88 protein-coding genes, 3 pseudogenes and 1 riboswitch (2 of these 92 only partly in view) are annotated in these 115,343 nt (G+C 69.1%); of the genes and pseudogenes, 61 read left to right on the forward strand and 30 right to left on the reverse strand.

All coding sequences use genetic code 11. From position 1 onward, the window contains the following. The 7 genes from JOD31_RS13120 to JOD31_RS13150 form a co-directional block, all read left to right on the forward strand. Nucleotides 1-180, forward strand: the 3' end of a protein-coding gene (locus JOD31_RS13120; protein WP_204950790.1) for an HlyD family type I secretion periplasmic adaptor subunit. It extends 1,134 nt beyond the left edge of the window; 180 of the gene's 1,314 nt are visible here — the last part of the coding sequence; the start codon falls outside the window, past its left edge; its stop codon occupies nt 178-180. Between the two features lie 162 nt (nt 181-342). Further along, nucleotides 343-2,757 carry a multicopper oxidase family protein gene (locus JOD31_RS13125; protein WP_204950791.1) on the forward strand — a complete coding sequence of 805 codons (2,415 nt, stop codon included), beginning with the start codon at nt 343-345 and terminating at the stop codon, nt 2,755-2,757. A 37-nt stretch (nt 2,758-2,794) separates the two neighbouring features. Beyond that, a complete protein-coding gene (locus JOD31_RS13130; RefSeq protein ID WP_204950792.1) occupies nt 2,795-3,715 on the forward strand; it encodes an SCO family protein in 921 nt (306 codons plus the stop codon). 151 nt (nt 3,716-3,866) lie between these two features. Further along, nucleotides 3,867-4,763: a LysR family transcriptional regulator gene (locus tag JOD31_RS13135; RefSeq protein WP_204950793.1), complete on the forward strand. Its 897-nt coding sequence runs from the start codon at nt 3,867-3,869 to the stop codon at nt 4,761-4,763. A 100-nt stretch (nt 4,764-4,863) separates the two neighbouring features. Continuing rightward, complete coding sequence (locus tag JOD31_RS13140) at nt 4,864-5,958, forward strand: carbon-nitrogen hydrolase family protein (RefSeq protein WP_204950794.1); 1,095 nt, start codon at nt 4,864-4,866, stop codon at nt 5,956-5,958. 62 nt (nt 5,959-6,020) lie between these two features. Further along, nucleotides 6,021-6,320, forward strand: a complete 300-nt coding sequence (locus JOD31_RS13145) for a DUF485 domain-containing protein (protein WP_204950795.1) — start codon at nt 6,021-6,023, stop codon at nt 6,318-6,320. A 10-nt stretch (nt 6,321-6,330) separates the two neighbouring features. Continuing rightward, nucleotides 6,331-7,887 carry a sodium:solute symporter family transporter gene (locus JOD31_RS13150; RefSeq protein WP_204950796.1) on the forward strand — a complete coding sequence of 519 codons (1,557 nt, stop codon included), beginning with the start codon at nt 6,331-6,333 and terminating at the stop codon, nt 7,885-7,887. A gap of 93 nt (nt 7,888-7,980) precedes the next feature. Here JOD31_RS13150 and JOD31_RS13155 read toward each other — a convergent pair whose 3' ends face one another. Then, the gene (locus JOD31_RS13155; protein WP_204950797.1) at nt 7,981-8,856 is read right to left on the reverse strand and encodes a LysR family transcriptional regulator; all 876 of its coding nucleotides are present in this window, start codon (nt 8,854-8,856) and stop codon (nt 7,981-7,983) included. Between the two features lie 150 nt (nt 8,857-9,006). On the opposite strand from JOD31_RS13155, the gene JOD31_RS13160 reads away from it, so the two are divergent. Genes JOD31_RS13160 through JOD31_RS13175 form a run of 4 tightly spaced genes read left to right on the forward strand, consistent with a single transcriptional unit; the run spans nt 9,007 to nt 12,758 of the window. Then, nucleotides 9,007-9,801 carry a transporter substrate-binding domain-containing protein gene (locus JOD31_RS13160; RefSeq protein WP_204950798.1) on the forward strand — a complete coding sequence of 265 codons (795 nt, stop codon included), beginning with the start codon at nt 9,007-9,009 and terminating at the stop codon, nt 9,799-9,801. A gap of 28 nt (nt 9,802-9,829) precedes the next feature. Further along, complete coding sequence (locus JOD31_RS13165; protein ID WP_204950799.1) at nt 9,830-10,621, forward strand: amino acid ABC transporter ATP-binding protein; 792 nt, start codon at nt 9,830-9,832, stop codon at nt 10,619-10,621. After that, nucleotides 10,618-11,292 carry an amino acid ABC transporter permease gene (locus JOD31_RS13170; RefSeq protein WP_204950800.1) on the forward strand — a complete coding sequence of 225 codons (675 nt, stop codon included), beginning with the start codon at nt 10,618-10,620 and terminating at the stop codon, nt 11,290-11,292. The genes JOD31_RS13165 and JOD31_RS13170 overlap by 4 nt, the downstream gene beginning before the upstream one ends. Next, on the forward strand, nt 11,289-12,758 hold the full coding sequence (locus JOD31_RS13175) for an MmgE/PrpD family protein (protein WP_204950801.1): 1,470 nt from the start codon (nt 11,289-11,291) through the stop codon (nt 12,756-12,758). Before JOD31_RS13170 ends, JOD31_RS13175 begins: the two co-directional genes overlap by 4 nt. A 252-nt stretch (nt 12,759-13,010) precedes the next feature. Here JOD31_RS13175 and JOD31_RS13180 read toward each other — a convergent pair. Together JOD31_RS13180 and JOD31_RS13185 are read right to left on the reverse strand one after the other, a co-directional pair. Further along, nucleotides 13,011-13,148: pseudogene (locus tag JOD31_RS13180) on the reverse strand (IS3 family transposase); the annotation flags it as partial. A gap of 124 nt (nt 13,149-13,272) precedes the next feature. Further along, complete coding sequence (locus JOD31_RS13185) at nt 13,273-14,193, reverse strand: LysR family transcriptional regulator (protein WP_204950802.1); 921 nt, start codon at nt 14,191-14,193, stop codon at nt 13,273-13,275. A 92-nt stretch (nt 14,194-14,285) separates the two neighbouring features. On the opposite strand from JOD31_RS13185, the gene JOD31_RS13190 reads away from it, so the two are divergent. Continuing rightward, nucleotides 14,286-15,005, forward strand: a complete 720-nt coding sequence (locus JOD31_RS13190) for an SDR family oxidoreductase (protein WP_204950803.1) — start codon at nt 14,286-14,288, stop codon at nt 15,003-15,005. Nucleotides 15,006-15,269: 264 nt separating this feature from the next. On the opposite strand, the pseudogene JOD31_RS13195 reads toward JOD31_RS13190, so the two are convergent. Beyond that, nucleotides 15,270-15,395, reverse strand: a pseudogene (locus JOD31_RS13195) (transposase); the annotation flags it as partial. A 471-nt stretch (nt 15,396-15,866) separates the two neighbouring features. On the opposite strand from JOD31_RS13195, the gene JOD31_RS13200 reads away from it, so the two are divergent. From JOD31_RS13200 to JOD31_RS13210, 3 genes are all read left to right on the forward strand, one after another. Continuing rightward, complete coding sequence (locus JOD31_RS13200; protein WP_204950805.1) at nt 15,867-21,362, forward strand: glutamate synthase-related protein; 5,496 nt, start codon at nt 15,867-15,869, stop codon at nt 21,360-21,362. A 48-nt stretch (nt 21,363-21,410) separates the two neighbouring features. Beyond that, nucleotides 21,411-23,168: a sulfite reductase subunit alpha gene (locus JOD31_RS13205; protein WP_204950806.1), complete on the forward strand. Its 1,758-nt coding sequence runs from the start codon at nt 21,411-21,413 to the stop codon at nt 23,166-23,168. Between the two features lie 104 nt (nt 23,169-23,272). Continuing rightward, nucleotides 23,273-24,184, forward strand: coding sequence for a ChuX/HutX family heme-like substrate-binding protein (locus JOD31_RS13210; RefSeq protein WP_204950807.1), 912 nt, complete (start codon nt 23,273-23,275; stop codon nt 24,182-24,184). Between the two features lie 151 nt (nt 24,185-24,335). Here JOD31_RS13210 and JOD31_RS13215 read toward each other — a convergent pair whose 3' ends face one another. Then, complete coding sequence (locus tag JOD31_RS13215; RefSeq protein WP_271206186.1) at nt 24,336-25,358, reverse strand: LacI family DNA-binding transcriptional regulator; 1,023 nt, start codon at nt 25,356-25,358, stop codon at nt 24,336-24,338. Nucleotides 25,359-25,605: 247 nt separating this feature from the next. Between JOD31_RS13215 and JOD31_RS13220 the strand changes: the two genes are divergently transcribed. The 16 genes from JOD31_RS13220 (at nt 25,606) to dsbD (ending at nt 47,497) form a co-directional block, all read left to right on the forward strand. Further along, nucleotides 25,606-26,838, forward strand: a complete 1,233-nt coding sequence (locus tag JOD31_RS13220) for a pyridoxal phosphate-dependent aminotransferase (RefSeq protein WP_204950809.1) — start codon at nt 25,606-25,608, stop codon at nt 26,836-26,838. A gap of 43 nt (nt 26,839-26,881) precedes the next feature. Further along, the gene (locus JOD31_RS13225) at nt 26,882-28,195 is read left to right on the forward strand and encodes an MFS transporter (protein ID WP_204950810.1); all 1,314 of its coding nucleotides are present in this window, start codon (nt 26,882-26,884) and stop codon (nt 28,193-28,195) included. A gap of 14 nt (nt 28,196-28,209) precedes the next feature. Continuing rightward, nucleotides 28,210-29,547 (forward strand): NAD(P)/FAD-dependent oxidoreductase, encoded by a 1,338-nt coding sequence (locus JOD31_RS13230; protein WP_204950811.1) that lies wholly within the window; start codon nt 28,210-28,212, stop codon nt 29,545-29,547. A gap of 65 nt (nt 29,548-29,612) precedes the next feature. Next, on the forward strand, nt 29,613-30,542 hold the full coding sequence (locus JOD31_RS13235) for a 2-hydroxyacid dehydrogenase (protein ID WP_204950812.1): 930 nt from the start codon (nt 29,613-29,615) through the stop codon (nt 30,540-30,542). Nucleotides 30,543-30,789: 247 nt separating this feature from the next. Next, entirely contained in the window at nt 30,790-31,821 is a 1,032-nt protein-coding gene (locus tag JOD31_RS13240) for an ABC transporter substrate-binding protein (protein ID WP_204950813.1), read from the forward strand. A 37-nt stretch (nt 31,822-31,858) separates the two neighbouring features. Then, a complete protein-coding gene (locus tag JOD31_RS13245; protein WP_246482496.1) occupies nt 31,859-32,695 on the forward strand; it encodes an ABC transporter permease in 837 nt (278 codons plus the stop codon). A gap of 47 nt (nt 32,696-32,742) precedes the next feature. After that, nucleotides 32,743-33,537 carry an ABC transporter ATP-binding protein gene (locus JOD31_RS13250; RefSeq protein WP_204950814.1) on the forward strand — a complete coding sequence of 265 codons (795 nt, stop codon included), beginning with the start codon at nt 32,743-32,745 and terminating at the stop codon, nt 33,535-33,537. 25 nt (nt 33,538-33,562) lie between these two features. After that, nucleotides 33,563-34,273 (forward strand): gluconate 2-dehydrogenase subunit 3 family protein, encoded by a 711-nt coding sequence (locus tag JOD31_RS13255; RefSeq protein WP_204950815.1) that lies wholly within the window; start codon nt 33,563-33,565, stop codon nt 34,271-34,273. Nucleotides 34,274-34,284: 11 nt separating this feature from the next. Then, nucleotides 34,285-36,057 (forward strand): GMC family oxidoreductase, encoded by a 1,773-nt coding sequence (locus JOD31_RS13260; protein WP_204950816.1) that lies wholly within the window; start codon nt 34,285-34,287, stop codon nt 36,055-36,057. Continuing rightward, nucleotides 36,054-36,446 (forward strand): c-type cytochrome, encoded by a 393-nt coding sequence (locus JOD31_RS13265; protein WP_246482497.1) that lies wholly within the window; start codon nt 36,054-36,056, stop codon nt 36,444-36,446. Before JOD31_RS13260 ends, JOD31_RS13265 begins: the two co-directional genes overlap by 4 nt. A gap of 723 nt (nt 36,447-37,169) precedes the next feature. Further along, nucleotides 37,170-39,833 carry a phosphoenolpyruvate carboxylase gene (locus JOD31_RS13270; RefSeq protein ID WP_204950817.1) on the forward strand — a complete coding sequence of 888 codons (2,664 nt, stop codon included), beginning with the start codon at nt 37,170-37,172 and terminating at the stop codon, nt 39,831-39,833. 29 nt (nt 39,834-39,862) lie between these two features. Next, a complete protein-coding gene (locus JOD31_RS13275; RefSeq protein WP_204950818.1) occupies nt 39,863-40,759 on the forward strand; it encodes an intradiol ring-cleavage dioxygenase in 897 nt (298 codons plus the stop codon). Between the two features lie 22 nt (nt 40,760-40,781). After that, nucleotides 40,782-41,924, forward strand: a complete 1,143-nt coding sequence (locus tag JOD31_RS13280; RefSeq protein WP_204950819.1) for an FAD-dependent monooxygenase — start codon at nt 40,782-40,784, stop codon at nt 41,922-41,924. 46 nt (nt 41,925-41,970) lie between these two features. Then, nucleotides 41,971-43,374: a 3-deoxy-7-phosphoheptulonate synthase class II gene (locus JOD31_RS13285; protein ID WP_204950820.1), complete on the forward strand. Its 1,404-nt coding sequence runs from the start codon at nt 41,971-41,973 to the stop codon at nt 43,372-43,374. Nucleotides 43,375-43,404: 30 nt separating this feature from the next. Further along, entirely contained in the window at nt 43,405-45,399 is a 1,995-nt protein-coding gene (locus tag JOD31_RS13290; RefSeq protein WP_204950821.1) for a bifunctional sugar phosphate isomerase/epimerase/4-hydroxyphenylpyruvate dioxygenase family protein, read from the forward strand. 235 nt (nt 45,400-45,634) lie between these two features. Next, on the forward strand, nt 45,635-47,497 hold the full coding sequence (gene dsbD / locus JOD31_RS13295; protein ID WP_246482498.1) for a protein-disulfide reductase DsbD: 1,863 nt from the start codon (nt 45,635-45,637) through the stop codon (nt 47,495-47,497). Between the two features lie 133 nt (nt 47,498-47,630). On the opposite strand, the gene JOD31_RS13300 is transcribed toward dsbD, so the two are convergent. Both JOD31_RS13300 and JOD31_RS13305 read right to left on the reverse strand, forming a co-directional pair. After that, complete coding sequence (locus tag JOD31_RS13300) at nt 47,631-49,001, reverse strand: ATP-binding protein (protein ID WP_204950822.1); 1,371 nt, start codon at nt 48,999-49,001, stop codon at nt 47,631-47,633. Then, nucleotides 48,998-49,660, reverse strand: coding sequence for a response regulator (locus JOD31_RS13305; RefSeq protein ID WP_204950823.1), 663 nt, complete (start codon nt 49,658-49,660; stop codon nt 48,998-49,000). The genes JOD31_RS13300 and JOD31_RS13305 overlap by 4 nt, the downstream gene beginning before the upstream one ends. A gap of 112 nt (nt 49,661-49,772) precedes the next feature. On the opposite strand from JOD31_RS13305, the gene JOD31_RS13310 reads away from it, so the two are divergent. The 12 genes and pseudogenes from JOD31_RS13310 (at nt 49,773) to JOD31_RS13365 (ending at nt 58,842) form a co-directional block, all read left to right on the forward strand. Further along, a complete protein-coding gene (locus JOD31_RS13310; protein ID WP_428980914.1) occupies nt 49,773-50,417 on the forward strand; it encodes a DsbA family protein in 645 nt (214 codons plus the stop codon). Between the two features lie 20 nt (nt 50,418-50,437). Next, nucleotides 50,438-51,097: a L,D-transpeptidase gene (locus JOD31_RS13315; protein WP_204950825.1), complete on the forward strand. Its 660-nt coding sequence runs from the start codon at nt 50,438-50,440 to the stop codon at nt 51,095-51,097. A 256-nt stretch (nt 51,098-51,353) separates the two neighbouring features. Next, nucleotides 51,354-52,016 carry a peroxiredoxin gene (locus JOD31_RS13320; protein ID WP_204950826.1) on the forward strand — a complete coding sequence of 221 codons (663 nt, stop codon included), beginning with the start codon at nt 51,354-51,356 and terminating at the stop codon, nt 52,014-52,016. A gap of 7 nt (nt 52,017-52,023) precedes the next feature. Beyond that, nucleotides 52,024-52,308 (forward strand): annotated as a pseudogene (locus JOD31_RS13325) (metalloregulator ArsR/SmtB family transcription factor); the annotation flags it as partial. A 125-nt stretch (nt 52,309-52,433) separates the two neighbouring features. Beyond that, a complete protein-coding gene (locus JOD31_RS13330) occupies nt 52,434-52,850 on the forward strand; it encodes a YeeE/YedE family protein (protein ID WP_204951412.1) in 417 nt (138 codons plus the stop codon). Next, on the forward strand, nt 52,847-53,290 hold the full coding sequence (locus JOD31_RS13335; RefSeq protein ID WP_204950828.1) for a YeeE/YedE family protein: 444 nt from the start codon (nt 52,847-52,849) through the stop codon (nt 53,288-53,290). The genes JOD31_RS13330 and JOD31_RS13335 overlap by 4 nt, the downstream gene beginning before the upstream one ends. An 11-nt stretch (nt 53,291-53,301) precedes the next feature. After that, nucleotides 53,302-54,168 carry an MBL fold metallo-hydrolase gene (locus tag JOD31_RS13340; protein ID WP_246482499.1) on the forward strand — a complete coding sequence of 289 codons (867 nt, stop codon included), beginning with the start codon at nt 53,302-53,304 and terminating at the stop codon, nt 54,166-54,168. 47 nt (nt 54,169-54,215) lie between these two features. Next, entirely contained in the window at nt 54,216-55,901 is a 1,686-nt protein-coding gene (locus JOD31_RS13345) for a bifunctional protein tyrosine phosphatase family protein/NAD(P)/FAD-dependent oxidoreductase (protein WP_204950830.1), read from the forward strand. A 13-nt stretch (nt 55,902-55,914) separates the two neighbouring features. Further along, nucleotides 55,915-56,703 carry a sulfite exporter TauE/SafE family protein gene (locus JOD31_RS13350; protein WP_204950831.1) on the forward strand — a complete coding sequence of 263 codons (789 nt, stop codon included), beginning with the start codon at nt 55,915-55,917 and terminating at the stop codon, nt 56,701-56,703. A 152-nt stretch (nt 56,704-56,855) separates the two neighbouring features. After that, nucleotides 56,856-58,028, forward strand: coding sequence for a PepSY-associated TM helix domain-containing protein (locus JOD31_RS13355; RefSeq protein ID WP_204950832.1), 1,173 nt, complete (start codon nt 56,856-56,858; stop codon nt 58,026-58,028). Then, nucleotides 58,025-58,537: a thiamine pyrophosphate-binding protein gene (locus JOD31_RS13360; RefSeq protein ID WP_204950833.1), complete on the forward strand. Its 513-nt coding sequence runs from the start codon at nt 58,025-58,027 to the stop codon at nt 58,535-58,537. The genes JOD31_RS13355 and JOD31_RS13360 overlap by 4 nt, the downstream gene beginning before the upstream one ends. Next, entirely contained in the window at nt 58,534-58,842 is a 309-nt protein-coding gene (locus JOD31_RS13365) for a hypothetical protein (RefSeq protein ID WP_204950834.1), read from the forward strand. Before JOD31_RS13360 ends, JOD31_RS13365 begins: the two co-directional genes overlap by 4 nt. Nucleotides 58,843-58,916: 74 nt before the next feature. Here the strand turns inward: JOD31_RS13365 and JOD31_RS13370 are convergent, their stop codons facing one another. The 3 genes from JOD31_RS13370 to JOD31_RS13380 all read right to left on the reverse strand — a co-directional run bounded on the left by JOD31_RS13370 (nt 58,917) and on the right by JOD31_RS13380 (nt 63,438). Beyond that, nucleotides 58,917-61,085, reverse strand: coding sequence for a TonB-dependent siderophore receptor (locus JOD31_RS13370; RefSeq protein ID WP_204950835.1), 2,169 nt, complete (start codon nt 61,083-61,085; stop codon nt 58,917-58,919). Between the two features lie 386 nt (nt 61,086-61,471). Beyond that, nucleotides 61,472-62,749: a HAMP domain-containing sensor histidine kinase gene (locus JOD31_RS13375; protein WP_204950836.1), complete on the reverse strand. Its 1,278-nt coding sequence runs from the start codon at nt 62,747-62,749 to the stop codon at nt 61,472-61,474. Next, nucleotides 62,749-63,438 carry a response regulator transcription factor gene (locus tag JOD31_RS13380; protein ID WP_204950837.1) on the reverse strand — a complete coding sequence of 230 codons (690 nt, stop codon included), beginning with the start codon at nt 63,436-63,438 and terminating at the stop codon, nt 62,749-62,751. The genes JOD31_RS13375 and JOD31_RS13380 overlap by 1 nt, the downstream gene beginning before the upstream one ends. A 211-nt stretch (nt 63,439-63,649) precedes the next feature. On the opposite strand from JOD31_RS13380, the gene JOD31_RS13385 reads away from it, so the two are divergent. The 4 genes from JOD31_RS13385 to JOD31_RS13400 are packed head-to-tail and all read left to right on the forward strand — an operon-like array spanning nt 63,650 to nt 70,874. Then, complete coding sequence (locus JOD31_RS13385) at nt 63,650-64,726, forward strand: efflux RND transporter periplasmic adaptor subunit (RefSeq protein WP_204950838.1); 1,077 nt, start codon at nt 63,650-63,652, stop codon at nt 64,724-64,726. Beyond that, nucleotides 64,723-67,821: an efflux RND transporter permease subunit gene (locus tag JOD31_RS13390; RefSeq protein ID WP_204950839.1), complete on the forward strand. Its 3,099-nt coding sequence runs from the start codon at nt 64,723-64,725 to the stop codon at nt 67,819-67,821. The genes JOD31_RS13385 and JOD31_RS13390 overlap by 4 nt, the downstream gene beginning before the upstream one ends. A gap of 48 nt (nt 67,822-67,869) precedes the next feature. Continuing rightward, nucleotides 67,870-69,012, forward strand: a complete 1,143-nt coding sequence (locus JOD31_RS13395; protein ID WP_204950840.1) for an SEL1-like repeat protein — start codon at nt 67,870-67,872, stop codon at nt 69,010-69,012. Continuing rightward, complete coding sequence (locus JOD31_RS13400; protein ID WP_204950841.1) at nt 68,997-70,874, forward strand: tetratricopeptide repeat protein; 1,878 nt, start codon at nt 68,997-68,999, stop codon at nt 70,872-70,874. Before JOD31_RS13395 ends, JOD31_RS13400 begins: the two co-directional genes overlap by 16 nt. 219 nt (nt 70,875-71,093) lie before the next feature. Here JOD31_RS13400 and JOD31_RS13405 read toward each other — a convergent pair whose 3' ends face one another. The 4 genes from JOD31_RS13405 to JOD31_RS13420 all read right to left on the reverse strand — a co-directional run bounded on the left by JOD31_RS13405 (nt 71,094) and on the right by JOD31_RS13420 (nt 74,658). Beyond that, nucleotides 71,094-71,387 carry a hypothetical protein gene (locus JOD31_RS13405; RefSeq protein WP_204950842.1) on the reverse strand — a complete coding sequence of 98 codons (294 nt, stop codon included), beginning with the start codon at nt 71,385-71,387 and terminating at the stop codon, nt 71,094-71,096. Between the two features lie 160 nt (nt 71,388-71,547). Then, the gene (locus JOD31_RS13410; protein WP_204950843.1) at nt 71,548-72,303 is read right to left on the reverse strand and encodes a DeoR/GlpR family DNA-binding transcription regulator; all 756 of its coding nucleotides are present in this window, start codon (nt 72,301-72,303) and stop codon (nt 71,548-71,550) included. A gap of 64 nt (nt 72,304-72,367) precedes the next feature. Further along, nucleotides 72,368-73,369: a 4-hydroxythreonine-4-phosphate dehydrogenase PdxA gene (gene pdxA / locus JOD31_RS13415; RefSeq protein WP_204950844.1), complete on the reverse strand. Its 1,002-nt coding sequence runs from the start codon at nt 73,367-73,369 to the stop codon at nt 72,368-72,370. Then, complete coding sequence (locus tag JOD31_RS13420; protein ID WP_246482500.1) at nt 73,366-74,658, reverse strand: four-carbon acid sugar kinase family protein; 1,293 nt, start codon at nt 74,656-74,658, stop codon at nt 73,366-73,368. The genes pdxA and JOD31_RS13420 overlap by 4 nt, the downstream gene beginning before the upstream one ends. Nucleotides 74,659-74,995: 337 nt before the next feature. Here JOD31_RS13420 and JOD31_RS13425 point away from each other — a divergent pair, with 337 nt between their 5' ends. From JOD31_RS13425 to JOD31_RS13445, 5 genes are read left to right on the forward strand one after another with little or no spacing between them, the layout of a single operon-like run. Next, nucleotides 74,996-75,829 carry an IclR family transcriptional regulator gene (locus JOD31_RS13425; protein WP_204951414.1) on the forward strand — a complete coding sequence of 278 codons (834 nt, stop codon included), beginning with the start codon at nt 74,996-74,998 and terminating at the stop codon, nt 75,827-75,829. Beyond that, nucleotides 75,826-76,956: an iron-containing alcohol dehydrogenase gene (locus JOD31_RS13430; RefSeq protein ID WP_204950845.1), complete on the forward strand. Its 1,131-nt coding sequence runs from the start codon at nt 75,826-75,828 to the stop codon at nt 76,954-76,956. Before JOD31_RS13425 ends, JOD31_RS13430 begins: the two co-directional genes overlap by 4 nt. Nucleotides 76,957-76,994: 38 nt before the next feature. Beyond that, complete coding sequence (locus JOD31_RS13435) at nt 76,995-77,924, forward strand: dihydrodipicolinate synthase family protein (RefSeq protein ID WP_204950846.1); 930 nt, start codon at nt 76,995-76,997, stop codon at nt 77,922-77,924. Further along, entirely contained in the window at nt 77,921-79,351 is a 1,431-nt protein-coding gene (locus tag JOD31_RS13440; RefSeq protein ID WP_204950847.1) for an FAD-binding oxidoreductase, read from the forward strand. Before JOD31_RS13435 ends, JOD31_RS13440 begins: the two co-directional genes overlap by 4 nt. Before the next feature lie 56 nt (nt 79,352-79,407). Continuing rightward, a complete protein-coding gene (locus JOD31_RS13445) occupies nt 79,408-80,379 on the forward strand; it encodes a Bug family tripartite tricarboxylate transporter substrate binding protein (protein ID WP_204950848.1) in 972 nt (323 codons plus the stop codon). Nucleotides 80,380-80,678: 299 nt separating this feature from the next. Here the strand turns inward: JOD31_RS13445 and JOD31_RS13450 are convergent, their stop codons facing one another. The 9 genes from JOD31_RS13450 to JOD31_RS13490 all read right to left on the reverse strand — a co-directional run bounded on the left by JOD31_RS13450 (nt 80,679) and on the right by JOD31_RS13490 (nt 94,484). Then, complete coding sequence (locus tag JOD31_RS13450; RefSeq protein WP_204950849.1) at nt 80,679-82,694, reverse strand: TonB-dependent receptor plug domain-containing protein; 2,016 nt, start codon at nt 82,692-82,694, stop codon at nt 80,679-80,681. A gap of 119 nt (nt 82,695-82,813) precedes the next feature. Then, nucleotides 82,814-83,013, reverse strand: a riboswitch (cobalamin riboswitch). 80 nt (nt 83,014-83,093) lie between these two features. After that, nucleotides 83,094-84,749, reverse strand: a complete 1,656-nt coding sequence (locus tag JOD31_RS13455; RefSeq protein WP_204950850.1) for a Na/Pi cotransporter family protein — start codon at nt 84,747-84,749, stop codon at nt 83,094-83,096. Between the two features lie 234 nt (nt 84,750-84,983). Then, a complete protein-coding gene (pbfA, locus tag JOD31_RS13460; RefSeq protein ID WP_204950851.1) occupies nt 84,984-86,354 on the reverse strand; it encodes a (R)-1-hydroxy-2-aminoethylphosphonate ammonia-lyase in 1,371 nt (456 codons plus the stop codon). A gap of 17 nt (nt 86,355-86,371) precedes the next feature. Next, the gene (locus tag JOD31_RS13465) at nt 86,372-88,087 is read right to left on the reverse strand and encodes a putative 2-aminoethylphosphonate ABC transporter permease subunit (protein ID WP_204950852.1); all 1,716 of its coding nucleotides are present in this window, start codon (nt 88,085-88,087) and stop codon (nt 86,372-86,374) included. Continuing rightward, complete coding sequence (locus JOD31_RS13470) at nt 88,084-89,184, reverse strand: putative 2-aminoethylphosphonate ABC transporter ATP-binding protein (RefSeq protein ID WP_204950853.1); 1,101 nt, start codon at nt 89,182-89,184, stop codon at nt 88,084-88,086. The genes JOD31_RS13465 and JOD31_RS13470 overlap by 4 nt, the downstream gene beginning before the upstream one ends. A 177-nt stretch (nt 89,185-89,361) precedes the next feature. Continuing rightward, the gene (locus tag JOD31_RS13475) at nt 89,362-90,369 is read right to left on the reverse strand and encodes a putative 2-aminoethylphosphonate ABC transporter substrate-binding protein (protein ID WP_487345447.1); all 1,008 of its coding nucleotides are present in this window, start codon (nt 90,367-90,369) and stop codon (nt 89,362-89,364) included. Between the two features lie 134 nt (nt 90,370-90,503). Then, nucleotides 90,504-91,958, reverse strand: a complete 1,455-nt coding sequence (phnY, locus tag JOD31_RS13480) for a phosphonoacetaldehyde dehydrogenase (protein ID WP_428980915.1) — start codon at nt 91,956-91,958, stop codon at nt 90,504-90,506. Next, complete coding sequence (phnA, locus tag JOD31_RS13485; RefSeq protein ID WP_204951415.1) at nt 91,958-93,202, reverse strand: phosphonoacetate hydrolase; 1,245 nt, start codon at nt 93,200-93,202, stop codon at nt 91,958-91,960. Before phnA ends, phnY begins: the two co-directional genes overlap by 1 nt. Before the next feature lie 139 nt (nt 93,203-93,341). Beyond that, nucleotides 93,342-94,484 carry a 2-aminoethylphosphonate--pyruvate transaminase gene (locus JOD31_RS13490; protein WP_204950856.1) on the reverse strand — a complete coding sequence of 381 codons (1,143 nt, stop codon included), beginning with the start codon at nt 94,482-94,484 and terminating at the stop codon, nt 93,342-93,344. A gap of 108 nt (nt 94,485-94,592) precedes the next feature. Here JOD31_RS13490 and JOD31_RS13495 point away from each other — a divergent pair, with 108 nt between their 5' ends. Further along, the gene (locus JOD31_RS13495) at nt 94,593-95,459 is read left to right on the forward strand and encodes a LysR substrate-binding domain-containing protein (RefSeq protein ID WP_204950857.1); all 867 of its coding nucleotides are present in this window, start codon (nt 94,593-94,595) and stop codon (nt 95,457-95,459) included. Between the two features lie 3 nt (nt 95,460-95,462). Here the strand turns inward: JOD31_RS13495 and JOD31_RS13500 are convergent, their stop codons facing one another. The 4 genes from JOD31_RS13500 to JOD31_RS13515 form a co-directional block, all read right to left on the reverse strand. Continuing rightward, a complete protein-coding gene (locus JOD31_RS13500; RefSeq protein WP_204950858.1) occupies nt 95,463-96,308 on the reverse strand; it encodes an EamA family transporter in 846 nt (281 codons plus the stop codon). A 71-nt stretch (nt 96,309-96,379) separates the two neighbouring features. Continuing rightward, on the reverse strand, nt 96,380-98,854 hold the full coding sequence (locus JOD31_RS13505) for a GcvT family protein (RefSeq protein ID WP_204950859.1): 2,475 nt from the start codon (nt 98,852-98,854) through the stop codon (nt 96,380-96,382). A 76-nt stretch (nt 98,855-98,930) separates the two neighbouring features. Next, on the reverse strand, nt 98,931-99,707 hold the full coding sequence (locus JOD31_RS13510; protein WP_204950860.1) for a DeoR/GlpR family DNA-binding transcription regulator: 777 nt from the start codon (nt 99,705-99,707) through the stop codon (nt 98,931-98,933). Nucleotides 99,708-99,786: 79 nt separating this feature from the next. Continuing rightward, on the reverse strand, nt 99,787-100,737 hold the full coding sequence (locus JOD31_RS13515) for a GlxA family transcriptional regulator (protein WP_204950861.1): 951 nt from the start codon (nt 100,735-100,737) through the stop codon (nt 99,787-99,789). 90 nt (nt 100,738-100,827) lie between these two features. Here JOD31_RS13515 and JOD31_RS13520 point away from each other — a divergent pair, with 90 nt between their 5' ends. The 8 genes from JOD31_RS13520 (at nt 100,828) to JOD31_RS13555 (ending at nt 111,699) form a co-directional block, all read left to right on the forward strand. After that, nucleotides 100,828-101,643 (forward strand): SDR family NAD(P)-dependent oxidoreductase, encoded by an 816-nt coding sequence (locus JOD31_RS13520; RefSeq protein WP_204950862.1) that lies wholly within the window; start codon nt 100,828-100,830, stop codon nt 101,641-101,643. A 12-nt stretch (nt 101,644-101,655) separates the two neighbouring features. Beyond that, nucleotides 101,656-102,102, forward strand: coding sequence for a (2Fe-2S)-binding protein (locus JOD31_RS13525; RefSeq protein WP_204950863.1), 447 nt, complete (start codon nt 101,656-101,658; stop codon nt 102,100-102,102). A gap of 13 nt (nt 102,103-102,115) precedes the next feature. Next, nucleotides 102,116-104,368, forward strand: coding sequence for a xanthine dehydrogenase family protein molybdopterin-binding subunit (locus JOD31_RS13530; protein WP_204950864.1), 2,253 nt, complete (start codon nt 102,116-102,118; stop codon nt 104,366-104,368). Further along, on the forward strand, nt 104,365-105,768 hold the full coding sequence (locus JOD31_RS13535; protein ID WP_204950865.1) for an MATE family efflux transporter: 1,404 nt from the start codon (nt 104,365-104,367) through the stop codon (nt 105,766-105,768). The genes JOD31_RS13530 and JOD31_RS13535 overlap by 4 nt, the downstream gene beginning before the upstream one ends. A 120-nt stretch (nt 105,769-105,888) precedes the next feature. Next, nucleotides 105,889-107,532, forward strand: coding sequence for an FAD-dependent oxidoreductase (locus tag JOD31_RS13540; RefSeq protein WP_204950866.1), 1,644 nt, complete (start codon nt 105,889-105,891; stop codon nt 107,530-107,532). After that, on the forward strand, nt 107,529-107,828 hold the full coding sequence (locus JOD31_RS13545) for a UBP-type zinc finger domain-containing protein (protein ID WP_204950867.1): 300 nt from the start codon (nt 107,529-107,531) through the stop codon (nt 107,826-107,828). The genes JOD31_RS13540 and JOD31_RS13545 overlap by 4 nt, the downstream gene beginning before the upstream one ends. Before the next feature lie 405 nt (nt 107,829-108,233). Further along, nucleotides 108,234-110,528: a calcium-binding protein gene (locus JOD31_RS13550; protein WP_204950868.1), complete on the forward strand. Its 2,295-nt coding sequence runs from the start codon at nt 108,234-108,236 to the stop codon at nt 110,526-110,528. A 352-nt stretch (nt 110,529-110,880) separates the two neighbouring features. After that, the gene (locus tag JOD31_RS13555) at nt 110,881-111,699 is read left to right on the forward strand and encodes a transglutaminase-like domain-containing protein (protein WP_204950869.1); all 819 of its coding nucleotides are present in this window, start codon (nt 110,881-110,883) and stop codon (nt 111,697-111,699) included. An 18-nt stretch (nt 111,700-111,717) separates the two neighbouring features. Here the strand turns inward: JOD31_RS13555 and JOD31_RS13560 are convergent, their stop codons facing one another. The 3 genes in view from JOD31_RS13560 to JOD31_RS13570 are tightly spaced (each overlapping or abutting the next) and all read right to left on the reverse strand, a layout consistent with a single transcriptional unit that may run on beyond the window. Beyond that, on the reverse strand, nt 111,718-113,109 hold the full coding sequence (locus JOD31_RS13560; protein WP_204950870.1) for a flagellar biosynthesis protein FlgA: 1,392 nt from the start codon (nt 113,107-113,109) through the stop codon (nt 111,718-111,720). Continuing rightward, nucleotides 113,106-114,056 (reverse strand): amidohydrolase family protein, encoded by a 951-nt coding sequence (locus tag JOD31_RS13565; RefSeq protein ID WP_204950871.1) that lies wholly within the window; start codon nt 114,054-114,056, stop codon nt 113,106-113,108. Before JOD31_RS13565 ends, JOD31_RS13560 begins: the two co-directional genes overlap by 4 nt. Next, nucleotides 114,053-115,343 carry the 3' portion of an MFS transporter gene (locus tag JOD31_RS13570; RefSeq protein WP_204950872.1) on the reverse strand. It continues 8 nt past the right edge of the window, so the window shows 1,291 of its 1,299 coding nt (coding positions 9-1,299); the start codon falls outside the window, past its right edge; the stop codon is at nt 114,053-114,055. The genes JOD31_RS13565 and JOD31_RS13570 overlap by 4 nt, the downstream gene beginning before the upstream one ends.

The raw sequence follows: 115,343 nt of genomic DNA on the forward strand, positions 1-115,343 counted from the left end.
GCGCAGTACTACCCCGTCCACATCACGCTCAGCACCGATGAACAGGCCAAGCTCAAAGGTCGAAAGCTGGTGCCCGGCATGCCCGTCGAATCATTTGTCCAGACCGGCTATCGGAGCCTGTTCTCCTACCTCACCAAGCCCGTGTCGGATCAGTTCGCAAGAGCCTTCCGCCAAGAGTGACGCTCTCGGCGACGCATGATCTATTTCGACATACTCCAATATGTATAGTTAATAAGTGTAATTTAACAATTAATACCATTGAGATACAGTAAATATGACAGGATTTATTTGACTAACAAGGTGCATGGCGCTGTCCGCCACCCAGCTCAGCAGGTGATTTGCATGTACCTCCCCAATGAAATGTCGACGCTGCGCATGCGCGAGGCCGAGGCCGCGCGCAACAACCGCCGCGAGATCGTCAAAGCACTGTCCCACGCGCAAATCACCAAGCGCGACCTGCTGCGCTGGGGCCTGCTAACGGCGGGCGGCGGCCTCGTGCTCAAGCACGGCCTTAGCCCGTTCGCCTCGAGCGCCTACGCGCAGGTGCCCACCGGCACGCCGCGCAGTCCGCTGTTCGGATCGAAGAAGTTCGACGACCCGATGCCGCGCGCCTTCCTGCAGCCGCCGATCCCGCTCCGGCGGTTGCCGTCCGGCGACGCCGCCTGGAACACCACCCAAGGTGGCGCCGAACCGAACGCGCGACGGTCGTCCTATCACACTCTGTTCACGAGCTCCGGCGGCCAGCAGTTCAAGAATCCAGTGACAAACGCCGGCCCGCTGGAAGGTCGTCCGCCCGGAGAGCTCTTCGCCCATCAGCGTTGGGAGGAGTTCTTCCCCAAGCTTGGCTACCTAATGTCGATCGGCCAAGTCCGGGGGGGCTCGCGTTACTGCCATAGCATGCCGGACCAGGACAAGAACTCGATCTGGTCGTTCGGGCCGCGCGATCCCGGCATGGGCGGCCATGAAAAGGGACGCGAGACAGGTTTCGGCTACCCCTGCCTGATCAAGGCGCGCTATGGCGAGCCGGTGCTGACCCGCATCTACAACGACCTTCCAGTAGACCGCGCCGACAACAACGGCTTCGGCCGCAACGAGATCTCGACGCACTTCCACAACGCCCACAACGGGGCCGAAAGCGACGGCGCCTGCAACGCCTATCACTTCCCCGGCACGTTCTATGACTACCACTGGGGCATCGCGCTCGCCCGGCGCGATCTTCCGAGCGTGTGGCCGACCTCCGACCCACGCTACCAGCAGAAGGCGTCCGGCCCGGACGACGCCGATGGGCTCGTGCCGGTGGCGGGCGATTTCCGCGAGCTCCAGGGCTCGATGTGGTTCCACGATCACCGGTTCTTCTTCACCGCGGAAAACGTGCACAAGGGCAACTTCGCGGTCTGCAATATCTACAGCGGTCCCGACCGTGGCCGCGACACGCCCGACAGCGCCGGCGTCAACCTCTGCCTGCCGAGCGGATCGCAACTGCCGTGGGGCAACAGCGATTTCGACATCAACCTCGCGGTCTCCAACCCGGCTTTCGATCTGGAAGGCCAGTTGTTCTTCGATGTGTTCGACACCGAGGGCTTCCTGGGCGACATGCTGTGCGTCAACGGAGCCTACTATCCGTATTTCGAGGTTCTGCCGCGGCGTTACCGGCTGCGCATCCTCAACGCGTCGATGGCGCGCTTCATCAAGCTCGCGCTCGCGGTCAATCAGAGTTCTCGGTTCGCCAGCGGAACCGCGGTGCCGTTCCACTTCATCGCGAACGACGGCAACTTCGTGGTCAATCCGATTCCACTGACGACGCTCGACGAACAGGGCGTGGGCGAGCGCTACGACATCGTGGTCGATTTCGCCGCGTTCCGGCCGGGAGAAAGCGTCCACCTCGTCAACCTTCTGGAGCAGGTCGACGGGCGCAAACCGAAAGGCTCGGTGTCTATGAAGGACGCGCTGAAGGGGCTGGCGACGGACCCGTGCGTGGGCTCGATCCTGGAGTTCAGGATCGTTGACCGGATGGAAAGCGTCGACGATCCGCACAAGACGTACTTTGCAACCGTCGATCAGGACACCAGCGTCGACCTGAGCGACCCGGACTGGACGTCCGGGCGGAAGACGCTCACCACCCAGATCCCGGTGGTGGCGCCGGTCCGCCAACGCGTCATCGAGTTTGGCCGGTCCGGACCGGGGGACTCGCGCGACAAGAGGACCGGTCAGTGCATTCCGGAATGCGGCGACATCCCGTCGTTCCCCTGGACCATCAAGGTCAACGGCCAGGCCGCGCATTCGCTCAACGCGAACCGTATTTCCGCGCTGATGCCGAAGCCAGGTGAGGTGGAGCACTGGACCTTCGTGAACGGCGGCACCGGGTGGGACCACCCGATCCACCTGCATTTTGAAGAGGCCGTCACCCTCAACCGCGGCGGCGCTTCAATACCTTCCACGGAGTATCTCGTGCGCAAGGACGTCTGGCGTCTGCGGCCGGGCGGGCGAGTCCAAGTGCAGGTGCGGTTCGGTGAGTTCGGCGGCGCCTATGTCAGCCACTGCCACAACACCACCCATGAAGACTTCGCGATGCTGCTCAGATACCAGCTTTTGACGCCGCCGCCGGGCAGCCCAGACTACAAGGGGCAGCCGCAATACGTGTCCACGCTGACGCCGCTGCCGACGCCGAACGGCGTGCTGTGGAAGGTTCCCGAAGTGTTGCCGGAAGCTGATCCCAAGAACGCCAAGTTTTTCACAGGCGCCTTGCCCAAAATCTGACGACCGCGGGTCGAGCGCGAGACGAGAGGGCGACGTCATGTTCCAGCGTTCGAGCGTGGCGCTCGTTGTCTTCGCGCTGATCTGGGCCGGCGGCCCGCGCCCGTCGGCCGCCGCCGATGGGCCGCGCTGGGGCGGCGACTACGTGCCGAACGTCGCGGTGATCGCACAGGACGGACGGTCGCTTCGATTCCGCGACGACGCCGTCAGGGGCAAGATCATCGTCCTAAGCTTCATCTACACCGCGTGCAGCAACATCTGCCCCCTGGTGACGGCGAGACTCTCTCAGTTGCAAGACAGCCTCCGCGACGTGCTTGGCAGGTCGGTGTTTTTCGTCTCGGTGAGCATAGACCCGGTCAACGACACGCCGGAGAAACTTGCCGCCTTCGCCGCAGCTTTCCGCACCGATCCGAGCTGGCTGTTCCTGACCGGCGACTTCGCGGACATCAACGTCATCCGCTATAAGCTCGGCGAGCGCACCCAGGCCCTGACCCAACACCGCAACGACATCTTGCTGTTCAACGACCGGACAGGCGACTGGCAGCGGGCCTCGGCGTTCGACGACATCGAACTGCTGGCGCTGACGGTGCGTTCCATGGATCCGCAATGGCGCGGCGCCATGGGACGCGGGTCGGAAACGCCGGACGCCCTGGCGCCCGAAGCTCCCCTCGGCGTGCTATCCCATCAACCGGCGGGGCAGTCCCTGTTCCTGAAGCTGTGCGCGTCCTGCCACACTGTGGGCCTGGGACCTCGCATCGGTCCTGACCTGACCGGCCTTCTGCAGAGGCGGGACCGTCGCTGGGCGGCGCGTTATCTCGCAGACCCCGAAGCGCTGCGAGCCGAACGTGATCCGACCGCTATCCAGCTCGCCGAAAGTTTCGCGCCGGCGCGGATGCCGACCCTCGGCCTTTCGGAAGGCGACATCGAGGACCTGATGGCGTTCATCGAGACGCCAAAGTAACGGGCGTGTCTGGATGCTCGATCTGATTCATCGGGGGTCATGTTTGAGCCTGCGTGACGGTCGCTTCGCTTTCAGCTCTTGCTGGCCAGTCCGCCAAGGCGCGCCCTATTGTCGGGGAATCGCGCCCAGAAACGGCTGAACCGAGCGCCGGATGTTCGACTGGAATGATCTCGCCTTCTTCGTGGAGCTCGCGCGGCACGGCCGCCTCGCGCCCGCCGCGCGGCGCCTGAAGGTCGACACCACTACGGTGAGCCGGCGCATCGCCGAACTCGAGCGCAACCTCGACGCGAAGCTGTTCCAGCGCACCCCGGACGGTTTCGAGCTCACTGAGGCCGGAGACAAGCTCTTCGTCATCGCCGAGGCGATCGAGCAGAAGATGATTTCCGTACCGGAAGCGCTCGGGCTCGGAGACACGAGCTCCCCTGTCGGCCGCGTGCGGGTCGCCAGCATGGAGGGCATCGGGGCCTTCTACCTCTCGGCGCGGTTCGCCGAATTCGCTCGGATCATGCCGGGTCTGGTGGCGGAGCTCGTCACCGAGCGGCACCTCATCAACCTGACAAAGCGCGAGGCCGACATCTCGGTGTCGTTCGTTCCGCCCAATGGCCCACGCCTGTCGGTGCGACGGGTCGGCGAGTTCCGGCTCGCGCTGTTCGGATCGGAACGGTACTTCGCGCGCCGCGGCCGTCCGGCCTCGCGAGCGGAGCTGCACGACCACGATTTCGTCGACTATGTCGAGGACCTGATCGCGATCGAGCCGGTTCACTGGCTGATGGAGGTACTGAAACCCGGGAGCGTCGTGTTCCGATCGACCAGCATGGCGGCGCAGCAGACCGCGGTCGCCACCGGGGCGGGGCTTGCGCTGCTGCCGCTTTTCTCGGCGAAAACCAATCCCGCGCTGATCCCGGTTCTGTCCGAAGAGGTGATCGTCCGCCGCGAGCTCTATCTCGGCGTGCATCAGGACATCGAACATCTCGGCCGGGTTCGCGCCGTGACCCGCTTCCTCACGGAGCTGTTCGCGCGAGAGGCGCCATATCTGAACCAATTCTGAGCATGCCTTGCGCGGATGCAGCGGCGGTTGCGGATTTCCCGCCTCGCCTGTCCGGGACGCCCGACAACTAATACGGCTCACTATTTCTGGAGCCGCATTGATGCCCGCTCAATACGCACAGTTCAAAGCCGCGGCCTGCCATGTCGCGCCGGTCTTCCTCGACAGCATGGCGACCGCTGAGAAGGCCGTCGCCATGGTCGAGGAGGCGGCGCGCGCCGGCGCCGAACTGGTGGTCTTCCCGGAAGGATATATGCCGGGCTTCCCGCTCTGGGCGGCGCTGCGCGCGCCGATCTACAACCACGATCTGTTTAAGCGTCTCGCGGCGCAGTCGGTGCGACTCGACGGGCCGGAGCTCGGCTTTGTTCGCGCCGCCGCGCGCCGCCACGGGGTCCTCATCTCGATGGGGTTTAGCGAGAGCGCCGAGGCGAGCGTCGGCTGCCTCTGGAACTCCAACGTCCTTATCGGCCGCGACGGCGAAACGCTCAATCACCACCGCAAACTCGTGCCGACCTTCTTCGAGAAGCTGATCTGGGCGAACGGCGATGCGAGGGGCCTGCGCGTCACCCCGACCGACCTCGGCCGCGTCGGCATGCTGATCTGCGGCGAGAACACCAACCCGCTCGCGCGCTACGCGCTGATGGCGCAAGGCGAGCAGGTCCATATCTCGACCTATCCGCCCGCCTGGCCGACCCGCCCGCCGGGCGAGAGCGCCGCCTACGACCTGAAGCGGGCGATCGAGATCCGCGCCGGCGCGCACGCCTTCGAAGCGAAGGCCTTCAACATCGTCTGCTCCTCGACGCTCGACGCCGTCGCCAAAACGACGCTTTCGGACGGCGACCCCGGCCTCGCCGACATTATCGAGCGCACGCCCGCCGGCGTCTCGATGGTGCTCGACCCGACCGGCTCGCACGTCACCGAGCCGCATCAGGGCGGCGAAACCATCCTCTACGCCGACATCGACGTCGCGGCCTGCGTGGAGCCGAAGCAGTTTCATGACGTCGTCGGCTACTACAACCGCTTCGACATCTTCCGCCTCAGCGTCGACCGCTCGCCGCGTGAGCCGATCGCGTTCGAGCCCCAAGGCGTCTCGCGAGCGGGGAAGGACGTCAGGCAGGACGCAGTAGCCGCCGAGTTGCCGAATGGCGATGACCAGGGCCTGGCGGCGGTCGAGACGCGCCGGCGCGTCGCCGGCTGAGAGACCCAAGATTACTCCGCCCGCGCAAGCCAGCCGGCGGCTGCCCCGAAGGAGGACGACGCATGGTTTCCATCGAAGACGCAGCGGCGCTGCCCGTCGAGGTCGATGAGTTCGTCAGGCTGTCGCGGAGACGGTCGCGGGTAGCGGTCGCGCTGAGCGCCGCGATGATCGCCATGTATTTCGGCTTCATGGCGATGTTCGCCTTCGCCAAGCCCGTCATGGGGACGATGCTCGCGCCCGGATTGTCGCTCTCGATCCTGCTCGGCGCCGGGGTGATCGTCGGATCCTTCCTCTTTTGCCTGGTCTACGTCGTCTGGGCCAACCGGTTCTACGATCCGGCCGTGCGCCGTATCCTGTCCTGAGGAGCGCGTCATGCAGGCCGCGAACAACCCACTCGCTATTGCGTTCTTCTTCGTCTTCATGGCGCTGACCCTCGCCATCACTTACTGGGCCGCGCGCCGGACGCGAACCACGGAGCAGTTTTTCGCGGCCGGCGGGCAGATCACCGCCTGGCAGAACGGCTGGGCGCTGGCGGGCGACTTCCTGAGCGCCGCCGCGCTGCTCGGCATCGCGGGCATCATCACGTCGAACGGGTTCGACGGGCTTATCTACTCGATGGGATTCCTGGTCGGCTGGCCGATCATCGCGTTCTTGATCGTCGAGCCGTTGCGCAATCTCGGCAAGTTCACCTTTGCGGACGTGGTCGCGTACCGGCTGAAGCAGCGCCCCGTGCGCATCGCGGCCGCAATCGGCACGCTGATCGTCATCCTGCTCTATCTTCTCGCCCAGATGGTGGCGACCGGCGCGCTGATCAAACTGCTGTTCGGCCTGCCTTACGCGGCGTCCGTCGTCGTCGTCGGCGCCGCGATGCTGATCTACGTGATCTTCGGCGGCATGCTCGCAACGACCTGGGTCCAGGTCATCAAAGCCGTGCTGCTCCTGCTCGGCGGCCTCGTGCTGGCGCTGCTGGTGCTCGCGCACTTCGAGATGAACCCGCTGCGGCTGTTCCAGGCTGCGGCCGAGAAGTATGGCGACCGGGTGCTCCAGCCGGGATCGAAGGTTGCGGGCAGCGGCTGGGACGCGATCTCGCTCGGCGTCGGGTTGATGTTCGGCACCGCGGCTCTGCCGCACGTCCTGATGCGCGTCTTCACCGTGCCGGACGTGCGCGAGGCCCGGATGTCGATCCTCTACGCAACCAGCATCATTGGCTCGTTCCACCTGCTGGTGTTCGTCATCGGCTTCGGCGCGATGCTGCTGGTCGGGCCCGAGGTCGTGGCCAAGGCCGGCGGCGGCGGCAACATGGCGGCGCCTCTGCTGGCGCTGACGGTCGGCGGCAACGCGTTCTTCGGCTTCATCTGCGCGGTCGCGTTCGCCACCATGCTGGCGGTCGTGGCGGGGCTCACGCTGTCGGGCGTCGCCACCGTGTGCCACGACATCTGGGTCAACGTCGTGCGCGGTGGCGAGGCGCCGGAGCGCGAGCAACTGACCGTCGCGCGGATCGCAACGGTCGCGATCGCGGCGCTCGCGATCGTCCTCGGCATCATGTTCGAGGGGCAGAACGTCGCCTTCATGGCGGGCCTCGCCTTCGCGGTGGCGGCGGCGGCGAACTTCCCGGCGCTGCTGCTCTCGATCGCCTGGAAGCGATTCACGACGGCGGGCGCGGTCGCCAGCATTCTTGTCGGCGCGGCGGCGTCTCTCGTCATGATCTGCCTGTCGCCGACCGTTCAAGTCGACGTGCTTGGCAAGAGCCTTGCCGACGTCTCCGAGGCCTGGTGGTTCGTCCCGATGAAGAACCCGGCGCTGATCTGCATGCCCCTGTCCTTCGCGGTCGCGGTCGCGGTGTCTCTCATGACGCGGGACGAGGAGGCCGGAGCCGCCTTCACGGCCATGCAGCGGCGCATCATGTTCGGCTCGCGCACCGCCTCATAGGCCTACGGCCTGCGGCGCTGACCTTTCGGAGGGGCGAGCGCCGGCGAACAGCGATTGCGCGCGCTGCTCCAAGAAAGCGACCGGACCGCGGTCTCATCCAGCGCCTGAGCCGAGAACGACGTCGACGGCGTCGAGAAAATGGCGAACCGCCGTCTTCGCCTTGCGGGACGGAGGCGTCACGCTCACCAGCGACACGTTGAGCGCCGGCTCGAACGCGCCGACCGCGACGCCTTCCAGATCGTGGCCGGCCAACGTGAACTCATCGACCAGCGTCAGGCCGAGGCCCTGCCGGACGAGATTCACGGCGATGGTGTAGCGGTTCGTCTCCGTCGCCGACCGCAGCCGACGCAGGAACTCTGGCGCGACTGCGGCGAGCAGCGCGACCAGGCGAGCGTCGGTGGTGACGTAGATGATTTCGGCCGGATCGATCTGCTCCCAGCGGATCGCGGGCGAGGACGCGAGAGCGTGGCCGGCCGGCGACACACAGACGATCCGCCCGCGGCGAACCACGTCCACGGCCGCGCTCTCGTCCGCGGTCGGGATCACCGCGAGGCCAAGATCGTATTGCCGCCGCTCGACCATGGCCGGAATTTCGTGATTGAGCTGCATGTCGAGCACGAGCCCGAACCCAGGCAGGTCCTTGCGGACGATCGCCGCGGCGAGCGGCAGCAGCGACAGCGCGAGCGCGGGCGTGGCCGCGACGCGCAGCTGGCCGGTGCGCAATCCCCGGACGTTGTCCAGGTAACGGTCGAAGCGGGACAGTTCGTCCTCGATCCGCATCGCCTCTTCGAGCACGAGTTCGGCTTCAAATGTCGGGCTCAGCCGCCCGCCGACGCGATCGAACAAGCGGAAACCGAGACGGCGTTCGACGAGCGCGATCGTCTTGCTGATTGAGGGCTGGGCGCAGCCCAGCGCCGCCGCCGCCGCCGTCGCAGATCCAAGACGCATCACGGCGAGAAAGACAGCCACCTCCCTGCGATCCATCTATTCCTCCCAGCTATGGATCAGCGATTATTTGATATTGGACAGAATGAACTCCGATGGCCACGCTAAAGACTCGATCGACGTCGCCTCGAAAAAACGGTCGCCGCGATCTCTGGTCCAGGAGCGTCATCCCCTATGCGTGTCCTCACATTCTTCCTGCGCGTCGTCGCGGCATGCGCGCTCGCCGCCCCGCTCGTCGCAAGCCAGGCCCGCGCTGAGGACCCGTCGGACCTGCAGCGTATTCTTGACGCCAAGCTGGTCCGGATCGGCGCCGTCCAGGCGCCTCCGTGGTACCAGAAGGACCTCCTGACGAACGCCTGGGGCGGGCTGGTGCCCGACATCATGAACGAGATCTTCTCGAAGGACGGCGTGAAGATCGACTATGTCGAGACGCAATGGGGGACGGCGGTCGCCGGCCTCCAATCCGGCCGCTTCGACCTGCTGGGCGCTTACAACGCCACGCCTGAGCGCGCGCTCTCGATCGACTTCACCAAGCCGATGGGGAGTCTGAAGTTCGCCGTGCTCACCCTCAAAGGCGACGCCGACGCCTATGCGACCTGGGACCAGCTCAACCAGCCGACGGTGAAGCTCGCGGCGGTCGACGGCGCCGGCGCGACGCGCGCGCTGACGCCGCTGCTGACAAAGACCAGTTGGGTCGTCCTGCCGAACAGCGACGGCATGTACCTCGAACTCGAGAGCGGCCGCGTCGACGCCCTCGTCACCAGCGACGTGCAGATCTCGCAATATCTCAAGGTGCGCCGTCGCGGCTCCATGACGGTTCCGACGCCCGCGCGCGAAGAGCCGACCAATATCGGGCTGCGCAAAAGCCCGGACCCGAAATTGCGCGCGTGGCTCGACGCGCGCCTCGACGCGCTGCGGGCCGACGGCACGCTTGGCCGCATCTGGGCGAAATACGTCCAGTCGAATTGACGAGTCGACGAGCGCAGGATCCGCCGCGATGACCGACACCCCTCTCCTCGCCGTGGAGGATCTGCGCAAGTCCTTCGGATCGCTTGAGGTTCTGAAGGGCGCGTCCTTCACTGTGCGGCCCTCCGAGGTGATCGGCCTGCTGGGCCGCAGCGGCTCCGGAAAGTCGACGCTGCTGCGCTGCCTGAATATGCTGGAGACCCCGACGGGCGGTCGCGTCCTGCTCGACGGCGAAGAGATCGGCTTCAAGACCGATCCGTCCGGCCGCCGGCGCGCGCTCTCGGGGGCGGAGGTCGCCCGCCAGCGCGCGCGCATGTCGATGGTCTTCCAGCAGTTCAACCTGTGGCCCCATCGTACGGCGCTCGGCAACGTGATCGAGGGACCGATCCAGGTGCTCGGCGTGCCGCCCGAGCAGGCGCGGACCGAAGGCCTCGCATTGCTCGACCGCGTCGGGCTGCTGGCCAAGGCCGACGTCCATCCGATCCGCCTCTCCGGCGGCCAGCAGCAACGCGTCGCGATCGCGCGGGCGCTCGCCATGCGCCCGAAGATCATGCTGTTCGACGAACCGACCTCGGCTCTCGATCCGGAGCTCGTCGCGGAAGTGCTCCAGGTGATGCTCGATCTTGCGAAGACCGGCACCACCATGGTGGTGGTCACGCATGAAATGGCCTTCGCGCGCGACGCCTGCGACACCGTCATGCTGCTTGAGAGCGGCGAGATCATCGAGCGCGGGCCGCCTGACCAAGTGATGTCGCGGCCGAGCGATGAGCGCGCCCGACAATTCTTCGGCGGACGACGCCCGAACGCGGGAGCCGCCGCATGAGCTACGAGTGGGACTTCTCCATTCTGTTGCAGTACCGCGAGCTTTTGCTGAACGCGGCGCTGACGACGTTCCAGCTCGTCGCGCTCTCCGTGACGCTCGGCGTCCTCATCGGCCTCGCGCTTGCGCCGCTGCGCATGGCCGAGGCTCGCCTTCTTCGATATCCAGCGACCGCGCTCATTGAATTCATCCGGTCCACGCCGCCGCTCGTCCTCGTGGTGTGGAGCTATTACTGCCTGCCGATCCTCGGCGGTCTCGCGCTGTCGGCCTTCTGGACCTGCGTTCTGGCCATCGCGCTCTATTCGGGGGTGTTCTTCGCGGAAATCTTTCGCGCCGGCGTGCAGGCGGTCGACCGCGGCCTCGTCGAAGCAGGCCTTGCGGTCGGAATGCGTCCCGCCACGGTGTTGCGGCGAGTGATCGGGCCCGTGGCGTTTCTGCGCGTTCTGCCGCCCTTCACCAGCCAATGCGTGATGGCGATCAAGAACTCGGTGCTCGGCAGCTACATCGCTGTGGGGGAGATCCTTTACGAGGGACAACGGCTCTCCACCCAGACGTTCAGGCCGCTCGAGGTGCTCACGCTGGTCGCGGCCTTCTTCGTGGCGCTCATCCTGCCCATGACGCTCGCGGCGGGCGCGCTCGAACGGCGCATCTTCCTCAGATATTTCCGGCGATGATCGACGAGTTCGCCTTCGGGCCGGGCGCGGCGGAGGCGGCGCCGACTGAAGCGTCTGACCTGCTGACGCGGGCGGTTTCGGAGTTTGCAGTCGGTTTTCGCCTCGAACAGGCGCCCGAAACCGTCGCGCGCCGCGTCAAGCTGCATCTTCTCGATACGCTCGGCTGCGCTGTGGCCGGGCGTGGCCTCGACATCTCGGCGAACGCGCGGGCCTTCGCGTCGCGCACCGGCGCCGGAGGAACAACGCGGATCTTTGGTGCGCCCGGGGGCTTCGCAGCGCCTGCCGCCGCCTTCGCCAACAGCGTGATCGCCAACGCGCTCGATTTCGACGACGGTTTCGAAGTCGCAGGCAAGGGGATGGGCCATCCGGGTGCGAGCCTCGTTACCGCCGCCATCGCGGCCCTTGCCGACGAGCCGGTTTCCGGAAGCGCGTTTCTCGCGGCTCTGATCGCGGCGTATGAGATCAACAACCGCCTGATCCTCGCCGCGCAGCCGACGCCGCGCCGCTTCGGAGAGGTCTACGGCATCGCCCAGCATCAGGCGATCGGGGCGGCGATCGCCTATGGCCGCCTGTCGGAGCTCGACGCGCCGGCCATGCGCAACGCGATCGGCCTTGCCGGCGCGCTGACCGCGGTGCCGAGCCTTCACAAGTACAACTGGCGCGCCCGGCCGATCATATCGCTCAAGGACGGCGTGGCCCCCGCGGCGCGGGCCGGGGTCGAGGCCGTGATGATGGGCCGGCACGGCTTCGTCGGAAGCGCCGACCTTCTGGACGGGCCCCAGGGTTACTGGCGGATGATAGGGTCCGACTGCTTCGATCCGTCGACGCTCGTCGGCGGGCTCGGCGCGGAGTGGTTCGCAGGACGCGGCAGTTTCAAGCTGTATCCCGCCTGCCGCTGGCTGGCGCCGGCGCTCGAAGCGTTCGAAGACGCGTGGACCGCCGCCGGATGTCCAGCGAGCGAGATCGCCCTGATCGAGGTCGAGACCTTCTCGGTCATCGTGGACAAGCTGATGGAGCCCCGACCGGTAAGTCCGATCGACGCCCAGTTCAGCCTGCCCTTCGCGATCGGCGCGATCGCGACCCGGCGCGCGCCGGGCTCGGACTGGTACGCCGCGCCCGCCTTCGCCGATCCTCTGATGGCCTCTGTCGCGCGCAAGGTGCGGGCGACGGTCGATCCCGAGATGGACCGTCTCATGAGCGGCGCGACCCGCCGGCCTTCGGCCAGCGTCACGCTGACGACGTCCGACGGGTCCGCCTTCGCGCGCCGCGTGAACGCCCCGCTTGGCGGTGAGGCGCGGCCGGTCGACGAAGCGACGATCGTGGAAAAGGCGCGCCGCAATCTTGGCGGCGGCGCATGGCGAGACGCCGTCGATCGCCTGATGCGCCTAGAGGAGGAGCCGGACGTTCGCACTCTCGTCGAACTTTTCTTCGAAGCGGCCGAGACTTGCGACGCAAGACGCGACTGACGTTCGGCTCGAAAGCGGCTGGCCGATTGCCGATCGAGACGCGGGCCCGAGCCGCGCGGCGACTCGCAATCGGAACCGGGCGGCTCGCGCCGTGACCGAGGTGCTCGCCTATCGTGCTCATCCGCTTCGGCACGGGCCTATTGGCCGGGGCGTTTGTCGTCCAAGGCCGCCTCCCGCGACCTCTACCCGCTCGCGGGACTGATGCGGGACGCGATGTGTTTCCCGCTTTGAGCTTGGCCGCCATGCCGTGGTCAGACCGGGTTTACGGCCGCTGTCGACCCCGGCCTTCTTCACCCACTCGTTCAGCGTCTGCGCGGTGCAGCCGATCTTCGCAGCGATCGACATGATCGCCGCCCATCGCGACGCATGCTCGCCCTCGTGGTCCAGCATCCGCACCGCGCGGGCGCGCACTCAGGCGAAAAACGTGTTCGTCATCGCTCCATCCCACTCAGGAGTTGGAGCCTCCGGAAAACCCGGAGCGGTTCACGGCGAAGGTGCGCCGAATGGCGATATCTCAACACCCTGGAGCGGCTTCCATCCTGCAGATACGGCCCACAAAATCGAGAAAGGCGCGCACCTTCGCCGGCGTCTGACGCCGCGAGGGATAGAACGCATAGAGCGGATAGCGCTCGTCGGCCCAATTGGTCAGCACCTGAGTCAGACGCCCATCGCGCAGCCACGGTGCAAGACCCAATTCGAAGCTCTGGAACAGGCCGCCCCCGGCCTCGCAGGCCGCTAGGGCGGCGGATGGATCGTCCATGACCACCCGCCCCGCAACCCTGGTCTCGACCACCGAGCCCGCCCTGTGGAACTCCCACGGGAAGGGCCGACCGGTCTCCGGATCGCGGAACAGCAGAACATCGTGGTGTGCGACGTCCGTCGGGCGCCGCGGTGTCCCTCGCCGCGCGAGGTAGGCCGGGGCGGCGCAGGTGACGATCCGCGTCTCCAGAAGCTTCCGAGCGATCATCGCTGCATTTGGCGGCGGTCCGAACCGCACCGCCACATCGACACCGCCATACATCATCTCCTCACGGTGATTGCTGACCACAAACTCGATCTGAAGCTCCGGATACAATCGCAGGAGTTCGGGGAGGTGAGGCGCCAAGATCACCCGGGCGAACCAGGGATCGGTGTTGACCTTCAATCGCCCGCTCACGCTGACGGTCGCAGAGCCGGCGTCCTCCGCAGCGTCACGGATCGCCGCCAGCAGGGGTGAGACCTCCGCGTGGAAGCGGCGGCCTTCCTCCGTAAGCTCCACAAGACGCGGCGTACGGTGGAACAAGCGAACTCGTAATTGAGCTTCGAGGCGTGCGATCGCGCGGCTCACGCCCGACGGCGTCAACCCGAGTTCGACTCCCGCACGGGCGAACCCCCCTTGGTCGACGACCGCGACCATCACCCCGATCCCCGACAGCAGGCGCGCGTCAACACTCATGATGATTCCTCATCATCGTAGAGTGTCCATAATTGCTCTGGAGGCAACTGCCTTCGAGCGGCAAATTCCGGCTCCGAACAAGGAGCGCCGCGATGAAACTGCAAGGAAAGAAGGTCGTCCTCCTGGGGGGCACCTCGGGCATCGGCTTGGCCGTGGCGCAGGCCGCAACGGCCGAGGGCGCGGAGGTGGTCATCGCCTCGAGCAACCCGGGCCGCGTCAACGAAGCGCTGGCTATGATGTCCGTCGGCTCCACCGGCGCAGTCGTCGACCTTCTGGACGCCAACTCGATCGCCAAGTTCTTCGAGACCGTTGGCGCGTTCGACCATCTGGTCTACACGGCCGGCGAAGGGCTGAAGCTGTCCCCCTTGGCCTCGATGACCCTGGACGAGGCGCGGACATTCTTCGAGCTGCGCTACTGGGGCGCCTTGGGAGCGGTAAAGGCCGCTCACGGCAAGCTCCGGCCCGGCGGCTCCATCGTCTTCACGTCGGGGATCGCGGGCGCAAGGCCGGGTCCGGGCTGGTCCGTGGCGGCGAGCATTTGTTCGGCTATGGAAGGCCTCACCCGTGCGCTCGCCGTCGAGCTGGCGCCTCTGCGCGTCAACATCGTCTCGCCGGGCGTCGTACGCTCGCCGCTCTGGCGCGACATGGACGATGGGGTTCGGAGCGCCTTCTACGTCGACCAGGCGGATCGTCTGCCGGTCAGGCACGTGGGCGAGCCGATAGAGGTGGCTCAGGCCTACGTCTACCTGATGGCTCAGACCTACGGCACGGGGCAGACGCTCGTGGTCGACGGAGGCGGTGTCCTGGTCTGATTTGCACTGCGGGCAGGAGTGCGCAGACGCCGCCCGCCTTGGCGGGTCCGGGAGGCGCTTCCTCGAGGCGATGGGCCGCCCACGCCTTGCGCGCGTCCTGGTTTACAGGACAGTCGAGGGTCCTCTTTCCGGCAGGCGCCCAATGGCGGCTGGTTCGCCCCCGGCTCTGGTCCGGTCACGATGCGGCCTTTCGGGCGAGTTGAGCTTGGTGAGCGAAGGCGTGGGGCGTCAAGTGGCCAAGGCCGAGCGGGGTCGTTCGGTGCTCTTCAAGCCGTAGAAGGTCGCCTCCGAGAGGCCGAGTTTCCGGCGGATCTCGTCGACCAACGTCCCGTTCTCAGCGCGCCTCTGGGCGAAGGCGATCTGCTCGTCCGACTTCCGTTTGCGCTTCATGGCATCCCCCTCCTGCCGGGATCAGGATGCCCGCAAAAGTCGCGTTAAACCGGATCCGTTACGAGGCAGGACCAGCCCGAGACGGCCCCGTCCGCGGCCGCCGATAGACGCAACGACAGCGCGGACGACGATTGCCAGCCCCGCGCGCAGGTCGGGCAGCGGCCCGGGAGGGCCGCGACTCCGTCCTCGAACGTCGCCGTCTCGATCGACCCTATGCGCTCATGGGCGCCGCCGGGCGCCTGACGAACGCCCCGACGGCAATTCAAGCCGCCACAGACGGGGAGTCGCCCCATTCGGCATCCCGTCAAATATTACCCTATAATTCTTCTACTTATATAAACGTTATTTGCGATTGATTGACGCCCGGCCGCGGGATAAAGCGCGACGAACGAGAATTCATCTTTTTGAATGCCTCCAAATACATCCGCCAGTTCTAGCGTCGTTCGTATCTGATAGTCCGGTCAGGCGCCATTGTCCGAAGCGAAGTCTTCCAGTCTGTACGATCGAGCCGACGAGCGCAGCAGCTGCGGCGTCGGCTTCATCACGCGCAAGGACGGCGTGCAGTCGCACGACGTGCTGGTGAAGGGCCACGAGGCGCTTTGCGCGGTGCCGCACCGCGGCGGCATGTCGGCGGAGGGCGTGGGCGACGGCGCCGGCGTCTCGGTCGACCTGTCGCAGTCCTTCTTCCGGCGCCTCACCGGGCGGGGCGATCTGCAGGCCGGCCGCTTCGGCGTCGGCAATGTGTTCCTGCCACGCGACCCCGCGCAGCACGCCCGCGCCGGGCGCATCATCGCCACGGCCCTCGCGGACGAGGGCATGGCGATCCTGTTCCTGCGCGACGTGCCGGTGGACCCGAGCGTCCTGCGGCCCGCCGCGGTCCCGCTCCAGCTTCCGATCCGCCAATGGGTGTTCGCCGCGCCGGAGGGCTGCGACGGGCTGCCGGCCTTCGACCGGGCGATTCATCGCGCGCTGCTGGTGATCGAGGCGGACGCCTACACCGACCCCGCGCTGTCGGGCTTCTACCCGCTGTCGTTCTCGGCGCGCACGCAGGTGCTGAAAGGCCGGCTGAACTCGAACGAGGTGATGCCCTACTTCCAGGACCTGACCGACCCGGACCACGCCGTCCACACCCTGTACTTCCACACGCGGTTCTCCACCAACACCGACCCGCGCACCTCCATGGCCCAGCCGTTCCGGCTGATGGCGCACAACGGCGAGCTCAACACCGACAAGAAGAACCGTCTGTCGGAGGCCGCGATCGCGCGCGCGCGCAACGGCCGCATCGTCTCGCCGGAAGGCCAGTCGGATTCCTGCCGGCTCGACCAGACGCTGCAGAGCCGGGTGATGGATGACGGGCAGGACCTCGTCGCCGCGGTGGTCTCAATGATGCCGCCGGCCTGGGAGAACGATCCGACCCTGTCGCCCGACGTGAGGGCGATGCTCGAATACTTCTCGCTCTACGAAGAGAAGAACGACGGTCCGGCCGCCCTGATCTTCGGCGACGGGGAGGTGGTGGGCGCCCGGCTCGATCGGCTGGGCCTCAGGCCTCTGCGGTCGGTCGAGACGGCGGAGTACCTCTGCGTCATGTCGGAAGCCGGCCAGATCCGGTTTCCGGCCGAGACCGTGATCCGCCGCGGGCGGATCGAGGCCGGCGGCATGCTGTTCTGGGACCACCGCAGCAAGCGCGCCTACGCGACCGTCGAAGCGCTTGAGATGCTGGCCGCGCGGCGCGACTACAAGGCGTTGCTGGCGGACGCTCGGGTCACGCTCGAATCCCTTCCCGACATTCCGGCCGAGGCGCAGGGTTCGCCGCTGCGCTACCGCGGCGACTTGCAGCGCCACCAGCGCTACGTCGCCTATGCGCACAACCAGGAGAGCTTCAAGTTCCTGATGGACCCGATGCTGCAGAGCGGGTCCGAGAAGATCTCGGCGATGGGCTACGGCAACGCCATCAACGCCCTGTCGGACCAGGAGGGCGGCGTCGCCAAGTACTTCTCGCAGCGCTTCGCGCAGGTGACGAACCCGCCGCTGGACAGCCTTCGCGAGGCCGACGGCATGACGCTGCGGGTGGCGCTGGGCGCGAAGCCCAACATCGGCGCGCCCTCCGCCCCGCAGATCGTCGTGCGCTCGCCGATCCTAACCCATCTCGAGATGCTGAAGATCCGGGAGCAGGCGTCGACGCCGGTCGAGCGCTTCGAGATGCTCTATCGCCCCGCGCTCGAGGACGGCGCGGCGAACGCGCGGGCCATCGAGGCGGCGATCGACGCGGTCTGCGGCGCGGTCGAGACCTTCGCCCGAGAGCGCGGCGGCGTGGCCGTGCTGACCGACCGCCATGTGGCGCGGGACAGGGCGGCGCTGCCGTTGATCATCGTGATCTCGGCCGTCAACCAGCGATTGATCTCGGAGGGGCTGCGGCTGCGGGTCTCACTGATCGCCGAGAGCGGGCAGATCGCCTCGTCGCACCATGTTGCGACGGCGCTCGGCTTCGGAGCCTCCGCGGTCTATCCGCTGGGCGTCCAGTTCCGCGCCGAGGAGAAATTCGGGGCCGACGCCGACAAGGCCTTCAAGCGCTTCGCCAAGGCGGCCGAGAAGGCCTTGATGAAGACCATGGGCAAGGTTGGCCTCTGCACCGCCGAGAGCTACATCGGCGGCGAGTTCTTCGAGCCGAACTTCCTCGACACCAACGACCCGGCGCTGCGGCGCTGGTTCCCGAACGTCCGCACGCCGGTCGGCGGCGTCACCTTCGCGGTGATCGCGCAGGCCGCGGCGGACTGGCACGCGAAGGCGCTGGAGGTGCGCCGCGAGGACGACATTCCGCTGCTCGGCCTGTTCAAGGAGCGTGCCGAAGGCGCCGGCCACTCTTTCGGCACGGCGGCGGTCCGCGGCTTCGTGGACATGACCGAGGAGCCGATCGCCTTCCAGGCGCCCGACGCGGAGGAGGACGCGGACTCGCTGCGACTGCTGCCGCTGACGCGCCTCGTCGACGCCTTCGGCCTGGACGAGGAGGCCTACAAGCGCACCAGCTTCGAGCGCAGGACGCCTCAGGAGATAGACGCCTTCCGCATCACCCCGGGCTATCGCGCCTTCAGCCGCATGATGGCGGAGGAGCGGATGCGCCGCCCGGCGGCGCTGCGCGACGTGCTGGCGCTGCCGGCCGACGTGACGTTCCTGACGCACGCCACCGACTTCAGGCGCGAGATGAGCCGCTTCGCGCGCTTCGGCAATGCCAGCCTGCTGGTGCGAGGCCTCGTCTGCGAGCGCCTCGGATCCGACAGCTTCCGGCTCAACCTCACCGGTCCCCTCGGCAATGACCCGGGTCGCCTGACCGCTCTCGGCCAGTCGCTGCTGCAGCGTTTCCAGCAGGACATTCTCGGCCATTGGCTGGAGGCGGGATGGCTTGCGGTCAGGGCCGGCGGCGACGCGCTTGACTATCTCTCGCAGCTTCGCTCGGCGCCGGACGAGGTTCCGCTCGCCGAGGTGCAGCCGGCGCATGAAATCGTGAGGCTGCTGACGTCCGGCGCCATGAGCCATGGCGCGTTGAACGCGCCCGCGCACGAGGCCGTGGCGCACGGCACCAACATGGTCGGCGGCCTGTCCAACTCGGGCGAAGGCGGCGAGCACATCTCCCGCTACGGCACGCTGCGCGCCTCGCGGATCAAGCAGCTCGCGTCCGGGCGTTTCGGCGTCTGGGCCGGCTATCTCGCCGACCCGATGCTCGAGGAGCTCGAGATCAAGATCGGCCAGGGCGCGAAGCCCGGCGAAGGCGGCCAGTTGCCGGCGCAGAAGGTGACGGTCGAGATCGCCGCCGCACGCGGCGGCACGCCGGGCGTCGAGCTGGTCTCGCCGCCGCCGCATCACGACACCTATTCGATCGAGGACCTCGCCCAGCTCATCCACGACTGCAAGGCGGCGCGGGTGCGGGTGGTCGTGAAGCTGGTCTCGTCCGAGGGCGTCGGCACGATCGCAGTCGGCGTCGCCAAGGCGGGCGCCGACGTCATCAACATCGCGGGCAACACCGGCGGGACGGGCGCCGCAGCCGTCACCAGCCTCAAGTACACCGGCCGCGCGGCCGAGATCGGCGTCGCGGAAGTCCATCAGGCGCTGTCCGCCAACGGCCTGCGCCAGAAGGTGACGCTGCGCTGCTCGGGCGCCAACCAGACCGGGAGCGACGTCGTGAAGGCGGCGCTGCTCGGCGGGGATTCGTTCGAGTTCGGCACCACCGCGCTGATGATGCTGAAATGCGTGATGGCCAAGAACTGCAACATCAAATGCCCGGCCGGCCTCACCACCAATTCCGAACTGTTCGACGGCGATCCGCGCGCGCTTGCGCAGTATCTGATGAACGTCGCGCACGAGACCCGCGAGGTTCTGGCCGGGCTCGGCCTGCGCTCGCTGCGCGAGGCGCGCGGGCGATCCGACCTTCTGCACCTGCTCGACCATCCGGCGAGCGTCGGCCGGCTCGACCTGAGGGCGATGCTGACCGTCGTCGACGAGGTGCGGATCGACCAGCCGGTCTACATGGATGCCGAATACGACGCCGACGAGGAGTGGAGCGCGGCCGTCCGGACGGCGCTGGTCGACGAACGCCGTGAGTCGATCGCGCTCGGCGCCGGGCGGCGGATCGGCAATCGGGACAAAAGCGTGGGCGCCCGGCTCGCGATCGACGTCGAGCGGTGGCTGAACCACACGCTACCGGCCGACGCCGTTCGCGCCTTGCCGTCAGCGCATCAGGACGATCGCGGCCGCCGTTTCCTGAGACCGGGCGCCATCGTCATCACCACCACCGGCTCGGCCGGGCAGTCCTATGGCGCGTTCTGCAATGACGGCATGGCGCTGCGCCATCAAGGGGTCTGCAACGACGGGGTCGGCAAGGGCGCATCGGGCGGCGTGATCGCCATCCGCAGTCCTGGCGGCGGCTCGGACGAAGCCGGCGGCAACGTGCTCGTCGGCAACTTCGCGCTGTTCGGCGCGACCGGGGGCCGGACCTTCATCGAGGGCCAGGCGGGCGACCGCTTCGCGGTCCGCAACTCGGGCGCGACCGCCGTCGTCGAGGGCGTCGGCGACTTCGCCTGCGAGTACATGACCAACGGCGCGGTGCTCAACCTCGGCGCGTTCGGCAAGGGTTTCGGCAACGGCATGAGCGGGGGCTTCGTCTATCAGTACGACCCCTATGGAGACCTCGCTGCGAAGGCGAGCCACGACTCCATCCTGCTGCTCCCGGTTGCCGGCGACGAGGACGACGCCTTCCACGCCGACGCCGTGCGCCTGTTGCTGGAGTGGCACCTGGAGGAGACCGGCTCCGCCAAGGCGGCCTGGCTGATCGAGAGCTGGGAGACCGAGCGACAGCACTTCGTCTACGGCCTGCCCCTCGCTCTGCTTCAGTACCAGGACAGCAGCGCGATCCTGAAGACAAAGAGCAGGAAGGACCTGCTGGAGGAGCTCAGCGTCGCCGTCGCCGGCTCGCAGGTGCGCAAGTTCAAGCTGGCCTATCGCGACCAGCGACAGATCCTCGGCGGCGCCGCTCCGGCCGAGGGGGAGACCGGCGAGGAGGCGAGTCTCACGCTGCTCAACAACTACGCCGTGCTCGCCATGGCCCAGCAACTCGCTCTGTCGCGCCTGCCCGGGGTGTCGGGACCTGGCCATCCGGCGGTCGCCTCGGCGGTGCGCAAGCTCCTGCTCACCGAGGATTTCGCGCTGATGCAGAAGATCCTGCGCCATGCGCGGGAGGCGCTCAGCTCCTATGGCGAAGAGGAGCTTGCGGCGCTCGTCGCCGACAAGCGGCTGTCCGACTACAAGGCGGCGCTCGCCCAGCGAAACGTGCTCTCCATGGACAGCCCCGGCGTCTATGGCTGGATCCTGAGCCAGAGCGCCAAGAACCGCGCCGCGCTCGGCCGCCTGCCCGATTACGAGGAGCTGTTCGCGCGCGCCGCGGTCCGCGACCTCGCCACCTTCACGGGCCGCGCATGAGCCCCGCAAACGCCCCCGCCCGCCCGTTTCGCCGACCGAGTCGCTGACATGCCCGTTCCGCACATCCCCGACGACGCGCCGTTCACCGGCGAGCAGCGCGTCTGGCTCGCAGGCTTCCTTGCGGGACTGAACTCGCGCCTGCTGGAGGCCGCGTCCCCAACAACCGGCTCCGCCACGGTCGAAGCCGCCCGGGCGCCTCTGCACATTCTCTATGGCACCCAGACCGGCAACGCCGAAGCGGTCGCGAACGACGCGGCGGCGAAGGCGCGGGCGCTCGGTTTCGAGCCTCAGGTGCTCGGCCTCGACGATGTGGACATCGCGCGGTTCGCCGTCATGGAGCAGGTCGTCATCGTGGTCTCGACCTACGGCGAAGGCGAGATGCCGGACAACGCGCACCTGTTCTGGAAGGCGCTCAACGCCCCCACCGTTCCACGACTCGAAGCCATGTCGTTCGCGGTCCTTGCGCTCGGCGACACCGGCTATGACGGCTTCTGTCAGGCGGGCAAGCTGATCGATACGAGACTCGAACAGCTTGGCGCGCACCGCATCGCGCCGCGCGTCGACTGCGACGTCGACTACGAGGCGCCGGCCGCGGCCTGGATCGACGGCGCACTCGCCGCTTTGCCGGACGCGTCGGGGGCCGCTCCTGCGCCGGTCGCGGCGGTCCAGCCCGCGCCCGGCGCGACCGGGGCATGGAGCCGACGCAACCCTTATCCGGCCGTCGTCACCGAAATCCGGCGGCTGTCGTCGGCGGCCTCGTCCAAGGACATCCGCCACGTCGAATTCGCGCTCGGGGACAGCGGCCTGACCTATGAGGCGGGCGATGCGCTGGGCGTCATTCCGGTCAACGATCCGGGACTGGTCACGGCGCTGCTCGCACGGCTCCAGCTCCGGCCGGATGTGCCGGTCGCGGGGCACGAACGGCCGCTCGGCGAACTGCTGGCGGCGACCTTCGAGATACGCACGCCCTCGCGCGACCTCGTCATGGCGATCGAGGCGCGGGCGAACGACGATGCGCTGACGCATGTGATCCGGCACGGCGACAAGGAGGCGCTCGACGCCTTCCTCTGGGGCAAGGACGTGCTCGATCTTCTCGACCTGAACCCCGCCATCGCCTTCGACGCCGAAGCGTTCGTCGGGATGCTGCGCCCGCTGCAGCACCGCGCCTATTCGATTTCGTCCAGCCCGCTCGCCCATCCCGGTCATGTTCACCTGACGGTCGCCGCCGTGCGCTGGCGGGCGGAGCATCGCGATCATGGCGGCGTGTGCTCCACCTTCCTCGCCGACCGCGTCGGCCTCGGCGGCGCAGCCAATGTGTTCGTTTCGGCGAACAAGTCGTTCCGCCCGCCGGCCGACCCGGCCGCCCCGATGGTGATGATCGGGCCGGGCACGGGAATCGCGCCGTTCCGGGCCTTCCTCCAGCAGCGACAGGCGACGGGCGCGAGCGGGCGCAACTGGCTGTTCTTCGGCGACCAGCGCCGCGAACATGACTTCTCCTACGAGGACGAACTCGCCGAGATGAGCCGGGGCGGCGTGCTGACGCGGCTCGACCTCGCCTTCTCGCGCGATCAGGCCGAGAAGATCTACGTGCAGGATCGCATGCGCGAGAACGGTCGCGACCTGTTCGCATGGCTGGAGGATGGCGCCTCGGTTTACGTCTGCGGCGACGCCAGCCGGATGGCCAAGGACGTCGACGCCGCGCTTCACGAGATCGTCGGCCGTCATGGCGGTCTCTCGCCGGAGGCCGCCGCGGACTACGTCGACGATCTCCGCAAGGCCAAGCGCTATCTGCGTGACGTCTATTGAGCCCGGGGAAACCACAGGCGGGAGATCGACGCGTCATGCCCCATCACTGCCCTCGCGGAGGCAACGCCGCGCGGACAACAAGCGAACTTGCCGCGCTCTCCGAGATGCGCATCGCGCTGACGCGTCTCGCGGCCCCGCTGCCGCAGATCGCGGCGGACCTCGCCGGCGTGGACGGCGTCGTCGCGCTGACGACGAACGCCACCACGGTGATGACTGAAATAGGCCGCTACACCGGACCCTGTTTCGCGACCGAGCCGCTGGCGCTGAAAGCGGGCGAGGCGGCGCTCCGCGTGCACCTTCCGTCGATTTCGGCCACGCTCGCGGTGGAACGCCAGGCGCTCAGCCGGTCGCCCTGCTCGGTGCAGTTCTTCAGCCCCGAAGGCGCAGCCCTCCACAAGACGATCCTCACCTCGATCACCGACGACTACGCCTTCGCGGAGCTCACGCAGGGCTGGAGCATTCCCGCCGGGGAGGCTTCCGGAGCGACCCCCGCTCGAACCGAAGTCCGCGTCCTCGACAAGCCCGCCGATCCGCGTTGCTGGCGCGGCCGTGATCTGGCGTTCCATCTCGACAGCCTGTTTCTCGACGGCGGCATCGGCCGGCGGGCGACCCTGCCGGACTGGGGCGACGACCACGCCTGGAGCGTGGAGCCGGAGCTCGCCGTCCACCTGCTGCGCCTGCTCACGGAGATCCGCGCGCCGGTAGCGACGATGGTCTCCAACGCCGCCTTCGCTCAGATCCACCAGGGCGCTTTCGACGATATCCGGCAGATCGGCCCCGTCATCAGGCTGTGCTCGGAAGGCTGCACGATCTCGATCGACTTCAACGAGATCGACGAAGTCTGGGTCACCCGTTTCGACGCCGGCGGCCGCGCCGGGCACTTGATCGAACTCTACGATTGGCGATTCCATTGCGTCGCCCAGTTCACCGAATTCGGCGCAAACGGTCATCTCAGCCGGTTCTGGGGACAGACGGTGCGGGATATGCCGAGACGCGGACGCAACGCCGCAAGCTGACCGCATGCGATCCGGAATGGATCGAGGGGCCCATGACGTGTCCCGTCCACCAGCGCCTCCCGGTCGGGAGCCTGAGCTCCGGCCCCCCCGCCTCAAACGACCGCGTCAAGCGGCTCGGCGTAACGCGCGGCTTTCGTGACGGCCGCCTTGGTCACTGCGGAGGGCGGCAGGACTCACGCACCACGAGAGACACCGGCACACGGACGCAGCGCGGCGGTTCGGTGGTGCGTCCGGTGACGCGGTCCAGCAGCATCTGGGCGGCGTGGCGGCCCATCTGGGCGCGGTCCCATTGCAGCGCGGTGATGGCCGGGGTCGAGAGCTCGGCAAGGTCCGAGTCGCCGCCGCTCACCACCGAAACGTCGCGCCCGATCGCAAGACCTGCGGCCTTGAGGGCGCGCATCGCGCCCGCCAGCATGTCGATGCCGGCGACGAAAATCGCCGTCGGCGGGTCCGGCCGCTGCATCAACGCCGAGGTCTCGCGGAAGGTGAACTCGTTCGAAAGCGAGTGATCGCGGATCATGGCCGGATCCGGTTCGAGGCCGGCGGCGCGGAACGCGTCGCCGTAGCCCTCGATCCGGCTGCGCGAGGGATGAGCGTGCGGATCGCCCACGAACAGCGCGATCCGACGGTGCCCGAGCGACAGCAGGTAATCCGTCGCCTGACGAGCGCCCGAGCGATGATCGGCCGCCACCCGGTCGACGCTCTGGATCATCTCGCGGTCGATCAGCACCAGCGGCATCTTGGCCTGCTCGACGGCCGCGATCAGTTCGGGGTCGCTCTCGTCGCTGATCGTCATCATGACGCCGTCGACGCGGCGCTGTGCGAACTTGCGCAGCAGCGAAAGCTCCACCGCCTTGTCATTCGCCGTGCTCGCCAGCAGGAAGGTGTAGTCCGCCGCCCGAAAGATGCGCTCGGCCTCCTTGACGTAGGAGACGTAGCCCGGGATGTCGAAGTCTCGGATCGCGCAGGCGATCATGTGGGTGCGGGCGCTGCGCATGCTTTGCGCCACCGCATTCCTCTCATAGCCGAGCGACGTGATCGCGCGTTGGACCCGCTCGCGCACGTCGCGCGTGACGGAAGGGTGGTCGTTCAGCACGCGCGACACCGTGCCGACGGCGACCTCCGCCGAGCGCGCGACGTCGCGGATCGTGAACTCGCGTCCCGCCTTTCTCACCACTCCGCCCTCCTCTGCGATGAACGGGCTTCCGCTTCGTTCATCGTCGCCCTCGTGGCCCAGCGTCCGCCGCGCCCACCCCCCCCGCCTTCATTTATGAAGGAATCGGACGGCTGGCGGGACGTTGAGCCGCGAACATGACGATAGCAATCGCCAAAATATTTGGAAACGGTTCATTGACCGGCTTTCGCTTCGCTGCTACTCGTTTGGGCGAGATCAAAATGCATGCAGAAAGTGAGGCCGAGCCGTGTTCCAGGTCGCTGAACGCCTGTCCCGCATCAAACCGTCTCCCACTGTCGTCCTGTCGGGAAAGGTCGCCGCAAGGGTCGCCGCGGGACACGACGTCCTCGGCCTGGTGGCCGGCGAACCGGATTTCGACACGCCCGACAACATCAAGCAGGCCGCGATCGACGCGATCCGCCGCGGCGACACGAAGTACACCGCGATCGACGGAACTCCTGCTCTGAAACAGGCGATCTCCGCGAAGTTCGAACGCGAGAACGGGCTGTCCTACGCTCCGGACGAGATCATCGTCTCCACCGGCGGCAAGCAGGTGATCTTCAACGCGCTGATGGCGAGCGTGAGCGCCGGCGACGAGGTGGTGATCCCCGCGCCCTATTGGGTCTCCTACCCCGAGATGGTGGCGCTTGCCGAGGGTACGCCGGTCATCGTCCCCTGCGCGGCGGACAACGGCTTCAAGATGACGCCGGAGCAGCTCGACGCCGCGATCACGCCGCGCACCCGCTGGGTGATCCTCAACTCCCCGTCCAATCCGTCGGGCGCCGCCTACTCGGCCGACGAGATGAAGGCGCTCACCGACGTCCTCGTCCGCCACCCGCACGTCTGGGTGCTGACCGACGACATCTACGAGCACCTGACCTACGAAGGCTTCAAGGCTGTCACGCCGGCGCGGATCGAGCCCTCCCTGATCGACCGCACGCTGACCATGAACGGCGTGTCGAAGAGCTACTGCATGACCGGCTGGCGCATCGGCTACGCCGGCGGCCCGAAGCCGTTGATCAAGGCGATGTCGGCGATCCAGTCGCACTCGACCACGAACGCCTCGTCTATCAGCCAGGCCGCCGCGGTGGAGGCGCTCAACGGCCCCCAGGGATTCATCGCCGAGCACGTGGCGCGCTTCGAACGCCGGCGCGACATGGTGGTCGCGGCCTTCAACGCCATCGACGGCCTCGCCTGTCACAAACCGGACGGCGCCTTCTACGTCTTCCCCAGTTGCGCCGGTCTGATCGGCGCGGCGACGCCCTCCGGCGAGATCATCCGCACCGACGAGGATTTCGTTCTCTACCTGCTGGAGACGGCGGGCGTCGGGCTGGTGCATGGCGCGGCCTTCGGCATGTCGCCGTACTTCCGGCTGTCCTACGCCGCGGCGGACGAGAAGCTGATGCAGGCGCTCGAGCGCATCGGGTCGGCCTGCGCGCGACTGAGCTTCGCAAAGCCGCAGCGGCGGGCCGCAGGCTGAGCCGCGCTCGCGCGAGCGACGCCGCGTCGGAGGGATCAGCGCCATGAGCGTCAATGCGGGACGGGCCGCACGCCGGGAAGACGGGCGCTGGCTCAGCGCCGCCGTCCTGTCGGAACAGGCGGTCGTCTGGCTGCTCAGCTCGATCGCGTTCCTCAACGCCCTCGGCTCGATCATCGTGTTTCCGCTCGGACCGTTCTTCGCGCACGATCTCGGCACGGCGGCGCAGGACGTTGGCTTCGCGAGCGCCAGTTACTCGCTCGCCGCCGCCGCCGGCGGGCTCGGCGCCTCCTTCGTGCTCGACCGCTTCGACCGACGCGCGGCCCTGCTCACGGTGATGACCGGGTTCCTCGCCGCCACCGCCCTCTCCGGATTCGCGCCGGATTTCGGAACGCTGGTCGCGACCCGCGCTCTCGCCGGCCTGTTCGTTGGGCCGATGACAGGGCTGCTGCTCGCGATCGTCACCGACACCGTACCGCCCAACCGGCGCGGCGCGGCGGTCAGCAAGATGATCGGGGCCTATGGCGTGGCGCTCGTCTTCGGCGTGCCGGCGGGCGTCGCGATCGCCTCGGCCTTCGGCGGCTGGCGCTTCTGCTTCTTCGGCATCGCGCTCGTCGGCGTCCCCCTGTTCGTCGGCGTGTTGCGCCTGCTCGCGCCGCAGCGGGCGCACCTCGCCGCCCTCAAGCCCTGGCGGCTGAAGGAGCGCGCGCTCGATTTCTGGACCTTGCTGACTTCCAGCCCAAGCCTGCTGTCGTTCCTCCTGATCGGTAGCGCGTCCTACGCCGCGTTGCTGATTTCGCCGAACCTGCCGACCTACCTGACGCACAATCTCGGTCTGCCGCGCGAGAAGCTTCAGGAGGTGTATTTCCTGGGCGGCGTCTTCACGCTCGTGGCGCTCCCCGTCACCGGCCGACTGATCGACGTCGCTGGGGCGCGGCTGATGGCGATCGGCGTGGCCGTGATCATGACAGGCCTGCTCGCCGCGGCCTTTCTCACCAAGACTCCGCCGCTTCCGAACGTGCTGCTGTTCGCGCTGATCGTCGTGTTCCAATTGATCCGCAGCACGATCAACCAGGCCTGGGTGACGCGCGTGCCGGCGATCGAGGAGCGCGCGGCGTTCCAGACCCTGATCGCCGTCGCGACCAATCTGGCGCAGGCGGGGGGCGCCGCAACCGCCCCGGCGCTGCTCGCCCAGAGCGCCGACGGCCGGCTGGACGGGATGGAACTGATCGCCGCGATCGCGATCGCATCGGCCTGGGCCGCACCGCTGCTGCTGGCGGCGCTCGACCGGCTGCTCGCCTCCCGCATCCGGACGCCGAGCCTTGGCGACCGCCTCAGCCCGCCCGTCATCGACGTCTGACGAAGGAGAGACCGATGCGCGATCATCTGTTCGAAGACGACGCCGCCTCGCTGCCGAGCGTTTACGCCGACGACGGAGAGACGCCGGACGCCATCCTCCACCGTCCGCTTCCGCAGGTGAGCGACGTCGCGATCATCGGCGCCGGGCTGACGGGGCTCTCGGCCGCGCTGCACCTCGCCGAACACGGCGCGTCGGTTGCGGTGATCGAGGCGAACGACGTCGGGTCCGGCGGCACCGGACGCAGCTTCGGCCAGGTGGTTCCCTACCTCAAGCTCGAGCCGGCCCACGCGGAGCGCCACTTCGGGCCCGAGGTCGGGGGCCGCCTGATCGCCGCGGCGGGCGGGGGACCGGACTATGTCTACGGTCTGATCGAGACGCATCGGATCTCCTGCGAGGCCGTGCGGAACGGCCTCCTCTTCGCGGCCCATACGCCGGAAGGGGCAGCGCGGCTCGCCGGACGCGCCGCCTACTGGCGCGCCCGCGGGGCCGAGGTCGATCTGCTCGACCGCGCGGAAACGGCCGCGGCCGTCGGCGGCGGGAGCTACCCGGGGGCCCTGCTCGACCGCCGCGGCGGCACGCTCAACCCTCTCGCCTTCGCGCGGGGGCTCGCCCGCGCCGCGGCTGACGCCGGCGCCAGCATCGTCGTCGGGACGCCCGTCGAATCCGTCACCCCGCGCGCCGGCGGCTGGGAGGTCTCGACGGGCCGGGCCGCGACGATCGCAAAAGCCGTGTTGGTCTGCACCAACGCCTACCGGAACGGGCTTGCGGGCCAGGCCGGCGACTGCGTGCAGCCGATCCGCGTGCATCAGGCGGTCAGCGCGGCCTTGCCCGCCGACCTTGCCGCGCGCGTGCTTCCCGGACGGCAGGCGTTGACCGACACGCGGCGCCTCCCCTCCGGACTGCGCGTCACCCGGAGCGGCCGGCTGATCGCGACCGTCGAGGGGCCGACCTTCGGCCATGGCTCGGGCGGCGCGACAGGCTACGCCACCGAGCGGATCGCGCGCCTGTTTCCCTTCCTCCCGCCCATAAGCTGGGACGCGCGCTGGAGCGGCTGGATCGACATGTCGCTCGACCAATATCCGCGGATCTACGAGGCGGCGCCGGGACTCTACGCCGGGCTCGGCCTCAGCGGCCGCGGCCTCGCGCTCGGGCCCATGCTCGGCCGCGACCTCGCCCGCAAGGCGCTCGGCGCCCAAGCGGACGACCTGGCCTTCCCGGTGTCGGACCCTCGCGATCATCGCTGGTTCAGGGGCGCGAGGGTCGCGATCAAGGGCGAGGTCTGGAAACGCAAGCTCTACGACCGCCTCGACGAGTGGCGGCAGCAAGGGCGGGACGAGCGCGCGGCCGCCTGACGGCCGAGGCGAGCGTCTTGCTTGCAGAACGGAACGACGCAGGTCCTTCGGAGAAAGTCATCACGATGGCGATACTGACCTGGCTGCACACGGCTTACGGCGACGACCTGATCAACGGCATCCGCTCGTCGCTTCCGGACGAGACGATCTATGAATGGCCGGGCGACGTCGCGCATAACGAAATCGACGTCGCGATCCTGTTTCGCATGCCGCCGGGGTTCCTGAAGCCGTTCCCGAACGTCAAGCTGATCTCGGCGACCGGCGCGGGCATCGACCACTATCTGCTCGACCCGGACTTTCCGCGAGACGTCCCGCTCGTGCGCGTCGTCGACCACGACTTCGCCGCGCGAATGGCCGACTACGTGCTGTGCTGGACGCTGTTCCATCACCGCGACGTGCCGCATTTCCTGAAGGCGCAGAAGGAGCGGCGCTGGGCCTACAAGATCATGCGCTCGGCCAGCGACGTCACGGTCGGCGTGATGGGGCTCGGCCAGATGGGTCGGCTCACCTGCGAGCGCCTGGCGTTTCTGGGCTACGACGTACGGGCCTGGTCGCGCAGCGAGCACCAGATCAAGGGCGTCAGGTGCTACGCCGGAAAGGACGCGCTTCCGGACTTCCTGCGCGACACGGAAATCCTTGTGAACCTTCTGCCGTTGACGGCGGAGACGCGCGGCATCCTCGGCAAGAAGACCTTCGACCGGATGCCGCACGGCGGCGTCCTGATCACCGCGGCGCGCGGCGGCCATCTGATCGAGAACGACGTGCTCGACGCGCTCGACTCCGGACGGCTCAGCGCCGCGACCATCGACGCCTTCCCGGTCGAGCCGCTGCCCGAGACCCATCCGTTCTGGACGCATCCCAACGTCTACGTGACCCCGCACTGCTCGAGCACAGCGAGTTGCGCGACGATCGTCGACACCTTCGCCGAGAACGTGCGGCGGTTCCGCTCCGGCGCGCCTCTGCTGAACGAAGTCGATCTCGCGGCCGGGTACTGAGCGATGACCCTCTCCGTGGCGGCGCCTCTCGCTTGGGCGCAGCCGCCGACGAAATGAACGCATCGTCCGGCCCGGCCGATCCGGCCCGCCAAGGTGGCGGGGCGAAAAGACGGGACGAATGCTGCACTTAGAATGAAACGTTTCACTTCAGGTCGTCCGCCGTCGACGCGCCGCGCGTCTGGCCCGGACTTTGCAACCAGCATTCCGCCGTTTGCGCCTGAACGATCTGCGACGCTGGAGATCACAGATGGCATTCGAAACCACAGTGCATGCGGCGGTCAGGCGAAGCGGGCGGGCCGTTCTGGCCCTGGCGCTGGCCGTGACGCTCGGTCTCGGCGTGGACGCTCGGCCGGCGACGGCGGACGACGCGCCTCTCAAGAAGCTGGACTTCGCCGGATCCGTGACCTGGCTCGGCCAGATCCCCATTCTGGTCGCGATCGACAAGGGCTTCTTCAAGGAGCAGGGGCTCGACGTCGGCGTGCAGGTGATCCTGAACTCGTCCGATCGGGTGCGCGCGATCACGGCGGGCTCCGTCGCCTTCAGCAATCTTGGCCGCACCGCCGTGATCAGCGAAATGGCCCGGGGCAACAAGAGCTTCTACTACTTCGCGAACGTCGACGACTCGCCCGGCAACGAGGGGTGCTGGGCGCGCGCCGGCTTCGCGTCCCTCGGCGATCTCAAGGGCAAGAAGATCGCGGCCAACGCCTCCGCCGAGATCACCCTGGTCGGCCTCCTGAAGGAGGCGTCGATGACGACCAAGGACATCGAACTCGTCAACCTGCCGCCGAACGAGATGGTGGTCGCTCTCGCGAACAGCGACGTCGACGCCGCCTGCGTGTGGCGCCCGGTGCTCGACAAGCTGAAGACCGCAGCGCCCGACGGGAAGATGCTCGGCACCGACAAGGACACGGAGTCGTTCCGCACCTTCGGCACCATGTCGTCGCCCGACATCATGATCATCTCGAAGACGCTCGTCGACGAAGACCCGGAGTCCGCCCGCAAGATCGCCGTCGCGGTGATGAAGGGCGCCGACTTCGCGACGAAGGAGCCGGAGGAGACGGCCCGGACCGTCGCGCACTACTTCAAGCAGCCGCCCGACGCGGTGCTCGCCGGCATCAAGGACTTCAAATACTTCGGCGCCGTCGGTTGGCCCGATCATATCAAGCGCCACACCGAACAGATGAAGCGCCTCGCCGCCTACCTCGCCGAGGCCGGCAAGATCCCGGCGACCCCGGCGGTCGAGGAGTGGATGAACGTCAGTTTCATCCCCGCGCCCTGACGCCGATCGAGCACACGCCTTCACGGAGAGCCGACGCATGAACGCCGTACGCGCTATGACCCGATCCGTCGCGATCCCGCTGTTCGCCCTCGGCCGCCCGGGCGGGTGGTCCACCCGTGGGTCGATCCTGCTGCTGAACGTCCTCGGCGTCGCAGGCTTCCTGCTGCTGTGGCAGGTGGCGACGGCGGGAGGCTTCCTGTCGCCGCTGTTCCTGCCCTCGCCCGGCCAGGTGCTCAACGAGGCCACGCAGGTCGCGGCCACCGGCGAGCTCTGGCGCTCGATCGTGGACTCCTCGCGCCGCGTATTCTTCGGCTTCGCGCTCGCCGCGCTGTTCGCGGTGCCGCTCGGCGTGTTGATGGGACTGTGGGCGCCGGCGCGGGCCATTGTCGGCCCGTTCGTCTCGCTGCTGCGCCCTCTGCCCTCGATCACCTGGATTCCGCTGACGATGCTCTGGCTCGGCATCGGCGAGGCCCAGAAGATCGCGATCGTCTTCATGGGGACCTGGGTCTACATCCTGGTCTACACGGTCGAGAGCACGAAACGGGTCGACCCCTTGCTGATCAAGGCGGCGCGCAATCTCGGCGCGTCCGACCTTTCCGTGATGCGCGAGGTCATCCTGCCGGGCGCCCTCCCCGGCATTCTCGCCGGCCTCAAGGTCAGCCTCGCGATCTCCTGGTCCTGCGTGCTCTCGGCCGAGATGGTCGCGGCCCAGAGCGGCCTCGGCGCGCTGATCTGGAACGCCAAGGACTGGAGCAACCTCGCGCTCGTTCTCGTCGGCATGGTCTGCATCTCGCTGACCGTCCTCGTCGCCGACCTCGCCGCCGGCGTGATCGAGCGCCTGCTGCAGCCATGGGAACGGCACCGCCACGGCTGACCCGAGCGGGACCGAACCGCGCCCCAAGAGACCGGAGATCACGACCGATGCAAGCGATCCTCGCCGCCGAGCACGTCACCAAGATCTATGCCGTCCACGCCAAAGAGACGACCGCCGTCCGCGACGTGTCGCTCGACATCCGCGAAGGCGAATTCGTCTGCCTGCTCGGCACCTCCGGCTGCGGCAAGTCGACGATGCTGAACCTGTTCGCGGGCTTCACCCAGCCCACCAACGGCCGCGTGCTGCTGCGCGGCCAGCCGATCACCAAGATCGAGCCCCGCTGCGGAATGGTGTTTCAGTCCTACGCGCTGTTCCCGTGGAAGACCGTGCGGCAGAACGTCGAGTTCGGGCCGAAGATGCAGGGGCTTCCCGCCGCGCGGCAGCGGGAGCTCGCGGACCGCTACATCGCGATGGTGAAGCTGTCGGGCTTCGAGAACCATTACCCCGCGGAGCTTTCCGGCGGCATGCAGCAAAGGGTGACGCTGGCGCGCAGCCTCGCGGCCGACCCGGAAGTGCTGCTGATGGACGAGCCCTTCGCCGCGCTCGACGCCATGACGCGGCAGGTGATGCAGGAGGAGCTGCTCGCGATCCAGGAGGCGAGCGGCAAGACGGTGGTGTTCATCACCCACAACATCGACGAGGCGATCCTGCTGTCCGACCGTATCGTGGTGATGGCCGCCAACCCCGGACGGGTGACGGCTGTGATCGAGAACCCGCTCAATCGGCCGCGCGACCTCGTGGCCCAGGCGACGCCCGCCTACGCCGCGCTCAAGAGCCGGATCTGGGACCTCGTGGTCGGCGACGTCCGCGGCGCCCTGGCGGGCCGCGCCGGCCGCGCCTGAGCGTTCGGGAACGGGAGGAGACGCCATGACGGACGAGGGCCTCGACAGACGCCGCTTCCTCGGCGCGATCGGCGCGGGCGCCGCGACGCTTGGAGCCGATGTCGCCGACGCCGCCGAACCGGCGCCCATCGCCGCCTCCCCCGCGGCCGACCCGGTCGCGCCCGCAGGCTACCAGTTCCTCAACCCCGACGAAGCCGCCTTCATGGAGGCCTTCGTCGACCACCTCATCCCCGCCGACGCCCTCAGCCCCTCGGGCACGGAGCTTGGCGTCGCGGTCTACGCCGACCGGCAGCTCGCCGGCGCGTGGGGCAAGGGCGCGCGGATGTATCTGCAGGGGCCGTGGCGCAAGGGAACGCCAAACCAGGGCTGGCAGTCGCCGATGGCCCCGGCGGATCTCGTGAAGGCGGGAATCGCCGCGCTCGACGCTCACTGCCGCCGGGTGGCGAAGCTCCCGTTCGAGCGACTTGCGCCCGACGCGCGCGAGGAGACTGTGGCCGCTTTGGCCCAGGGCAAGATCGAGCTCGACGGCGTCCCTTCGAAGCTCCTGTTCGACACGCTCTACGCGCTCGCCACCGAGGGCCTGTTCGCCGACCCGATCTACGGCGGCAACCGCGACAAGGCCGGATGGCGGTTGGTGGGCTTCCCCGGCGTCATCGCGACCCATGCCCAGGACATCGAGACCTACCGCGGCCGTCGCTACGAGGCCGAACCGATGAGCATCGCCGACATGTCGTGAGGGAGACTGCGATGGCGACCAAGCTGAAACCCGTCGACGTGGTCATCGTCGGCATGGGATGGACGGGCGGCATCCTCGCCAAGGAGCTGTCCGACGCCGGACTGACCGTGCTCGGCCTCGAGCGCGGCGTGAACCGCACCACCGAGCCGGACTTCTCGGTGCCGATGATCCGCGACGAGCTGCGCTACGCCATCCGGCACGAGCTCTACATGGACGTCAGCCGGGACACGCTGACATTTCGCAACGCCGCGCGCGAGACGGCGCTGCCCATGCGACGGCTGGGCTCCTTCCTGCCGGGCGAAGGGGTTGGAGGCGCAGGCCTGCACTGGAACGGCCAGACCTACCGGTTCTCGCCTTCCGACCACCGTTTGCGGACGCGGGTGACCGAGCGGTACGGCGAGACGTTCATCCCCGAGGGCATGCAGCTCGCGGACTGGCCGATGAGCTACGACGAGCTCGAGCCCTACTACGACAAGTTCGAGTACATGGCGGGCATATCCGGCCAGGCGGGCAACATCCGCGGCGAGACGGTCGAAGGCGGAAACCCGTTCGAGGGACCTCGCTCCCGCGGCTATCCCAACCCGCCGCTGAAGGCCAGCCTTTCAGGCGTGATGTACGAGGCCGCCGCTCGCGAGCTTGGCTACCATCCCTTCCCGCGGCCCGCCGCCAACATGAGCCGCGCCTACGTCAACCCGGACGGCATGAGCCTCGGCGAGTGCCAGTATTGCGGGCACTGCGAGAACTTCGGCTGCGAAGCCAACGCCAAGGCGAGCCCGCACATCACGGTCATTCCGGCCGCGCAGAAGAACGCGAACTTCAGCCTACGCACCCAGGCCTGGGTCACGCGGGTCGACCTGCACCCCGACGGCAAGCGCGCCAAGGGCGTCACTTACACCGACGTGCGGACGGGCGAGGAGTTCGAGCAGCCGGCCGACATCGTCGCGCTGTGCGCCTACGGGCTCGGCAACGTCCATCTCATGCTTCTGTCCGGCATCGGCGCGCCCTACGACCCCGAGACCGCGACCGGCGTCGTCGGCAAGGGCTACTGCTACCAGCTCACCTCGACGGTGCAGACCTTCTTCCAGGACAAGAACTTCAACCCGTTCATGGGCGCAGGCTCGCTCGGCGTGGTCGTCGACGATTTCAACGGCGATAACTTCGACCATGGGCCGCACGGCTTCATCGGAGGCGCGTCGATCATCAACGCCACCACCCATGGCCGACCGATCGCCTACCGGCCGCTGCCGCCCGGAACGCCGAAGTGGGGGTCCCAATGGAAAGCGGCGGCGGGCCATTGGTACGGGCGGGCGGCGAGCATCGGCACGCAGGGCTCCAACATGGCGAGCCGTGGCAACTATCTCAGTCTCGACCCGACCTATCGCAACGCTTTCGGTCAGCCGCTGCTGCGCATGACCTACGACTTCACCGAGAACGACTTCAAGCAGTCCGCTTTCACGACCAGGATCGCCCACGACATCGGGCGGGCGATGGGGCCGACGCACATCAGCCCGCTCGCGCCGAAATCATCCAGCTATTCGATCGTGCCCTATCAGAGCACGCACAACACCGGCGGCGCGATCACCGGCGACGACCCACGGACCAGCGCGGTGAACCGTTATCTGCAGAGCTGGGACGTGTCGAACCTGTTCGTGGTCGGGGCCTCCGCCTTTCCTCAGAACGCGGGCTACAACCCCACCGGCGCGGTCGGCGCGCTAGCCTACTGGACCGCCGACGCCATCCGGAACCGATATGTTGCGGCCCCTGGACCGCTGGTGCCGGCATGATGAGATCCGCACGCCTCCCGCTTGCGCTCGCAGCAGCTCTTGGAGCCGTCGGAGCGTCGTCCGCCTCGGCCGGCGACGCCGATCGTGGAAAGCTCGCGTTCGGCCGGTGCGCGGCCTGCCACGCCGTCTCGCAGGACGCCGCGGGCCTGCCCGGGCCGTCGCTTGCCGGCGTGATCGGGCGGCCGGCGGCGCAACTCCCCGACTTCCGCTACTCACCCGCGCTGAAGCGGAGCGGCCTGACCTGGACCGAGGACAGCCTCGATCGCTTCCTTGCGAACCCCCAGGGCGTCGTCCGCGGCAACCGGATGCCGTTTTCGGGCGTGAGCGACGCCGCGGAGCGCTCCGACCTCATCGCCTATCTCGCGCGCGACGCGGGGCGGCCCCAGTAGACCCCTGGCCGGACGCGCGACGGCCCGGTCCGCCACGCCGCCTTCGCGAGCCTCCACCACCGCCCCTTGAGACCTCCGCATGTCGCAGGCGCCCAGGTCCGCCGGCCACGCGCGTCGGCGCGATGCGCTCGGCGTCGCCCTGGGACGCCGCGGCCCTTCACGACACGCCGGGGTCATAAAGCCCGGCCCTAAGGTCATGGACGCCCGCAAGACGCGGGCGCGACGTCGAGGACCGCCCGCATAACGCGGAATGGCGAGAGCGCCCTGCCGCCGCAACGCCCACGCTACGCACATCACGACCCAGAATTATTGCGATGCACAAAATCCAGCAATCATGCCTATTAAATGAACCGTTTCATCACTGTCATGGCCCACGGATCGGCATTCCGATCCGGCAAACGGCATCAAAGCAATCTTAGGGGAAATACGAAGCAAAATAAGACGTCATTACGCCGTGATATTCATCCCTTGGATTTTAATTCCAAAAAACGAAGTACTCGATACCCCCGTAAAACCGGATGAAAGTCGCCACATCTCCGCGCATACCGATTGACGCGACGCACAATTATGGTATCGGTTCATAGTTGTCGCATGGCGGGCTAAGGCGAAAGCCGAGACCCCCGACGGCCTTGCCGCCGCGCCATCCGACGCCGTCCAGCGTGCTGATTGAGCTTCGTTTTCTCGAATACGTCCGTTGCCCCATCGGTCGAAGAGAGGAACGTCATGTTCTCCACCACCGACATGTCCATCTGGACGTCGGCGCAGAGCGAGCGCGCCGTCGCGCCGGAACCGGCGCCCCGATCCGATCCGCGGCTCTGGCGCGCGGGAAGCGCGCCGAGGCAGGTGTTCGATGCGCTGTGGGCGTCGTTCCACCGCGCCGCCGCACGCGACGGAGAGCTGTCGCCGCCGATCGGCGAAGCGCCTTCCCCGACCGAGATGCGGCTGAAGCTGCTGCTCATGCGGCAGCTTCTGATCGACCTGGCGCTCAACGCGCAGTTTCTCCGCAACGACCCCAACCGCGCGCCCGTCGCCGCGAGCGGGGCCGAGCCGATCGAGCTTCCGCTCCGGCTCGAACTTGGCGTGCACTGCCAGGAAACCGAGTATCTCCGGGCCAATGTCATCGACGGTCAGCGGCGGGTGCTGTCCGCGCTCGACGAGGAGGTCGAACCCGCGCGCTCCATCGCGTTGGAGGGGGCGCTTGGCGCGCTCTGGGCGGCGCTTTGGCGTCAGGAGGACGTCGATCTCGTCGCGACCCAGATCGTGTACGCCGACCGCGTCTACGACGCTCTGCCGCGCGGCCTCGACCGGGCTCTCGGCGCGCTTGCGGCGGCGGGCGTGCGGCCCAGCCACCCGGAGCGCTGGTTCGCCGGCTACACGTGGCTTTACGGAGATCGCGACGGCCGGCCGTACGACACCAACGCCCACACCGAGCGCGTCGCCGCCGCTCTCGAAGACGCCGTTCGCGCCAATTACCGGCGCGACGTCGCGGCGCTCGCAGCCGCCTTTCCAGACGAACCGCTGTACGCGGCCTGCCTTCGCAAGCTCGATCCCGCCGACGCCGACGCGTTCTCGAGCCCCGACCAGTTCGTCGCCACGCTGCGCGCCGGCGCCCACGTCGCGGATCGCCGCGTGCAGGACCTCCTGCGGCGCGTCCAGGCCTTCGGCTTTCACTTCCTCAAGGTCGAGTTTCGGCAGAACGCCCTGAAGTTCGAAGAGGTCGTCGACGCCGTGCTGTCGCAGGAGACGATCGAGCAACGGCTGGGCGAGCGCGCCGGTTACGCCGAACTGTCCGTGCCGAAGCGCCTACGCTTGCTGACCGCCCTGCTGCAGGACGAGGACCACGACCTGCCCGCCCGGCTTTGGAATGACTACTGGTCAGCCGAGGAGCCTCGCTTCCGAGCCAAACAAGAGGCCTACGCCGGCGGCGACTACATCGAGCTGTTCAAGTCGGATCCCGACTACATCCGCGCATACGACGCCCGGATGACCTACGACTGCCTCCGGATGATCGCGCGGTACGGCGACCGCATGACGATGCACGGCATTGCGGAGCTTGAGGACATCGACGCCGCTCTGGCGCTGCTCTTCCTCTTCGCCGCGGCCGGCGCCCGCCACGCCGTCGACATCGCGCTGCAGCCCGAGGACATGGACGGCGCCGTGGCGCTGGAGGACGCGGTCGCCCGGCTCTACGAAAACCCCGCCTACCGCGAGCACCTGCGCGTCAGGGGCGACGTCCAGTACGTCACCTTCGGCCCGAGCGACACCGGCAAGGCCGGCGGCAAGGCGATGCACAAGGCGAACATGAAGATCGCCCGCCGCCACCGTGAGATCGCGAGCGCTTACGGGATCGAGCTCGTTCCGAACATCGTCATCGGTCACGAGCACGCTCGGTGCAACGGCCCTCAGGCCGAGATCCTGGAAGAGTACGGAGCGGCGGACGGCGACGCCGTCCGCTACATGCTGTCGGGCTGCATCGAGATGCGGAGCTTCCTGCTCACCCTGCGCATGGCCGAGCAGTCGATCGCCAACATCCTGACCGCCCAGGGACTGCGCGCGGCGGAGGCGCGACGCCTGGCGCCGGCCGAGAGCCAGGCGCGCGCGGCGGAAGGGCGCGAGATCGACTGGCTCGCCATCGTCCGGCTCTACAAGAGCCGCTTCTTCGACCACCCTTCGCTCCCGGCGTTGCTGAAGGCCGTCGCGCGCTTCGACCTCGTGCGGGCGACCGCGAAGGGCACGCGGCCCCCCTCGCGGAACTTCCTGATCAAGGATCTCGAGTCCGATCCCGCCTCGATCCGCGCGATCCCGTGGACCCGCGCCATTATGCTCTGCGGGCTGCATCATGAACTGATTGGCGCCTCGACGCTCGCTGATCGGGACGCGGGCGAACTCGCCGCGCTCGCCAAAGCCGACCGCACCTTCAGCCGGTATGTGACGAACGTCGCCTACGCCGCAGCCCGCTCCAATCTCGAGCTCGCCTGGCGCACCCTGGGCGGCGCGCCGTTGAGCCGAGCGGACGTCGAAGCGTTCGGCGCCGAAGACGCGGCCGCCGCCTCGGACCCCGCGGCGGCGCTCCTGGCCTTCGTCCATCTCGAGTACGTCGCCGCCAAGCGCTTCGTCTTCAAGACGACGCGCGGGCGCGAGCCGGCCGACGCCTGGGCCATCCGGACGGACGAACTGCTGGCGGACTGGCCGGAGCTGCGCGCCGAGGTCGCCTGGAAGGAGGCCGCGCTCGCGCCCTACCACGAGTTCCTCGTGACGACCCGCCGAGATCCGGACGCGCTCTCTCGAAACGCGATCCACGACCTCTACTCCGGCTACCTGCTGTCGGCGAACACCGACCTGTCCCTCGTCCACCCGGAGACCGCTCGCGCCCTGAACTGGAGCTGACCGCCGTCGCGCGCCCAAAGGAGACCGCCATGCAACGCCTCGCCCTGCGTCCGCCCTCCGAACTGGACGTCGACTCCGCCGGCCTTCGCATCACCGACGCCGTCGTCGCGAGCTTCGCCGACGCGCCGGACCCGCGGCTCCGGAAACTGATGACCACCTTGGTCCGCCATCTGCACGACGTGGTGCGCGAGACCGGGCTTACGATGGAGGAGTGGCGCTTCGCGGTGGACTACCTCACGCGCACCGGCCTCACCTGCACCGACGCGCGCCAGGAGTTCATTCTGCTGTCGGACGCACTCGGCGTCTCCATGCTGGTCGACGCGATCAACCACGAGGCGGCCGGGGCGACCGAGACCACGGTGCTCGGGCCCTTCTACGTGGCGGACTCGGCCGTCATGCCGCTCGGCGCCGACATCTCGCTCGGCCTCCCCGGCACGCCCCTGCTGGTCGAGGGAACGGTGAGCTCGACCTTCGGCGGCGCCCTCGCCGGCGCCTCGGTCGAGGTCTGGCAGTCGGACGCGGACGGAACCTACGACGTCCAGAAGGACGATGGCGAGGGCTACGCGCTGAGGGCCCACTTCAAGACCGACGGCCAGGGCCGCTTCCACTTCTGGTCTATCACGCCGTGCAGCTATCCGATCCCGCATGACGGACCCGTGGGCGAGATGCTGGCGGCGACCGGTCGCCACCCCTACCGGCCGGCGCACGTTCACTTCCTGATCTCCGCGCCCGGCCACGCGCCGCTCGTCACGCACGTCTTCGCCGAGGGCGACCCCTACCTCGCGGACGACGCCGTGTTCGGCGTGAAGCCCTCCCTCGTGCGCCCGTTCGCGCTCCAGGATCCCGAAGACGCGCCCGCCGGCCGCCGCGACGGCCGGCCCTGGCGACGCCTGTCCTACGACTTCGCCCTCAACCCCACGCGCTGACGCGCCCGAGGAGGCATTCCGCATGGACGAGATCGTCATCATCGGCGGGGGCATCGGCGGCCTGACGCTCGCCCTCGCGCTGGAGAAGGCCGGAATTCCGAGCCGCATCTACGAGGCCGCGGCCGAGATCCGGCAGGTGGGCGTCGGCATCAACGTGCTCCCCTACGCCACGGAGGTCCTCGCCGGCCTTGGCCTGGAGCCCGCGCTCGCCGAACGGGCGATCGCCACCCGCGAGGCCGCCTATTTCAGCCGGTCCGGCGTGCTCATTCACCGCGAGCCCGTCGGCCGCTTCGCCGGCCTCGACGCCCCGCAGTTTTCGATCCACCGGGCGGATCTGGTCGACGTTCTGCTCGGCGCCGTGCGCGAACGGCTGGGCGCGGACCGCGTCACGCTGGGCGCCCGCTGCGTCGGCGCGCGGCAGACGGCGGACGGCGTCACGGCGGACTTCGTCGACCGGCGCACCGGCGCGCCCCTGCCGTCCGCGACCGGCGCGGCGCTTGTCGGATGCGACGGCATCCATTCGACGATCCGGGCCATGTTCTACCCGCACGAGGCCCCGCCGCGGTATTCGGGCGTGTTCATGTGGCGCGGGGTTTCGCGCGGGCCGCGCCTGCTGACGGGGGCGAGCATGGTGCGCGCCGGCGTCACCAGCGTCGGCAAGATGGTCGTCTATCCGATCAAGGACCTCGACGACGGTCGGCAGTTGCTGAACTGGGTGGCGGAGCTGGACCTGCCCGACAGCGCTTCCGGCTTCACCCGCGACCGGGACTGGAACAAGACCGGCGACGTCGCGGACTTCGCCCACGTCTACGCCGACTGGCGTTTCGACTGGCTCGACGTGCCCGCGATGATCCGCGACGCGGAGATCGTGCTGCGCTTCCCGATGATGGACCGCGACCCGGTCGACCACTGGAGCTTCGGCCGCATCACGCTGCTCGGCGATGCGGCGCACCCGATCGTGCCGCTCGGCTCGAACGGCGCCGGCCAGGCGATCCTCGACGCTCGGGCTCTGGCCGACAGCCTCGCCCTCGCGCCGCCGGAGACCGCCTTCCGCGTCTACGAACGCCGCCGTCTTCCGGCCACCACGACGCTCGTGATGTCCGATCGAGCCGGCACACCCGACGAACGCCTGCGCGCGGCGCACGCGCTCGAAGCCGCTTCCTGATCCCCCGATCCCTGCGCCGCAGGGCGACGACGTGGAGAACGCAGCCATGGCTTACCACTGGTCCCCCGACAGCTGGCGGTCGAAACGCGCGCGCCAGATGCCGACCTATGCCGACCGCGGCGCGCTCGAGCGCACCGAGCACGGTCTGAAATCGCGGCTTCCCCTCGTCTCGATCGCGGAGACGCGGCGGCTGAAGTCGCAGCTCGCGCGCGTGGCGGCGGGCGAGGCCTATCTGCTGCAGGGCGGGGATTGCGCGGAGAGCTTCTCGGAGTGTGACGCCGAGTGCCTGCGCGCCACCGTCGCCACCCTGATGCAGATGTCGGCGGCGCTGACGCTCGGAGCGCTCGCGCCGGTGGTGAAGATCGGTCGGCTCGCCGGACAGTTCGCCAAGCCGCGATCGGAAGCGACCGAAGTGCGCGACGGCGTCGAACTGCCCTCGTACCGCGGCGACATCGTCAACGACGCGGCCTTCAGCCAGGACGCCCGCGACGCCGATCCCAGCCGCATGCTCGCGGCCTACGCGCAGTCGGCGTCGACGATGAATCTCGTTCGCTCGCTCTCGCAGAGCGCGCTCGCGGACTTCACCCGCATGGGCGCGAGCGCCTGGGACGCAGGCCGTGGCGACCCTGACCCCGTCGGCGCGCGCTTGAGCGAAACCGCGGCCTTCATGTCGGCCGCCGGGCTGATCGCCGGCCCCGGCCTGCAGATGGGCATGAGCGACATCTATTCGAGCCACGACGCCGTGCTGCTGAACTACGAGGAGGCGATGACCCGCTTCGACGCCGAAAGCGGGGACTGGTACGACGCCTCGGCCCATATGCTCTGGATCGGCGAGCGAACCCGCGACCCCGCCGAAGCCCATGTCGAGTACCTTCGCGGCGTCGGCAACCCCATCGGCCTGAAGTGCAGCGCGGCGCTGGGGGGCGACGAACTGCTCAAGCTGATCGATATCCTGAACCCTGCGAACGAGCCCGGACGGCTGACGCTCATCGTCCGCATGGGCGCGGGCGCGATCGAGGCGCGCCTGCCCGCTCTTGTGCGCACGGTGCGGAGCGAAGGCCGCGCGGTGGTTTGGGCGAGCGACCCGATGCACGGCAACACGATAAAGCTTTCGAACGGCATGAAGACGCGCCCGTTCGACGCCGTCTTCGCCGAGGCGAGCCGCTTCTTCGAGGTGCTCTGGAGCGAGGGCGCGCACCCCGGCGGCTTGCATCTGGAGATGACCGGCAAGGATGTGACCGAATGCACCGGCGGCCGCCGCGGCGTGACCGAGGCGATGGTCCCCGAGCGCTACCACACCGCCTGCGACCCGCGCCTGAACGGCTCCCAATCGCTCGAGCTCGCGATCGGCGTCGCCGATCAGATCAAGGCTGAACGCGAAGCGCGCATCGCCGGGGCGCTCTACGCGAGCCACCGCGCATCGCGCCTGCAGGAGCGCGTGGTGGCCTGACCCGACCCTGCGACAAGAGGAGAGATCGAGATGCAAGCATCGGACGTCTTCAAGCCTCGCTCCGCCTCGATCGCGACCGTGTCGCTGAGCGGCGACCTCCGCGAAAAGCTCATCGCAGCCGCCGCGGTGGGCTTCGACGGCGTGGAGATCTTTGAGAATGATCTCCTCGCGTATGCCGGCTCGCCGCAAGACGTGCGGAAGCTCGCACAGGATCTCGGTCTCGCGATCGTGCTCTATCAACCTTTCCGGGATTTCGAAGCGACGCCCGGGCGCCTCGCGGCCAACCTCGATCGCGCCGAACGGAAGTTCGACGTCATGCAGCAGCTTGGGGTCGATCTCCTGCTCGCGTGCAGCAACACACAGGCGGACGCCATCGACGACGACGCACGTGCGGCGGCCGACCTTCGGGCGCTGGCCGACCGCGCCGGGGCGCGTGGCCTGCGGATTGGCTACGAGGCCCTTTCTTGGGGAAGGCACGTCCACCGATGGAGGCGCGCCTGGGAGATCGTGGGCAGGGCGGATCACCCCGCCCTGGGACTCGTGCTCGACAGCTTCCACACCCTCTGCGTGGGCGACGCATTCCCCGGCGGCGCGGACGCGCCTCCCGGCGACAAGATCTTCTTCGTTCAGTTGGCCGACGCGCCGCGACTGACGCTCGACCCGCTCTCATGGAGCCGGCACCACCGCGTGTTTCCGGGCCAGGGCCAGCTGGCGGTCGCCGAGTTTCTGAAAGCCGTGTGCGCAGCCGGTTACGCCGGCCCCCTCTCGCTCGAAGTCTTCAACGACAATTTTCGTGCGGCCCCTCCCCTCGCGATCGCGCGGGACGGACTTCGCTCCCTGCTCGCGCTGCAGGACGAAACGCGTGTTGGCGGCGGCGCGCCGTTGCCCGCCGTCGGGATGCATCGCGGCGTGGCCTATCTCGAATTCGCGGTCGACGCAGACGCCCGCGAACAGTTCGCCGCGCGCTTCGCCGAACTCGGCTTTGTTCACGTCGGCAGGAAGAGGACGAAGGCCGTCGATCTATACCGCCAGGGCGAAGTCGCGGTAGCGCTCAACGCTGACCCTCGCGGCGAAGCGGGCGGAAGGGCTCGCACCTGCGGGCCCTCGCTGCACGCGATCGGCCTGGCCATCGACGCCCCGGCGGCGGCGCTCGCGCGCGGGCGGGCCTTTCGCTGCGAGGCTTCGCCGTCCGACGACGGCGTCAGAGACGCGTCGTCCCTCGTGTTACGGACGCCCGACCGCATCTTGATCGAGCTTCTAGGACCAAATGGCCTCAACGAGGTCACGGCGCGCTTCGATCCGGTGGAGGACGTCCGGCCGGAGGTGGGAGAACTCATTCGAATTGACCACCTCGCACAGGCCATTCCGGTGCAGGAAATGGACGGCATCGCGTTATTCCTCACGGCCGTCCTGGGACTCTCAGCCCAGCAGTCCTGTGAAATCGCTGACCCCCATGGGTTGATCGAAAGCCGGGCCATGGTGAGCGACGGACGCGCACTGGCGTTGCCCCTCAACGCGACGAAAAGCGCGGGCACCATGACCGGCCGACGCATCGCGCGGCCCGAACGTCCGGCAGTTCACCACGTCGCTTTCGAGACCGACGACATTTTCGCGGCGGTCAGATCAATGCAAACGCGGGGAGCCTCGCCGTTGGCTATCCCCCACAATTACTATGAGGATCTGGGGTCGAGATTTATGCTCGATAGCGAGTTCGTCAAAATCCTCGAAGACCATTCGATCATGTACGATGAGGACGAGTTCGGAAGATTTCTACATGTTTACGGGCCGGCATTCGCCAATGGATTTTTTTTAGAGATCGTCGAGCGAAAAGGTTATTTGGGCTTTGGCGCAGCCAACGCGCCAATCAGGGTCGCCTGCCAGGCTCATGAGTATGAGAGGAACGCCGAGCTTGAAACGCAGCGGATCGGGGCAATGAGGCCGGATGGCGGTCGGCCTCCAGGCGGTAGGCTTGCTACCGCAGCGGCCAGCCCTTCGACACGGCGGCCGGCGCCCACTTGTCCGTGACGCTTCGCCTGCGGACCTCCAGCACGTTGAGGTCGACTGCGGCGCCGTCGAGCGGCCGCCTCGGCGATGCGGCAAGACCGCTCGGCGCCTGGCGGCGGCGCAGCGTCTGCGCGAGCCGCGGCTCCCGGTGCGCGACTCGCGAACGTGAGGCCGGGGTCAGGCGATGTCGCGTCCCTTAAGCCAGCCATAAGCTTCGGCCTGATCATGCCAGCTCCCGCCTAAGAGGAGCTTTGGAATGCGTCTCGACCTCGCCCGCGCCGCGGCCGCTCTCGCGCTGTCATTCGTCTCGCTTCTTCCTGCGCTTGCGCAGACGAACGCGCCTCCGTCCGTCGACGAGGTCATGTCGCTGAAGGCGAGGCGGGCGGACGACGGCTCGATCGAGCTTGCCTTCGCCGTCGCGCCCGGCGTCTACCTCTATCGCGACAAGATCGCCGCGACGTCTGGAGGCCAGCCGATCCGGGTCGAGACGCCGACCGGAAAAACCAAGGACGATCCGACGTTCGGCGCCGTCGAGATCTACGACCACGACGTCGCGGCCCGGGTCGACCCGCGCGGCGTCGATCCGACGAAGCCGCTCGACGTCACCTATCAGGGCTGCGCTGCGCGCGGCGTCTGCTATCCCCCGGTCACGGGCCGGATCGACCTCGCGCAGATCGCGGCGCCCGGCTCGACCGCTGCGGCTTCGCCTCTCGATGAGGTGGACCGCGCAAACATCGAGGCGCAGGTCGCGGACTGGGCTGCGACGGGCGGCTTCGACGCCGCGCCTCCTGAACGGACATCCTCCACGTCGACTTCGACGCCGGATCTCACGGCAGGCTTGGCGCCAGACCTCGACGGCTCGCTCGCTCTCGTGCTCGCGACCTTCTTCGGGCTCGGGCTGTTGCTCTGCCTGACCCCGTGCGTCTATCCGATGATCCCGATCCTCGTCGGCGTGCTCGCGCGCGCCGGCGAGACGCTTTCGGCGAAACGCGGCTTCGCGCTGTCCGGGGCCTACGCGCTCGCGATGGCCGCCGCCTACGCCACGCTCGGGGTCGCCGCCGCATGGTCGGGCCAGAACCTGCAGACCGCGCTTCAGACGCCGGCTGCGCTGACCATCGCGGCCGTCATCTTCGCGGTCCTCGCCCTGTCGATGTTCGGCGTGCTCCAACTTCAGGCGCCAGGCGCCGTCGCTTCGCGGCTTTCGGCGGTCGCGGCGCGGGCGCGAGGGTCCGTCCTCGGCGCCGCCGCGCTCGGGTTCGTCTCGGCGCTGATCGTCGGCCCCTGCGTGACGCCGCCGCTCGCGGCCGCGCTCGTCTATGTCGCGCAGACCGGCGACATGGCGCGCGGTTCGGCCGCGCTCTTCGCCATGGGGCTCGGCATGGGCGCGCCGCTCGTCGCCGTCGGGCTGTTCGGCGCGAGGATCCTGCCAAAGTCGGGCCCCTGGCTCGTGACCGTGAAGCAGGGCTTTGGCGTCGTGTTCCTCGCGATCGCGCTCATGCTCGTCGGGCGGGTGGCGCCGCCTGCCGTCACGCTCGCGTTCTGGGCCGCGTTCGCCATCGGACTTGGCGTGTTCCTGGGGGCCCTCGACGCCCTCGGGCGGCGCGCGGGCCCCGCCCGGCGGCTCGCAAAGGCGGCCGGCCTGCTCGCGCTGGTCTACGGCGTGGCGCTCGTGGTCGGCGTCGCATCCGGCGCAGACGATCCGTCGCGGCCGCTGGGGCGCCTTGCGGCGGCCCCACGCGCGCCCAAGGCCGCGGGGTCGGAAATTACCGTCGCCGACGTCTCGGCCCTCAAGGCCGCGCTCCTCGCCGCCCAGGCGGCGGGCCGGCCAAGCCTCGTGACCTTCACCGCGACGTGGTGCTCGACCTGCGCTGAGAACGAGAGGCTCATGGCCGACGACGAGGAGCTTCAGGATCGGCTGAACGCCTTCGCCGCGATCAAGGTGGATGTGACGCGGAACGACGAGCGCTCGCGCGACGCCATGAAGGCGCTCGGCGTCGTCGGGCCGCCCACGATGATCGTTTTCGGTCGACAGGGCGCGGAGATCCCACGCCAACGCACCACAGGAGCGGTCGACGTCGACCGTCTCAACGAAGCGCTCCGACACGCTGCGGAAACGTAAAAGGCCGGGGCCATGCCGGAGTTGCGTGGCCTGTCGCTGGCGCCGGCGACGCGGGTTTCCGCGAAGATGAAGCGCGCCCGACCGCCCCGGATCGCGGCGGCTCGTCGCCGGCCTTGGGAGCGGACCGATCGCGTCAGCCGGCCGCCGGCGACGCCAGCGTAATCGCTCCCGGGGCGAAGGCGATGCGCGCGACGAAGCCCGACCGATCCTCGCGATTGCCGAACGAGAGCGTGGCGCCGCAACGTTCCGCGGCCGCCGCTGCGATCGCAAGACCGAGCCCCGCGCCTTCGCCGGTCGCGACCTTCGCAGATCCCCGGAAGAAGCGCTGCGTCAGCCGCGGAAGCTCCGCCTCCGGCGCGCCGGGTCCCTCGTCGTGGAGTTCGAGCGCCGCTCCGTCAGCGGACAGGCGCCACGCCGCCCGTCCGTCCGGCGGCGTATGCTCGAGCGCATTCTCCTGCAGGTTCCGCAGCAGCATGAGGAGCGGCTCGCGCGGGGCGCGGACGCATGCGCGCCGGACGCCGTCCGAGATCGTGACTTCGGCCGCGCCGGCGGCTCGGGACAGTTCCAGCGCCTCGAGAACGGCCTCCTCGAGCGCGATCGACGACCCGGCCGTCTCGGGCGCCTCCGCGTCGAGACGGGCGAGCGCGAGCAATTGGCTGACCAGCCGGCTCGTGCGGCCGACTGCCGAAAGGATCTGCCCGAGGGCGCGGTCGCGTATCGCGGGATCCTTCGCCGCTACGGCGATCTGCGCCTGCGTCTTCAGTCCGGCGAGCGGCGTGCGCAGTTCGTGCGCGGCGAAGGCCGTCACCTCCCGCTCGTGCCGGCGCGCGCGCTCGACCTTATCGAACAGTCCGTTGAGGGCCGCGGTCAGCGGCCGGATCTCCGAAGGCGCGGCGCCCGCGTCGACCGGCTTCATGTCTTCCGCGTCGCGGCGCCCGAGTTCGCGCGCGATCCGGCTGAGCGGCTCCAGGCTTCGTCCGACGCTCGCCCAGATCACCAGGCCGAGCAGCGGCAGGATCAAGGCCGCGGGCCAAAGAAGCCCTTTGATGAGGTCGCCCACCAGCTTCTCCCGCAGGCCAAGACGGTCCCCGACCAGCACGCGGATCCCCTTGGCCCCGTCCTCGACCGCATAGACGCGCCAAGGCTCGCCGTTGACGACGCGTTCGGAGAACCCGGCGCCGCTGTCGCTGAGCTTCTCGTCCGGCGCGCCGCTCGAACGTGCGACGAGGCGGTCGTCCAGGGACCAGATCTGGCAGGAGAGCTGCCGTTCGTAACCGCCAAGTCCCGGGATGACGGGCGTCCCCGCGTCCGGCTTCGACTGAGCCGGCAGGTCCCCGCTCGCAACGAGGGATGCGACCATGCGCGCCGCTTCCTGCAGGCGCGTGTCGAGCACATGTTCGACCTCCTGACGCGCGCCCACATAGATCCAGGCGGCCGCGATCAGCCAGAGCGCGCCGGTCGCGGCGATCAGCGTCGCGAACAGGCGGACTCGGAGCGAACTCATCGCGGGCCGCCCATGCGGTAGCCGAGGCCGCGCACCGTCTCGATCGCGTCGCGGCCAAGCTTGGCGCGCAGATGATGAACGTGCACCTCGACCGCGTTGCTCTCGATCTCCTCCTGCCAACCGTAGAGCCGATCTTCGATTTCAGCGCGCGACGCGATGGCGCCGCGTCGCTCGATCAGCGCCGCGAGCACGGCGAATTCGCGCCGCGACAGCGCGAGCGCCTCGCCTCCACGCGCGGCCGACATCGTCGCCGGGTCGAGCGTGAGGTCTCGCCATTCGAGGGCGCCGGCCGCGCGGCCCTGTCCCCGGCGTGCGATGGCGCGGATGCGGGCCGCCAGCTCCTCCAGATCGAAAGGCTTCCCGATATAGTCGTCCGCGCCGGCGTCGAGCCCAGCGATGCGGTCCGAGGTCTCGTCGAGGGCGGTCAGCAACAGGATGGGCGTCCGGTTCCCGCTCGCCCTCACCCGCTTAAGAACATCGAGCCCCGAGCCGTCCGGCAGCATTCGGTCCAGAACCACGGCGTCGAAGTCGCCTGTCGCAAGCGCTGCCTCCGCGTCGCCGCACGTCGACACGACATCGCAGGTCGCTCCGGCGAGGCCGAGGCCGACCTTGAGTCCGTCGAGCAGCACCGGATCGTCCTCGACGACCAGAACCCGCATCGCGCTCGTCTCCCTGCATTTTCCGCTTCCGGTCCGCCCATGCGGCCCGGCGCTTAAGGCTGGCTTAAGGCGCGGGCGGATTCTCGCCGGCCTACGACACAGTCCGCCGGAGATCGACCCTATGACACTCAAGCCGCTCGCGAGGCGCCTGTCGCTCGCCCTCGTCCTCGCATCGCCGATGATTCTGCCTTCGGTCGCGGTCGCCGACGACGCAAGCCTTACGCGCGAGATGATCGTCAACGACCCCGCCGCCCCGAAGTCCGGCGCCACGAACGCCGACGTCACGATCGTCGCCTACCTCGATTACAATTGTCCCTACTGCAAGAAATCCGCGCCGGAGCTCGAACGGCTCGCCAAATCTGATCCCAAGTTGAAGGTCGTCTACAAGGATTGGCCGATCCTGACGGAAGCCTCCGTCTACGGCGCGAAGCTTGCGCTCGCGGCGAAGTACCAAGGCAAGTACGACGAGGTCCACAAGGCGCTGATGGCGATACCGGGCCGCAAGATCCCGGCGGAGCGGATGCTTGCGGCCGTGACGGCGTCGGGCGTCGACATGGCGCGGCTCGAAGCGGACGCCAAGGCGCACGCCGACGAAATCACGGCCTTGCTGAAGCGCAACGACGCGCAGGCGAAGGGACTCGGGCTCCAGGGTACGCCGGTGTATCTCGTCGGCCCACTGTTCGTCGCGGCCGCGCTGGACTACGGGCAGTTCAAGGAGGCCGTCGCCGAGGCGCGCAAGCGCGCCGGCAAGTCGTGAGCGGCGGAGATCGAGCCCCGATGTCCGTGTCCACGTTCTCCCGCCGGGCGATGATCGTCGCCCTCCCCATGCTGCTCGGCGCCTGCGCGAGCATGCCGCGGTCCAATCGGACCGTCGAAACGGCGGCGCCGATCGATCCGTTCGAGTCGGCCCGCTACGGCGGAAAGCCGGACGAGCCCTTCACGGTGCAGCCGGTCGACCTGCGCAAGATGAGCCCGGACCTCCTGCGCCAGGAGGTCGACTTCCCGACCGACCAGCCGCCCGGCACGATCGTGGTCGATCCGCATTCCCGCTTTCTCTATCTCGTGCAGGAGAACGGCAAGGCGCTGCGTTACGGCGTGGGGGTCGGCAAGGCGGGCCTCGAGTTCCAGGGCTCCGCCTCCATCCAGATGAAGCGCGAATGGCCCCGGTGGACGCCGACCAGCGATATGATCGACCGTGACCCGGACCGCTACAGCCCCTGGAAGTCCGGCATGGAGGGCGGCGCCCAGAACCCGCTCGGCGCGCGAGCGCTGTATCTCTTCAAGGACGGGAAGGACACGCTCTACCGCATCCACGGCACAAACGAGCCCCAGACCATCGGGAAGGCCGTCTCTTCCGGCTGCATCCGCATGCTGAACCAGGACGTAATCGACCTCTATGGACGCGTGCCGCGAGGTTCGAAAGTCGTGGTGCTGTGACGCGGGCTCGGAGCCATTCCGCGGCGCCGACGTCGGGCAGGCGGAGATCGGCGCCCGGTCGCCGATCGACCACCGCGCGACCGGCCGCGACGCCACGAAACTTCCCTGCGATGCCCCCGCGCGTCGAGCGGCTCCTCCGTCGCGATCCGCGCGCCCCCTCCCGAATCGTTCAATCCGCGGGGCGCGTCTTCGATTGCATAATTTTGAATATATGATATACGTATTCATATATTGATTATCGACGCGAGGGTGGCGGATGTCCGAAAGGCTTGCGATCCGGAACGAGCTCGACCCCGCCGCTCCGCTGGTCATCGGCGAGCGCGCGCCCCTGTTCGTTGCGCGCACCACGAGAGGCGAACGCAAGCTCGCGGACTATTCCGGACGTTGGCTGGTGCTTTTTTCGCATCCCGCTGATTTCACGCCCGTCTGCACCAGCGAGTTCGTCGCGTTTTCGCGCGCCTTCGATGCGTTTGCGGCGCTCGGCTGCGACCTGCTCGGCATGTCGGTCGACAGTCTGAGCTCTCACATCGCCTGGACGCGGTCGATCGAGGACAGGTTCGGCGTCCGCGTGCCCTTCCCGATCGCCGAGGACCCGTCTATGGCGATCGCCCGCGCCTACGGCATGCTGCACCCGGGAGCGGCGGACAGCTCGACCGTTCGCGCGACGTTCGTGATCGATCCCGAGGGGATCGTCCGCGCCATCACCTGGTACCCGATGAGCGTCGGTCGCTCCGTCGCCGAAATCCTCAGGCTCGTCGAGGCGCTCCAGACAGCGCATGGCGGCGACGTCTCGACCCCGGAGGGGTGGCGCAAGGGCGACCCCGTGATCGACGCCTCGCCGCTCTCGGCGGACGACGTCGCGAGCCATGAGCCGAGCGCGGACGCGCCCGACTGGTACTACCGCCTCAAGCGCCTTTGAGAGTGCGATGCCCATAAACGCCACACGCGCCGAAACCGAAGCGGCGGCCGAGTTTCTCAAGGGGCTCTCCAACCCGAACCGGCTGATGATCGCGGCCAGGCTGATCTGCGGCGAGGCGTCGGTCGGCGATCTCGAAGCCGAACTCGGCATTCGCCAGCCGACGCTGTCGCAACAGCTTGCAGGCCTGCGCGACGCGGGATTGGTGACGACCCGCCGCGACGCGAAGCAGGTCTTCTATCGCCTCGCCGACGAGAAAGCGGCCCAGATCGTGGGCGTGCTCTCCGAGGTCTTCGACCTCGCCCCAACGCCGCGGCTCCCGGCGCTCCAGCCCAGATCTGCGTCGACTCCAAGCTCGTTACATGGCGCCTCGACGTTCGCGCGCATCCTGCCGTTTCCCGACGGAGGTCGGGCATGACCATGACGACGTACTGGCCCGCGTTGCTCGGCGGCGGCGCGATCGGACTGTCGGCGACGCTGCTGATGCTGCTGAACGGCCGCGTCGCAGGCGTGAGCGGGATTCTGAGCGGCCTCTGGCGCACGGGAACGCCGCGGCTTGCGAACCTCGCTTTCGTCACAGGCCTCGTCCTCGGACCGTTGCTCTACCGCGTGGCTTTCGGCCGCCTTCCGGAGGCGCATGTGGAGGCGTCTCTTCCCGTCCTCGTGCTCGCGGGACTTCTCGTCGGCTACGGCACCCGGCTCGGCTCGGGCTGCACCAGCGGGCACGGCGTCGTCGGCCTCGCCCGGCTTTCGCCGCGCTCGATCGCCGCCGTCGCCGTCTTTCTCCTCACGGCGGTCGCAACCGTCGCCGTCATGCGCCTCACAGGCGCGTCATGACCGTCGCCCGCGTCCTCGCCGCCGGCTCGAGCGGCCTCCTCTTCGGCTTCGGGCTCGCGCTGTCGGGCATGCTCGACCCTGCACGCGTCCGCGGCTTTCTGGACGTGTTCGGGCCTTGGGATCCGAGCCTCGCCTTCGTCCTGGGCGGCGCGGTCGCGACCGCTTCGGTCGGCCTCTGGCTCTCGCGGCGCCTGCCACGGCCAGCCTTCGACGAGCGTTTCCACCTGCCGGAGGCCCGGTCGATCGACGGCAAGCTCCTGGCGGGAGCGGCGATCTTCGGGATGGGCTGGGGCATGGCCGGCCTCTGCCCGGGGCCGGCCGTCGCGTCGATCACTCTCGGGGTTCCGGCCACTCTCGCATTTCTCGCCGCGATGCTGGCCGGCATGGCGATCCATGACCGGAAGGCCACACGCCTGGGCGGCCGCGCCGGCCTCGGATGAAGGGAACAATCATGCACGACCGTCCGGACGTCACGACGTTCTTCGATCCGCCAACCAATACCTTTTCCTACGTGGTGAAGGATCCCGGCAGTTCATCCTGCGCCATCGTCGATAGCGTGCTCGACTTCGACTATGCGTCGGGCCGCGTCAGCCACCAGTCCGCGGACGCGATCATCGATCACGTCCGGGGTCGCGGCCTGACAGTGGAGTGGCTGCTCGAGACTCATGTCCACGCCGATCACCTGTCCGCCGCTCCCTACATCCAGCAGGCGGTCGGGGGCCTGGTCGCGATCGGCGCGAACATCCGCGTCGTCCAGGAGACCTTCGGCAAGGTCTTCAACGAAGGCAGCGAGTTTCAGCGCGACGGGTCTCAGTTCGACCGGCTGTTCCAGGACGGCGACAGCTTCGCGATCGGCGACCTCGACGGCCGGGTCTTGCATACGCCCGGGCACACGCCGGCATGCCTTACCTACGTGATCGGCGACGCCGCCTTCGTCGGCGATACGCTCTTCATGCCCGACGGCGGCACGGCGCGCGCCGACTTCCCCGGCGGCGACGCCCGCACGCTGTTCCATTCGATTCAGAAGGTGCTCGCGCTGCCGCCGGAGACGCGGCTGTTCATGTGCCACGACTACGGACCGAACGGTCGCGAGATCAAAAACCAGACGACGGTCGCCGAGGAACTCGCGCACAACATCCACGTCCGCAGAGGCGTGACCGAAGACGAGTTCGTCGCCATGCGGACCAAGCGCGACGCGACGCTCGACATGCCGAAGCTCATCATCCCCTCGCTCCAGGTGAACATGAAGGCCGGCGAACTGCCGAAGCCCGAGAGCGACGGCAAACGCTACCTCAAGGTCCCGATCAACGGCCTCTGACGGCGGCGAAACCGGCGCCAGGCCGGTCGGTTCAAAGGAGACTTCCGATGCAGGCGAAAAGACTGACCGACGATCTGTCGGTGAGCGCGCAACTCGCCGTCGCCGAGATCGCCGAGGCGAAGGCCGCGGGGTTCCGGTCCATCATCGTCAACCGGCCCGACGGCGAAGGCCCCGATCAACCGAGGTTCGCGGAGATCGACGCAGCGGCGAGGCGCGCCGGTCTGGAAGCAAGGTATCTGCCGATCGAGATCGGCAAGATCAGCGACGACGACGTCGCCGCCTTCGGGACGCTGATGGCGACGCTGCCGAAGCCGACGCTCGGTTTCTGCCGGTCGGGGACCCGCACGGCCACGCTGTGGGCGCTGTCCCAGGCGGGAAGGCGCTCGACGGACGAGATCCTGCAAAGGGCGAACGCGGCCGGCTACGACCTGTCCAGCCTGGCGCAGCGGATAAAGACCGGCGCCGCCCTGGCGGAGCGCTCCGCGGAACGTCACGATGTGGTGATCGTCGGCGGCGGCGCCGGGGGGATCGCGGTCGCAGCCAGCATGCTGGCCCGAAAACCAGGGCTCGACATCGCGATCGTCGAGCCGGCCGAGGTTCACTACTACCAGCCGGGCTGGACCCTCGTCGGCGGCGGCGTCTTCCAGGCAAGCGACACGCGCAAGGAGATGGCCTCGGTCATTCCTCGAGGAGCGCGCTGGATCAAGGCCGCGGCCGCTGGTTTCGACCCGCAGAACAAGACCGTCCTCCTCGAGGGCGGCCGGACGGTCAGCTACACGAAGCTGATCGTCGCGCCGGGGCTGAGGTTGAACTGGGGCGGCGTCGAAGGCCTGGAGCAGACGCTCGGAAAGAACGGCGTCACGTCCAACTACCGCTACGATCTCGCGCCCTACACATGGGAGCTGGTGAAGGGCTTCCGCGGCGGGACGGCGCTCTTCACCCAGCCGCCGATGCCGATCAAATGCGCCGGCGCGCCGCAGAAGGCGATGTACCTGTCCTGCGACCAGTGGATGCGCCAAGGCGTCCTGAGCGGCGCGAAGGTCGAGTTCCTGAACGCGGGCCCCGTGCTCTTCGGCGTCGCGGACTACGTGCCGCCGCTCATGGAGTACGTGAACAAGTACGGCATTCAGCTGTCCTTCGGTCACAACCTCATTCGCATCGACGGACCAGCGAAGCGGGCCTGGTTCAAGGTCACGGGGAAGGACGGCGAGAGCTCAGTCGTCGAACGCGCCTTCGATATGATCCATGTGACGCCGCCGCAGTCTCCGCCGGACATCGTGACGTCCTCTCCGCTCGCGAATGAGGCCGGCTGGCTCGACCTCGACCCGGCGACGCTGCGTCACGTCCGCTACCCCGACGTCTACGGTCTGGGCGACGTCAGCGGCGCCGCGAACGCCAAGACCGCGGCCGCGGCCCGCAAGATGGCGCCGGTCGTCGCCGTGAACCTGCTGCGAGACATGGGAGCGCTCGAAGAGCCTCATGAGGCGGTCTATGACGGCTATGGCTCCTGCCCGCTGACGGTCGAGCGCGGCAAGGTGATCCTTGCGGAGTTCGGCTATGGCGGGAAGCGCATGCCGAGCTTCCCCAAATGGTTCATCGACGACCTGAAGCCGTCGAAGGCGGCCTGGCTGCTCAAGGAGCGCGTGCTCCCCGAGATCTACTGGAAGGCCATGCTCAAGGGCCGCGAGCCGATGGCGAAGCCCAGGCGCAAGTCGCCCGCGGCGGCCGAATAGGGGCGCGGCCGCTATGACGCTCGATCCGCTTCAGTATGCGATCGGCGGCGTGTCCGGCGGCCTTGTCGGGTTGACGCTCGGGCTGTTCGGCGGCGGCGGATCGATCCTGGCGGTGCCGCTGATGGTCTATCTCGTCGGCGTGCCGAGCGCGCACATGGCGATCGGCACCAGCGCCTTCGCGGTCGCGGCGAACGCGGGGTCGAGCCTCTTCGCCCACGCTCGCCGCGGCAACGTGAAATGGCGTTGCGCGGGATTGTTCAGCCTGGCCGGAATCGTTGGCGCGCTGGTCGGCTCGACGGCCGGAAAGGCCATCGACGGACAGAAGCTGTTGCTGATGTTCGCCATCGTGATGATCGCTGTCGGCGCGCTGATGCTGCGAGGACGTGGACATCTCGGCGATCAGAATTCGGAGTGCACGCGCGAGAAAGCCCCCAAGGTGCTGGGCTACGGCGCGGCCACAGGCATGTTTTCGGGCTTCTTCGGCATCGGCGGCGGATTTCTGATCGTGCCCGGCCTCATCGCCTCGACCGGAATGCCGACGCTGACGGCGATCGGCTCGTCGCTCGTCGCCGTCGCGGCGTTCGGGCTGACGACCGCGGTGAATTACGCCGTTTCCGGTTTTGTCGATTGGCCGCTCGCGCTGATCTTCGTCTGCGGAGGCGTCCTCGGCGGATGGCTCGGCGCGAAGGCCGCATGCCGGCTCGCCGCGGTGAAGGGCGCGTTGAACGTCGCATTCGCGCTCATGATCTTCGTCGTCGCCGGCTACATGATCTGGCGCAGCCTGGCGACGCAATCCGTCTGAGACCGCTCCGGCGACGCCAGGGAACGCGCCGCCACGACGCTCGCCGGCGTCCCGTTCGCTGTTCCGGCGGCGCGGCGCCGATCACGGACGCTTGACCACCAGATCAATTTAGCGGAACCACCGACGAACGCTCCGCTGAGGCGCAATTTCGCATGGCCCACGCTCCTTCGTCCCGACGCCTGTGGTTCGTCGCGCACAGCTGGTTGGGCCTGCCCATCTGGGGGTTCCTGTTCTTCGTCTGCCTGACGGGCTCCATCGCCACGATCAGCCAGGAGATCATGTGGCTCGTCGACCCCGCGACGCGGGCGAACCCGCCGTCCGCCGACGCCCGCCCGCTCGGCTATGACGAGGTGATGGCGCGGATCGCGGAGCAGCGGCCGGGCGCGCGGCTCCACGAGATGACTCAGCCGGTGAAGCCGGAGTTCGCGCTGATCGTCGAGGCGGCGACGCCCGACGGCGAGACGCGGACCTTCTTCGTGAACCCCTACGACGGGACGATCCAGGGCGAGCAAGGCTGGTTCGATTTCCGCGCCTTCATCCGCGCCCTGCACGGCTGGCTGCTGACGCCGTTCGACGGCGGCTACGCGATCGGCTGGTACGCTGTCTCGGCGCTCTCCATCCCGCTGATGGGCTCGCTCGTCACCGGGATCGTCGTGCACAAGAAGTTCTGGCGGCTCTATCTCCGGCCGCGTCTCCGGCTCTCGAAAGGCCGCCGCGTGTTCTGGGGCGATCTCCACCGGCTCGTCGCGGTCTGGTCGATCCCGTTCATCGCGATCATGTCGACCACCGCGCTGTGGTTCCTGATCGAGGCGATCCTATACGCCAACGCCGTGACCGTGGCGCCCGTCAGGCCGCCGCTGGTCATCGCGCGGGAGGCCGCGCCGAACGTGGCGCGAAGCGAGGCGCCGCCGGAGCCCAGCATCGACGCCGCGATCGCGGCCATCCGCGCGAAGCACCCGGACTTCGCGCCGGGCTACATCGAAGCGCCGGAATCGGCCTATGGCCATGTCACGGTTTACGGCCGCGGCGCCTACCCGCTGATCTTCGAGGAGGCCAAGGTCAACCCCTATTCGAACGAGGTCGCACAGTCGCGCATGGTCTCCGACCGCACCGCGCTCGAGCTCGTGACTGAGAGCATGCGCCCGCTCCATGTCGGCGACTTCGCCGGGCTCTGGCTGAAGCTCGTTTACTTCCTGTTCGGCGTCCTGCTCACAGGCCTGGTGTTCTCCGGCATGATGATCTGGGCGAAGCGCACCGCCGGCGCCACCAGGGCGCTGGTGCGCGACATCCGGGTCGCCGGCCCGTTTCCGGAGCCCGCGGAATGATCGCGCTCCCCGGAGGCCGGCGCCGCTGGCGGTTTCATGTCTGCGCCCTGATGCTGCTCGTGCCGATCGGCTTCGCGCCCGGCTACTTCCAGCGGCTCGACCTCGAGGGCGGCGCCGTCGGGCTCGGCGAGCGGGAGATCGGGGTGCTGCGGCTCGGACGCTGGAAGGCGCGTCTGGCCGAACTCGACCTCGGCCCGCCTGTGATCGAGGGGGCCGCCGGGCCGATCAAGACCTTCACGCTCGCGCTCGAAGGCGCAGCGATCGACGAGGTACGGGCGGCCTACGCCAAGATCGGCGAGCCGCGCTCGATCCGCTCGGCCGGCGCGCTGTTCGCCGGCGCGCCCTACCGCCAGATGGCGGGGGTGGCGGCGCCGGAGACAGCGACCGGCGACAGCGAGCTCTGGCTGACCTTCGAGGGGTGGGACGGATCGATCGAGCAGACGTCGCTGCCGCTGGCCGACGCCTCGCCCTCGACGGTCGCGTGGCTCGCCGGGCGGCGCCGGCGATGACCCGCGCGCCCATCGTCGGGCTCGTCGCCGCGCTCACAGGGACGACGCCCGCCCTTGCGGACTATCCCTTTTGCCTATGCCGCAAGCAGGCCGACGCCATCGTCTGCCGCGCCGGCTTCTCCGACGGCGAGACCGCCGAAGGAGCCGCGCTGGAGGTCGTCGCGGACGACGGAACGACGCTCTCGCGCATGAGGTTCGGCGCGGATTCGACGCTGTCGTTCAAGCCGCCGACGGGCGGCTATTACGTGCTGTTCGACGCCGGTCCCGGCCTCTCGCTCGAGATCGACCCCCGCGACATCCGCTGACGTGGCTCACCGAGCGCTCTCAAACGCCGCCAATAGACGAACCCCGCAGAGGCCAGCGCGGCGCCCCGCGACGATTACCAGCGGTAGCGCAGGCTGGCGATGACCTGCCGGCCCTCGTCGCGGTAGCAGAAGCCCTCCTGACAGGTGGTGACCGTCTTGTCGAAGAGGTTGCGGGCGTTCAGCTGCAGGCTTGCGCCCTTCAGCTTCGGATCGATCCGTTCGAGCTGCAGCTTCGCGACCGCGTCGAACAGCAGGGACGACTTGTTCTTGAAGCTGTTTTCGTTGTCGGCCCAGGTTTCGCCGGTGTACCGAGCGCCGCCGCCGAGACTCAGACCGTCGAGCGCCGTGTCGGGCCGGAAGTCATAGGTGACCCAGAGCGATGCCGAATGGGCCGGGATCGCCGAGGGGCGGTTGCCGGTGGTGCTCGTTGGGATGGGGTTCTCGGGCGTCGCTTCGCCCACGTCGCCCTTCACGATCTTCTGGTCGAGATAGGCGTAGGCGGCTGTGAAGGACAGGCCGTTGTCGAGGGAGCCGGTGGCCTCGAGCTCGAAGCCCTTGGCGGTCACCTCGCCGATCTGCTTCGTGATCTGCCCGACAGTCTGCACCATGTTCTTCTGCGTGATGTCGAACACAGAGGCGGTGACGACCGCGTTGTAGCCCGGCGGCGCGAACTTCACGCCGGCTTCGACCTGCTCTCCGGTCGTCGGCTTCAGGGGCTCGACGAGCCCGTAGGTCGTCACGCCGAGCGTGGAGGCGAACGACGTCGCATAGCTCACATAAGGGCTGATGCCATATGGCCCGAGGTAGGTCAGGCCCGCCCTTCCCGTCAGCTTCTTGTCAGGCTGCGTCAGCTCGTCTGCCTCGTAGCCGTTTGCTTCCGTCGGACGAATGAAGCTCTTTGTCCTCACCCAGTCGTGCCGCAGGCCAAGCGTCGCCACGAACTGGCCGAGCTTCAGCTGGTCTTGCGCATAGAGGCCGACCTGCCTCTGCTTCTGCCGCAGGTTGGTGTCGGTGTCGTCCGGTGAGTAGATGTGGCCGCCGTACTTGATTGGGTCGAGCGGAAGCGGCGACACCCACTCGGGATGATCGGTCGAGCTCGCGCTGCCGGTCTTGTCGGTGAGGTCTGCGTATTGAACGTCGACGCCGGCGAGCAGCGTGTGGCCGATCGCGCCCGTCGTCGCCTTCAGCTCGACCTGGTTGTCGAGCGCGAAGGAGTCGAGCCGGTCGGCGATGGCGCCGGCGGTGCGGCCGACCTCTGTTACGCCGGGCGTTATCGCGCCTGTGTCGATGTCGATGTACTCCGCGTCGACGTCTATATGCGCGTAGCGGAAGTTCTGGCGGAAGGTCACCGCGGGCGAGAACGTGTGCTCGAACTCGTAGCCGAGGCGAGCCTGATCCTGCAGCATCGCGTTGAACGACGGATCGCCCGACAGAATCTTCGTGACATGGGCGTGCCCGTCCACAACATCGTTGTAATAGGCGAGGTTTGTGCCCGTCTTGATGTGGGAATACTCCGCCAGAAGCGTGAACTTGGTGTCGTCGCTCTTCCAGGTGAAGGCGGGCGCGATGTAGACCTTGTCGTCCGGCACGCCAGGGAAATCGGTCTCGCTCTTTCGGAACAGGCCGGTGAAGCGATAGGCGAAGGTCCCGTCCGCCCCCGCCGGCCCGCCGAGGTCGAACTGCCCCTGGTAGCGGTCGTTGTTGCCGAACTGGCCTTCCACCTCGCCGAACGGCTCGAAGGTCGGGCGCTTCGTGGTCATGTCGATGACGCCGCCGGGCGACCCGCCGCCGTAGAGCGCCGAGGCCGGCCCCTTGAGAATGCTGACGCCCTCGAGGCCGTAGGGCTCGGCCTTGAAGATCGCGAACGGCGCGTTCTGCTCCCGCAGGCCGTCGCGGAACAGGCCGCCATAGGTCTGGTCGAAGCCGCGCACGAAGAAGCTGTCGAACCGCGGCTCGAAGCCGGAGGTGTTGGTGCGCACGCCGGCCGTGTAGTTCACGGCGGCGGTCAGACTCTGGACGTTGCGGTCGTCAAGCTGCTGGCGGGTGACAGTCGAGATCGACTGCGGAACCTCGGCCAGCGGCGTCTGGGTCTTCGCGCCGACGACGCTGCTTTTGGCGACGTAGCCCTCGGCCTTGATCGGGCTTTCGGGATTGGAGCCCTGGGCGCCCTGCCCCACGACGTCGATCTCGGGCAGCGCGACCGCCCCGCCGCTCTCCTGCGCCAGCCCCGCCGACGCCGCCATTGCGCCGCCGCCGAGCCCTACGACGAGCGCAGCCGCCCACGATCGCGCGCGCCCCGGCGCCCCCGTCCCTACCGTTCCAAGCATGCGAAACACCCCGACTGAACGGGAGCGTTAGACACTCACGAAATCGTCAGGTCAAATTTTGTAGTGTTTCTGTAATTAGAATTATTATGAATAATGCCATCTCATCTGCCTTGAGACAGCATCATCCGCCACGACGCCCCGTTGGACATAACGTCTACCGCTCGGAAACTTCCAATCTTTCGTTTCCAAAGGCCTGTCCTGAACCTGCGCGGCTCCGCACGATCGGCAATTTTGGGAACGTCGCCAGCCCGCCCCCGCGCCAGTGGCTGGCGGAATCGCCGCGCCAGCAAACGCAGCCAGCCTCAGGCGCCGTTCCGTGCAGCCTCGTTGCGGGGGATCGACAGCGTCACCGTCAGTCCTCCGGCGTCTGCGACGGCGGCGTCGGCGCGTCCGCCATGGCGCTCGATCGCCTGTTTCGCGATCGCGAGGCCCAAGCCGAAACCCTCCGCGTCCGCCTCGGCCCCGCGGGAGAACGGCTGGAAGATGCGCTGAAGCTCCGACGGCTTTACGCCCCGGCCCTCGTCCGTGACGCGGATGAGCAGCGTGTCGCCCGCCACCTCGGATCGGACCATCACCCGCGATCCGTCGGAGGTGTACTTGATCGCGTTGCGGATGACATTCTCGATGGCCCGGTAGATCAGTTCGCCGTTCACCTCGGCCACGAACGACGGGGCGCCGTCGTGGGACACCCGCACGCCGCGCGACTCGGCTTCGAAAACGGCGTCGGCCACGATGTCGTTGATCAGGTCCAGGACGTCGATCCGCTGACGCGCGATTGCGCTCTTCGACCCGTCCGACAGCCGCGCGAGGGTGAGGATCTCGCCAACGAGGCTGTCTATCCGATCCACCTCGCGGCCCATGCGGTCCATCATCGAGCCGAGTTTGCCCGGGTTCTGCTGAAGCACGCCCATCGCGGCCTGAAGCCGCGAGAGCGGCGACCGCAGCTCGTGCGAGACGTCGTGGAAGAGGCGTCGTTGCGTTCTTTGAAAATCCTCGAGCCGAGCGGCGCTCGCGTCGAGATCGTGCGCCAACTCCGACACCTCATCCCGCCGGCCGCCCATCTTGTCGGCGATCCGGACGTCGAAGCGTCCATGCGCCAAGGCGTTCAAGCCGACCCTTATATCCACCACGGGACGGATGAGGTGACGCGCGAGACCGTAGGCGGCCGCGGCGGCCGCGAGGAGGGCCGACAGCCACGGCAGGAGCTTCGGCCAGATCTCGGCCACGACGTCCGGGACGTCCCATCGCGCGCTGATCCGGTGACATGCGCCGCCGCGCACGACCGCCCGCTCGTCCGGCTTCGCCGTCGCGCAGGCGTCCGCAACGCCGCTCGGCGCGATGGTGAGAGCCACCGGGTTCGGCATTTGGGCGGCCAGGGCGACAAAAGCGTCCGCCGCCCCCCTCCCGTCGCGTTCAAGCAGGCGGGCGGCGGCGTCCAGGGCGAACTCCCGGCGACCCCGTTCGACCTCCCGCAAGAACGGCGAGATCTGGAAGACGGTGTTGAAAGCGAACAGCACGACGATCGAGGCGGTGATGCAGATCCAGATGGTGAAGAAGAACTTCCAGAACAGGCGGCGCATCACCGATCCTGCAGCAGCTGGTAGCCCTGTCCGCGCACCGACTGGATCCAGGGCTGACCATCGTCACGGGCGCCCAGCTTTTGACGGACGCTGCTGATGTGAACGTCGATCCGGCGGTCGAAGGCGGTCAGCGGCCGCCCAAAGGCGCGCCGGGAGATCTCCTGCTTTGAAACGAGCCGACCAGCGTCTCGCGCGAGGACCTCGAGCAGGCAGAATTCGGTTCCGGTCAGCTCCAGCGGTTCGCCCCGCCACTCCACGGTCCTGCCAGCCGGACGCATGGTCAAGGATCCGGCCCGCACGACCTCGGAGGCCGCATTGGGCGCGACCTTCGCGGCCCGTCGCAGGATCGCGCGCAGCCTCGCCGCCAGTTCGCCAGGAGAACAAGGCTTCGGCACGTAATCGTCGGCCCCGAGGTTCAGACCGGCGATACGGTCGGCGTCGTCGCCTTTGGCGGTGAGCATGAGCACAGGGACCTCGCTCGAGCGTCGGATGCGCTGGAGCACCTCGATCCCATTCATCTTCGGCATCATGACGTCGAGCACGACGATATCGACCGCATTCGAGATCGCGAGGCCGACCGCGGCCCGGCCATCCTCCGCCGTCGACACGTCGAAGCCCTCCTCGACCAGATACTCCTTGAGCAGCGTGGTGAGCTCGACATCGTCGTCGATCAGCAGAACCCGGTCCATTCCGCAGATCCGTTACCTGGGCAGATCCGATACTTGGCCAGCAGAGCCTATACCGCATGAACGATCGCCCGGACACCCGATTTTACCGAACTTTACATTGCCTTGACAGCGCTTAACGCCGAGCGGCGCCATGTTCGCCCGGACGTTCGAAGTCGGCTGGAAGGCCGGCGCGCGCCCCGATCAAAACCGTCAAGGCCGCAGGAGCCGTTCGATGAAGCGCGCCATCGTTCTCAGCGCAGCCGCCGCCTTGCTCGTCGCCGCGGCGACCTGTGAGCTGGCGAGCGCGCAGGACGGCCAGGCCGCGGCCGCCCTGACGGTCTCCACCGTGAAGCCCTTCGAACGCCGCTGGGCCGAGACGGCGCCCGCGAGCGGCTGGCTGAAGCCGTGGCAAGAAGCGATCATCGCCTCGGAGGCCAGCGGGGTGCGGATCACCGACGTCCTCGTCGATGTGGGGTCGGTCGTCGCGAAGGGGCAGCCAGTGGCGCGGCTCGCGCAGGAAACCGTACTGGCGGACCTCCGAAAGCAACGGGCTGCGATCGAGACGGCGCAGGCGAACCTCGCCAAAGCCAAGGCCAACGCCGACCGCGCCCGGAGAATGCGCGGCAGCGGCGCGCTGTCCGAGGAGAAAATCGCGGACTACCTCAACATCGAGCAGACCGCGGCGGCGAGCCTCAAGTCCGAGGAGGCCGCCCTCGAGAGTCAGCAGATCAAGGTCGATCAGACGACGATCACCGCGCCCGACGACGGTTTCGTCACGTCTCGCTCGGCGCAGCTCGGGACGGTGGTGTCTCCGGGCACGGAACTCTTCCGCTTCGTCCGCCAAAGCCGCGTCGAATGGCAGGCGGAGGTCTCCGCGCGCTACCTGCCGAGGGTCGAGCGGGGCTTGGCGGCGTCGATCGCCGGCCCCGACGGGCGAAGGATCGCCGGCGAGGTGCGACTGGTCGCTCCTTCGGTGAGCGCCGACACGGGCCGCGCGATCGTTTACGTCTCGCTCTCGGGCGAGGACCGCCCGAAGATCGGCCTCTATGCGACGGGAGAGATCGAGCTTCGGACGACGGATGCGCTCACCGTGCCGGAGACCGCGCTCATGTTCCGGGACGGCCTCACCTATCTGTTCGTGCTCCATCCCGATCGCCGCGTCCGGCGGATACGCGTCGAGGTCGGCCGCCGCACTGGCGGCGAGGTGGAGATCCTGTCCGGCCTCGACCGCTCTGCGGACGTCGTGAAGTCCGGCGCCGCGTTCCTGTCCGACAACGCGGTCGTCAAGGTCGAGGGGGAGGTTCCATGAATTTCTCCGCCTGGTCGATCAAGAACCCGGTCCCGGCGATCCTTCTGTTTGCGCTGCTGACCGTCCTCGGGCTGCTCTCGTTCGAGAAGCTCTCGGTCCAGAACTTCCCGGACATGGACCTGCCGACGATCAAGATCGCGGCGACCCTCGAGGGGGCCGCCCCGGCGCAGCTCGAGACCGAGGTCGCGCGCGTCATCGAGGACAGCTTGGCCTCGCTGACGCTGCTCGACCACATCACGACGACGATCACGGACGGCTCGGTCTCGATCAGCGCATCCTTCAAGCTCGAGAAGGCCAGCGAGGAGGCGCTGAACGAGGTTCGCAACGCCGTCGACGGCGTGACGGCCGAACTCCCGGCGCAGATGGTCTCGCCGAGCGTGACCAAGGTCACCGTCCAGAACGCGGCCCTTGTGACCTACGCGCTCCGCTCGAGCCGGCTCGATGAAACCGAGCTCTCGTGGTTCGTCGACAACGATATGACGAGGGCGCTGCTTTCGGTTCCGGGCGTCGGCGCGGTCTCTCGGATCGGCGGCGTGGACCGCGAGATCCATCTCGACCTATCCCCGCAGGTGATGGGCTCGCTCGGGATCACGGCCGAGACCGTCTCCTCCCGCCTGAACGCGGTCCAGTCCAACACCTCCGGCGGGCGCGCCGAGGTGGGCGGCGGCCGCCAGTCGATCCGCACGCTCGGCGCGGTCGCCACGCTGGACGAGCTGAAAGCCATCGCCATCCCGCTCCCCAGCGGCAGACAGGTGCGTCTCGACGAGATCGGCGAGGTCCGGGACGGTCACTCCGACCGCGCCTCGCTTGCTTATCTCGACGGACGGCCCGTCGTTGCGGTCGAGGTGAAGCGCTCGAACGGCTTCTCGGACACGGCGGTCGCGGCGCAGGTCGAGCAGGCGGTCAGGCAGTTCGCGTCCGCCAATCCCGACGCGCAGATCGAGACCGCCTTCAGCACCGTCGGGCCGATCGTCGAGAACTACGACGCTTCGATGGAGATGCTTCTCGAAGGCGCCGTGCTCGCCGTCGTCGTGGTCTGGCTGTTCCTGCGCGACTGGCGGGCGACCTTGCTGTCCGCGGTCGCGCTGCCGCTGTCGGTCATCCCGACCTTCCTCGTGATGCATCTTGCGGACTACAGCCTCAACACCGTGACGCTTCTCGCGCTGTCGCTCGTCGTGGGCATCCTGGTCGACGACGCCATCGTCGAGGTCGAGAACATCGCGCGCCACATCCAGATGGGGAAACGCCCAATGGAGGCGGCGCTGGAGGCGGCCGACGAGATCGGCCTCGCAGTCATCGCCACCACCTTCACGCTGGTCGCCGTCTTCCTGCCGACGGCGTTCATGAGCGGTATTCCCGGCCTCATCTTCCGGCAGTTCGGCGTGACGGCCTCCGTCGCGGTTCTGGCCTCTCTGCTCGTCGCCCGGCTGCTCACCCCGATGATGGCCGCCCACATGATGAAGGGGCGCCCTGTCGAGCAAAGGGACGGCCGGATCATGACGGCCTATATGGCGCTGATGAAGGGCTGCCTTGGCCGCCGGAGGCTGACGATGCTCGGCGTCTGCGTGTTCCTCGGCCTCTCGCTGTCGATGGTCCCGCTCCTGAAGTCCGGTTTCATCCCGGCCTCCGACACGTCGCAGACGCAGGTGACGCTGACCCTGCAGCCGGGCGCCACGATCGAACAGACCGACGAGATGACGCGGCGGGCCTCGAAGATCCTCCGCGCGGTCCCGGACGTCACCGGTGTTTTCGCGGCCGTCGGGAACACGTCCTCCGGCGGAGGGCTGGACGCCTCCACGATCGCCGATGTCACGGCCGCGACGCTGACGGTCGACCTGACCCCGATCTCCGAACGTGACCGCAAGCAGTTCGAGATCGAGAACGACATGCGGCGCGCGCTCGCCGCCCTGCCGGGCGTGCGCTTCGAGATCGGCAAAGGCGGCAACGGGACGAAGCTCGACATCACGCTCGCGAGCGACGACGCCGACGCGGTCGACGCCGCCGGCGCGGCGGTCGAGGAGCAGTTGAGGACGCTTCGGGGGATCGGGGCGGTCACCTCCAGCGCGGCGCTGCAGGCGCCCGAGATTCAGATCACCCCCGATTTCGCGCGCGCCGCAGCCCTCGGCGTCACGTCGGAAGCGATCTCCGAGGCGGTCCGGGTCGCCACGAACGGCGAGTATTCGGTCTCCATGCCGAAATTCAATCTGCCGCAGCGCCGCCTTTCGATCCGTGTTCGGTTCGACCAGCAGACCCGCACGACGCTTGCCGACATCGCCAACCTGCGCGTCAGCGGCGCGAACGGAAGCGTCGATCTCGGCTCGATCGCGGACATCTGGATCGGCGGGAGCCCTTCGAAGATCAACCGCATCGACCGCGCTCGGAACGTAACCCTCTCGGTCGAACTCAACGGGCGCATCCTTGGCGACGTCTACGGCGAGGCGCGCGCCCTCCCGGCGTTCAAGACCCTTCCTCAGGGGGTGAGGCTCGTGGAGCAGGGGGAGCTTCAACGCAGCTCCGAGCTGTTCTCGAGCTTCGGCGTCGCCATGGCGATCGGCGTGTTCTGCATTTACGCCGTGCTGGTGTTGCTGTTCCACGACTTCCTTCAGCCCGTGACGATCCTGACGGCCTTGCCGCTGTCCCTCGGCGGGGCGCTCATCCCCCTGGTCGCGACCGGCACAAGCTTCTCGATGCCGGCCGTGATCGGGCTGCTGATGCTGATGGGGGTCGTCACCAAGAACTCGATCCTGCTGGTCGAATACGCGATCATGGCCCGCCGCGCCGGGATGGACCGGTTCGAGGCGCTGGTCGACGCCTGCCACAAGCGTGCGCGGCCGATCGTGATGACCACCATCGCGATGGGCTGCGGGATGCTCCCCGTCGCCATGAGCCTCAGCGGCGGCGACTCGAGCTTCCGTCAGCCCATGGCCGTCGTGGTGATCGGCGGCCTGCTGGCCTCCACATTCCTTAGCCTCCTCGTGATCCCGGTGATCTTCACCTTCGTCGACGATCTCCTCGAGTTCCTGAAGCGCCTGGCTGGGGTTGGAGGCGGAAAATCTGCTACAGGCGTACCCGCGGCGCCGCAGCGTCGCCTATGATCGCGCGTCGCCAGGGGGATTCATTTCCAAGCTCAAATGTCCCGGCTCATGATCATCTGTCCGGCCATGTGGCGCGTGGCGCCCGTGGTCTTCGCCCTCCTGCTGTGCCTTTGCCAACCGTCCCTTGGCGGTGACGGCGCGGATCTTCGCCGGCGCGCCGAGGCGGGCGACGCCGCAGCTTTGTTCGAGCTGGGGAAGGCCTATCAGACCGGCGACGGCGTCGGGCGCGATCAACGGCGCGCGCTCGGCTATTATGAGCGGGCCGCGGCCCTGGATCATTGGCCCGCCGTGAACAATCTCGCCGCCGCCTTCGAGCGTGGCGACGGCGTCAAGGCCGACCCGAGCCGCGCCGAAGCCCTGTATGCGCGGGCGGCCGCCGCAGGCCAGATGGTGGCGCAGTACAATCTCTCGGCTCTTCTGTTGAAGAGGCAGGCCGGCTCCGAAACCGACGCGCGCGCCGCGGCTCTGATGCGTCAGGCCGCCGAACAGGGGCACATCAACGCCCAGATCGCCCTCGCCAGCCTTCTCCAAAGCGGGCGCGGCGTCGACGCGGCCCCTGAAGCCGCGCTGGACTGGCTGCGCAAGGCTGCGGCGACCGGCTGCGCGCCCGCGCGGACCGCGCTCGCATATGCGTATCAACGCGGCGTGGGCGCCCCTGCCAATCTGACCGCTGCGATCGCGCTCTATCGCCAGGCGGCCGAAGCGGGCGACGCCACGGCGCAGTACAATCTCGGCCTCCGCTACGCGCGCGGCGAGGGCGTGGCGCGCGACGACGCGGTCGCGCTCCAATGGTTCGTCAAGGCGGCGGATCAGGACTTCCCGCACGCCCTCAACGCGCTTGGCGTGTTGTACGAGCGCGGCACGGTCGCGCCGCAAAACCACGCCGAGGCCCTGCGGCTTTACCGGCTCGCCGCCGAGCGCGGGAACGTCGACGGGCAGACCAATCTCGGCATAGCCCTGCGCGACGGCGCCCATGCGCCGGCGGACCCCGCCCAGGCCGCGATGTGGCTGACGCTGGCCGCCGCGCAGCCGGCCGGCGACGCCGCGCGCGCGGCGCTGGAGAGGCTGCGTCAGACGATGCCGCCGGCCCGTTTGCGCAAGGCTCAGGAGATGGCCGGCCGCTGGCGGCCCCGCCCGCCGGCGCGCGGCGGCGTTACGGCGACGGAGGCGCAGGGATGTCCGAACGGCTGACGCTGACCGGGCGCCTCGCCGCACTGGCGGCCTTGTTCGTCTCGGTGATCGCGAGCGGACAAGCCCAGGCTCAGGTCGGCCGTGACGCGCGCAACTGCTTCGCCGTCTCCGACGAGGCGCGGCTCTGGAAGCATTGCCGGGCGGCGGCCGCCAACGCGCGCGAAACCCCGACCGTGCGGGCGCGGGCCCATGGCCGGCTCGCCGATCTCTTCCGCGCGCGCGGCGATCAGGAACGGAGCATCCAGGAACTCAATGCGGCGATCGCCCTCGATCCCGACAATCTGCGCTACGTGTCCAACCGCGCGGTGGCCTACTCTTACAAGGGCGAGCGCGAGCGTGCAATCGCCGACTATGGCCAGATCATCGCGCGCGATCCGAAGAATTCGCTGCATTACTTCAATCGCGGCGTCGATTACGCCGACGGCGGCGAACTCGACCTCGCCATCTCGGACTTCACCCAGGCCATCAAGCTGAAGGCGGATTTCTTCGAGGCCTACGACAACCGCGGCGCCGCCCTGTTCCTCAAGAAGGATTTCGCCGGCGCGGCCGCCGATTTCGACAAGGCGATCGCGCTCGCGCCGACGTTCGCCAACGCCCGGTACAATCGCGGCGTGCTCCTGACCGAGCAGAACAGGCTCGACGAGGCGCTCAAGGATTTCGATGAGGCGGTCCGGCTCGCGCCGCAGGATCCCAATGTTCATCTCAAACGCGGCAAGACGCTCTGGCTGAAGGGCGAGACGCAGAAGGCCGTCTCCGAGTTCACCCAGACGCTTCAGGTCGCGCCCGGATCGGCCGAGGCGCTGCAGCTGCGCGCCCAGGCGATGCTGCGGCTGGACGACCCCGCGCGCGCCGTAACGGACTACACTCTCCTGCTGCGCCTGCGCCCCGACGACGTCTCCGCCTATCTCGGCCGTGCGGAGGCCTATCGTCTCGCCGGCGATCTGCCGCGCGCCCTGCTGGACCTGGACGACGCGATCAAACGCGCGCCGGCCAATCCGCATCCGCTCGCCGAACGCGCCCGGGCGCGCCTCGAACGCGGCGATCTCGACGGGGCGGCGGCCGACAGCGAGGCGGCGCTGGCGCTCGATCCGAATTCCGCCGCTGGGCTCTCCGTGCGGGGCGCCGTGCTGGCGGGACGCGGCCAGCCGGGCGACGCGCTGAAGAGCCTGGACAGAGCCGTCGCCCTGGCGCCGGACAGCGAGGACGCGCGGCGTCGGCGCGCCGAGCTGCTGGCGAAGCAGGGCGAGCTCAGGCTGGCTCTCGGCGACTACGACGCGCTGATCGCACGGAACCAACGCGAACCCCGGCTCTACTGGTCCCGCGCGTTCGTCCATGCCCGGCTCAGCGAGTTCGACCGCGCGGTCGGCGATCTCGATCAGGCGATGCGGCTGGACGCCGGCAATCCCGGCGCAATGCTGTTCGAGCGCGCCAAGTTCAAGCGGCTGAAGGGAGATGCGCAGGGCGCGCTTGCGGATCTGAGCGCCGTCATCGACATCGGGCAGGCCCAGCTCGGCCCCGCCTTCTTCGAGCGCGCGACGCTTCGGGCCCGCGCCGAGGACTACGCCGCTGCCCTCGGCGACATCGATCAGGCCCTGGCGCGCGGCGTCGACGACGTTCGCGCGCACAACCTGAAGGGCTGGGTCCTGGTCAAGCTCGGCCGCGCCGCGGATGCGCTCTACAGCGCGGACCTCGCCCTTTCGAAGGACCCGCAGGCCGCGTTCGCCCATGACACCCGCGCGCATGCGCTCGAAGCCCTGGGACGGCGCGACGAGGCCATCGGCGCCTACAGGCGCGCGCTCGAGCTCGATCCCGCCGAGGACGAAGCCCGCGCCGGGCTGAAGCGTCTCGGCGTTGAAGACTGACCCTCGAATGGGTTCGGCGAGGCGGTCGAGCGCGCCGCGTCGCGAGCCTTCTGCAAACAGCCCGCCGCTCGCCTCACGATCCGCCGCCGAGCGCCCGCGCCGTCAAACGCGCGAGCCGTCGTAGGGGGCCATGGCCGAGGCGGCTATCGAGCCGCGCGAACAGAAAAACCCGCCGTTCGGCGGGCTTTCGCGTTTGACGGCCAGTCGCGAGGCCTGCGCTTACCTGCAGACTTCGATCGTGCGGGTGCGCCGGACGCCTCGGCTGTCGCGAAACCTCTGCCGCTCGAGCCGGCAGCGCTCGCGGGACGACTCCGCCATAGCGGCTCCGGCGGCGAGTCCCAGAATGCCGACGCCAGCGATCGCCGCGGCGGTGCGGCCGCCGTCATGATGATGACCGTAATAGCCGTGGCGATAGCGCCAATGATCCGCCTGCGCCGCGACGGGAGCGAAGGTCAGGCCGATGAACGTGGCGGACAGCGCGACGGCAGAGGCGCGGAAGCTTAGCGACTTCATAGGATACCCCCTTGAAAATGAGCCGAGTTCCTTAATAACCAAAAGATCACGTGAATCAAGGTTAGCTGGCGTAGCATTTGGGACAGACTTTCGGCTGCGCGACGGCGCCGACGCCGTCCTCCCGTGTCCGGCGCCCAGCTCGCCGAAGCTGGGCGCGCGTTCACGCCGCAACGATCGCTGTCGCCCCGTATCCCTCGAGGTTGGCGACTTGCTCCCGGTCCGCATGCTGGTCGGTGACCAAGGTCCACGACGCCGGGAGCGCCGCCCACGCGGACTGGTCGGCGCGGCCGAGCTTGGCCGCGTGGGCGAGCACAACGACCTCGCGCCCTTGCTCCATCATCAACGACTTGAGCGCGACCTGATCCAGGCTCGCCTCGCACAATCCCCGACCCGCGACCACACCGTCGGCGCTCATGAACACCCGGTCGGCGGTGATGCGGCGCATCGCCTCCATGGCGAGCGGGCCGACCGAACCCATGCTGGTCGGCCGCACCGCGCCGCCGAGCACCACGAGTTCGACGCCCGGCGCCTCCGCGAGCATCGACGGCAGCACGAGGTTGTTGGTGACGACCCGGACGCGGCGGCCCCGGAGCAGTCGCCCGAAGGCCGCGACCGTCGAACCGGCGTCGAGGATCAGCGTGTCGCCGTCCTCCACGAGCGCGAGCGCGGCGCGCGCGATGGCGCGCTTTTGCTCCCCATAGGTCGCAAGCCGTTCGCCGAGCGACGTTTCGGACGCAGGGCTCGCGAGGATCGCCCCGCCGTAGGTGCGGCGGACGGCGTTCTCGTCCGCGAGCCGCTGAAGGTCGCGGCGCACGGTCGAGGCCGACACCTCGAAGCGCCGGGCGAGATGCTCCACGTCCGCCTCGCCGGCCTTCAGGGCCTCCAGCAACAGCGTCCGGCGTTCCTTGCTGCGCATCGGCGTCGATTCCTCGTCGGAGCTCGTCCCCTGGATAGCCGTCTCCGAAGCGGCCGGCGAGACCTCAGGCCGCGAGCCGCTTCGGGGCGAGCTCCGCCGCCTGCCGCAACGCCTCGACGAGGCTGCGCTCGTCGGCGATCCCCTTCCCGGCGATGTCGAAGGCCGTGCCGTGGTCGACCGAGGTCCGGATCACCGGCAGGCCGACAGTGATGTTCACGCCGGCTTCCAGACCCAGCACCTTGATCGGGCCATGGCCCTGGTCGTGGTACATGGCGACGACCATGTCGTAGTCGCCCCGTCCGGCCAGGAAGAACAGCGTGTCGGCCGGCAGCGGGCCGCGGACGTCCCAGCCCTTGGCCGTGGAGGCCTCGATCGCGGGGCTGATCTTCTCCGCCTCCTCCCCGCGGCCGAACAGGCCGTTTTCGCCGGCGTGGGGGTTGATGGCGCAAACGCCGATCTTCGGATTGGCGATCCCTGCCTTCACCAGCACGTCGTGGCCGCGCGCGATCACGCGTTCGACGAGGCCGGGCTCGATCTTCGCGATCGCATCCAGCAGGCCGATGTGCGTGGTCACGTGGATCACGCGCAGCTTCGGCGAGGTCAGCATCATCGACACCTCCGGCGTGCCGGTGAGATGCGCCAGCAACTCCGTGTGGCCGGGATATTTGTGGCCGGCGGCGTGCAGCGCCTCCTTGGTCAGGGGCGCCGTGCAGATCGCCTGGGCGAGGCCGGCCTCGACCACCCGCACCGCGGTCTCGACGTAGCGGTAGGCCGCCTCCCCCGCGATCGGCGACATCTTGCCGAAGGGCAGATCCGCCGGGACGATCTTGAGATCGACGCACTGCACGGCGGTCGTGTCGAAGCGGGCCTCGGCGGCGTCGGCGAGCGAGGCGACATCGAGGTCGACGCCGACGATCCGTCCCGCAGCCCGCAGCCGCACGGCGTCGCCGATGACGAGCGGCTCGCACAGCGCGTGCGTCTCGGGCTGCGCGAGGGCTTTCATGATGATCTCCGGCCCGATGCCGGCGGGATCGCCCATGGTGATCGCGATGGTGGGGCGGCTCATGACGGAACTCCGTGAGTGCGGGCGGCGCGCAGGCGCGCAGCGATGCGTGTGAGGGTGCCGTCGTCGCCGAAGGCGCCGGCCTTCGTGACGACGGGGACGACAAGACGTCCGAGCGCGAGGCCGTAGGCCACGCCGGGCTCGAGCTCGTCGAGCAGGCGGATGCCGTTGACGCCAAAGCGCGACAGCAGCGCCGCGGCGGTCTCCCCGCCGGTCGCCACGAAGGCGCCCATGCGGTCGGCCGCGGGCGCAAGCGCGTCGGCCAAGGCGTCGACCAGCGCGGCGCCGATCGCGAGGTCGGGGGCGTCGCCCATCACGATTTCGACCAGGACGTCCTGCCCGGCCTCCAACGCCGCCGCAGCGCGACCGCCGAACGCGGCCCGCGCGGCGGGATTCCGCAGCAGCGCCTCGGGCGTGACGGGGGCGTGGACGACGGCGCCCGAGGCCGCGAGCCGCCGGGCGCCCGCGCGGGAGACGGCGGCGAGCGAGCCCACCACGATCAAGGCGCCGCGCGTCGTCGGCTGCGGCCCGGGCGCCCCGATTTGTCCCGCCTCGCCGAGCGACGCCAGAGCATGGGCGAGGCCTGCGCTTCCGCTGAAGAACGCGGGCGTGGCGAGGGCGAGGGCCGCCTGCGCGATCCGGCGCAGATCCTCGTCCGTCTCCGCGTCGCACGCCGCGATCCCCTCGCCCGCGGCTGCGACCGCGTCCAGAGCGGCCGTCAGCGCCGAGCCGCCGGCGCGCACGATGGCCAGGGGCACGACGGTGGCCGCAAGCCCCGCGGTCGCGCAGACGGCCGGCAGATTGGCGCTGTCGTAGCTGTGCTCGCGGCGCCAGACCTCGGCTTCTTCGAGCGGGCGGCCTGCGACGAGGACGTGGCCGTCGAGCGTCGTACGTCCCGCGGCCGGAAAGGCCGGCGCGAGGACGCCGAGCGAGCCGCCTGCGGTCGCCGCGAGATGCCCCGACACCGCGGCGATTTCGGCCGCCGGGTGGCCGCGAAGGGTGGAGTCGATCTTCTTGAACAGGCGCTGGCCCGGCGCGTCGAGCGCCATGAGAAGTTCGCCATGACGGCGCGCGGCCTCGGCGGCGTCCACGCCGCGGCTGCCGACGTCGTAGGCGAAGACCGGCGGCCGCGCCGCCGCGTCAGGCCAGGATCCGCCCCAGCCGACCGCCGCCCCAACGCCCCGACGCGCGAAGGCGATCGCGCAGTCCGCAGCGCCGGTCAGGTCGTCCGCGAGGATCAGCCAGCGCTCCGTCATGCCCCGCAACGCCGATCCGCGCAGGCGGTCCGCCAAGCTCGCGCCAGACGGCCGGCTATCCTGGTCGCGAAAAACCCCATGACCTCTCCTCGGGCGGCGGGGCGCCGACAAGCTCCCGCGGCGGACGAGCGCGGCTGCGCGCTGCCCCCAGCGGATGCTCAATCTGCGCATATTGCGCATATCGTCAACCAAAATGCGCATAACGCGCGAAATCTCTTTGACTCCACTCTAAACTCGCTCTTACACTTGGATAACGAACAAAAGATCGGATACCGATCAACTCGATTGCGCCATGATCGGCGCGCGGCTTTAGGGAGGCCGGAGTGCACGACCGAAACGTCCTGGGGCGCGCGCCGACGGGAAACGGCGCGTGATGGTCGCGTCCGGCGACCAGCCCGCCGACAATCCGAAGAACTTCGTCGGCAGCGTCGCGAAGGTGTTCCAGGTGCTGAAGGCGTTCGGACCGGACCTGCCCGAACTCACGATCGCCGAGGCGGCGGCGCGCTCGGGCCACGACCGCGGCACCGCTTTCCGCCTCGTCCACACGCTCGCGAGCCTCGGCTATCTCGCAGCGGTTCCGGGGACGCGAAAGTTCCGGCTGACGCTGAAATGCCTGGAGCTCGGGTTTTCCGCTTTGGCCGCCCGCGACCTGCCGTTTCATGCACTGCCGCTTCTGCGCGAGGTCGTTCCGGAGGTCTCGGACTCCGCGTCGCTCGGCGCGCTCGACCGGGGCGACGTCGTCTATCTCCAACGGGTGGAGCATCCCGGCGCCCAACCGCTCAGCCGCCGTCCCGGCAGCCGGACCGGCGCCTACGCGGCGGCGATCGGACACGCCCTCCTCGCCTTTCTGCCGAAAGATGCGCAGATCGCGCATCTCGAAGCCGCCCCGCGGGTCAAGCTGTCCGAGCGGACGGTGACCGATCTCGACGGTCTCCTCGCGAAGCTCGAGGACATCCGCCGGCGCGGCTTCGCGGTGTCGGACGGTGAGAACGCCTATGGGCTGCGGACCGTCGCCGCTCCCGTCTTCGACGCCTCCGGCGCGCCCGTCGCCGGCGTGAGCCTTACGATCAACGCCGCGCGCATGGAGGTCGACGCCTTCGTCGCCGCGGCCGCGCCGCACGTCCTGCGGATCGCAGGCGAACTCAGCGACGCGGCGCGCCTGTCGCTCGATGCGATTGGCGTCGCCCACCAAGGATTCCGGCCATGACCGCGCAGCTTCATTCCATCGAAATCCTGCGTCCAAACCGGATCGAGTTCGGCTCCGGCGCGATCGCGTCCGTCGCGCGCTATGCGGCCGAACGGGGCTTCGTGCGCCCGCTGGTGGTCGCCGACGCGTTCAACGCCGCCCGCGTCGACCGGCTCGGCCTCGCCGGCGAGATCGCCGTGTTCGGCGAGGTGAAGCCCGAGCCGGACCTGCCGAACCTCGAGGCGGCGCTGGCCCGCGCTTCGGAAGCGCGGCCGGACGTCGTGATCGGCTTCGGCGGCGGCAGCGCCATGGACCTCGCCAAGCTCGTCGCGGTGCTGCCCGGCAGCGGCCAGACGCTCAAGGACGTGGTCGGTCCCGAAAAGGTGCTCGGACGCGCCGTCGGCCTGATCCAGGTCCCGACCACCGCCGGCACCGGCTCGGAGGGCGGCACGCGCGCGCTGGTTACGGATCCGGAGACGCAGAACAAGCTCGCCGTGCAGAGCCGCTTCATGCTGGCCGATCTGGCGGCGGTCGACCCGGACCTGACCATGACGGTCCCGCCGGCGGTCACCGCCGCGACCGGGGTCGACGCCATGGCCCATTGCGTCGAGGCCTTCACCAGCCGCAAGGCGCACCCGATCATCGATCTCTACGCGCTCGAGGGCGTGCGGCTCGTGGGCCGCTTCCTGGCCCGCGCGGTGGCCGACGGCTCCGACGGCGAGGCGCGCGCCGGCCTCGCGCTCGCCTCGCTCTACGGCGGCTTCTGCCTGGGCCCGGTGAACACCACCGCCGGCCACGCCGTGGCCTACCCGCTCGGCGCCCGGCATCACATCGCCCACGGGCTCGCCTGCGCGCTGATCTTTCCGCACACGCTCGCTTTCAACGCGCAGGCCTCGGCCGAGAAGACCGCCGCCGTGATCGACGCGCTGGGCGCGCGGCCGACGACCGACCCCGCCGGCGTGTTCGAGGCGGCCTACGGCTTCTGCGAACGCCTCGGCGTCGAGATGCGGCTGTCCGCGCTCGGCGTGCCGGAGAGCGACTTCGAGACGATGGCGACGGAGGCTCACGGGATCCGGCGTCTGCTCGACAACAATCCCCGCGACATGAGCCGCGACGACATCCTCGCGATCTACCGCCGCGCCGCCTGACGGCGCCGGAACAGACCAGAACCATGACGGGAAACGCCATGTCCTCCGCTTCCGCTCCGCGCGGCGTCTATTGCGCCGCCCTCACGCCGCTGAAGGCCGATCTCGCGCCGGACCTCGACCTCTTCCTCGCCCACTGCCGCTACCTGCTCGACGAAGGCTGCGACGGCGTCGCGCTGCTGGGGACCACCGGCGAGGCGAACTCCTTCTCCGCGGCCGAGCGCATGGCGATCCTTGAGGCCGCCGTCGAAGGCGGCATCGCCCCTGGAAAACTGATGCCGGGCACCGGCGTGGCCGCGCTGACCGAGACCGTCGCCCTCACCCGCCACGCGCTGTCGCTCGGCGTAACCGACGTCGTGATGCTGCCGCCGTTCTACTACAAGGCGGTCTCCGACGACGGCCTGTTCGCCTCCTACGCCGAGGCGATCGAGCGCATCGGCGACGCGCGGCTGAGGGTCGTGCTCTACCACATCCCCCAGTTCTCGGCCGTGCCGATCCCGCAGGCGGTGATCGAACGCCTGATCGCGCGCTATCCCGGCACGGTGGTCGGGATCAAGGACTCGTCCGGCGACATCGCCAACATGACGACGATGCTGGAGCGATTCCCCGGCTTCGCGGTGTTCCCGGGCGCGGACCCGCTGATGCGCGCGCTGCTGCCGATCGGCGCCGCAGGCTGCATTACGGCCACTTCGAACCTCGTGGCGCGCGACCTCGCCTTCATCTACGCCCACCACGCCGACGCGACGAGAACCGCCGAACTCGACGCCGCGCAGGCGCGCGTGGAGGCGATGCGGACGCTCGGCTCCCGCTTCCCGCAGATGGCCTCGATGAAGGCGCTCACCGCGCACCGCACCGGCGACGCCGGCTGGCGACGTCTGCGTCCGCCCCTGACGTCGCTGACGGCGGAGCAGGAGGCGACCATCGCCGCCGCGCTGCCGTTCCCCAGCCGGCTCGCGAGCGTCGCGGCGTGACGCCGGAGACCGCGGTCGAGGCGCTCTCGGCCATCGTCAGCGCGGCCTACGTCGTCGGCCCCGACGGCGACCAGGAACCCTATGTCGTCGACTGGCGCGGGCGCTACCACGGGACCGCGCTCGCCGTCGTGAAGCCGGCGACGACCGCGGAGGTCTCGGCCGTCGTGCGCTGGTGCGCAGCGAACGGCGTCGCGATCACGCCCCAGGGCGGCAACACCGGGATGTGCGGCGCGGCGACCCCGCTCGGCCCCCGCCCGCAGATCGTGCTGCGGCTCGACCGCCTCAACAAGGTGCGCTGGACGAGCCGGCTCGGCGACGCCATCGCCGTCGACGCCGGCTGCGTCCTGGCGGACGTGCAGGCGGCGGCGGAGAGCGTCGACCGGCTGTTCCCCATGAGCCTCGGCGCCGAAGGCAGTTGCCAGATCGGCGGCAATCTCTCGACCAACGCCGGCGGCACCGCCGTGCTGCGCTACGGCACCATGCGCGAGCTGACGCTTGGCCTCGAGGTGGTGCTGCCGGACGGGGACGTGCTGTCCTCCATGACGAGCCTGCGCAAGGATTCGACCGGCTACGACCTCAAGCAGCTGTTCATCGGCGCGGAGGGGACGCTCGGGATCATCACCGGCGCCGTGCTGAAGCTGTTTCCGCGGCCGCGCGGGCGGGCGGTCGCGATGGCGAAGCTCGACGCGATCGAGGACGCGCTGAGCCTGCTGGCGCTCGCCCGCGCAAGCCTCGGCGAACGCCTCGGCAGCTTCGAGATCATGTCGCGCGGCCAGATCGAGGTGATCGCCGAGAACGTCTCCCACCTCGCGATCCCCTTTGCGCTCGACAGCGCGTTCTACCTGCTGATCGAGCTGGTCGATACGCTCGAGGGCCAGGACCTCGCAGGACTTCTCGAGGGCCTTCTCGGCGAGGCCTTCGAGAGGGGGCTGGTGACCGACGCGCTTGTGGCCTCGTCCGAGACCCAGGCCGAGGCGCTCTGGAAGATCCGCCACAGCGTGTCGGAAGGCTCGAAGCGCGCCGGCTACGTCATCAGCCACGACAGCGCCGTGCCGCTCGACGCGCAGGCGGAGTTCGTGACGCGGGTGACCGCGCGCATCGCCGAAACGCGGCCGGACGCCCGCATCGCGCTCCACGGCCACATCGGCGACGGCAACATCCACGTGCTCGCGATCATTCCGGGCGTCGCCCCGGATCAGGCCGACGCCATGAAGGACGTCGCCGCGGCGATCAACAGCATCGTCGACGAGGAGACCGCCGCGCTGAACGGCTCGATCAGCGCCGAGCACGGCATCGGCGTGGCGAACCGCGAACGGCTCGCCCGCGTGGCGGATCCGCTCGAACTCGCCTGGATGCGGAAGGTCAAAGCGCTGTTCGACCCGCAGCAGCTCATGAACCCCGGAAAGGTGCTCACGCCGGACTCCTGAGCCCCGGCCGCCGCCCGATCCCCAAGCAAAAAACGACCCGTCCCGGAGGAATTCCCATGCTCAAGTCCCTTCTCGTCGCGGCGCTCGCGCTCGCGACCCCCGCAGCCGCTCAGGCCGCCGACGGCGACTGGCCGCAGAAGCCCATCACCCTGCTGGTGCCGTTCACCGCGGGCGGAACCGCCGACATCTTCGCGCGCCTGATCGGCAACCAGCTCAACGCCGCCATCGGCCAGCCGGTCGTGGCGGAGAACGTCGGCGGCGGCGGCGGCATTCTCGCGCTCGGACGGCTTGCCCGCTCCGAGGCCGACGGCTCGACCATCGCGATCGCCAGCACCTCGAACCTGTCGATCCACCCAACCCTGCTGGCTGATCGCGTCACGTACCAGACGCTGCGCGACTTCGCGCCGATCACCCAGGTCTCGGTCGTGCCGAACCTGCTGGTGGTGAACCCGGCGCGCATCAAGGCGCGCACGGTCCAGGAGCTGATCGACTACCTTAAGGCGAACCCCGAAAAGGTCTCGTTCGGCTCGGCCGGCGTCGGCACCACCCAGCATCTTGCGGGTGAGCTGTTCCAGCAGATGACCGGCGCCAAGATGACCCACGTGCCCTACAAGGGCTCCAGCCAGATGCTGCCGGACCTGCTCGCGGGCCAGATCGACATCGCCTTCGACAACGCGCCCCTGCTGTTGCCGCAGATCAAGGAGGGCAAGCTCGTCGCGCTCGGAACCGCGACGAAGGAGCGGATTCCCGCCGCCCCGGACCTGCCGCCCGTGGCCGACACCGTCCCCGGCTTCGAAGCGGTCGCGTGGCACGGCTTCCTCGCGCCGATCAAGACGCCCAAGCCGCTGATCGACAAATACGCCGCCGAGATCAACGCCTTCATGCAGCGTCCGGACACCCAGAAGAAGTTCACCGACGCCGGCGCGATCCCGATGCACACCTCTCCCGAGGCCTTCGCCAAGCTCATCGCCGACGAGGCCACGCGCTGGACCGCGGTCATCAAGGCCGCGGGGGTGAAGCCCGAGTGAGAAACGGCGCCGGTCCGGCGCCGAGCTCCCATCAGGTCACGGCGGGGCGCGAGCTGCGCTCCCCGCCGGTCGCGGTTTCAAAAGGCGGATCGTTACGGAGCGCCGATCTCGGCCATGAGCAACGTCGTCACGGCGTCGATCGTCGCTGATCTCCCGATCGTTCGTCCCGTCCCAAGAGCCGCCAGGGCGCGACGAAGGCGTGCCCCCGGCGCGGATTCGCGCCAGCGTCACGCCGTGGGCCGCGGCGGCGGCGTCCGCCCGCGAGGATTAGCGTCATGGCGCCGGCGCGCGCGCGCGCATCAGAACGACACCTTCACGCCGCCATAGGCCGCGCGGCCGGGCGTGTTGTAGGTGAAGACCTCTTCGTACTTCTTGTCGAACAGGTTCTCGATCCGTCCGTAGACCTCGGCGTTCCCGGTCACCTTGTAGGACGCCGCGAGGTTGACGAGCGTGTAGTCCTTCAGCGAGACGGGCGTCCGCTCGAAAGTCTCGGCGTCGAACCGGTCGTCCTTCTGGCGGCCGTTGTAGACCACGCCAAGGTTGGCGTTCGCGCGGCCGTCGAGGAACACGTAAGTGACGTTCACGCTGCCGATGTGGCGCGGCCTGCGGACCAACGTGTCGCCGGCGGGGTCCTCGCCGTCCGTGAATGTGTAGGCCGCGCGGATGCTGACGTCCGCGAACGGCCTCACCGTCAGGCCGAGTTCGACGCCATCGATCTTGGATTTGCCCGCGAGGTTGACCGGCTGGCTCGCGCCTTTCGCCGGGACGAACACGCTGGAGATCAGGTCCTTCACCCGTTGCTGGAAGTAGGTCGCGTCCAGGATCACCCGGTCGTTCCAGAACGGCTGGTCGACGCCGACGTCCCAGCCCTGCGCCCTCTCCGGCGTGAGGTCCGGATTCGAGACGAAGTTGTCCGCGAAGCCGAACAGCTCGAAGGTCGTCGGGTTCTTCACGCCGGTTCCGTAGGAGGCGCGGATCTTGGTCTTCGAGCGCTCGAACGTGTAGGCGCTCGCGAGGCGATACGTGCTGTCGTCCTCGAAGCGGTCGTTGAAGTCGTGACGGATGCTCCCGGTCACATAGAGGCTATCGAACAGGCCGAGCTGGTATTGGCCGACGAGCCCGGTGTTGTCGATGTGCTGCTTGACCGAGGGCGGCCGGTCAAACGGAGATGCGGTGAAGCTGTCGACGGCGTCCCGCGTGGCGTCAGCCCCGAAGGTGAGCACGTGACTCGCCGGCAGCCCGGCTTGGGTCGCGAAGCGGTAGTTCGTCTGATAGTCGAACCGCGTCATCTCGCCGACGGACGCGAAGGTCTTCACATCGTCGCCGTCGAAGCTGCGCCGGTCGGAGTTGGTGTAGCTCATCCCCGCGACGTGGTCCCAGGCGCCGTCGAGCAGCGTCGCCTTCACCTGCGCGCGGCCATAGAACTGCTTGCCCTTTTCGGTGTCGCGGTTCTCGATCGCTGCCGCGTAAGGCAACCCCTGCGCCGCATCGAACCCGTCGCGGTCGGCTTCGAATTCGGTGTAGCGGGCGACGCCGGTGAACTCGAACATCTCGTTCGGGCGGACCGAGACCTTGGCCAGGCCGGTTCCGCTTTCGTAACCGTCGCGGTCACGCGCGTAAGTGGTGTTGAAGAGCGAGCCGTTGAGCGTGCCGCCCGCGGTCGAGATCCCGCTCGTCCGAAAGCCTTGGCCGGCGATGAGATAGTCATAGGCTTGCGTTCCGCCGGACACCGACGCCGTGCCGGTGAGGGCGCCGAACGAACCGCCCTCGATGTTCGCCCGGAACCGCGTCGGTCCCGGCTCTCCCTTGCGGGTCGCGATGTTGATCACGCCGCCGACCGCGTCGGAGCCGTAGAGCGCGCTCTGGGGACCCCGCAGCACGTCGACGCGCTCGACTTCGAGATTGAGCAGGTTGGCGAAGTCGAACTCCGCGCTCGTGCCCGGATCGTTCATCCGGATCCCGTCGACGATGACGAGCGTCTGGTTGCCCTCCGATCCGCGGATGCGGACCTGGGTCAGAGCGCCGACCGGGCCGGTGCGGTTGACGGCGACGCCGGGGAGTTCACGCAGGACGTCGGAGACGACGCGGATCTGGCGGCGCTCCAGCTCTGCGCCGGAGATTGACGAGACGGCGCTGCCGATCGCGGCGGCCGGGCCCTCGACCCGGTTCGCGGTGACCGAGATCTCTTCGAGCGCGGTCGCGTCGTCCGCGGGCGCCTGCTGGGCGGCCGCGGGGCTGGCGAGGACGGAGGAAACGGCGAGGACGGCGGCCGAGCGCGCGCGGGCGCGCCGTGGGCGGGAAAGCAGTTTGGACATCGAGACCCCGAGCGGGACGAGTGGCACGTCACCGCGAACTCGAGGTCTGGCCGCAAACGCACCTCACGTGCGCCGACGGTTCGCCCACCATCGGTGCACCCCGCCCGACGCGTTCGCGTGTGACCACACGACTGACGGCAGGTCTCCTGGCTCACGGGTCGCTGCGCTGGTCGTCGCCTTCCCGGGACCGAAGGCCCAGTGGCTGAGTGACGAAGCGCTCGCCGTTTACAGTAGCGGGGGCTGCCGCGGCATGAGGCCCGAAGACCCGCACCGCGTTCCCTTTTGATCCCCGAGGGGAACCGTCGCGGCGGACGCTATGGCGGACATGCGGCGGGTGTCAATTGGCCCTGCAGCCGACTCGGAACCGGAGCTCCCGCGCATCGACAGGAGCGGCGCCGGTCAGGGCTGCCCTGGCGCCAGCCTGCTGGCGCGGAGCTGGCCGTCGCTCTCGAGCAGGCCGTGGACGGTCGCGGCGATGTGGGCCTCGATGCGCTTCAGGTCGCGGGTGATGTCGAGCTGCAGGGCGCTGGTCTCGATCTGGTCGGAGCGACCCGACCGCATCTCGGCGAAATGGCGTTCGGTGGCCTCGCGCTCCAGTTCGCGGAACTGCTCCTTCTCAGCGACGAGCCGCCGGGCCGCCTGATGATCGCCCGACATGAACACCGCCACCGCGAGGCGCAGGTGCTCGCACAGCCGCGCGTGCATGGCGTCGATGCGCTGGATCGCGGCCGGCGGCAGCAGGCGTTTGTCGCGGATGCGCTGCGCCGCCATCTCCATCAGGTTCTTGTCCACGATGTCGCCGATGTGCTCGAGGTTGATCGCGAGCGCGAGCGTGGCGAAGACCCTCTGGGTCTCCTTGTCGCTCAGCCGGTCGTGGTCGATCGCGCCGATGTAGAGCTGGATCTTGTCGTAGAGCGTGTCGAGGACGTCGTCGGTGCGGCTGACGTTGAGCACGCGGCCGATGTCGTCATGGGCGAAGGCGCCCTGCGAGCCCTTCAGCATGCCCTCCACCACGTCCGCCATGCGCAGCACCTCGCGCGCGGCGTTGGCGAGCGCGACCGACGGCGTCGAAAGCGCGGCCTCGTCGAGGTAGAGCGGCGTGGCGGGGTCGCCTTCCATCGGCCGGTCGGGCAGCGCGCGCTTGAGAAGCGCCGCGAGCTGCGGCAGCAGGCCGATGAACAGCACGGCTGTAGCGATGTTGAAGGCGAGATGGCCGAGCGCCGCGAGCCGCGCCGGGTCGGCGTCGACGACGGACAGGCCCTGCGCGATCGGCCCGAGGAACGGCAGCGCCAGCGCGCAGCCGACGAGGCGGTTGGCGAGATTGCCGAGCGGCGCCCGAAGCTTCGCAGGCGCGCCGCCCATCGCGTCGATCAGCGGATTGAGCGCGCTGCCGAGGTTGCAGCCCAGCACCATGGCGAGCGCCGCCTCGGTCGAGATCACGCCCGCGCCCGCGAGCGACATCACGAACAGCATGGCCGCGACGGAGGAGTGCGCCGCCCAGCTCAAGGCCGCCGCCAGCAGCACCGTGATCAGCGGCTCTTCGGTCAGCGCGCCGAGCAGCATCCGGAGCGTGCCCGAGGCCTCGATCGGCCGCATGGTCTCCACCAGCAGATGCAGCGCGAGCAGCATCAGGCCGAGGCCGATCGCGGTCTGCGCCAGGTCGCGGACGAGGCTGGACCGCCCCCGGCGATAGACCGCGACGCCGATGAACAGCAACAGCGGGAAGACATAGGACACGTCGAAGGAGGCGACCTGCACGATCAGCGTGGTGCCGACATTCGCACCCAGCATCATGGCGAGCGCCGGGGCGAGCTCCACGGTCCCCGCCCCGCTGAAGGAGGCGATCATCAGGGCCGTCGCGGTCGACGACTGCAGCAGGGCCGTGACGCCGATTCCGGCCAGGAAGGCGCGGCCGCGGTTGCGCAGGGCTTCGCCCAGCATGTGGCGGAGGTCGCTGCCGAAGGCGCGCTGCACGCCGCTGCTGACCACATGCACGCCCCAGAGCAGAAGCGCGACCTCGCCCAGCAGTTCGATCAGGACGTGGGTGGCGCTCATGCTGTCACGACGCTGCGCGCGTGTCCCGGCCTTGAGCCGGAACCCAGACGCGCTGCGCTCCACGGTTCTCGGCCCGACGTCTCCGCCCCTCCCCCTTGCGAGGAGGGTAAGGGTGGGGGTGGTCCAGAACCGAACGCCGTGGGTCGGCATAGAGCGGCATGGGGGCCGGCGACGTGTCCGGAACCACCCCCACCCCCGGCCCCTCCCCGCAAGGGTGAGGGGGGAAGGCCCGGCTCAATCTCCCCTCTCGGCGAGCGCGCCGTCGATCGCCGTCTCCAGCCGGTCGAGCGCGAGCGCCATCTCGTCGCGCGTCAGGGTCAGCGGCGGCGTCAGGGTGATGACGTTGCCCATCGTCGTCTTGAACGACAGGCCGAGGTCCAGCGCGCGGTACATGATGTCCTCCGCAAGCGCCCCGTCAGGATCGGACCCGCCAGTCTTCACCATCTCGACGCCCAGCAGAAGCCCCCTGCCCCGCACGTCGCCCATGACGTCGCGCCGGCTGCTCATGTCCTTCAGGCGCTCCAGCGCGTAGGCGCCGACGGCCGCGGCGTTCTCGACCAGCCCCTCGTCCTCGATGATCTCGATCGTCGTCAGGGCGGCGCGCGTCGTGACCGGGTTCTTCTCGTGCGTGTAGTGCCCGAAGGCCCAGTCCTGCGCGACGTCCAGCTCCGGCCGGGCGATCAGCGCCGCGATCGGCAGGATGCCGCCCCCGAGCGCCTTGCCGGTCACCAGGATGTCGGGCGCGACGCCGTCGTGCTCGCAGGAGAACATGCGGCCGGTCTTGCCGAGCCCGGTCGGGATCTCGTCGAAGATCAGCAACACGCCGTGGCGGTCGCAGATCGCGCGCACCTCGGCCCAGAAGCCGGGCGGCGCCACGTAGGGCACGGCGCGCGTCGGCTCGGCGACGAGCGCCGCCACGTCGCTGTCGCGCGACAGCACGTAGTCGATCATCCGGGCGCAGGCCGCCCCGCTCGCCTCGGGCGTCGTGGTCCCATAGGGGCAGCGGTAGCCGCCGAAGGGCGCGACCTGCAGCGCGCCGGCGACCAGCGGCGCGGCGGGACCTGAGCGGAACAGCATCTCGCCGGACATGGCGCCGGCCCCGACGCCCGCGCCGTGGAAGGCGTCCCAGAACGACAGCGTCTTGAACCGGCCGGTCGCGATCCGCGCCATCTTCACCGCCAGCTCGATCGCGTCCGAGCCGCCGGTGGTGAACAGCACCTTCGAGAGCGTCCCCGGGGTGATCGACCCGAGCTTCTCCGCCAGCAGCGCCGCAGGCTCGCAGGCGTAGCGGCGCGGGGCGAAGGGCAGCGCGTCCATCTGGTCGGCGATCGCCTTCTTCAGGCGCGGATGGCCGTAGCCGATGTGGTGGACGTTGTTGCCGTGGAAATCCATGTAGCGCCGGCCCGCGACGTCCTCGATCCAGATCCCCTCCGCCTTGGCGATGGCGTTGAGGCAGGGCGTGGAGACCGACTGGCGGAGGAAGGCGCGCTCGTCGCGGGCGAGCAGCGTCCGGGTCGGCCCGTCGAGCGCGCCGGCCTGCCAGGCGGCGCGCCGGTTGGTCAGGTTGGTGTCGCTTTCGGACTGGGCGACGAGGCGGGGTTTCATGCTCTTGGCCCTAGCGTTCACCGGACGCGCCAGCGCTGCAGCCGGCCGAAGACCAGCGCGTTGAGCGCCACATGCAGCAGCTTTACGCCGATCGCGGTCGCCATGATCACCGTGCCCATGGCGGCGGCGGAGGCGACGGCGCCGGCCTCGTCCATGTGCACGATCGCGATCGAGGCCAGCTTGGTGCTGGAGCCGTAGAGGAAGATCACGGCCGAGACCGTCGTCATGGCGTTGACGAAGAGGTAGACGGCGATGTCGAGGATCGCCGGCATGCAGATCGGCGCGGTGACGCGGGAGAAGGTCCGCCAGAACGGCACCTTGAGCGAGGCCGAGACCGCCTCGAACTCGCGATCGATCTGCTTGAGGCTCGTCAGCGCCGTGATGTGCGCGACCGTGTAGTAGTGCGCGACCGTGTTGATCACCATCACCACCAGCGTGCCGTAGAGCACGTTGAGCGGGTTCCAGCTCGCGTTGAAGAAGAAGACGTAGCCGAGGCCCAGCACGAGGCCGGGCACCGCCATCGGCAGCATGGCGAGGAAGTGCGCGAAGCCCCGGAGGCGCGGGAACACGGTGAGCTTCTCGATGAGATAGGCGCCGACGAACACGAACGCCGTGCCGATGACCGCGGTGAGGCCGGCGAGCTTCAGCGAATTGACGTAGCCCTCCCAGCCCGTCGGCTCGACGCTGGCGAAGTCGTAGTTGTTGAGCGTCAGCGACAGGTTGTACGGCCAGTAGCGCACGAACGAGCCCCAGACCGCGACGCCGTAGGTGGCGACGATGGCGGTTCCGACCAGCGCGACGAAGGCGAACAGCGACCAGTCCCGCTGGCGGTCGCGCTTCGGAAAGTACGGCGTCGCGCGCGCCGAGAGCAGCGCCGTCTGCCGCTTCTGGGCGCGACGGTCCACGAAGAAGGCGGCCACCGCCGGGATCAGCAGCACGAGGCCGACCACCGCGCCCATGGGGAAGTTCTGCTGGCCGACGACCTGGCGGTAGGCGTCGGTCGCGAGCACGTCGAACTGGCCGCCGATCACCTTCGGCACGCCGAAGTCGGTGATGACGAGGGTGAAGACCACGAAGGCCGCGCTGACGAGGCCGTAGCGCGCGCCCGGCAAAGTGATGCTCCAGAAGATGCGCCGGCGGGTCGTGCCGAGCGCGTCCGCGGCCTCGCGAAGACGCCCGTCGGACAGCGACAGCGCGGTGGTGAGGATCAGCAGCGCATGCGGGAAGCTGTAGAGCGCCTCCGCCACCACGATGCCGATCGGCCCGTAGAGCGAGGCGCCCATCATCCAGGACTTGAGGATGCCCTGGTTGCCGAACACGTAGATCAGCGCCAGCGCCGCCATCAGCGACGGCGCGAAGATCGGCAGCAGGGCGGCGGCGGCGAACAGGCCCTTCAGCGGCATGCGGCTCCGCGTGAGCGCATAGGCATAGACGAAGGCGAGCGGGATCACGATCGCGGTCGCGAGGCCCGCCACCATCACGCTGTTCACGAGCGAGGCGACCAGCGTCGGCGAACGGGCGTAGGCCGCGAAGTTCGCGAGGCCGACGAACTGGCCGTCGACGTTCTGCACGCTCTTCGACAGCAGCGTCCACAGCGGCAGCGCGATGATCAGGATCAGGACGAGGCAGACGACGGCGATGAGCGCGCCCGCGACCTGGGCCTCGCCGAGGCCTGCGCGGCGGAAACGCATGGCCGAGGCCGTCGCAGGCGCGGAGGTCGCGAGCTCGCTCACGACGCCGCCGCGGCGAACACGCGCAGCGCCTCCGGCGGGAAGGCGACGGAGCGGACGTCGCCGGTCGCGACGCCAAGGTCGCGCATGGCGTTGGCGGAGATGTCGGCGGCGATGATCGGAGCGCCGGGCTCGATCGGCGCGAGCTGGGCGCGGCAGAAGGCGCCGAGAAATGCGAGGTCGCCGACCCGCGCGTCGAACCGGTTCGGCGCGTCGGCCGCGACCCCGCGCGTCTGGACGGCTTCGGGGCGCAGCGCAAGCTTGACCGGCGTCCCGACCTCAGCGCCGGCGTCCTCCGCCACGATGAAGTCGAGCGCGCCGACCTTGACGCTGCGCGGCCCGGTGACGACCGCGTCGAGGAAGGTCATGTGGCCCACGAAGTCGGCCACGAAAGCGGTCTCGGGACGGCGGTAGATCTCCTCGGGCGTGCCCACCTGCTCGATCACGCCGTGGTTCATCACCACGATGCGGTCCGCCATGGCGAGCGCCTCCTCCTGGTCGTGGGTCACCATGATCGTGGTGACGCCCAGCCGCTGCTGCAGCGCGCGCATTTCGTCCCGCAGCCGCACGCGCACCTTGGCGTCGAGCGCCGACAGCGGCTCGTCGAGCAGCAGCAGGCCGGGCGAGGTCGCGAGCGCCCGGGCGAGCGCCACCCGCTGCTGCTGGCCGCCGGAGAGCTGGCCGGGGAACTTCGTCCCCTGCTCGGGCAGGCCGACAAGCGCCAGCAGCTCCGCCACCCGCGCGTCAATCTCACGTCGCGGGCGCGCGCGGTTGACGAGGCCGTAGCCGACGTTCTTCGCCACCGTGAGGTTGGGGAACAGCGCGTAGGACTGGAACACGATGCCGAAGTCGCGCTCGGACGGCGGGGCCTTCGAGACGTCGCGCCCGCCGATGTGGATCGTCCCCTGGTCCTGCGGGTCGAGGCCGGCGATCGCGCGCAGCAGCGTGGTCTTTCCGCAACCCGACGGCCCAAGGAAGCAGACGAACTCGCCGCGGGCGACGTCGAGATCGACGTCCTTCAGCGCCTGGAACGCGCCGAAGCTCTTGCCCAGCCCCCGCACGCGGAGGAAGGAGCTTGCGATCGTATCGGCTACGGTCATGGCGGCGGCCCTCTCGAGAGAAGCGCTGGATAGCTCGACCTCATGTCCCGGCCTCGAGCCGGGACCCGGACCCGCCGACACGGCCGGATGAAGAGCGACGTCGGCGTGTCTTTTTCGGTGACGCCGCGGTTCTGGGTCCCGGCTCAAGGCCGGGACACGAGCGCGACGTTACGCGCCTTACTTCTTCGGCGCGGCCTTGGATTCGTAGCGCTTCGACCACTCGGCCAGCACGCGTTCGCGGTTGTCGGCCATCCACGACAGGTCGTTCTTGATCATCGCCTGCTCGGCGCCCGCCGGATAGTTCGCCGGGATGTTCGCGACGCCGGGATAGGCCACGATCGCGTAGGTTTTGGAGAACAGCGCGTTCGCGTCCTTGGTCGCGACCCAGTCGGCGATCTTCTTGGTCACGTCGAGGTTCTTGGTGCCCTTGACGATGGCGCTCGCCTCCATCTCCCAGCCGACTCCCTCCTTCGGCAGGATGACCTCGATCGGGGCGCCCTTGGTCTTCTCGGCGGCGCCGCGCATGTCGAGCGCGAGGCCGATCACGCGCTCGCCGCGGGCGGCCTGAACGCACGGAGCGGAGCCGGAATGCAGATAGGCGGCGATGTTGTCATGGAGCCCGTCCATGAACCTCCACCCCTCCTCCTCGCCCATGCTCTGCAGCCAGCCGGCGACCATGAGGTAGCCGGTGCCGGACGAGGCCGGGTGCGGCATCACGATCTTGCCCTTGAACTCGGGCTTCAACAGGTCCTTCCAGGAGGCGGGCGCCGCCGCGCCGCCCGCCTCGGCGGTGTTGAAGCAGATCGCGCCGAGGAAGGCGTCCATGCCGGTCCAGGCATAGGGCTCCTTGGGGTCGCGGAAGATCTCCTTCAGCTGGTCGACGCCGGCCGGCTTGTAGGCTTCCAGCATCCCCGCCTTCTCGAACATCAGCAGGCTCGACGCCGCGAGGCCCACCACCATGTCCGCCCGCGGATTGTCCTTCTCCGCAAGGAAGCGCGCGGTGATGACGCCGGTGGAATCGCGCACCCACGCGACCTCGGCGTCGGGAACGGCGGCTTCGATCGACTGCTTGAAGGGGCCGAGCTGGTCGTTCTCCAGCGCGGTGTAGATCGTCACCTTCGTCTTGTCGGCGAACGCGGCGCCGGGCGCCGTTAAAGCAAGAATGGCGGCAGCGCCGGCCAAGATCCAAGTCTTCACCGCTAATGTCCCCGTCAATGCGCCGCGTTCGCGGCTGTTTTCGATCAACTTACGTCGATATTTTATTCAACCTTTGTTGCAGTTATCTGACAAGAACTCTTTTTATTCACAGGCGCCCAAACTTACGCCGTCCAGGGCATCGACCATGTGCGGACGTTTGTGAAGCTCTTCATGGCTTCGACCACACCCTCCTTGTAACCGAGGCCGCTGTCCTTGATCCCGCCGAACGGGGACATCTCGATGCGATAGCCCGGGACCTCCCAGACGTTGACCGTGCCGACCTCAAGCTCCGCCACGAAGCGGGAGACGTAGTCGAGCCGGTTGGTGCACACGCCCGACGAGAGCCCGTATTCGGTGGAATTCGAGATGCGGATGACCTCGGCGATATCGTTCGGGCAGCGCACGATCGGGATCACCGGCCCAAAGGTCTCCTCGTGCACCAGCTCGCAGTCGTACGGCACGTTGTCGACGACCGTCGGCGCGAACAGCGCGCCCTGGCGCGGCGCGCCGTGCAGGATCTCGGCGCCCTTGGCGACCGCGTCGTTCACGCGGCCCTCGAACTGGATCGCCGAGCGCTCGTTGATCACCGTGCCGACGTCGGTCGCCGGATCCATCGGGTCGCCGCACTTGAGCTTCCTCGCCTTCTCGACGACGAGCTTCGAGAATTCCTCGGCGACGCTCTCGACCACGAGGATGCGCTTCACGGCGGTGCAGCGCTGTCCGGAGTTCTTGGTCGCGCCGGTGACGGCGAGCTCCGCCGCCTTGTCGAGGTCGGCGTCCTCCATCACGATCAGCGGGTCGTTGCCGCCGAGCTCCAGCACGATGCGCTTGTAGCCGGCGGTGTTGGCGATGTGCTTGCCCACCCTTACCGAGCCCGTGAAGGTGACGAGGTCGGCGTCGGGATCGGTGATCATGGCGTCGCCCATCGTCGACGGGTTGCCGGTGACGACCGACAGCATCTCCGGCGGCAGGCCCGCCTCGTAGAGCACGTCGGCGAGCGCGAGCGCGGTCAGCGGCGTCAGCTCGGTGGGCTTCAGCACCAGCCGGTTGTTGGTGGCGATCGCCGGCGCGAGCTTGTGGCTCACCATGTTGAGCGGGTGGTTGAATGGCGTGATCGCCGAGATCACGCCCAGCAGCGGCAGCCGCGTCGTGAAGATTTTTCGCGCTTTGCCGTTCGGCGAGATGTCGCAGGAGTAGATCTCGCCGTCGTCCTTGATGGTGAGCTGGGCGGCGAACGACCACACGTCGTAAGCGCGGCTCGCCTCGTAGAGCGAGTCCTTCCAGCAAAGCCCCGCCTCGGCGGTGATCAGCCGGGCGAACTCTTCCCTCCGGTCCCGCAGCAGCTCCGCCGTCTTCTGCAGGATCTGCTGGCGCTCGTAGCGGGTCAGCGTCGGCTTGAAGGCCTTGGCCTTGGCGAAGGCGTCACGCACGTGCTCCGCCCGCGCCGCGGGGACCGTGCCGACCACCGAGTTGTCGTAGGGGTTCTTCACCTCGACGACGTCGTCGGTCCGCACGAGCTTGCCCGCGATCCGCATGGTTTCTGCCCGGAAGGGCGGCTTGACGTTGGCGTTCATGATCAGCGCACCAGGTTCAGCGCGACGTCGAAGACGTCGAAGTTGCGGAGCGTCCGGCCCTCGGGAATCTCAATCGCGCGGTTCGCGATCATCGGCACGGTCTGCTCGGTCAGGCCGCCGTGGCTGCGCAGCGGCTCGGTCAGGCCGGAGAGATCATGCTTCGCGGCGGACGTGCCGAGCACCTTGTGGCGGTCGCAGAGCACGACGACGTCGCCGATCCGGTCGGCCGGCAGTTCGAAGCGCTCACAGGCCTCTTCGGCCGGGATCGCGACGGTCACGCCGCCGATCGCCTTCGCGATCTCGATGACGGCGGGAACCTTGTCCGCATCGACATAGACGGTCGCGAACGAGCCCAACGCGCCGTGATGGGCGACGTAGGGGTCGGTGATCGGCAGGATCACCCGCGTCACGCCCGCGCCGAGCGCCGCGTCCAGAATCTCCTGCAGATAGATCACGTCCGGCTCGCCGTTCGGGAGATGCTTGTCGTTCATGCCGTGGTCGGCGGTCATCACCAGCGTGCAGCCGGCGGCGTCGAGCTGGCCGACGTACCCGTCGAACATCGCGTAGAAACTGTTCGCGACCTCCGAGCCCGGCGCCGCCTTGTGCTGCACGTAGTCGGTGGTCGAGAGGTACATGACGTCCGGCCGGAAGCCGTTCAGCAGCTTCACGCCCGCCGCGAACACGAACTCCGACAGGTCCGCGGAGTAGACCTCCGGCAGAGGCTTGCCGACGAACTCCAGGACGTTTTCGATGCCGTTCTCGGGCAAGTTCGCCTTGTCCGCCTTTTCCGAGGAGAACGCGATCGCGGTTCCGCTGGTGAAATCGAGCCCCTTGCCCAGCAATGTGCGCAGCTTGTCCTTCGCGGTCACCATCGCGACCTTGAGGCCGGCCTTCTGGAACTCGGCCAGGATGGTCGGCGCGCGGAGAAAACGCGCGTCGTTCATCATCACTTCGACGCCCGCCTCGCGGTCGTAGAAGAAGTTGCCCGCGATGCCGTGCACCGCCGGCGGACGGCCGGTGATGATCGACAGGTTGTTCGGGTTGGTGAAGCTCGGGATCACCGACAGCGCGGTGGTGTTGGCGCCCGTCTTCATCAGCCGGTCGAGGTTCGGCGCAAGGCCCGCCGCGATCGCCTCCTCGATGTAGCCTGGCTCCGACCCGTCGATGCAGATCACCACCACCGGCTGCTCAGGCCGACGGTAGCTCCGCCCGTTGGCGACCACGTCCGCGCCGACGTTCACATGCATGTTCATGGGGCCGTTCCTCTAAACCTCGTCATCCCGGCCGAAGCGAAGCGTAGAGCCGGGATCGCGCGCCGAAAGAGGCGCCTTGTTCGGATGACGATCCCGGATCGGCCTGACGGCCGTCCGGGATGACGCTCTTGATTCACGCCGCCGACTTCAGGCCGACGCCCATGTCCTTCAGCACCTCGGCCACCACGCCGACGAAGGCCTTCATGTCCTTCGCGTGCAGGTCGCCGATGCAGCCGATGCGGAAGCTGTCGGCCACCGTCAGCTTGCCGGGGTAGATCACGTAGCCGCGGTCCTTCAGCGCGTCGTAGAAGCGCTGAAATACGAAGGCCGGATCTTTCGGCATGTGGAAGGTCACGATGATCGGGGCCTGGCGCGCCTCGGGCAGCAGCGTCTCGAAGCCGAGCGCGCGCATGCCGTCGATCAGGATGCGGGCGTTGTCGGCGTAACGCTCGCCGCGGCCGGCGACGCCGCCCTCGGCCAAGAACTCCTTAAGCGCCTCGTGAAACGCCACGATGACGTGGATCGGCGGGGTGAAGCGGTACTGACCGGTCTTCGAGATCGCCTGATGCTGATCGTGTAGGTCGAGCACCAGCGTAGTGGCGTTGCCCTTGGTCTCCTCCAGCGCCGTCTTCCGGGCCAGCACGAAGCCGAGGCCCGGCACGCCCTGGATGCACTTGTTCGACGAGGCCGCGACCGCGTCGAAGGCGACCTCGCGGGAATCGAGCGGCAGCGCGCCGAAGGCGCTCATGGCGTCGATCAGCAGGCGACGGCCGAGCCTTGCGACCAGCGCGGCGATCGCCTCCACCGGGTTGCGGATGCCGCTTGTCGTCTCGCAGTGCACGGCGAAGACGTGGGTGACAGCGGGATCGGCGGCCAGGATCTGCTCGATCTCCGCGAGGTCCGGCGGCGTGTCCTCAGCCGTCTCGTGCACCACGTTGGCGCGGCCGGCGACGTCGAGGATCTTCTTGGCGCGCAGGCCGTAGGCGCCGTTCACCAGCACCAGGACCTTGCCCGAACGCGGCACGAAGGTCGTCAGCATGGCCTCGACCGCGAAGGTGCCGGAGCCCTGCATCGGCACCGTCACGAACTCCGCCTCGCCGTGAATGATCTTCGGCAGGCCCTCAAGCACCGCCCTGTTGATCGCGATGAAGGCCGCGTCGCGCGAGCCCCAGTCGTGGACCATGGCCTCCTTGACGGCTTTAGAAGTCGTCAGCGGACCGGGGGTCAGCAGCAGCGGGTCGCCGGTTTCGGATCGGGCGATGGAGGCGGAGGCCATAAGCGTCTCGTCCAGCTCGTCGTTGATGACGAGAGGAGGCTAGCCGCTCCGGCTCGAATAGGTCCAATATGGAGTTTGCATCGCACCCATAGACAGGATCTATGCACCATGGCGATCAGTTCCTCGGGGCTCGCCGCCTTCCACGCCGTCGCACAGGCCGAGAGCTTCACCAAGGCGGCGCGCGCCCGCAACGTCAGCCAGCCCACCCTGTCGGCGCAGGTGCGGGCGCTGGAGGAGGCCTTCGGCGTCCGCCTGTTCGACCGCGTCGGGCGCACCGTGAAGCTGACGCCGCTGGGGCAGAGCCTGTTCGTCATCACCGCGCGCCTGTTCGCCGCCGAGGACGAGGCGGAGGCGCTGCTGGCGGGCGTCCGCACCCTGTCGCGCGGGCACCTGCGGATCGCCGCCGACAGCGCGACGCATGTCATGCCGGCGCTCGGCCGCATCCGCGACCGGCACCCCGGCCTCACCTTCTCGCTCACCATCGGCAACTCGTCCGACGTGCTGAACCAGCTGATCGACTACGCCGCCGACGTGGCGGTGACGGCCAAGCAGACCTCCGACCCGCGCATCCGCAGCGTGCGGCTGAGCGCGGACCGCCTGGTCGGCTTCGTCCGCGCCGACCACGCCTTCGCGGGCCGGCCGGCCGTGCCGATCGAGGCCTTCGTCGGGCAGGACGTGGTCCTGCGCGAGCGGGGCTCGGTCACCCGCGAGGTGTTCGAGCTGCGGCTGGCGGAGGCGGGGGTGCGGCCCGGCCATCTGCTCGAGGTCCAGACCCGCGAGGCGGTCCGCGACGCGGTCGCCACCGGCTTCGGCGTCGGCGTGATCTTCGGCGCGGAGTTCCGCGACGGCGAAGGTCTCGCCCGCATCGAGATCACCGGCGCCGACCTCGCCGTCGCCGAATACGCCGTGTGCCTGGAGGAGCGCCGGCGGATCCCGCTGGTGCGCAGCTTCATGGAGGCGGTGCAGGAGGGGTGAACGTCACCCCACCCGCATCAGCGCCAGCGCCCCGACGATGAGCACGGCGGAGACCGCGCGGCTCCACTGCAGCGGCTCCTTCAGCAGAAGCACGGCGATCAGCGCGGCGAACAGCACGGAGGATTCGCGTACCGCCGCGACGAGCGGGATGGGGGCGACGGTCATCGCCCAGATCGCGATCCAGTAGGAGCCGAGCGACATGGCGCCGCCGGCCAGTCCCTGCGCGAGGTAAGGCCGCATCGGCGCGAGGCCGGCCAGCCCCCGCCGCCACAGCGCGAACAGCAGCAGCGGGAAGGCGTCGATCACGAACAGCGTCGCGGAATAGGCGTGCGGATCGCCTGATATGCGCGCGCCGACGCCGTCGACCAGCGTGTAGCCGCAGATCATGAGCGCGGTCAGCCCGGCGTAGCCGAGCGCGACGGGATCGAACGCCGCGCCCTTCCGGCGGCCGAGGATCGAGATCAGCATCACGCCGCAGCCGAGCGTCGCGACGCCCGCGATCTGCAGCGGCGAGAGGCTCTCGCCCAGCAGCAGCAGGCTCGCGGTGACGGTGAGCAGCGGCGCGCCCCCGCGGGCGATCGGGTAGACTTGGCTCATGTCGGCCCGCTCGTAGGCCTTGGTGAGCGCGATGTAGTAGCCGAGATGCAGCGCGATCGAGCCCAGCAGCCACGGCCAGGCTTCGAGCTTCGGCGGCCCGAACGCGATCAGCCCCGGCAGGCCGACAACGCCGGCGCCGGCGGTGACCAGCGTCATCGCGAGGAACGGCTCGATCCGGAGCTTGAGGAACGCGTTCCAGCCGGCGTGCATGGCGGCCGCCGCGAGCACGGCGAAGAAGACGTGGAGCTCCATTGCTTACGTCGCTCCCGCCGCGCGGCCGCACGTCTTGTCCCGACCTTGAGCCGGGACACGGATCGAGCGGGTCATCCGGCTTTCCTGAGAGGCTGCGGCGTGGCGGTCTCCACGCCTTGCGAACCCAGGAACGGCTTGAGGCTCGCCCTCACCGGCAGCCGTTCCCCGCCCGCGTCGATCGTGAGCCGCAGCGCGTCCAACGCCTGCTGGTCCGGCGCGCGGGCGGCGTCGATCCAAGCTATCGCGACGACGCCCCCGAGCGTCGCGCCATAGGCGGCGGAGGTCACCTCGCCGACGGCGACGTCGTCCGCCAGCAGCAGTTCGCCGCCCCAGGCCATCTGCGCGCCGGGCTCCGGGCCGAGCAGCGAGACCAGCCGCTTCGTCGGCGCAGGCCCCGCGCGGGCGGCCATTAGGGCGTCGCGGCCGATGAAGTCGCCCTTGGCGAGGTTGACCACAAAACCGAGGTCGCAGGCGTCGGGCGTAAGGTCCGGCGAGGTCTCGCGCCCCCACGCGCGGAACCCCTTCTCGATGCGCAGCGCGTCGAGGGCGTAGTAGCCGGCGTCGCGCAGGCCGAAGGCTGCGCCCGCGGCCGTCAGCGCGTCGTAGACGCCGGCCGCGAACTCGGTCGCGACCGTAAGCTCGTAGCCGAGCTCGCCGGCGTAGGAGCGGCGGGCGGCGAGCACGGTCGCGAAGCCGACCGCGATCTCGCGCACGGCGTTCGGCGGAAACGCCGCGTCGTCGAGGGCGGCGTCGGTCAACGTCGCGAGCAGGTCGCGGGAGCGCGGGCCCATCAGGCCGAGCACGGCGTAGGCCGAGGTAACGTCGGTCAGCGTCGCCCGCGCGTCGCCGAGGTGGCGCCGGATCCAGTCGGCGTCGCGCACCGGCTGGCCGGAGCCCGCGACGATCAGGAACGCGTCGCGGCCGACCCGCGCGACGGTGACCTCCGTCTCGATGCCGGCGCGGCGGTTCAGCATCGGCGTATAGGCGCTGTCGCCGACGGCGAGCGCCATGTCGGCGGCGCAGAGCCGCTGCAGCGCGGCCTCAGAATCCGGGCCCTCCAGCCGCAGCTTGGCGAAGGAGGTCATGTCGAACAGCGCCACCGCCTCGCGCGCCGCGCGTTGCTCGGCGGCGCAGGCCTCCAGCCAGTTCGGCCGGCCGAAGCCATAGGCGATCTCGCGGTCGTGGGCGCCTGTGGCGAAGTAGTTCGCTCGCTCCCAGCCCATCTTGGAGCCGAAGACGGCGCCCTTGGCCTTCAGCCGCTCGTAGACCGGCGAGGTGCGGAACGGCCGCGCGGTGACGAGTTCGCGGTTCGGCCAGGGCATGGCGTAGTGCAGGCCGAGCGTCTCCTTCACCCGCTCCTTCAGCCAGGCCGGGTTGGCGTTGAAGGCGGCGAAGCGGCGGATGTCGACGGGCCAGAGATCCTGCGTCGGTTCGCCCGCGACGATCCATTCCGCGAGCGCGCGCCCCGCCCCGCCGGCGGAGGCGATGCCGGCGGAGTTGAAGCCGGCGCCCACGAACAGGCCCCGCACCTCCGACGTCTCGCCCAGCAGGAAGTTGTTGTCCGGCGTGAAGCTCTCCGGCCCGTTGACGGTGGTGCGGATCGCCGCGGTCTCGAGCGCGGGCACGCGCGTGAGCGCGTTCTCCATCAGGATCTCGAACTGATCGTGGTCGTCCGGCAGCAGCTGGAACTCGAAGTCGTCCGGAATCCCGCCCATGCCCCAGGGCTTGGCGTCCGGCTCGAAGCCGCCCATCACAAGGCCGCCGACCTCCTCCTTGAAGTAGATGAAGCCGTCGGGGTCGCGCATGACGGGCAGGTCGGGATGCACGCCGTCGATGCGCTCGGTGACGAGGTAGAAGTGTTCGGCCGAGTGCAGCGGAATCGAGACCCCGCACATCTTGCCGAACTGGCGCGACCATTGCCCGGCGCAGATCGCCGCCGTCTCGCAGGCGATCTCGCCCCGGCTGGTCGCAACGCCACGGATGCGGCCGTCCGTGATGGTGACGCCGGTCACCCGTGTCTTCTCAAAGATCCGGGCGCCGCCGGTCCGCGCGCCCCGCGCCAGCGCCTGGGTGAGGTCGGTCGGGTTGGCCTTGCCGTCGCCCGGCAGCCAGACGCCGCCGACGAGATCGTCGGTGCGCATCACAGGCCATTTTTCGCCGGCCTCGGCGGGCGTCAGCTCGTGGATCTCGACGCCTTGCGCCCGCGCCGAGGCGATGGTGCGCCGGAGCTGGGTCATGCGCTCGGCCGTCCGGGCGACCGACACCGAGCCGCACTGCTTCCAGCCCGTGCCGAGGCCCGTCTCGGCCTCGAGCCGCGCGTAAAGCTCGGTCGAGTAGCGGATCAGCCGGGTCATGCTGGCCTGCGAGCGCAGTTGGCCCACGAGCCCCGCCGCGTGCCAGGTCGTCCCGCTCGACAGCCGCCCCTGCTCCAGCACCACGACGTCGCGATGGCCGAGCTGCGTCAGGTGATAGGCCAGCGAGCAGCCCACAATGCCGCCGCCGATGATGACGACCTCGGCCTGGGTGGGAAAGGTCGGTTCGGTCATGGCGCGGCCTCCAGCGAGAGCCGAACCCTAGCCGCAGAAAATTCCAAATCCAATCATAAAATCACAAAATATCACATTATGAGGCCTTGGCGACGAGGCACGGGATCTGCTGCGCGGCCAGCGACGCCTTCATCTGCCGCGGCGGCGGGGCGTCGACGATCACCCCCGCCGGCGCGCGGGTCCAGGTGATGCGCGCCGGGCCGGCGCGCCCGAATTTGCCATGGTCGGCGATCAGATAGCTCTGCCGCGCGATGTCGATCATGACCGACCGCGTCTCGGCGGCGAGGCGCGAAAACACCGTGACGTCGCCTTCCATCGTGATCCCGCCGACGCCGACGAACACCAGGTCGACGCGGTGGCGGGCCAGCGCGGCGATGACGTCGACGCCGACCGTCGCGCCGTCGTCCGGGTCGACCTCTCCGCCCAGCACGGTGACCTTCAGGCCGGCGCGGCTCAGCAGGAGAGCGTCCACCAACGACGTCGCGCAGACCGAGACGTCCTTCGGCGACGACGCCGCGAGCGCGACCGCGACCGCGTGGGTGGTCGCGCCCGAATCGAGCAGGACGACCATGCCCGGCTCGATCAGCGCGGCGGCGGCGCGTCCGATCGCGGTCTTGCCGGCGGCGTTCTCGCGGATCCGCTCGGCGTAGGGCGGCTCGCCGACGCCCCGCTTGAGCGCGCCGCCGTGGACCACGTCGAGACGGCCTTGCGCCGCCAGCGCCTTGAGGTCGCGCCGGATCGTCTCGCGCGACACGCCGAAGCTCTCGGCGAGGGCCTCGACGCTGACGGAGCGCTCCGCGTCGACCCGCTCAAGGATGTCGTAGAGCCGCTTGGCGGCGATAGGGCGGGACATGGAAGGAACGCTCTCCGAACGGAGCCGGCAGTGTGGGGACGGACCTCGGCGGTGGCAACAACGCCCGCCCGCAGGAGCCTCAGGCGGAAGCTTGCATGCTCCGGGCGGCGCGCCGCAGCGCCTGGGGCGGATGGCCGTAGGCGCGCAGAAAAGCGCGCCGCATGCGGTCGGGATCGACGAAGCCCGCCTCCTGCGCGATCACCTCGTTCGACAGTCGCCCGGCTTCGAGCATCTGGCGCGCGGCCTCCACCCGCAGGGTCTCGACCGCCTTGGCGGGCGACTGGCCGGTCTCGGAACGAAACGCGCGGCTGAACTGCCGGGGGCTGAGCCGCGCGACCTCCGCGAGCCGCTCGACGGAGAGATCGATTGCGATGTTTTCACGCGCGAAGGCCAGCGCCGTCTGGATGCGGTCGGAGGCGGGCTTCAGGTCCAGCATCGCGGAGAACTGCGACTGCCCGCCGGCGCGCAGATGATAGACCACGAGCCGCTTGGCGATCGTACGGGCGACCGCCTCGCCGACGTCGGCCGCGACGAGGGCGAGCGCGAGGTCGATGCACGCCGTCATGCCGGCCGAGGTCCAGACGCCGCGGTCCTCGATGAAGATCCGGTCCTCCTCGACCTTCACCTTCGGGTAGCGTCGCTGCAGGTCGCGGCCGCGCGCCCAGTGCGTGGTCGCCCGCCGCCCGTCGAGCAGGCCGGCCTCCGCGAGAAAGAACGCCCCCGTGCAGATCGACGCCGTGCGGCGCGAAGCGGCGGCCGCCTCCTTCAGGAATGCGATCAGGCCGGGCGTGCTCGGGCGGTCGCCGAGGCCGCCGGTCATCATGACGGTGTCGAAGCCAGGCGCGCCGAACGGCCGACTGTCCACCCCGGCGCCGAACGAACTTGGCGTCACGCCGCCGGTCTCCGACAGCATCTCGACGGCGTAGGCCGGTTCGCCGAGCGCGGCGTTCGCGAGCTCGAACACCGTTCCCACCGCGAGATCGAGCGCCTGGAAGCCCGGAAAGATGATCAGTCCGACGGTGCGCGTCATGTCTCGAAAAGCCGGATAAATGACATTTGAGACATAGCGGTACGCGCCTAGCCTCAGCTCGTCAAATTGGCGTCGGCGAAGGAGAGCGACATGGCGAACACCGCGGGCAAAGGAACGGCGCTTGTGACGGGCGCGTCCTCCGGCATCGGCGCCGTCTACGCGGACCGGCTGGCGAAGCGAGGCTACGATCTCGTGCTCGTCGCCCGCGACGAGACGCGCCTTGCGGCGCTCGCCGAACGCCTGGTCGCCGAGACCGGCGTGACGGTCGAACCGCTTAAGGCCGATCTGAACGCGCAGGCCGATCTCGCCGTCGTGGAGCGCCGCCTGCGGGACGACGCCAGCATCGCGCTGCTGGTCAACAACGCCGGGGTCGCCGCGGTCACGCCCGTGATCCACACCGACGTCGACCAGCTCGACGCCATGATCCGCCTCAACGTAGTGGCCGCGACCCGCCTTGCGGCGGTCGCCGGCGCAGCCTTCGCCGCCCGCGGCGCCGGCTCCATCATCAACATCGCGTCGGTCGTCGCCCTCGCGCCCGAAATGCTGAACGGCGTCTACAGCGCCTCGAAGGCCTACGTGCTCGCCCTCACCCAGGCCATGAGCCACGAGCTCGCCTCCTCCGGCGTCAGGCTGCAGGCGGTGCTGCCGGGCGTCACCGCGACCGAGATCTGGGAGAGGGCCGGCCATGGGCTGGAGAAGCTCCCGGCCGAGATGGTGATGGGCGCCGGCGAGATGGTGGACGCGGCGCTCGCGGGCTTCGACCAGGGCGAACTGGTGACCATCCCGTCCCTGCCGGACCTCGGCCAATGGGAGTCGCTGGAGGCCGCCCGCAAGGCGCTCGCTCCCAACCTCTCCCGCAACCACGCCGCCGACCGCTACCGGTCGGGCCTCACGGCCGCGGCGTAAGGGAGGGCGGCCATGTACGACGTCGACATCAACGGCAAGATTCTCAAAGCCGACGCGGAGCCCGGCACGCCGCTGCTCTGGGTGCTGCGCGACACGCTCGGGATGACCGGCACGAAATACGGTTGCGGGATCGCCCAGTGCGGGGCCTGCACCGTGCTCGTCGACGGGCAGGCGACCCGCTCGTGCCAGCTCCCGATCGAAGCGGTCGAGCAGTCGAAGATCACCACGATCGAGGCCATCGAGCAGGACGAGATCGGCCGCAAGGTCGTCGAGGCCTGGGTCGCGGCGCAGGTGCCGCAGTGCGGCTACTGCCAGTCCGGCCAGGTGATGGCCGCGACGGCTTTGCTCAAGGAGACGCCCAGGCCGACCGACGCCGACATCAGCGACGCGATGAGCAACCTCTGCCGTTGCGGCACCTACAACGCGATCGCCGCCGCCGTGCGGCGGGCCGCGGCCTGAGGAGGCGACGCCGATGAACGCTCTCACGCCTTTCGATCTCGACGCCGCCACGCAGCTTCCCGCGCCCGACGGCGTCTCCAACCTCTCCCGGCGCCGTTTCCTCGGCGTCGCGGCCGGCGCGCTGGTGCTCGGCGTCGCGCTGCCGACGGGCAAGGCGATGGCCCAGGCCGAGGGCGCCGGAGCGATCGCGCCGAAGCCCGGCACGCGCGTGCCGGCCTTCCTCGAAATCCGGCCCGACGGAACCGTAAAGCTGCTCAGTCCCTTCATCGAGGGCGGCCAGGGCATCAACACCGCGCTGGCGCAGATCGTCGGCGAGGAGCTCGACGTGACCCCCGAGCGCTTCGTGGTGGAGTGCGCGCCTCCAGGGCCGGACTACGCGCTCGTCAACGGCCTCCGGCTCACCGGCGGCAGCTTCTCGACGCGATCGAGTTACGCCGCGATGCGCCGCCTCGGCGCGACCGCGCGCGAGATGCTGATCCGCGCCGCCGCCGCCAAGCTCAAGGTCCAGGACGGCGAACTCGCGACCGAGGACGGCAAGGTGGTCCACGCCGCCTCCAGCCGTTCGATCGGCTACGGAGAGCTCGCAGGCGAGGCCTTGCTGCTGCAGCCGAAGGAGGACGTCGCCCTCCGCGACCCCAAGACCTTCCGCTACATCCGCCAGCCGGTCGCAAGACTGGACGTGCGCGACAAGTCCACGGGGCGCGCGATCTATGCCATCGACCAGAAGGTCGAGGGCATGCTTTACGCCGCCGTCCAGCACGCGGCCGCGTTCGGCACGGAGCCGAAGGCGCTTCTGAACGAGGCGGACGTCAAGGCGATGCCCGGCGTGCACTCGGTCCATCTGCTGCCGGGCGCGATCGCTGTCACGGCCGACACCTGGTGGCGCGCCTGCAAGGCCGTGGAAGCCCTGAAGGCCGACTGGTCGACGCCGGCGGCGCAGGGCGTCGACACCGTCTCGGCCGGGTTCTCGTCCGAGGCCATGCTCGCGGCCCTCAAGGCGTCGGCGGATCCGGGGCTGCCGTCGGAGACCGAGGGCGACGCCGACGCCGCCTTCGCCAAGGCCGCGAAGGTGATCGAGGCCGACTACGACGCGCCCTATCTCGCGCACGCCCAGCTCGAACCGCCCTCCAGCATCGCGCGCATGAACGCGGACGGAACGCTCGACCTCTGGGTCCCGAACCAGATGCCCGAACTGTTCCAGATGATCGCGGGACAGACCGCCGGCCTGACGCCGGACAAGGTGAAGATCCATTCGCCGCTGCTGGGCGGGTTCTTCGGCCGGCACTTCATGTACGGCCCCGCGAACCCCTTCCCGCAGGCGATCCTGCTCGCGAAGGCGACGGGTCGGCCGGTCAAGGTGCTGTGGTCGCGGGAAGAGGAGTTCCTCAACGACGCCATCCGCCCGCTGAGCTTCAGCCGCTTCCGCGCCGCGCTCGACGGCGCCGGAAACCCGACCGCGATCGACGTCCGCACCGTCGGCGAGGGCCCGATCGGCCGCTGGTTCGGCGCGATCTTCAAGGCGCCGGTGGACTCGTCTGCGGTCGAGGGCATCGTCGAGAAGCCCTACGCCATCCCGAACCGGAAGATGGCGTTCGCCAAACTCCCCCACCCCGTCACCATCGCGTTCTGGCGATCGGTCGGGCATTCGATGAACGACTTCTTCTACGAGAGCTTCCTCGACGAAATCGCGGCCGCCGGAAACAACGACCCCTACGCGCTCCGGCTCGCGCTGCTGAAGGACAAGCCGCGCCATCTGACCTTGCTGAAGACGGTCGCCGAGCTTTCCGGCGGCTGGACGCGCGGCCCCTACGAGGTCGACGGGGTGAAGCGCGCCCGCGGCGTCGCCCTGGCCTCGCCGTTCGGGTCCGAGACCGCGACCATCGCCGAGGCGTCGATCGAAGACGGCGCGGCGCGCGTCCACCGGCTCTGGATCGCGATCGACCCCGGCTCGATCGTGAACCCCGCGATCGTCAAGGCGCAGGTGGAGTCCGCCGCGGCGCTCGGGCTCTCCTCGGCCCTGTTCGAGCAGGTCGTCTACAAGGACGGCGTCCGGCAGCAGAAGAACTACGACAGCTACAAGATCCTGGCGCGCGACCACATGCCCGAGGTGCACGTGGCGATCGTCGAGAGCGGCGCGCCCATGGGCGGGATCGGCGAGCCCGGCCTTCCCGGCGTGCCGCCCGCGGTCGCCAATGCGCTCGCGGCGCTGACCGGCGAGCGCATCCGCAGCCTGCCGATCGCGAAAGCGAAGCTGTCGGGGGTATGAGCGCCACGGCGGTCCAAGGCTCGACGCCCGCTTCGCTTGCGCTCGACCCGCGGACGCTCGCGCTCCTCAACGACCCCGTCGCGCCGCTGATCCTGCGGATGGCGTGGCCGAACCTCGTGGTCATGCTGCTGCAGGCCTCCACGGGCCTGATCGAGACCTACTGGGTCGGACGACTTGGGCCGGACGCGCTGGCCGGCATGGCGCTGGTGTTTCCGCCCTTCATGCTGATGCAGATGCTGTCCGTCGGCGCCATGGGCGGGGGCGTGTCGTCCGCGGTCGCGCGGGCGCTCGGCGCCGGCCGCCGGGAGGACGCCGACAAGGTCGTGTCCCACGGCGTCGCGCTGTTCGCCGGGCTCGGCCTCGCCTTCTCCGCCCTGATGCTCGCGTTCGGCGAGCCGTTCTACCGCCTGTCGGGCGCGGAGGGCGGCGCGCTCGAGGCGGCGCTCGCCTACTCCGACGTGGTGTTCGCCGGCACCGTGCTGCTGTGGGTCATGAACGCGCTCGCCAGCGCGCTGCGCGGCACCGGCGACATGCTGGTCCCGGCCGGCGTCGTCTGCTTCGGCGTCGTTCTGATCGTGCCGCTCTCGCCCCTGCTGATCTATGGGTTCGGACCCCTCCCCGGCCTCGGCGTCGCCGGCGGCGGGTGGGCGATCGTGACGTTCAACGCGCTCGGCTGCGGCTTCCTGCTGTGGTACGCGCGCTCCGGCCGCAGCGTGGTGCGCCTCACATGGTCGCCGCTCGAATGGCGCCCCATGGCGGAGATCCTGAAGGTCGGCGCGCTCGCCTCGCTGACCTCGATCCAGACCAACCTGATCTTCATCGTGGTCACCGCTCTGGTCGGCCACGCCGCAGGGGCCGCGGCGCTCGCGGGCTACGGCACCGGCGCGCGGCTCGAATACCTGCTGATCCCGCTCGCCTTCGGCTTCGGCGCGCCGCTGGTGCCGCTTGTCGGCACGAACGTCGGCGCCGGGGCCGTCGACCGCGCGAAGCGCATCGCCTTCACGGGCGCGGCGCTCGCCTTCGTCGCCGCGGAGCTCATCGGCGTCGCGGCGGCGCTCGTTCCCGCAGCCTGGCTCGGCCTGTTCAGCGCCGACGCCGCGATGATCGACGCCGGCGCCGCCTATCTTCGGATCGCCGGCCCGGCCTACGGCTTCTTCGCCTTCGGCATGGCGCTCTACTTCGCGGCCCAGGGCGCGGGACGCCTCGGCAGGCCGCTCGCCGTCACGCTCGTCCGGACGCTGCTCGCGATCGGCGGCGCAGCGCTCGCCTTCGTGTGGGCCGCCCCGCTCTGGACGATGTTCGCCGCGGTGTCGCTCGCGCTGGTCGTTTATGGCGTCGCGATGGGCCTTCTCACCGCAGGCACGGAATGGGGCGCCGAACGCCCGCGCGGGCGTCGCTAGCGAGGGCGCAGCTCAACCTGTCGGCGGCTCAGCGCGACGAGGATGGCTCACGCGCAGAAAACGGTGTCCTCCGCGATTCCGAGGTGAAAGGATCGACCCGGAGCGCCACCGGAGAGCGGCATGAGCACGGTCGATACGCGCGAGCACCAGATGTTTCCCGTGCTCAGCGCGCCGCAGATCGAGACGGCGCGGCGCTTCGCCAGCGGGCCCGAAACCCGGTTCGCCGCCGGCGACGTGCTTTACGCCATCGGCGCCCATGGCGCGCCGGCATGGCTGGTGCTCGAGGGATCGATCGACGTCGTCCGCCGCGACGGCCTGAGCCGCGAAGCCGTCATCACCATCCATCGTCCCGGCCAGTTTTCCGGCGAGGTGAACCAGCTCGCGGGCCGTCCCTCGATCGCGGCGGGACGCGCGGGGCCGGACGGGTGCGTCGCCCTGCCCTTCGATCCGCCGCACCTGCGGGCGCTGATGATTGGGTCGGCCGATGTCGGGGAGCTGGTCATGCGCGCTCTGATCCTGCGGCGGGTCAGCCTGATCGAGGAAGGCGGCGCAGGCACCATCCTGGTGGGCGTGCCGGGCAGCCCCGACATGCTGCGCCTGCAGGACTTCCTGGGCCGCGGCGGCCTGCCCAACCTCGTGCTCGACGTTCGGGCGGATGAAGAGGGGCGCGCGCTGGTGGAGCGGGCCGGCGTGCCGCCGGAGGAGCTGCCGCTGGTGGTCTGCCCCAACGGGCCGGTGCTCCGGCGCCCGAGCAACGAGGAGCTCGCCGCCTGTCTGGGCGTCGTCCCGGCGATCGATCCCGACCGCCTGTATGATCTGGCGGTCGTCGGGGCCGGCCCCGCTGGGCTTGCGACCGCGGTCTATGCGGCGTCCGAGGGTCTATCGGTGATCGTGCTCGATTCACGCGCCATGGGCGGACAGGCCGGCGCCTCCGCCCGGATCGAGAACTACCTCGGCTTCCCCACCGGCATCTCCGGACAGGCGCTCGCCGGACGCGCGTTCAACCAGGCGCTGAAGTTCGGCGCCGAGATCGCGATACCGGTCGCGGTGGAGAAGCTGGAGTGCGACCCGTCCGGCCTGACGCTGCTGTGCGCCGGCGACCGTCGCGTGAAGACCCGCTCGGTGGTGATCGCGTCGGGCGCGCGCTACCGCCGGCCCGACATTCCCAACCTCGCCGAGTTCGAGGGCGCCGGCGTGTCCTACTGGATTTCGGCCATCGAGGCGCGGCTGTGCGCCGGCGAGGAGGTGGTCCTGGTCGGCGGCGGCAACTCCGCCGGCCAGGCCGTCGTGTTCCTCGCCCCGCACGTGAAGACGCTCCACCTCGTCGTACGACGCGATCTGGCGCAGACGATGTCACGCTACCTGATCGACCGGATCGCCGCGCTCGCCAACGTCGAACTCCATGTCGGCAGCGAGATCGTCGGGCTCGAAGGCCGCCGCGAGACCGGGCTCGCCGCGGCGACGTTCCGCGACCGCGACGGGACGCTTCATCGGCGCGCGGCGCGCCACGTGTTCCTGTTCATCGGCGCCGACCCCAACGCCGATTGGGCGCGCGGCTGCGTCGACACCGACGCCAAGGGCTTCGTGCTCACCGGGTCCGGAGCGTCGCCGCTGGAGACCAGCCGGCCCGGCGTCTTCGCCATCGGCGACGTGCGCGCCGGCTCCACCAAACGCGTCGCCGCGGCCGTCGGCGAGGGCGCGGCCGTGGTGGCCCAGATCCACGCCCTTTTCGCTGAACAGGCGGCGCAGGAGAGAACCGGATGAGCTGTTCGCACATGAGGACGATCCACGACGTCGCCCCCAGCGCCAGGGGCTGCGAGGAGTGTCTGAAGATCGGGAGCGCCTGGGTGCACCTGCGGCTCTGCCGCGCGTGCGGCCATGTCGGCTGTTGCGATCAGTCGCCGCATCGCCATGCCCGCGCGCACTTCGAAGCCACGGCGCATCCGATCGTCGAAGGCTACGACCCGCCGGAAGGCTGGGGATGGTGCTACGTCGACGACACGGAGGTCGAGCTGCCCGACCAGACGCCTCAGCAGGGCCCGATCCCGCGCTTCGTCTGACGGGCGCGACGGGCCGCTCAGCGGCCGGGGGCTTCCACCTTACGAGCTTCGACGCCGGCCTGTTCGAGTCGAGCGCGAGAAATCGCGCCCGACTCCGGCCGCCGACGCTCGCCAGCGCAACCGAATGATCGGACCCGCCTTGGAGGCGCCGCGCCCGGCGGAAAAGCTGGGAGCCGCTCCACCCGTCTCATTGGATCTTTTATGGATGGTTATGGACTTATTTCGGTATTGACGACATCGCATGTCGTCGGCCACGATCGGCTGGCATCAGCGACCGACGACGTCGCGCGAACCGCCGCTTGCGACCTGTCTTCGCAAAGGTGACCGGAGCCGACGCCCGAAGAGCGTCGCGTCCGTGACCAGCTGTCGCCGAGGGCGATCCGCTGAGCTTGGGGGAAATGTCTCATGGCTTACTGGCTGGCCCTGACCGAAAAGAACGATTCCAGAGCCTTCTGGACCTCCGGCCAAGCCGTGGACATCTGGGCGCTCGGGGGCAACGACACCGTGCATGGCTCCCACTTCGGGGACACGCTTCGCGGACAGGATGGCGACGACTCCCTGATTGGCGAGAATGGAAACGACCTTCTCGACGGCGGCGGAGGCAACGACACGCTCAGAGGTTACGCGCACAACGACACGCTCGAAGGGTATTCGGGCGTAGATCTCCTGGTGGGAGACGAGGGCGACGACGTGGTCTTCGGCGGCGACGACCGCGACACGATCGACGGCGGGTACGGCTTCGACACCCTCTATGGAGACAACGGCGACGACCTCATCAACGGCGTCTTCGACGACGACTACATCGCGGGCGGCTGGGGCGTCGACGAGCTTTACGGCGGGAGCGGAAACGACCGCATCTACGGCGATTACGAGAACGACGCGCGCGGCGACGGCGACAGCCTGTACGGCGGCGATGGGCGGGACACCATCTTCGGCAACGGCGGCGCCGACACGATCTACGGCGACGGATCCGAAGACCAGGCGTCCGCAGCGACCGACGATTTCCTGATCGGCGGCAGCGGCGTCGATTTCATCGTCGGCGTCTGGGGAAACGACACGATCCTGGGCGGGGCCGACGGCGACAATCTCTATGGCGGCGCGGGCAACGACACCGTCTGGGGCGGCATGCGGGGCGCAGAGGCCTACACCGGGAACGACTCGATCAGCGGCGATGAAGGCGACGACGTTCTCTATGGCGAGGACGGCAACGACACGATCCACGGCAACGCCGATCAGGACCGCATCTATGGCGACGTGTTCTACGCGGCGGGCGTCGTGTCGGGAAATGACTCCCTGTTCGGCGACGCCGGCAACGACACGATCTTCGGCGACAGCGACAATGCTGCGGTGTTCGGCGGCGACGACACCCTTTTCGGCGGCGTCGGCTACGACCGGCTCTACGGCGAAAACGGCAACGACCTGCTCAAGGGCGGAGCGCACGGAGACACGCTTTACGGCGGCGCCGGCGACGACAAGCTCTACGCCTACAGCGACGGCCTGATCCTGATCATCGGCGACACCTACACCGATTGGCTCTATGGCGGGGCGGGCCGGGACACGCTGGTCGGCGACAGCGGGGCCGACCAGTTGCTCGGCGAGAGCGACTCCGACAGGCTCTCGGGAGGCGGCGGCGACGACACGCTCCGGGGCGGCGACGCGGCGGACACGCTCAACGGCGGCAGCGGCGCGGACTACGCCGTCGGCGACGCCGGAAACGACCAGCTCTACGGCGACGCCGGCCGCGACACGCTTTACGGCGGCGCGGACCAGGACGAGCTCTACGGCGGCGCGGACGCCGACGACCTGCAGGGCGGCGTCGGCGACGACGTCCTCGTGGGCGGCGCCGGCGCGGACCGGCTGGACGGCGGGCGACCGGCCTCGTTCTTCCCGCTCGGCGGCTGGGGCGTCGACAGGGTCGACTACGCGGCGTCGGCGGAGGGCGTGCGCGTCGATCTCCGGACCGGCGTCGGGCTCGGCGGCGACGCCGAAGGCGACCTGCTGTTCAACATCGACGACATCACGGGGTCCAACGCCGGATCGAACCGGCTCACCGGCTCGAGCGGCGCCAACAGCCTCGGCGGCGGCTCCGCCGCCGACACGCTTCTCGGGGGCGCCGGCGACGACCTGTTGAACGGCTACGGCGGCGCGGACCTCATCGACGGCGGCGACGGCGTCGATACGCTGAGCGTCTGGGCTCTGTCGGCGACGGGCGCCACGGTCAATCTCGCCACGGGGCTCGGCTCGGGCGGACTGGCGGAAGGCGACCGCTACCGCAACATCGAGAACGTCGTCGGCACCTGGAGGAACGACACCATCATCGGCGACGGCGGAGCCAACGTGCTCACCGGCCAGACGGGCGCCGACGCCTTGACCGGCGGAGGCGGAGCCGACGTCTTCCAGTTCAACGCGAACGACAGCACGCTCGCCGTGTCCGGGCGCGACACGATCCTGGATTTCAGCCGGGCCGACGGCGACAAGATCAATCTCGCGACCATCGACGCAAACGCGGGAGCCGCCGGCGACCAGGCGTTCAGCTTCGTGGGCGCGGCGGCCTTCTCCGGCGCCGCCGGACAGCTGCGCGTGGAGCGGAGCGGCGCGGACTTCTATGCGTTCGGCGACGCGAACGGCGACGCCGTCGCCGATGTCAGCATTCTGCTCCGCAACGTCGCGACTCTGGGCGCCGTCGATTTCATCCTGTAGCGGCCCGGTCGCCGTCGGCGGGCGCGCGACGCCGCGCGGCTGGACCGACGTCGGTCACGGCCGCGCCTGAGGGCCTCCGACCTGGTCGCGACGACCGAGGTCGACGCGGCGCACGCCGGCAAGCGCGCGTTCGACCCCGGCGAGAGGGCGCCCCCCAGGGGCCCGCCCGGCGCCCGCGCGACCGATGGCGACGTCCCGATCGAGCCCCGCACCGGCGCGAGGCGAACGCGCCTCTGGCCCGCGACGTTTGCCGAGCCGAGGCCGGCAATCTCTGCTAACAAGAGGAGACGCGGACACATTCGCCCCGACGGCAGCATCTCGTCAGCGCCCCTTCCTCGATCGAAAGCGCATTATGCTGATCCGCTACGGCTATGAGATCAATTTGCACTGCCAGGCGCCGACGCCCATGGTCTGCCTGCTCTCAGTGCACGACGACCGCGCGGCCGACGTGCGCGCGGTCGAGAGGGTCTTCACGACCCCGATCATTCCGACGACGACCTACCGCGACCTGTTTGGAAACCGCTGCCGGCGGTTCGTGGCGCCGGCCGGCGACTTCACGCTCTGGGGCGACGCAACGATCGAGGACAGCGGCCTGCATGACGAGGCGGTCCTCGACGCCGCGGAATGGCCGGTCGCCGACCTGCCGGACGAGACGCTGGTCTACCTCATGGGCAGCCGCTACTGCGAGACGGACGAACTGAGCCAGGCGGCCTGGGACCTGTTCGGCCATCTCACGCCGGGCTGGGGCCGCGTGCAGGCGGTGTGCGATTTCGTCAACCAGCACATCGCGTTCGACTACCAGCAGGCGCGCTCGACCCGCACGGCGCTCGGCGCCTTCAGGGAGCGCGTCGGCGTGTGCCGCGACTTCGCGCATCTCGCCGTCGCGCTCTGCCGCTGCCTCAACATCCCGGCCCGCTACGTCAACGGCCACCTCGGCGACATCGGCGTGCCGGTGGTCGACCCCATGGACTTCAGCGCCTGGATCGAGGTCTATCTCGGCGGCGCCTGGCGCACCTTCGACCCGCGCAACAACATCCCCCGCATCGGCCGCATCGTGGTCGCCCGCGGCCGCGACGCCGCGGACGTCCCGCTGATCAACTCGTTCGGCCCGCACACCCTGACCTCGTTCAAGGTCTGGACCTACGAAGTGGATCAGGCGCCGGTCTACTGAGCGGCGCCTGCCGCCCGGTCAGGTCTCGGCCCCGAAGAACCGCTCGTCCTGCCGGCGCCGCATCACGTAGAGCGGCGCCGCCTCGTCCATCTCGAGGTCGCCGAGCGTCACCGAAGCGCCGGCCGGAAGGTCGCGCCGCAGGCGGCGTCCCGCGATGAGGTAGTACGGCGCGGGGCGCTCCGCCGCGAGCGGCGCGGCGTCGATCAGCTCGGGGCCCACGCCGTCGATGGTGTGGTGATGGCCTTCCGCCGCGAGCAGCGTTCCCTTGGCGAGCGGCTTGGTCGTCCGGCCGACGAGGTCGACCACCGGCGTCGGCGTCCCGCCGACCGAGACGCCGTTCACCACCGCGTCGAGCAGGCTGATCGGCGCCTCGACGCCGAGCAGGTGGCGCGGCAGCCACAGCATCGCGGCGTCGCCGCCGCGGCTCATGGTGTGGCCCTTGCCGGCGAGGATGCCCCAGGTCTCGGCGTCCTCGCACCGCACCACCACGAACACGCCGCCCGCGAACGAGATCTCGCCCGGCGCCCGCAGGCAGTTGAACACGTCGAGACGGCGTCCGCCCGAGAGCAGGCCGCCCCGCGCCTGCTCCTCGAACACGGTCGCGACCTCCTGGATGCGGGCGATCGGCACGTGGAACGGCGCGACGTCCGGCTTGAGGCCGGTGGCGTTCGCGACCACCGCCATCTCGCAGAGGTCGGGCACCGCCCGCTGCGGCAACGCCGCGGCGCCTGCCGCCCGCTCGGCGACGACGTCAGCGACCGCGCGGTCGCCAAGCTCCCACGTCGCGCCGAAGCCCGGCGCGTCCGCGGAGCGATCTTCGCTCGTCAGTCTCTCGGTCGCGGGGTCGAACACGAAGTCGTACTCGCTCGCCTTGCCGGCGGAAATGATCGGCAGCCCCAGCGTCTCCGCCCAGGTGACGAGCCCGATCAGCAAGGCGGGCTGGTCGCCGTCGACCGGCGTGCAGACCAGACCACGGTCGGCCGCCACCGCCGCGAGGTAGGAGCCGACGACGGAGTCCGTCTCCTTGGTGACGAGCGCCACGTGCTTGCCGGCTTCGAGGCTCGCCAGCGCGTGGACGGCGCCGGCCTCCGGGTGGCCGCTGGCCTCGACCACGATGTCGATGGGCAGGCCGAGCGCGACGTCGAGGTCGCCTGCGGCGATCACGCGCCCTGCGGCCCAAGCGGCCTCGGCTTCCGCGCGGGTCTCGCAGAGCGCGATCGCGCCCTCCGCCGCCCCGGTGGCGCGGAGGGCCTCCGCGGCGCGCGCGGCCGTGACGTCGATCGCCACGCGCACGCTCATCAGCGTCATCCGGCCGCCCTGGGCCAGCAGCGACCGCCCGAAGGCGCCCGCGCCGACGAGGGCGACCTCGATCGGGCGCTCGGCCCGTGCAAAACGACGGTGGCTGTTCATGAGGCTTTCGCGATGCTGGGCGAGGCCGCGGCGAGGCGCGGGCGGTAGATCCGGACGGCGGTCTCGAAGAACATCTCGCGCTGGTCGGCGGCGCTCCACGGCGCCGCGATCTCGCGGAACCCGTCGAAGATCTCGCGGTAGCTCGCGAGCATGCCGTCGACCGGGAAGTTCGAGCCGAACATCGTGCGCTCGGGACCGAACAGCTTCAGGATCGTGGTCACCACCTCGGCGTTGTCGGCCGCCGTCCACGGCCGGCCGGCGATGCAGAGGCCGGAGATCTTGACCGCGACGTTGGGCCGTCTGGCCAGCGCGGCCATGCCCTCGGTCCAGCCGTCGAGCGTCGCGCGCGCGCGGTCGCCCGGCACGCCGGCGTGGTTCACGATCAGCGTCGTTTCGGGGAAGTCGCGCGCGAGCTCCGCGGCCTCCGCGAGGTTCCACCACGGCGTCTGCAGGTCGAAGTGCAGACCGTTCGCCGCGAGCAGGGCGTAGCCCGCCCGCCAGCGCTCGTCCGACATCGTCGTCCGGCGGCCCTCGGCGACCTCGGCGGGCGAGTTCGCGCCGACCGGCTTGTGGCGCACGCTGCGCACCAGCGGAAAGGCGGCTTGGCCTGCGAGGACCTCCGCGACGTCGTCGCGGTCGAGCCAGGCTTGGGCCACCATCGCGTTCGGCAGGCCGCAGGCGTCGGCGACCTGATGAACATACGTCGTCTCGCCGATCGGGTCGGTCGGGCTCCACTCCGCCTCGACATAGACCGTCGCGACGATGTTGACGCCTTCGGCGTCGCGGCGGAGGTCGTCCGGCAGGTAGTCCCGCTTGATGGCGCTGTAGTCGCCGTAGCGGTGAGGCACGATCAGGTCGCCCGAGAGCCAGGGGTAGTCGTTCCTCTTCGGCTCCCAGACGTGGTGGTGGGCGTCGATGATGGGTCCGTCATAGAGGCGCGCGGTCATGCCCGCGCCTCCGCGAGCGCCGGCTGGGCTCCGTGCGGCCGGAAATCGATGACCAGCGAGCCGATGAGATAGACCAGCGCGCAGAAGGCGAAGTAGGCGATGACCGCGTCGAAGCCGCCGGTCCACTGCACCAGGAACCCAATCAGCAGGGGCGCGGCGATGCCGCTCGACGTGCCGGCGAAGTTCATGACGCCGCCGACGAGGCCGATGCGCTCCTTCGGGGCGAGCATGGCGGGGATCGTCCAGTACAGGCTGCCGAAGAAGTGGAACATCACGGTGACCGCGAGCAGGGCGACCGCGCTGACCGGATCGGTGACGTAGGGCAGCGCGAGCAGGCCCGCCAAGGCGACCGATCCGGACACGCCGAACAGGATCTTGAACGCCACGTCGCGCGGCAGGCGCTTCTGCAGCCAGTCGGCGAGCGTGCCGGAGACGATCGCGCCGACGGCGCCGGCGGAGAAGATCGCGAAGGTCGCGTAGCCCATGCCCTTGAGGTCGAAGCCGCGGGCGGCCGACAGATAGTTCGGGCCCCAGGTCACGAGGCCGAAGAAGATCATCGTCCAACCGATCCGGCCGCAGATCATCGCGACGAAGGTGCGGCGGGACATGTGGCGTTCCTCGTCCGCGGCGCCGACGAGAGCCGCGTTCTTCGCCGCGATCGCCTCGAGCTCGGCCTCGTTCACGTCCGGATGCTGCTCCGGGCGGTTGCGGATCTGCCAGATGACGAAGGCGCCGACGACCAGCGTGAGCAGGCCGACCGTAAGGAAGGCCAGACGCCAGGAGCCGAAGAACACGATGAGGGCGGAGAGCAGCAGGCCGCCGAAGGCGGAGCCGAGCGGCGCGCCGGAATCGATCAGCGTGATCGCCCGGGAGCGCTCGCCAACGGGCATCCAGGCCGCGACCAGCTTGCTCGCCGTCGGCATGTAGGGCGCTTCGAACACGCCGAGGCCGATGCGGGCGAGCATCATGGTGACGCCCCCGGTCGCGGCCGCGGCGAGGCACTGGAACGAGCCCCAGAGCGCCGTCGCCCAGCCCAGAACCTTGCGGCCGCCCCAGCGGTCCGCCGCCCAGCCGCCCGGAATCTGGAAGCCGCAGTAGGTCCAGAAGAACGACGACAGGATCAATCCCTGCATCGCCGGCGACAGGTCGAACTCCTTGCCGATCACCGGCAGGCCGACGGACAAGGCGATGCGGTCGATGCAGTTGATCGTGTAAAGCACGAACATCAACGCGACGACGCGCCAGCGCACGTTCGTCGGACGGGCTGCGCCCGCCGTGGAGACAGTG

Origin of the sequence: Methylopila capsulata (genome assembly GCF_016907975.1) — a bacterium.
Classification (GTDB): domain Bacteria; phylum Pseudomonadota; class Alphaproteobacteria; order Rhizobiales; family Methylopilaceae; genus Methylopila; species Methylopila capsulata.

Excerpts from the sequence above, each read along its gene's own strand:
- JOD31_RS13150 (WP_204950796.1), top strand. The coding sequence starts at position 6,331 with ATGCAGGCCGCGAACAACCCACTCGCTATTGCGTTCTTCTTCGTCTTC.
- JOD31_RS13395 (WP_204950840.1), top strand. The coding sequence starts at position 67,870 with ATGATCATCTGTCCGGCCATGTGGCGCGTGGCGCCCGTGGTCTTCGCC.
- JOD31_RS13560 (WP_204950870.1), bottom strand. The coding sequence starts at position 113,109 with ATGAACAGCCACCGTCGTTTTGCACGGGCCGAGCGCCCGATCGAGGTC.
- JOD31_RS13140 (WP_204950794.1), top strand. The coding sequence starts at position 4,864 with ATGCCCGCTCAATACGCACAGTTCAAAGCCGCGGCCTGCCATGTCGCG.
- JOD31_RS13300 (WP_204950822.1), bottom strand. The coding sequence starts at position 49,001 with ATGAGTTCGCTCCGAGTCCGCCTGTTCGCGACGCTGATCGCCGCGACC.
- phnA (WP_204951415.1), bottom strand. The coding sequence starts at position 93,202 with ATGCATGTGAACGTCGGCGCGGACGTGGTCGCCAACGGGCGGAGCTAC.
- JOD31_RS13275 (WP_204950818.1), top strand. The coding sequence starts at position 39,863 with ATGCAACGCCTCGCCCTGCGTCCGCCCTCCGAACTGGACGTCGACTCC.
- JOD31_RS13370 (WP_204950835.1), bottom strand. The coding sequence starts at position 61,085 with ATGGCGGCGTCGGCGGGGCTGGCGCAGGAGAGCGGCGGGGCGGTCGCG.
- JOD31_RS13405 (WP_204950842.1), bottom strand. The coding sequence starts at position 71,387 with ATGAAGTCGCTAAGCTTCCGCGCCTCTGCCGTCGCGCTGTCCGCCACG.
- JOD31_RS13510 (WP_204950860.1), bottom strand. The coding sequence starts at position 99,707 with ATGTCCCGCCCTATCGCCGCCAAGCGGCTCTACGACATCCTTGAGCGG.
- JOD31_RS13245 (WP_246482496.1), top strand. The coding sequence starts at position 31,859 with ATGAACGCCGTACGCGCTATGACCCGATCCGTCGCGATCCCGCTGTTC.
- JOD31_RS13505 (WP_204950859.1), bottom strand. The coding sequence starts at position 98,854 with ATGACCGAACCGACCTTTCCCACCCAGGCCGAGGTCGTCATCATCGGC.
- JOD31_RS13495 (WP_204950857.1), top strand. The coding sequence starts at position 94,593 with ATGGCGATCAGTTCCTCGGGGCTCGCCGCCTTCCACGCCGTCGCACAG.
- JOD31_RS13235 (WP_204950812.1), top strand. The coding sequence starts at position 29,613 with ATGGCGATACTGACCTGGCTGCACACGGCTTACGGCGACGACCTGATC.
- JOD31_RS13555 (WP_204950869.1), top strand. The coding sequence starts at position 110,881 with ATGCTGATCCGCTACGGCTATGAGATCAATTTGCACTGCCAGGCGCCG.
- JOD31_RS13205 (WP_204950806.1), top strand. The coding sequence starts at position 21,411 with ATGCCCGTTCCGCACATCCCCGACGACGCGCCGTTCACCGGCGAGCAG.
- JOD31_RS13525 (WP_204950863.1), top strand. The coding sequence starts at position 101,656 with ATGTACGACGTCGACATCAACGGCAAGATTCTCAAAGCCGACGCGGAG.
- JOD31_RS13210 (WP_204950807.1), top strand. The coding sequence starts at position 23,273 with ATGCGCATCGCGCTGACGCGTCTCGCGGCCCCGCTGCCGCAGATCGCG.
- JOD31_RS13255 (WP_204950815.1), top strand. The coding sequence starts at position 33,563 with ATGACGGACGAGGGCCTCGACAGACGCCGCTTCCTCGGCGCGATCGGC.
- JOD31_RS13185 (WP_204950802.1), bottom strand. The coding sequence starts at position 14,193 with ATGAGTGTTGACGCGCGCCTGCTGTCGGGGATCGGGGTGATGGTCGCG.
- JOD31_RS13250 (WP_204950814.1), top strand. The coding sequence starts at position 32,743 with ATGCAAGCGATCCTCGCCGCCGAGCACGTCACCAAGATCTATGCCGTC.
- JOD31_RS13320 (WP_204950826.1), top strand. The coding sequence starts at position 51,354 with ATGTCCGAAAGGCTTGCGATCCGGAACGAGCTCGACCCCGCCGCTCCG.
- JOD31_RS13565 (WP_204950871.1), bottom strand. The coding sequence starts at position 114,056 with ATGACCGCGCGCCTCTATGACGGACCCATCATCGACGCCCACCACCAC.
- JOD31_RS13545 (WP_204950867.1), top strand. The coding sequence starts at position 107,529 with ATGAGCTGTTCGCACATGAGGACGATCCACGACGTCGCCCCCAGCGCC.
- JOD31_RS13430 (WP_204950845.1), top strand. The coding sequence starts at position 75,826 with ATGACCGCGCAGCTTCATTCCATCGAAATCCTGCGTCCAAACCGGATC.
- JOD31_RS13375 (WP_204950836.1), bottom strand. The coding sequence starts at position 62,749 with ATGCGCCGCCTGTTCTGGAAGTTCTTCTTCACCATCTGGATCTGCATC.
- JOD31_RS13225 (WP_204950810.1), top strand. The coding sequence starts at position 26,882 with ATGAGCGTCAATGCGGGACGGGCCGCACGCCGGGAAGACGGGCGCTGG.
- JOD31_RS13490 (WP_204950856.1), bottom strand. The coding sequence starts at position 94,484 with ATGGCCTCCGCCTCCATCGCCCGATCCGAAACCGGCGACCCGCTGCTG.
- JOD31_RS13190 (WP_204950803.1), top strand. The coding sequence starts at position 14,286 with ATGAAACTGCAAGGAAAGAAGGTCGTCCTCCTGGGGGGCACCTCGGGC.
- JOD31_RS13380 (WP_204950837.1), bottom strand. The coding sequence starts at position 63,438 with ATGGACCGGGTTCTGCTGATCGACGACGATGTCGAGCTCACCACGCTG.
- JOD31_RS13540 (WP_204950866.1), top strand. The coding sequence starts at position 105,889 with ATGAGCACGGTCGATACGCGCGAGCACCAGATGTTTCCCGTGCTCAGC.
- JOD31_RS13125 (WP_204950791.1), top strand. The coding sequence starts at position 343 with ATGTACCTCCCCAATGAAATGTCGACGCTGCGCATGCGCGAGGCCGAG.
- JOD31_RS13350 (WP_204950831.1), top strand. The coding sequence starts at position 55,915 with ATGACGCTCGATCCGCTTCAGTATGCGATCGGCGGCGTGTCCGGCGGC.
- pbfA (WP_204950851.1), bottom strand. The coding sequence starts at position 86,354 with ATGAAACCCCGCCTCGTCGCCCAGTCCGAAAGCGACACCAACCTGACC.
- JOD31_RS13335 (WP_204950828.1), top strand. The coding sequence starts at position 52,847 with ATGACCGTCGCCCGCGTCCTCGCCGCCGGCTCGAGCGGCCTCCTCTTC.
- JOD31_RS13160 (WP_204950798.1), top strand. The coding sequence starts at position 9,007 with ATGCGTGTCCTCACATTCTTCCTGCGCGTCGTCGCGGCATGCGCGCTC.
- JOD31_RS13450 (WP_204950849.1), bottom strand. The coding sequence starts at position 82,694 with ATGTCCAAACTGCTTTCCCGCCCACGGCGCGCCCGCGCGCGCTCGGCC.
- JOD31_RS13145 (WP_204950795.1), top strand. The coding sequence starts at position 6,021 with ATGGTTTCCATCGAAGACGCAGCGGCGCTGCCCGTCGAGGTCGATGAG.
- JOD31_RS13135 (WP_204950793.1), top strand. The coding sequence starts at position 3,867 with ATGTTCGACTGGAATGATCTCGCCTTCTTCGTGGAGCTCGCGCGGCAC.
- JOD31_RS13315 (WP_204950825.1), top strand. The coding sequence starts at position 50,438 with ATGTCCGTGTCCACGTTCTCCCGCCGGGCGATGATCGTCGCCCTCCCC.
- JOD31_RS13390 (WP_204950839.1), top strand. The coding sequence starts at position 64,723 with ATGAATTTCTCCGCCTGGTCGATCAAGAACCCGGTCCCGGCGATCCTT.
- JOD31_RS13500 (WP_204950858.1), bottom strand. The coding sequence starts at position 96,308 with ATGGAGCTCCACGTCTTCTTCGCCGTGCTCGCGGCGGCCGCCATGCAC.
- pdxA (WP_204950844.1), bottom strand. The coding sequence starts at position 73,369 with ATGAGCCGCCCCACCATCGCGATCACCATGGGCGATCCCGCCGGCATC.
- JOD31_RS13435 (WP_204950846.1), top strand. The coding sequence starts at position 76,995 with ATGTCCTCCGCTTCCGCTCCGCGCGGCGTCTATTGCGCCGCCCTCACG.
- JOD31_RS13410 (WP_204950843.1), bottom strand. The coding sequence starts at position 72,303 with ATGCGCAGCAAGGAACGCCGGACGCTGTTGCTGGAGGCCCTGAAGGCC.
- JOD31_RS13240 (WP_204950813.1), top strand. The coding sequence starts at position 30,790 with ATGGCATTCGAAACCACAGTGCATGCGGCGGTCAGGCGAAGCGGGCGG.
- JOD31_RS13425 (WP_204951414.1), top strand. The coding sequence starts at position 74,996 with ATGGTCGCGTCCGGCGACCAGCCCGCCGACAATCCGAAGAACTTCGTC.
- JOD31_RS13230 (WP_204950811.1), top strand. The coding sequence starts at position 28,210 with ATGCGCGATCATCTGTTCGAAGACGACGCCGCCTCGCTGCCGAGCGTT.
- JOD31_RS13175 (WP_204950801.1), top strand. The coding sequence starts at position 11,289 with ATGATCGACGAGTTCGCCTTCGGGCCGGGCGCGGCGGAGGCGGCGCCG.
- JOD31_RS13400 (WP_204950841.1), top strand. The coding sequence starts at position 68,997 with ATGTCCGAACGGCTGACGCTGACCGGGCGCCTCGCCGCACTGGCGGCC.
- JOD31_RS13520 (WP_204950862.1), top strand. The coding sequence starts at position 100,828 with ATGGCGAACACCGCGGGCAAAGGAACGGCGCTTGTGACGGGCGCGTCC.
- JOD31_RS13265 (WP_246482497.1), top strand. The coding sequence starts at position 36,054 with ATGATGAGATCCGCACGCCTCCCGCTTGCGCTCGCAGCAGCTCTTGGA.
- JOD31_RS13360 (WP_204950833.1), top strand. The coding sequence starts at position 58,025 with ATGATCGCGCTCCCCGGAGGCCGGCGCCGCTGGCGGTTTCATGTCTGC.
- JOD31_RS13165 (WP_204950799.1), top strand. The coding sequence starts at position 9,830 with ATGACCGACACCCCTCTCCTCGCCGTGGAGGATCTGCGCAAGTCCTTC.
- JOD31_RS13130 (WP_204950792.1), top strand. The coding sequence starts at position 2,795 with ATGTTCCAGCGTTCGAGCGTGGCGCTCGTTGTCTTCGCGCTGATCTGG.
- JOD31_RS13445 (WP_204950848.1), top strand. The coding sequence starts at position 79,408 with ATGCTCAAGTCCCTTCTCGTCGCGGCGCTCGCGCTCGCGACCCCCGCA.
- JOD31_RS13260 (WP_204950816.1), top strand. The coding sequence starts at position 34,285 with ATGGCGACCAAGCTGAAACCCGTCGACGTGGTCATCGTCGGCATGGGA.
- JOD31_RS13535 (WP_204950865.1), top strand. The coding sequence starts at position 104,365 with ATGAGCGCCACGGCGGTCCAAGGCTCGACGCCCGCTTCGCTTGCGCTC.
- JOD31_RS13340 (WP_246482499.1), top strand. The coding sequence starts at position 53,302 with ATGCACGACCGTCCGGACGTCACGACGTTCTTCGATCCGCCAACCAAT.
- JOD31_RS13455 (WP_204950850.1), bottom strand. The coding sequence starts at position 84,749 with ATGAGCGCCACCCACGTCCTGATCGAACTGCTGGGCGAGGTCGCGCTT.
- JOD31_RS13530 (WP_204950864.1), top strand. The coding sequence starts at position 102,116 with ATGAACGCTCTCACGCCTTTCGATCTCGACGCCGCCACGCAGCTTCCC.
- JOD31_RS13280 (WP_204950819.1), top strand. The coding sequence starts at position 40,782 with ATGGACGAGATCGTCATCATCGGCGGGGGCATCGGCGGCCTGACGCTC.
- JOD31_RS13550 (WP_204950868.1), top strand. The coding sequence starts at position 108,234 with ATGGCTTACTGGCTGGCCCTGACCGAAAAGAACGATTCCAGAGCCTTC.
- JOD31_RS13515 (WP_204950861.1), bottom strand. The coding sequence starts at position 100,737 with ATGACGCGCACCGTCGGACTGATCATCTTTCCGGGCTTCCAGGCGCTC.
- JOD31_RS13385 (WP_204950838.1), top strand. The coding sequence starts at position 63,650 with ATGAAGCGCGCCATCGTTCTCAGCGCAGCCGCCGCCTTGCTCGTCGCC.
- JOD31_RS13290 (WP_204950821.1), top strand. The coding sequence starts at position 43,405 with ATGCAAGCATCGGACGTCTTCAAGCCTCGCTCCGCCTCGATCGCGACC.
- JOD31_RS13170 (WP_204950800.1), top strand. The coding sequence starts at position 10,618 with ATGAGCTACGAGTGGGACTTCTCCATTCTGTTGCAGTACCGCGAGCTT.
- JOD31_RS13470 (WP_204950853.1), bottom strand. The coding sequence starts at position 89,184 with ATGACCGTAGCCGATACGATCGCAAGCTCCTTCCTCCGCGTGCGGGGG.
- dsbD (WP_246482498.1), top strand. The coding sequence starts at position 45,635 with ATGCGTCTCGACCTCGCCCGCGCCGCGGCCGCTCTCGCGCTGTCATTC.
- JOD31_RS13365 (WP_204950834.1), top strand. The coding sequence starts at position 58,534 with ATGACCCGCGCGCCCATCGTCGGGCTCGTCGCCGCGCTCACAGGGACG.
- JOD31_RS13270 (WP_204950817.1), top strand. The coding sequence starts at position 37,170 with ATGTTCTCCACCACCGACATGTCCATCTGGACGTCGGCGCAGAGCGAG.
- JOD31_RS13355 (WP_204950832.1), top strand. The coding sequence starts at position 56,856 with ATGGCCCACGCTCCTTCGTCCCGACGCCTGTGGTTCGTCGCGCACAGC.
- JOD31_RS13285 (WP_204950820.1), top strand. The coding sequence starts at position 41,971 with ATGGCTTACCACTGGTCCCCCGACAGCTGGCGGTCGAAACGCGCGCGC.
- JOD31_RS13345 (WP_204950830.1), top strand. The coding sequence starts at position 54,216 with ATGCAGGCGAAAAGACTGACCGACGATCTGTCGGTGAGCGCGCAACTC.
- JOD31_RS13330 (WP_204951412.1), top strand. The coding sequence starts at position 52,434 with ATGACGACGTACTGGCCCGCGTTGCTCGGCGGCGGCGCGATCGGACTG.
- JOD31_RS13305 (WP_204950823.1), bottom strand. The coding sequence starts at position 49,660 with ATGCGGGTTCTGGTCGTCGAGGACGATCCGGTGCTGCTCGACGGACTC.